88 protein-coding genes and 1 tRNA gene (1 of these 89 running past the window's edge) are annotated in these 115,343 nt (G+C 62.4%); 47 read left to right on the top strand and 42 right to left on the bottom strand.

Translation table 11 applies throughout. From position 1 onward, the window contains the following. The 5 genes in view from GSQ73_RS00465 to GSQ73_RS00445 are tightly spaced (at most 13 nt apart) and all read right to left on the bottom strand, a layout consistent with a single transcriptional unit that may run on beyond the window. On the bottom strand, positions 1-479 hold the 5' end (the start) of the coding sequence (locus tag GSQ73_RS00465) for a glycosyl hydrolase family 65 protein (RefSeq protein WP_158879784.1). It extends 1,780 nt beyond the left edge of the window; only the first 479 of its 2,259 coding nucleotides appear in the window; it begins with the start codon at positions 477-479; the stop codon falls past the left edge of the window. Continuing rightward, a complete protein-coding gene (locus GSQ73_RS00460) occupies positions 476-2,305 on the bottom strand; it encodes a tetratricopeptide repeat protein (RefSeq protein ID WP_158879781.1) in 1,830 nt (609 codons plus the stop codon). The genes GSQ73_RS00465 and GSQ73_RS00460 overlap by 4 nt, the downstream gene beginning before the upstream one ends. A gap of 13 nt (positions 2,306-2,318) precedes the next feature. After that, the gene (locus tag GSQ73_RS00455; protein ID WP_158879778.1) at positions 2,319-4,595 is read right to left on the bottom strand and encodes a glycosyl hydrolase family 65 protein; all 2,277 of its coding nucleotides are present in this window, start codon (positions 4,593-4,595) and stop codon (positions 2,319-2,321) included. 7 nt (positions 4,596-4,602) lie between these two features. Next, positions 4,603-6,066, bottom strand: a complete 1,464-nt coding sequence (locus tag GSQ73_RS00450) for a sulfatase (RefSeq protein ID WP_158879775.1) — start codon at positions 6,064-6,066, stop codon at positions 4,603-4,605. Beyond that, complete coding sequence (locus GSQ73_RS00445; RefSeq protein WP_158881623.1) at positions 6,063-7,304, bottom strand: MFS transporter; 1,242 nt, start codon at positions 7,302-7,304, stop codon at positions 6,063-6,065. Before GSQ73_RS00445 ends, GSQ73_RS00450 begins: the two co-directional genes overlap by 4 nt. Positions 7,305-7,675: 371 nt before the next feature. On the opposite strand from GSQ73_RS00445, the gene GSQ73_RS00440 reads away from it, so the two are divergent. The 3 genes from GSQ73_RS00440 (at position 7,676) to GSQ73_RS00430 (ending at position 14,698) form a co-directional block, all read left to right on the top strand. Further along, positions 7,676-8,635 (top strand): LacI family DNA-binding transcriptional regulator, encoded by a 960-nt coding sequence (locus GSQ73_RS00440; RefSeq protein WP_158879773.1) that lies wholly within the window; start codon positions 7,676-7,678, stop codon positions 8,633-8,635. A gap of 280 nt (positions 8,636-8,915) precedes the next feature. Next, positions 8,916-12,062 carry a beta-phosphoglucomutase gene (pgmB, locus tag GSQ73_RS00435; protein WP_158879771.1) on the top strand — a complete coding sequence of 1,049 codons (3,147 nt, stop codon included), beginning with the start codon at positions 8,916-8,918 and terminating at the stop codon, positions 12,060-12,062. 44 nt (positions 12,063-12,106) lie between these two features. After that, positions 12,107-14,698 (top strand): TonB-dependent receptor, encoded by a 2,592-nt coding sequence (locus tag GSQ73_RS00430; protein WP_158879770.1) that lies wholly within the window; start codon positions 12,107-12,109, stop codon positions 14,696-14,698. Between the two features lie 154 nt (positions 14,699-14,852). Here the strand turns inward: GSQ73_RS00430 and GSQ73_RS00425 are convergent, their stop codons facing one another. Together GSQ73_RS00425 and GSQ73_RS00420 are read right to left on the bottom strand one after the other, a co-directional pair. After that, positions 14,853-15,530, bottom strand: a complete 678-nt coding sequence (locus tag GSQ73_RS00425; RefSeq protein WP_158879768.1) for a TIGR02466 family protein — start codon at positions 15,528-15,530, stop codon at positions 14,853-14,855. Between the two features lie 122 nt (positions 15,531-15,652). Next, positions 15,653-17,290: a HAMP domain-containing sensor histidine kinase gene (locus tag GSQ73_RS00420; RefSeq protein ID WP_158879766.1), complete on the bottom strand. Its 1,638-nt coding sequence runs from the start codon at positions 17,288-17,290 to the stop codon at positions 15,653-15,655. Between GSQ73_RS00420 and sucC the strand changes: the two genes are divergently transcribed. The 3 genes from sucC (at position 17,238) to GSQ73_RS00405 (ending at position 21,387) form a co-directional block, all read left to right on the top strand. Beyond that, positions 17,238-18,746 carry an ADP-forming succinate--CoA ligase subunit beta gene (gene sucC, locus GSQ73_RS00415; RefSeq protein WP_343160807.1) on the top strand — a complete coding sequence of 503 codons (1,509 nt, stop codon included), beginning with the start codon at positions 17,238-17,240 and terminating at the stop codon, positions 18,744-18,746. The two genes, GSQ73_RS00420 and sucC, sit on opposite strands and share 53 nt — an antisense overlap. A gap of 11 nt (positions 18,747-18,757) precedes the next feature. Further along, positions 18,758-19,630 (top strand): succinate--CoA ligase subunit alpha, encoded by an 873-nt coding sequence (gene sucD, locus GSQ73_RS00410; RefSeq protein ID WP_158879761.1) that lies wholly within the window; start codon positions 18,758-18,760, stop codon positions 19,628-19,630. A gap of 74 nt (positions 19,631-19,704) precedes the next feature. Further along, positions 19,705-21,387: an NAD+ synthase gene (locus tag GSQ73_RS00405; protein WP_158879759.1), complete on the top strand. Its 1,683-nt coding sequence runs from the start codon at positions 19,705-19,707 to the stop codon at positions 21,385-21,387. 140 nt (positions 21,388-21,527) lie between these two features. Here GSQ73_RS00405 and GSQ73_RS00400 read toward each other — a convergent pair whose 3' ends face one another. Continuing rightward, positions 21,528-22,382 (bottom strand): outer membrane protein assembly factor BamD, encoded by an 855-nt coding sequence (locus GSQ73_RS00400; RefSeq protein WP_158879756.1) that lies wholly within the window; start codon positions 22,380-22,382, stop codon positions 21,528-21,530. A gap of 70 nt (positions 22,383-22,452) precedes the next feature. On the opposite strand from GSQ73_RS00400, the gene rluD reads away from it, so the two are divergent. Together rluD and pgeF are read left to right on the top strand one after the other, a co-directional pair. After that, positions 22,453-23,427, top strand: a complete 975-nt coding sequence (gene rluD, locus GSQ73_RS00395) for a 23S rRNA pseudouridine(1911/1915/1917) synthase RluD (RefSeq protein ID WP_158879753.1) — start codon at positions 22,453-22,455, stop codon at positions 23,425-23,427. A gap of 83 nt (positions 23,428-23,510) precedes the next feature. Beyond that, positions 23,511-24,254 (top strand): peptidoglycan editing factor PgeF, encoded by a 744-nt coding sequence (gene pgeF / locus GSQ73_RS00390; RefSeq protein ID WP_158879750.1) that lies wholly within the window; start codon positions 23,511-23,513, stop codon positions 24,252-24,254. Positions 24,255-24,281: 27 nt separating this feature from the next. Here the strand turns inward: pgeF and otsA are convergent, their stop codons facing one another. The 3 genes from otsA to otsB are packed head-to-tail and all read right to left on the bottom strand — an operon-like array spanning position 24,282 to position 28,262. Continuing rightward, on the bottom strand, positions 24,282-25,664 hold the full coding sequence (otsA, locus tag GSQ73_RS00385; RefSeq protein ID WP_158879747.1) for an alpha,alpha-trehalose-phosphate synthase (UDP-forming): 1,383 nt from the start codon (positions 25,662-25,664) through the stop codon (positions 24,282-24,284). Further along, positions 25,664-27,463: a glycoside hydrolase family 15 protein gene (locus GSQ73_RS00380; protein WP_158879744.1), complete on the bottom strand. Its 1,800-nt coding sequence runs from the start codon at positions 27,461-27,463 to the stop codon at positions 25,664-25,666. Before GSQ73_RS00380 ends, otsA begins: the two co-directional genes overlap by 1 nt. After that, positions 27,429-28,262: a trehalose-phosphatase gene (gene otsB, locus GSQ73_RS00375; protein WP_158879741.1), complete on the bottom strand. Its 834-nt coding sequence runs from the start codon at positions 28,260-28,262 to the stop codon at positions 27,429-27,431. Before otsB ends, GSQ73_RS00380 begins: the two co-directional genes overlap by 35 nt. A gap of 145 nt (positions 28,263-28,407) precedes the next feature. On the opposite strand from otsB, the gene clpB reads away from it, so the two are divergent. Further along, positions 28,408-31,005, top strand: coding sequence for an ATP-dependent chaperone ClpB (gene clpB / locus GSQ73_RS00370; protein WP_158879739.1), 2,598 nt, complete (start codon positions 28,408-28,410; stop codon positions 31,003-31,005). Between the two features lie 76 nt (positions 31,006-31,081). Here the strand turns inward: clpB and GSQ73_RS00365 are convergent, their stop codons facing one another. After that, a complete protein-coding gene (locus GSQ73_RS00365) occupies positions 31,082-33,397 on the bottom strand; it encodes a TonB-dependent receptor (protein WP_343160823.1) in 2,316 nt (771 codons plus the stop codon). A gap of 639 nt (positions 33,398-34,036) precedes the next feature. Next, positions 34,037-36,517 (bottom strand): TonB-dependent receptor, encoded by a 2,481-nt coding sequence (locus GSQ73_RS00360; RefSeq protein WP_158879736.1) that lies wholly within the window; start codon positions 36,515-36,517, stop codon positions 34,037-34,039. A 267-nt stretch (positions 36,518-36,784) separates the two neighbouring features. On the opposite strand from GSQ73_RS00360, the gene GSQ73_RS00355 reads away from it, so the two are divergent. From GSQ73_RS00355 to GSQ73_RS00260, 20 genes are all read left to right on the top strand, one after another. Next, on the top strand, positions 36,785-37,138 hold the full coding sequence (locus GSQ73_RS00355) for a zinc ribbon domain-containing protein (RefSeq protein ID WP_158879732.1): 354 nt from the start codon (positions 36,785-36,787) through the stop codon (positions 37,136-37,138). 250 nt (positions 37,139-37,388) lie between these two features. Then, positions 37,389-39,161, top strand: a complete 1,773-nt coding sequence (gene aspS / locus GSQ73_RS00350) for an aspartate--tRNA ligase (protein ID WP_158879728.1) — start codon at positions 37,389-37,391, stop codon at positions 39,159-39,161. A 33-nt stretch (positions 39,162-39,194) separates the two neighbouring features. Continuing rightward, positions 39,195-39,839: an alpha/beta hydrolase gene (locus tag GSQ73_RS00345; RefSeq protein WP_158879725.1), complete on the top strand. Its 645-nt coding sequence runs from the start codon at positions 39,195-39,197 to the stop codon at positions 39,837-39,839. 96 nt (positions 39,840-39,935) lie between these two features. Continuing rightward, positions 39,936-40,670: a YebC/PmpR family DNA-binding transcriptional regulator gene (locus tag GSQ73_RS00340; RefSeq protein ID WP_158879722.1), complete on the top strand. Its 735-nt coding sequence runs from the start codon at positions 39,936-39,938 to the stop codon at positions 40,668-40,670. Between the two features lie 30 nt (positions 40,671-40,700). Beyond that, positions 40,701-41,222 (top strand): crossover junction endodeoxyribonuclease RuvC, encoded by a 522-nt coding sequence (ruvC, locus tag GSQ73_RS00335; RefSeq protein ID WP_158879719.1) that lies wholly within the window; start codon positions 40,701-40,703, stop codon positions 41,220-41,222. Further along, on the top strand, positions 41,219-41,815 hold the full coding sequence (ruvA, locus tag GSQ73_RS00330; RefSeq protein ID WP_158879716.1) for a Holliday junction branch migration protein RuvA: 597 nt from the start codon (positions 41,219-41,221) through the stop codon (positions 41,813-41,815). The genes ruvC and ruvA overlap by 4 nt, the downstream gene beginning before the upstream one ends. A 12-nt stretch (positions 41,816-41,827) precedes the next feature. Then, the gene (locus GSQ73_RS00325; RefSeq protein WP_158879714.1) at positions 41,828-43,756 is read left to right on the top strand and encodes a potassium transporter Kup; all 1,929 of its coding nucleotides are present in this window, start codon (positions 41,828-41,830) and stop codon (positions 43,754-43,756) included. Between the two features lie 55 nt (positions 43,757-43,811). Continuing rightward, on the top strand, positions 43,812-45,701 hold the full coding sequence (locus tag GSQ73_RS00320; RefSeq protein WP_254063226.1) for a potassium transporter Kup: 1,890 nt from the start codon (positions 43,812-43,814) through the stop codon (positions 45,699-45,701). Positions 45,702-45,790: 89 nt separating this feature from the next. Beyond that, the gene (ruvB, locus tag GSQ73_RS00315) at positions 45,791-46,828 is read left to right on the top strand and encodes a Holliday junction branch migration DNA helicase RuvB (protein WP_158879712.1); all 1,038 of its coding nucleotides are present in this window, start codon (positions 45,791-45,793) and stop codon (positions 46,826-46,828) included. 10 nt (positions 46,829-46,838) lie between these two features. Beyond that, positions 46,839-47,264, top strand: coding sequence for a tol-pal system-associated acyl-CoA thioesterase (gene ybgC, locus GSQ73_RS00310; protein ID WP_158879710.1), 426 nt, complete (start codon positions 46,839-46,841; stop codon positions 47,262-47,264). A 52-nt stretch (positions 47,265-47,316) separates the two neighbouring features. Further along, on the top strand, positions 47,317-48,003 hold the full coding sequence (gene tolQ / locus GSQ73_RS00305; RefSeq protein ID WP_158879708.1) for a protein TolQ: 687 nt from the start codon (positions 47,317-47,319) through the stop codon (positions 48,001-48,003). Between the two features lie 12 nt (positions 48,004-48,015). Next, positions 48,016-48,474, top strand: a complete 459-nt coding sequence (tolR, locus tag GSQ73_RS00300) for a protein TolR (RefSeq protein ID WP_158879706.1) — start codon at positions 48,016-48,018, stop codon at positions 48,472-48,474. Continuing rightward, the gene (locus GSQ73_RS00295; RefSeq protein WP_158879704.1) at positions 48,461-49,402 is read left to right on the top strand and encodes a cell envelope integrity protein TolA; all 942 of its coding nucleotides are present in this window, start codon (positions 48,461-48,463) and stop codon (positions 49,400-49,402) included. Before tolR ends, GSQ73_RS00295 begins: the two co-directional genes overlap by 14 nt. Before the next feature lie 8 nt (positions 49,403-49,410). Next, the gene (gene tolB, locus GSQ73_RS00290) at positions 49,411-50,736 is read left to right on the top strand and encodes a Tol-Pal system beta propeller repeat protein TolB (protein WP_158879702.1); all 1,326 of its coding nucleotides are present in this window, start codon (positions 49,411-49,413) and stop codon (positions 50,734-50,736) included. A gap of 246 nt (positions 50,737-50,982) precedes the next feature. Beyond that, positions 50,983-51,492, top strand: a complete 510-nt coding sequence (pal, locus tag GSQ73_RS00285; RefSeq protein WP_158879700.1) for a peptidoglycan-associated lipoprotein Pal — start codon at positions 50,983-50,985, stop codon at positions 51,490-51,492. A 42-nt stretch (positions 51,493-51,534) separates the two neighbouring features. Continuing rightward, entirely contained in the window at positions 51,535-52,353 is an 819-nt protein-coding gene (gene ybgF / locus GSQ73_RS00280; protein WP_158881616.1) for a tol-pal system protein YbgF, read from the top strand. Between the two features lie 31 nt (positions 52,354-52,384). Beyond that, positions 52,385-53,056 carry a 7-carboxy-7-deazaguanine synthase QueE gene (queE, locus tag GSQ73_RS00275; protein WP_254063225.1) on the top strand — a complete coding sequence of 224 codons (672 nt, stop codon included), beginning with the start codon at positions 52,385-52,387 and terminating at the stop codon, positions 53,054-53,056. A gap of 83 nt (positions 53,057-53,139) precedes the next feature. Beyond that, complete coding sequence (gene queC, locus GSQ73_RS00270) at positions 53,140-53,829, top strand: 7-cyano-7-deazaguanine synthase QueC (RefSeq protein WP_158879696.1); 690 nt, start codon at positions 53,140-53,142, stop codon at positions 53,827-53,829. A 57-nt stretch (positions 53,830-53,886) separates the two neighbouring features. Beyond that, a tRNA-Lys gene (locus tag GSQ73_RS00265) sits at positions 53,887-53,962 on the top strand. Between the two features lie 111 nt (positions 53,963-54,073). Then, complete coding sequence (locus GSQ73_RS00260) at positions 54,074-54,886, top strand: hypothetical protein (protein WP_158879694.1); 813 nt, start codon at positions 54,074-54,076, stop codon at positions 54,884-54,886. Between the two features lie 24 nt (positions 54,887-54,910). On the opposite strand, the gene GSQ73_RS00255 is transcribed toward GSQ73_RS00260, so the two are convergent. From GSQ73_RS00255 to GSQ73_RS00240, 4 genes are all read right to left on the bottom strand, one after another. After that, positions 54,911-59,266, bottom strand: coding sequence for an MBG domain-containing protein (locus GSQ73_RS00255; protein ID WP_158879692.1), 4,356 nt, complete (start codon positions 59,264-59,266; stop codon positions 54,911-54,913). Positions 59,267-59,286: 20 nt separating this feature from the next. After that, complete coding sequence (locus GSQ73_RS00250; protein WP_158879690.1) at positions 59,287-60,984, bottom strand: ShlB/FhaC/HecB family hemolysin secretion/activation protein; 1,698 nt, start codon at positions 60,982-60,984, stop codon at positions 59,287-59,289. Next, entirely contained in the window at positions 60,981-63,116 is a 2,136-nt protein-coding gene (locus tag GSQ73_RS00245; RefSeq protein WP_216844707.1) for a CHAT domain-containing protein, read from the bottom strand. Before GSQ73_RS00245 ends, GSQ73_RS00250 begins: the two co-directional genes overlap by 4 nt. 158 nt (positions 63,117-63,274) lie before the next feature. Continuing rightward, the gene (locus GSQ73_RS00240) at positions 63,275-64,720 is read right to left on the bottom strand and encodes a HAMP domain-containing sensor histidine kinase (RefSeq protein ID WP_158879688.1); all 1,446 of its coding nucleotides are present in this window, start codon (positions 64,718-64,720) and stop codon (positions 63,275-63,277) included. A gap of 321 nt (positions 64,721-65,041) precedes the next feature. On the opposite strand from GSQ73_RS00240, the gene GSQ73_RS00235 reads away from it, so the two are divergent. After that, positions 65,042-65,623 (top strand): OmpA family protein, encoded by a 582-nt coding sequence (locus GSQ73_RS00235; RefSeq protein ID WP_158879686.1) that lies wholly within the window; start codon positions 65,042-65,044, stop codon positions 65,621-65,623. A gap of 10 nt (positions 65,624-65,633) precedes the next feature. After that, complete coding sequence (locus tag GSQ73_RS00230) at positions 65,634-66,023, top strand: DUF4280 domain-containing protein (protein ID WP_158879684.1); 390 nt, start codon at positions 65,634-65,636, stop codon at positions 66,021-66,023. 54 nt (positions 66,024-66,077) lie between these two features. Here GSQ73_RS00230 and GSQ73_RS00225 read toward each other — a convergent pair whose 3' ends face one another. From GSQ73_RS00225 to tssI, 3 genes are read right to left on the bottom strand one after another with little or no spacing between them, the layout of a single operon-like run. Continuing rightward, positions 66,078-68,273 carry a hypothetical protein gene (locus tag GSQ73_RS00225; protein ID WP_158879682.1) on the bottom strand — a complete coding sequence of 732 codons (2,196 nt, stop codon included), beginning with the start codon at positions 68,271-68,273 and terminating at the stop codon, positions 66,078-66,080. An 11-nt stretch (positions 68,274-68,284) separates the two neighbouring features. Next, positions 68,285-68,911, bottom strand: a complete 627-nt coding sequence (locus tag GSQ73_RS00220; protein ID WP_158879680.1) for a peptidoglycan-binding domain-containing protein — start codon at positions 68,909-68,911, stop codon at positions 68,285-68,287. Further along, the gene (tssI, locus tag GSQ73_RS00215) at positions 68,911-71,208 is read right to left on the bottom strand and encodes a type VI secretion system tip protein TssI/VgrG (protein WP_158879678.1); all 2,298 of its coding nucleotides are present in this window, start codon (positions 71,206-71,208) and stop codon (positions 68,911-68,913) included. The genes GSQ73_RS00220 and tssI overlap by 1 nt, the downstream gene beginning before the upstream one ends. Positions 71,209-71,433: 225 nt before the next feature. Between tssI and GSQ73_RS00210 the strand changes: the two genes are divergently transcribed. After that, positions 71,434-71,976 carry a WG repeat-containing protein gene (locus GSQ73_RS00210; protein WP_158879676.1) on the top strand — a complete coding sequence of 181 codons (543 nt, stop codon included), beginning with the start codon at positions 71,434-71,436 and terminating at the stop codon, positions 71,974-71,976. A gap of 262 nt (positions 71,977-72,238) precedes the next feature. Here the strand turns inward: GSQ73_RS00210 and GSQ73_RS00205 are convergent, their stop codons facing one another. From GSQ73_RS00205 to GSQ73_RS00195, 3 genes are all read right to left on the bottom strand, one after another. Further along, positions 72,239-72,667 carry a DUF1304 family protein gene (locus tag GSQ73_RS00205; protein ID WP_158879674.1) on the bottom strand — a complete coding sequence of 143 codons (429 nt, stop codon included), beginning with the start codon at positions 72,665-72,667 and terminating at the stop codon, positions 72,239-72,241. 507 nt (positions 72,668-73,174) lie between these two features. Further along, on the bottom strand, positions 73,175-73,564 hold the full coding sequence (locus GSQ73_RS17960) for a hypothetical protein (RefSeq protein ID WP_254063224.1): 390 nt from the start codon (positions 73,562-73,564) through the stop codon (positions 73,175-73,177). A 235-nt stretch (positions 73,565-73,799) separates the two neighbouring features. Continuing rightward, positions 73,800-74,171 carry a hypothetical protein gene (locus GSQ73_RS00195; RefSeq protein ID WP_158879670.1) on the bottom strand — a complete coding sequence of 124 codons (372 nt, stop codon included), beginning with the start codon at positions 74,169-74,171 and terminating at the stop codon, positions 73,800-73,802. 590 nt (positions 74,172-74,761) lie between these two features. On the opposite strand from GSQ73_RS00195, the gene GSQ73_RS00190 reads away from it, so the two are divergent. Then, the gene (locus GSQ73_RS00190; protein WP_158879668.1) at positions 74,762-75,502 is read left to right on the top strand and encodes a DUF4440 domain-containing protein; all 741 of its coding nucleotides are present in this window, start codon (positions 74,762-74,764) and stop codon (positions 75,500-75,502) included. Positions 75,503-76,060: 558 nt separating this feature from the next. Here the strand turns inward: GSQ73_RS00190 and GSQ73_RS00185 are convergent. From GSQ73_RS00185 to tssF, 9 genes are all read right to left on the bottom strand, one after another. Then, positions 76,061-76,612: a hypothetical protein gene (locus GSQ73_RS00185; RefSeq protein ID WP_158879666.1), complete on the bottom strand. Its 552-nt coding sequence runs from the start codon at positions 76,610-76,612 to the stop codon at positions 76,061-76,063. Between the two features lie 153 nt (positions 76,613-76,765). After that, a complete protein-coding gene (locus GSQ73_RS00180) occupies positions 76,766-78,247 on the bottom strand; it encodes a PLP-dependent aminotransferase family protein (RefSeq protein WP_158879664.1) in 1,482 nt (493 codons plus the stop codon). 269 nt (positions 78,248-78,516) lie between these two features. Then, positions 78,517-79,131 (bottom strand): hypothetical protein, encoded by a 615-nt coding sequence (locus GSQ73_RS00175; RefSeq protein ID WP_158879662.1) that lies wholly within the window; start codon positions 79,129-79,131, stop codon positions 78,517-78,519. A gap of 221 nt (positions 79,132-79,352) precedes the next feature. Next, entirely contained in the window at positions 79,353-79,715 is a 363-nt protein-coding gene (locus GSQ73_RS00170; RefSeq protein WP_158879660.1) for a cytochrome-c oxidase, read from the bottom strand. Then, positions 79,700-80,026: a hypothetical protein gene (locus tag GSQ73_RS00165; protein ID WP_158879658.1), complete on the bottom strand. Its 327-nt coding sequence runs from the start codon at positions 80,024-80,026 to the stop codon at positions 79,700-79,702. The genes GSQ73_RS00170 and GSQ73_RS00165 overlap by 16 nt, the downstream gene beginning before the upstream one ends. 148 nt (positions 80,027-80,174) lie before the next feature. Then, positions 80,175-80,975 carry a hypothetical protein gene (locus GSQ73_RS00160; protein WP_158879656.1) on the bottom strand — a complete coding sequence of 267 codons (801 nt, stop codon included), beginning with the start codon at positions 80,973-80,975 and terminating at the stop codon, positions 80,175-80,177. A 166-nt stretch (positions 80,976-81,141) separates the two neighbouring features. Then, entirely contained in the window at positions 81,142-83,790 is a 2,649-nt protein-coding gene (tssH, locus tag GSQ73_RS00155) for a type VI secretion system ATPase TssH (protein ID WP_216844706.1), read from the bottom strand. A 144-nt stretch (positions 83,791-83,934) separates the two neighbouring features. Continuing rightward, positions 83,935-85,065: a type VI secretion system baseplate subunit TssG gene (tssG, locus tag GSQ73_RS00150; protein ID WP_158879654.1), complete on the bottom strand. Its 1,131-nt coding sequence runs from the start codon at positions 85,063-85,065 to the stop codon at positions 83,935-83,937. 19 nt (positions 85,066-85,084) lie between these two features. Next, complete coding sequence (tssF, locus tag GSQ73_RS00145; RefSeq protein ID WP_158879652.1) at positions 85,085-86,920, bottom strand: type VI secretion system baseplate subunit TssF; 1,836 nt, start codon at positions 86,918-86,920, stop codon at positions 85,085-85,087. Between the two features lie 181 nt (positions 86,921-87,101). On the opposite strand from tssF, the gene GSQ73_RS00140 reads away from it, so the two are divergent. Next, positions 87,102-88,418 carry a glycoside hydrolase family 125 protein gene (locus GSQ73_RS00140; RefSeq protein ID WP_158879650.1) on the top strand — a complete coding sequence of 439 codons (1,317 nt, stop codon included), beginning with the start codon at positions 87,102-87,104 and terminating at the stop codon, positions 88,416-88,418. On the opposite strand, the gene GSQ73_RS00135 is transcribed toward GSQ73_RS00140, so the two are convergent. From GSQ73_RS00135 to GSQ73_RS00110, 6 genes are all read right to left on the bottom strand, one after another. Then, positions 88,419-89,006: a DUF922 domain-containing protein gene (locus tag GSQ73_RS00135; RefSeq protein WP_158879648.1), complete on the bottom strand. Its 588-nt coding sequence runs from the start codon at positions 89,004-89,006 to the stop codon at positions 88,419-88,421. It lies immediately after the preceding gene. Further along, the gene (locus tag GSQ73_RS00130) at positions 88,991-89,803 is read right to left on the bottom strand and encodes a hypothetical protein (protein WP_158879646.1); all 813 of its coding nucleotides are present in this window, start codon (positions 89,801-89,803) and stop codon (positions 88,991-88,993) included. The genes GSQ73_RS00135 and GSQ73_RS00130 overlap by 16 nt, the downstream gene beginning before the upstream one ends. Then, the gene (locus GSQ73_RS00125) at positions 89,800-90,801 is read right to left on the bottom strand and encodes a L,D-transpeptidase family protein (protein ID WP_216844705.1); all 1,002 of its coding nucleotides are present in this window, start codon (positions 90,799-90,801) and stop codon (positions 89,800-89,802) included. The genes GSQ73_RS00130 and GSQ73_RS00125 overlap by 4 nt, the downstream gene beginning before the upstream one ends. 71 nt (positions 90,802-90,872) lie before the next feature. Then, positions 90,873-92,771, bottom strand: coding sequence for an MltA domain-containing protein (locus GSQ73_RS17880; RefSeq protein ID WP_216844704.1), 1,899 nt, complete (start codon positions 92,769-92,771; stop codon positions 90,873-90,875). 131 nt (positions 92,772-92,902) lie between these two features. Continuing rightward, positions 92,903-93,973, bottom strand: a complete 1,071-nt coding sequence (phnD, locus tag GSQ73_RS00115; protein WP_256371876.1) for a phosphate/phosphite/phosphonate ABC transporter substrate-binding protein — start codon at positions 93,971-93,973, stop codon at positions 92,903-92,905. A 121-nt stretch (positions 93,974-94,094) separates the two neighbouring features. Beyond that, entirely contained in the window at positions 94,095-94,754 is a 660-nt protein-coding gene (locus GSQ73_RS00110) for a response regulator transcription factor (RefSeq protein ID WP_158879640.1), read from the bottom strand. Positions 94,755-94,939: 185 nt separating this feature from the next. On the opposite strand from GSQ73_RS00110, the gene GSQ73_RS00105 reads away from it, so the two are divergent. From GSQ73_RS00105 to GSQ73_RS00055, 11 genes are all read left to right on the top strand, one after another. Further along, a complete protein-coding gene (locus GSQ73_RS00105) occupies positions 94,940-96,166 on the top strand; it encodes a TraB/GumN family protein (RefSeq protein ID WP_158879638.1) in 1,227 nt (408 codons plus the stop codon). A 9-nt stretch (positions 96,167-96,175) separates the two neighbouring features. After that, on the top strand, positions 96,176-97,606 hold the full coding sequence (gene tssK, locus GSQ73_RS00100; RefSeq protein ID WP_158879636.1) for a type VI secretion system baseplate subunit TssK: 1,431 nt from the start codon (positions 96,176-96,178) through the stop codon (positions 97,604-97,606). Between the two features lie 3 nt (positions 97,607-97,609). Next, complete coding sequence (locus GSQ73_RS00095) at positions 97,610-98,953, top strand: DotU family type IV/VI secretion system protein (RefSeq protein WP_158879634.1); 1,344 nt, start codon at positions 97,610-97,612, stop codon at positions 98,951-98,953. Positions 98,954-98,963: 10 nt separating this feature from the next. Further along, complete coding sequence (locus GSQ73_RS00090) at positions 98,964-102,473, top strand: type VI secretion protein IcmF/TssM N-terminal domain-containing protein (RefSeq protein ID WP_158879632.1); 3,510 nt, start codon at positions 98,964-98,966, stop codon at positions 102,471-102,473. A 42-nt stretch (positions 102,474-102,515) separates the two neighbouring features. Further along, positions 102,516-103,589 carry a type VI secretion system protein TssA gene (gene tssA / locus GSQ73_RS00085; protein WP_158879630.1) on the top strand — a complete coding sequence of 358 codons (1,074 nt, stop codon included), beginning with the start codon at positions 102,516-102,518 and terminating at the stop codon, positions 103,587-103,589. A 498-nt stretch (positions 103,590-104,087) separates the two neighbouring features. Then, entirely contained in the window at positions 104,088-104,603 is a 516-nt protein-coding gene (tssB, locus tag GSQ73_RS00080; protein WP_158879628.1) for a type VI secretion system contractile sheath small subunit, read from the top strand. 63 nt (positions 104,604-104,666) lie between these two features. Further along, complete coding sequence (gene tssC, locus GSQ73_RS00075; protein WP_158879626.1) at positions 104,667-106,151, top strand: type VI secretion system contractile sheath large subunit; 1,485 nt, start codon at positions 104,667-104,669, stop codon at positions 106,149-106,151. Between the two features lie 21 nt (positions 106,152-106,172). Next, complete coding sequence (locus GSQ73_RS00070; RefSeq protein WP_158879624.1) at positions 106,173-106,661, top strand: type VI secretion system tube protein Hcp; 489 nt, start codon at positions 106,173-106,175, stop codon at positions 106,659-106,661. Positions 106,662-106,749: 88 nt separating this feature from the next. After that, positions 106,750-107,313: a type VI secretion system tube protein Hcp gene (locus GSQ73_RS00065; protein WP_158879622.1), complete on the top strand. Its 564-nt coding sequence runs from the start codon at positions 106,750-106,752 to the stop codon at positions 107,311-107,313. 18 nt (positions 107,314-107,331) lie between these two features. Further along, positions 107,332-107,772, top strand: coding sequence for a type VI secretion system baseplate subunit TssE (gene tssE / locus GSQ73_RS00060; RefSeq protein ID WP_158879620.1), 441 nt, complete (start codon positions 107,332-107,334; stop codon positions 107,770-107,772). A 48-nt stretch (positions 107,773-107,820) separates the two neighbouring features. After that, positions 107,821-108,315, top strand: coding sequence for a DUF4347 domain-containing protein (locus tag GSQ73_RS00055; RefSeq protein ID WP_158879617.1), 495 nt, complete (start codon positions 107,821-107,823; stop codon positions 108,313-108,315). Positions 108,316-108,324: 9 nt separating this feature from the next. On the opposite strand, the gene GSQ73_RS00050 is transcribed toward GSQ73_RS00055, so the two are convergent. The 4 genes from GSQ73_RS00050 to GSQ73_RS00035 all read right to left on the bottom strand — a co-directional run bounded on the left by GSQ73_RS00050 (position 108,325) and on the right by GSQ73_RS00035 (position 113,407). After that, a complete protein-coding gene (locus tag GSQ73_RS00050) occupies positions 108,325-110,232 on the bottom strand; it encodes a hybrid sensor histidine kinase/response regulator (RefSeq protein ID WP_254063223.1) in 1,908 nt (635 codons plus the stop codon). 112 nt (positions 110,233-110,344) lie between these two features. Next, complete coding sequence (locus tag GSQ73_RS00045; protein WP_158879616.1) at positions 110,345-111,061, bottom strand: VTT domain-containing protein; 717 nt, start codon at positions 111,059-111,061, stop codon at positions 110,345-110,347. Further along, positions 111,058-111,615: a nucleoside deaminase gene (locus GSQ73_RS00040; RefSeq protein WP_158879615.1), complete on the bottom strand. Its 558-nt coding sequence runs from the start codon at positions 111,613-111,615 to the stop codon at positions 111,058-111,060. The genes GSQ73_RS00045 and GSQ73_RS00040 overlap by 4 nt, the downstream gene beginning before the upstream one ends. Positions 111,616-111,628: 13 nt before the next feature. Then, a complete protein-coding gene (locus GSQ73_RS00035) occupies positions 111,629-113,407 on the bottom strand; it encodes a glutamine--tRNA ligase/YqeY domain fusion protein (protein ID WP_158879614.1) in 1,779 nt (592 codons plus the stop codon). Between the two features lie 118 nt (positions 113,408-113,525). Here GSQ73_RS00035 and GSQ73_RS00030 point away from each other — a divergent pair, with 118 nt between their 5' ends. Both GSQ73_RS00030 and GSQ73_RS00025 read left to right on the top strand, forming a co-directional pair. Beyond that, on the top strand, positions 113,526-113,804 hold the full coding sequence (locus GSQ73_RS00030) for a DUF2007 domain-containing protein (protein WP_158879613.1): 279 nt from the start codon (positions 113,526-113,528) through the stop codon (positions 113,802-113,804). A gap of 32 nt (positions 113,805-113,836) precedes the next feature. Then, positions 113,837-114,355, top strand: a complete 519-nt coding sequence (locus tag GSQ73_RS00025; protein ID WP_158879612.1) for an adenine phosphoribosyltransferase — start codon at positions 113,837-113,839, stop codon at positions 114,353-114,355. Positions 114,356-115,343 lie beyond the last annotated feature (988 nt).

Below are 115,343 nucleotides of genomic sequence, written 5' to 3'. Positions count from 1 at the left end.
GACACGCGCGTCGCGGCGAGATGCGGCGATGCCTGGCTGACCAGCGTGGTCACTTCCACGCGCGTCGCCTTGCCGTGATCGAGGTAGCGATAGTGCGTGGTCAATGTCGCGTCGTGCAGGTCGAGCGTCTGCGAATACTCCTGGAATACGGCGGGCGACAGATCGACCTGGTTCATCCAGAAATGCCCGGCGGAGGAATTGCCGGTGCTGTAGTCGACCTCGGTCCAACCCGGGATCGCGGCGGGACGTGAGGCATCGTCTTTCGCGTAATCCATGAAGGCGACCATGTACGCGAGGTTGCCTTCGGTGCCGCGCGGCGCGGTCATCGTCGAGAAGTAGCCGTTGGCGAGCTGGCCGGGAAAATAGTTGGCGAAATCCTTCGCGGTGGCGGTCAGGCTGAAACTTGGATCCGGAGTTTCGGCGAAGGCCGACGTGGTGAGCAAGGCCATCAACGTCAACAGCAAGGCGCGTGATTTCATGTGTGTTCCGTGGAAGAGTCGGGCAGCACGTCGAAGGCGACCGTCAGCCGCGTCTGCTCGCTGTTGAACGGCACGGTGCCGTGCCAGAAATAAGATGGGAACAGCACCAGCATCCCCGGCTGCGGACGCACGACATGCTCGGCGTGCAGTGGTGGCGTGGTCACGATGCCCGGTTCGGCGAAAGCGAGGCAGCCTTCGTTGTTCGACGCGTGATTCATATTGTCGGGCAGGTCGACGTAGAACGCCGACGATATCCATCCGCGCGGATGCACGTGGTTGTTGTGATAACCCGACGAACGCAGGCGCACCGACCAGCTGCCGTTGAAGCGATAGTTGCCGCGATTGCGACGCCGCAACGGATCGTTGCCGTGACCGATGCGCGCGAGGTATTCGCGAATCGGCTCGTCGAATGCTTTGAACAAGGCCTGGATCACCGGGTCTGCGCTGCGCGTGAGGTCCTCGGTCGTTTCGGTACCGTGACGCAGCGACTGGAACAGCAACGGATGGCCGGTCGGGTTGTGCAGCCGTTCGAGACTTTGTTTCAGGTCGGCAAGAAAACCCGGCAGATTCGACCACGACGAAGGCACAGGCAAGGTTTGCGGCACGGCCAGCGCCGCGTAATCGCAGTAAGCGAGGTAACGCTCATCGCCGAGCATTCGCCATGCCGTAGTCTGCAGCGCGACGAGGTATTGATCGTCGGGCGTGTTTGCAAGCAATGCCTCGCAATGTCGCAGTGCGTTCTGCGCATCGCCGACACCGAGCTGCGCGGCGACCAGCAGGTTTCGTGCAGCCTGGTGATTCGGCGATGCATGCAGCGCGCGCTCGGCAAGTGTCAGCGCCGCAGCGGGATCGACATCCAGCGCGGCAAGTCCTGCACGCACGAGAAGCGCCGGCGACGCCTGCGTGCGTGCAACTTGTTCAGCCAGGCAGGCGTATGCGCCGCGTGCATCGCCCGCACCCTGAAGAATCGCGGCCTTGGCCGCGCGCAGTGCGTCGTCGCCAGGAAATGATTGCAGGGCACGATCGAGCACTTCGGTGGTTTCCCGGGTGTCACCGGTGCGCATCCAGATCAGTCGCGCGAGATGGCTATGCGCATCGGCCAGCCGCGGATCGATTTGCAAACAGTCACGAAGGTCTTGCTCGGCGCGATCGAAGTTGCCGAGTGCAACCAGGCTGCGTGCGCGAGTGAAATAGACGGCTGCCGTGCGATAGCCGCATGCCAGCACATATCCCATGGTTCCCTCGGCCTCCGCATGTTCATTGGCTGCGGCGAGTGCGAGAGCCAGCGCATACGCGGCTTCATGACTGCCAGACATGGTATCGGCCATCTCTCGATAGACGTCGAGGGCTTCCTGCGCGCGGCCCAGCGCCGCGAGCGCGGCCACGTGTTGCGCGACGAGTTCGGCGTCGACTTGTCCTGCGTTGCACAGCGGCGCGACGAGTGCGAGCGCATCGGTCGGCCGCTGCGTGTCGTTGTAGTGGCGCGCGAGCGCGAGCGCAGCTTGAGGCATGCGTTGCGCGGCACGACGCAGCAACGGTTCGGCATCGTCGCCGCGGCCGCGACCAAGCAGCAGCTCGCCCAGCGTCGAGAGTGTGGGTGCCCAGTTCGGATCGATCGCGAACGCTTTTCGCAACAATACTTCTGCCGCGTCCACATCACCGAGCGCCTGCTTGGTGCCGGCAAGCAGGCGCAACGCTTCGACGTAGTCGGGATGTTCCATCACCAGGATTTCAAGCCGATGGTGCGCGGCTGCGTAGTCACCCGACTGCAGCAACGCGCCAACCTGCCGCATGGCATCGAGAAGCGCAGGCGGCAAGCTGGACATCGCGTTCATTTCGTCAAAGTGCCTTGCGGCTCAGCGTCGCCTTGCCGGTTGCATCGCGGTCGATCGAGATGTCGTACTGCTTGCCGCGGAAATGCACGCGCTTGAGCGTGAGCGATTTCCAGCCCGGCGGCAGCACCGGCGCATACGTCTGCGCGAGGCCGTCGTCCTGCACGCGCAAACCGGTGAGTCCGTAAACGATGCTCTGCACGAAACCCGCCGAGGTCGCCAGGATGTAGCCGGCGTTGTTGTACGCAGTTTCACTGCGCACGTTGTACGGCGCCTTGAGAAAGCCGACCAGGTTGCGCTGCATCCACTCGCCAGCGGTCTTGCCATCGCCCACTTCCGCCGCGGCGGTGGCGAGCATCACCATCATCATCTCGTTCGGGTCGTTGCCGTGCACTTTCAGTTCGTCGAGCTGAAAGGCGAAATCGTTTTTCCGGATTTCAGCCGTCATCGGCAGGTCGAGGTTCGGATACATCAGCCACGCGAGCGACGAGCCCATCCAGGTGATCTTGTCGTGCGGCACGCTGGCGTCGAAGTCGAGATGGCGCTGCGCTTTCTCGTCGAACGGGACATACATCTTCTTCGAGATATCGGCCCATTTCGGATCGGGTCGTTCGCCGACTTTGATCGCTGCTGCGGTCGCGATGTCCAGCGCCTTGCGTGCGGCCGCGTTGGTGAACGAGTCGTTCGGCACGTCGTCGTAGGCTTCGTCGGGCGAAGTGACGTGCAGGATTTCGTAGCGATCGTGTGCCTTGTCATAGGTGACCCGGCTGACCCAGAACTGCGCGATCTCGCGGATCACCGGCCAGCCACTCTGCTTCAGCCATGCATCGTCGCCGCTGGCGAGGTAGTACTGCCATTGCGCGATGGCGATGTCGGCGTTGACGTGGATCTCGCGGAAGACCCCATAGGCGAAATGCGGCGTGTGATCGACACCCGTTTCCGGATCGGCTTCCCACGGAAACATGGTGCCCTTCGCGCCGTACTGGATCGCGCGATCGCGCGCCGGCTGCATGGTGCGATCGCGGAACATCACGATCGGCTTGGCGCGCTCCGGGTGCAGCAGCAGCAAGGCCGGGAACACCCATGAATCGGAATCCCAGAACGCATGCCCGGCATAGTTCGGCGTGAGCGCGCACGCGCCCATCGGCCATGCCGTGCCGGTGGTCGAGTTGGACAGCAGATAGTAGAGGTCCGAATGCACGGCCTGCTGCACGTTCGGATCGCCATCGATCACGATGTCCGATTTCCACAACTCATGCCACGCGTCCTTGTGCGCCGCGAGCAGTTTGTCGAAGCCGGTGCTGCGCGCGGCCGTCGCCAGCTTCGCGGTGGCAAGGGCATCGCCGCCCCAGTTTTCGCGGGACATCGCGACGTATTTGGTGAAGGTGTAGGTCTGTCCGCGTTGCACCGGAATCTTCAGGTTGATCGCGAGCTGATACGTGCTCTTGTCGACGACAACATCGCCGGGCTGCACATTTTTTGGCAGTTCGATCGCTGCGGCCTCGGCCATGCGCAAGCCTTGTTCGGCCTTGCCGTCGAGCCACAAAGTCAGCTCTTTCGCGTTGCCATCGTTGTTGGAAACGTGCGTATCGCCGTGATACCAGACCGGCGCGCGATCGGCGGTGCGATAGTTGACCGGTTCGGTGACCGACATGTTGTTGGCGGCGACCGCGGCGAGCATCTCGTCGCCGGTCATCTTGCCGATCGGGAAGCGCGGCTGATGTGGCGCCCAGATGTTCAACGGAAACGACAACTGCACGGTGCCGTCGAATTCCGGCGTGATCGCGATGCGTGTCGCCGCGATGTGCGTGTCGGCCTGGCTGACGAAGGTGGTGATCGCGATGCGCGTGGATTTCTTGCTGTCGTCGGTATAGCGGTAGCTCGTGGTGAGCGTGCCGTCGTGCATGTTCAGCGCTTGGTGATAGTCGCCGAAGGCCTTGTCGCTGAGCAGGGTGCGATTGAGCCAGAACTCGCCGACGGTCGATTTGCCGGTGCTGTAGTCGATGCCGCTCCAACCCGGGATCGCGGCCGGCCGCGCAATATCGTCCTTGGCGTAATCCATGAACGCGACCATGTAAGCAAGGTTGCCTTCGGTACCGCGTTCCGAGGTCATCGTCGAGAAATAGCCGTTGGCCAGATAGCTCGGGAAGTAGTTGCCGAAGTTCTTCGACGTGGCGCGGAGCACGAAGCTCGGATCGGTGTCTGTGGCATGGATGCTGACGGCCGCAGTCAGCGTCAAGGTCAAGGCGATGCTGCGGAACAAATGGCGGAGCAGTGGATTCATCGTGTTCTCAATGTGCGGGGCCGAACGGATCAGTGACGCCGGCCATCCAGGGGTCGTGCGTAGCGGTGCGCCACGCAGCCAGTTGCTGCCGAAGGCCTGCGAGTGCTGCCGCATGCGCGACATCCCCAGCCAGATTGTTCACTTCGTCGGGATCGTTGGCGAGGTCGTATAGCTCTTCTTCCGGGCGATGGTGAAACGCATCAAGGGAGCGCTTGCCAAGCCGCGCGCCCGAGGTTGAGTTGATGGCTTTCCAGCTGGGCGACAGCGCCACGTCGCTGGCGATCGGCACGCTGAGCGCAGGCTCAAGATTGTGGAAGTAGCTGTATTGCCGCGTACGTAGCGAGCGGATCGGATAGTACTGATTGATCTCGTGGAACGAGTGCGTGGCAAAGATGCGATCCCAGCCTGCCGGATCGGGCGTTTCCAGAATGGGCAGCAACGAGCGCCCGGGCAGCGGCAGATAGTGATAGTCGGCGGGCGGATGTGCTCCGGCCCAGTCGAGGATGGTGGGCGTGATATCGATCCAGCTGACCATCGCGCGGCAGCGGACGTCGCCCTTGCGACCCGGCGCACGCACGATCAACGGCAGGTGGATGCCTTCGTAGTAGAGGTTGTCCTTGGCGCCGGGGAACGGCCGGCCGTTGTCGCTCAGATAGATGACCAGCGTGTCCTCAGCGTGGCCCGATGCTTCCAGCTCGCGAAGCAAGATACCGACACCGCTGTCCAGCCGGCTTACCGCTTCGTAGTACTGCGCCAGGTCGGCGCGCACCTCGGGCAGATCGGGCAGGTGCGACGGGATGGCAACGTCGGATGGTGCATAACGTTCACGCCTGACTTCGGGCCAGTCGCGCGTGTTGCCGAATTGCGATGCATCCCCGGCGCGGTGCGGATCGCTGTAGCCGACAGTGAGAAAGAACGGCTTGCTGCCCTGCGCGCGCATCCACTCGCCGGCGGCGTGACCCATGGCGGCGACGTTGCGGTTTCCGGCCTGCTCGGGCAGCAACCAGGCGTCGTATGCCAGCAAGGCTTCCGGCTTCACGTGCAGCTTGCCGACGATCGCGGTGGCGTAGCCGGCCTGTTTGAGCATCCACGGCAGCGTTTTGACGTTGTCGAGCAGCGAGAAGTTGTGCACGTCGTGACTGAGGCCGTACATGCCATTGGTGTGCGAATACAGCCCGGTGTACAGCGTGGCGCGACTGGAGCTGCAAGACGAAACCGCAGCGTAGGCATCGGTGAACAGGCTGCCTTCGCGTGACAGCTGGTCGAGTGCAGGCGTCTTCACTTTTCCGTTGCAGCAGCTCAGGTCATAGCCCTGGTCGTCGGCAACGATCAACAGCACATTCCGTGCGGACGTCGTGGAACGGATGGGTTTCTTTTCGGTGGCGGACGCGGCGGAAGGCAGTTCCGCAGCCAGTGCGGCGCCGGCGGTCGCGACGCTGGCAGCGAGGAATTGCCGTCGCGTGAGGCTCATGTGCACTGCATCTGTGCGAGCACTGCAACGCGGTCTGTCTCCCGCTTGAAGAAGAACAGCGTGATCAGCACCAGCGTCATCGGCACCAGCGAAAAATAGAACGCGTTGATGCCGTCGAAACTGGCAAAGACACGCGCAGTGATATACGAACCCAGCGTGCCGCCGAGCGCGGAGAACACCACGATCAAGCCGGTCATCGCGGCGTGCATCGGCTTGGGCAGCGAACTCAGCGCCACCGAATTGATCACCGGATAGATCGGAGCCATCAGCAATCCGAGTAGCGGAATCAGGTAAGCCGCGATCGGCGCGTTGAACCAGCCGACATCGCTGCGTTCCACCACATGACGCGCCAGCGGCAACACCAGGATCACCAGCGTCGCCATGCCGACCACGCAGATATTCAGCAGTACATACCAGCGCACGCGCTTGAGCACGAAGCCGGCGCCGATGCGGCCAATCGCCGTCATGCCGGCAAGAATTCCCGCGAACTGGATGCTCATGGCGTTGGGCAGCTTGAGGATTTCGTTGTTGAACGTGGGCAGCCACGTGCCGAAGCTCTGTTCGATCAGCACGTAGAGAAAGGCCGAAGCGAGGAACACATACACCAGCGGGCGAACGAACAGCCGCAGCATCTCCATGATCGAATCGCTGAAGGAGTTGTTGTGACCGTGCGAGTGCGCGGCGCTTTCGTCCAGCTTGCTCGTCGCCAGCAGTGCGATGACCACGGCGCACATGCCGGCCAGCAGCCAGTACACGTTGAACCACACCGGGTTGCCCGGGTGCGCGCGGTCGACGTACGCACTGAAGATCCAGTTGCCGGCGAGCACGCCGACCATGAACAGCCCTTCGATGGTATTGGTGAGACGCGAATGCGCTGTCTTGTCCGCGGTGAGCAGGCCGATCGACGAATACACGCCGACTTTTGCCATCGCGAAGGAGATGCCCACACAGGCAAACAGGATGCGTGTGGTGAGAAAACTGGGGTAGAGCGGCATCAGCACGCAGGCGCTGCCGACGATGGCCAACGCAAGCATCATTGAGCGCCGATAGCCCATCAGCGGGATGAAAGAGGCTACCAGGAAGGAGGTACAGGCGATCGACAGGTCCTTGTAGCGCTCCAGCGAACTGGCCTCAGGCTTGTCGATGCCGAAGGAGAAGATCGACTGCAGGATCACGGTGCCGACGCTGTTGAGCAGGATGGCAAAGACCATGTAGATCAGCGCAAGCGCGACAATCATGCGGATTCTGTTCACGCTCACCTTCTTGCAGCCCAGCGGGCTGGCGGGACAACAGAGGTCGGGACGCCGGCTCAGTTGCCCCTGGTGCGAGCCGCGCGAACGGGAGTGTGCCACAGATGGTATCGATATCAAACGATGCTTGCGATACCATCCGGAAAGCATCTGTCGGCGTGAATCGCTGACGCAGATGCACCGGCAAGTGGCGTGCTTTGCCTAAATGCATGCCGGGTATTCAGCGTTGCTTGCGCGTCTTTTTTGCGCGGTTGCAATCCACCGGGGAGCAAACCTGAAGTGCCTCGTATTGAGCGGAGGATGGGGAATTGAGCCGACCGGGAAAGAAACGTGGCGCTTTGCAGTCATCGGGCCTGACCATGGCGGATCTGGCCGAGCTGGCGGGATTGTCGAAAATCACCGTTTCGCGGGCGCTGAGCGATAGCCCGCTCGTCAATCCGGAAACACGCGAACGCATCAACCAGCTGGCCCGCGAGCATGGCTACAAACTCAATATCAGCGCGCGCAACCTGCGGCTTCGGCGCAGCCACACCGTGGCGGTGATCGTGGAGATGAAGCCGTCCACGGATCGCACGATGTTCGATCCCTACCCTCTCGGGCTGCTCGGCGGCATCTCGCAGGAACTGACCGCCGCCGGATACAGCGTGCTGCTGACCACCCGACAAGGCGCGGCAGCCGCGGCAGTGCAGGCAGCCGATGGACTGATCCTGCTGGGTCAGGGCGTGCGGCAGGACGCCGTGCACCGGTTCGACAAGCTGGGCGTGCCGATGGTTGTGTGGGGCGCCGAGCTGGAAGGCGATTCCCATTGCATCGTCGGCAGCGACAACCGCCTCGGCGGGGCGATGGTGGCCGATCATTTTTACAGGCTGGGCCGCCGCCATCCGGTGTTTATCGGCAATCCAAGCCACCCGGAAATCTATGACCGCCTGAACGGCTTCGTCGATGCGCTGGGCGTGCATGGGATCAAGCCGTTGTTGATGCGGCGGGACGAATTCACGGTCGATTCCGGCGTCGATGCGGTGCATTCGCTGTTTGCGCGCAAGGTGGATTTCGACGCGATCTTCGCCTGCAGCGACCTGCTTGCGATGGGCGCCATCCGCGGTATTCGCGAGATGGGCCGCTCCGTTCCAGATGACATATCGGTCGTCGGCTACGACGACATGCCGCTGGGCGCCAGCTTTCTGCCGCCGCTCAGTTCGGTACGTCAGGACTGGCAAGAGGGCGGCGTTCTGCTGGCGCGCAAGGTGCTGGCGTTGATCCGCGGCGAGTCCGCACAGTCCGAAACGCTCCCCGTGACCCTGGTGGTTCGTTCCACCTGAAACTTGCGTTGACCCGGCGAGCAGGCTGAGCGCTCGGAGTGAGCAAATCACCTGTCACGGCATGATATCGGTATCTTGATATCGATATCATTTGGCTGTTACATTCCGCCGAACCGGCCAGGCCGGACCAAGGGATGCGCGCCACACGATGAACGCGCAGTACGAAGATTCAGATGGGGAAGTCGGTGTCGCAGCGGGAAACCAGTGTGTGGGGTGACATGTCACTGTGGGTGGCGAATGCATGGCGTTCGCAGCCCTGCGGACGGTCGGGTCTCTTTTCATGAGCGCGAATCACCTGGACGCGTGGAATGCTTCTACCCAAACGGCTGAGTCTGCTGACGCAGGCGTGGCAGGCGGGAAATCCGGCAACGCTCAGGCGATCAACGCCTGGTGTCTGAAGCAGTCGGGCTGGCAGTCCGAGACGGCGGCGCGCGACGAGACCTTGTTCGCTCTGGCCAATGGTTCACTGGGTGTTCGCGGCGGTTTTGAAGAGTCACCCAGTCCGACCCAGGGCAGTTTTCTTGCGGGTGTGTGGGAACGGGCGCCGATCCATTACCACGAGCGCCACTTCGGATTCGCGCGCACCACCGATACACGCGTGCCGGTCGCCGAAGCGACGGCCATCAATATTCGCCTCGGCGATGTGCGCGTCGATCCCATGCGCGGGGACGTGCTCGATTTTCAGCGCACGCTGCATTTTCGCGAAGGCCGGTTGTCACGTTCCCTCCGCTGGCGCACCGAACAAGGCCAGACGCTGGAGCTTCAGGCGGAACGGCTGCTGCCTCTGGCGTATTCCGGACTGTTGTGTATCCGGCTTCGCGTGACCTCGATCGATTACAGCGGCCCCATCGCGCTCGAATCCTGCCTGATCGGAAGTCATGCAGCAGCCAAGCAGGGTGACGATCCGCGTATCGGCACGGACAGTTATCTGTCGATGCGCACCACGCATGCCGCGGCTTCGGATGTGCAGGCCGATCTGGTGCAGCGCACCGGCGAAAGTGCTATCGGCGTCGCCTGCCTTCAGCGGCATCAGGTTCGCGGGCTTGAATTTTCTGGTGCTGTTGCCGGCATCCTCGACGAGGATGCACGCCAAAGTTACTCAGGTCATCTCGATCCAGGCGAAAGCGTGCAGATCGAGAAATTTGTCTCGTACGCGTGGACACGTCCGCAGGAAGAAGTAGATGACCTGGCCTTGATCGAGCAAGCGGAAGGTCCGCTTGCCATCGTCATGGGCGCCGGTTTCGATGCGCTCGCGCGCGACCAGGCGAACACTTGCGCGTCGTTCTGGGATCACGCCGATCTGGCCATCGATGGTGATGCGGCCAGCGAGCAGGCGTTGAAGTTCAACCTGTTCCATCTCTTTCAGTCAGCCGGACGCGACGGCCAGAGCGGCATCGCTGCGAAAGGGCTGACCGGCGAAGGTTACGAAGGCCACGTGTTCTGGGATTCGGAAACCTTTGTGTTACCGGTGCTCGCCTTCATCTCGCCGGCGCTGGCGAAAGCCGGCTTGTTGTGGCGCATACGCATGCTCGATGGTGCGCGCAACCACGCGCGCGAAATGAATCACATGCGCGGCGCGCTGTATCCATGGCGCACGCTCAATGGCGACGAATGCTCGGCGCATTATCCCAGCGGCTCGGCGCAGTACCACATCAATGCGGCGATCGCGTTCGCGATCAAGCTGTATGTCGACGTCAGCGACGATCGCGGCTTTCTCGCCGGTGGCGGCGCGGAACTGCTTTTCGAAACCGCGCGGATCTGGCTGCAAGTGGGCCATTTCAACGCACGGCGGAATGGCCAGTTCTGCATCAATGACGTTACCGGTCCGGACGAATACACCGCGCTGGTGGACAACAACTACTACACGAATCGCATGGCGCAGGTGCACCTGCGCTACGCCATCCAGGTCGCTGGCGAATTGGCGATTGAGGCGCCGGTCGCCTGGAACGAACTGCGACAGAAACTCGATCTGTCCGACGAAGAAATTCACACATGGTCGGCGGCTGCCGATGCGATGTACCTGCCGCAGGACGAACGCCTCGGCATCGTCGCGCAGGACGATACGTTCCTCGACAAGCCGCTGTGGGATTTCGCCGCGACACCGCCGGAGAAATATCCGCTGCTGCTGCACTATCATCCGCTGACGCTTTATCGCCATCAGGTATGCAAACAGGCCGACGCGCTGCTTGCCTTGGTGCTGGCCGGCGACAACGTCGACAGCGCCACCAAACGCCGCAGCTTCGATTACTACGAAGCCATCACGGTGCACGATTCGACACTTTCCGCTTCGACCTTCGGCGTGCTCGCGGCTGAGGTCGGGTTGGCGGAAGAGGCCGATCGATATTTCCAGGATGGCCTTCGCGTCGATCTCGACGACCTGCACGCCAACACAAGCCACGGCGCGCACATGGCTGCGATGGCAGGGAGCTGGCTGGGGCTGGTCTGGGGTTTCGGCGGCCTGCGCGTGAAAAACGGCATGCTTGCCTTCGATCCCATGCTGCCGTCGCGGTGGCAGGGATATCGCTTTGGCGTGGTGTGGAAAGGTCGTCGCATCAGCGTCACCGTTGATGGACGGTCGGCTCTTTACAGCCTGATCGAAGGCGAAGCGCTCACGGTGACGCATGCCGGTCAGACGGTTGAGCTGATGAGCGGGAAGCCGCAGTCCATCGGTTTGAATCGTCCCTCGCAAAAAGCGACCGCGAATCAGGCGGAGGCAGCTTTCCCTCGGCGTATCCAGGCATTGATCTTCGACCTCGACGGCGTCCTGGCTGATACCGCTCACCTGCATCACGCGGCCTGGAAAAAACTCGCCAGCGAACTCGGACTTCCCTGGGACGACAACATCGGCGAGAAACTCAAGGGCGTGGATCGTACTGCGTCGCTGGAGATCGTGCTCGGTCTCGAGGCGTCGCAATATTCGGCAGCGCAGAAGCGCGAGATGGCCGATCGCAAGAACGATTATTACCGCGAAGCGATCAAGTCATTTTCGAAACAGGATCTGCTTCCCGGTTCACTGGCGACGCTGGAGGCGGCGCGCGAAGCCGGCCTCAAGATTGCGCTCGCTTCGGCAAGCCGCAGCGCCGGTGATCTCGTCGAGCGCATGGGCATCAGTCAATTCTTCGATCACATCGTCGATTCCTCGACGGTGGTGCATCCAAAACCAGATCCTGAAATTTTCCAGCGCGCCGCCGCCGCGCTGGGTGTCAACGCTGCCGCCTGTCTCGGCATCGAAGACGCACGTGCGGGGGTCGCGGCGATCAAGTCGGCGGGCATGGTTGCCCTGGGTATCGGTGACGACAAGGTGCTGACGGAAGCCGATGCGGTACTGCCTGATCTGTCGTCGTTTCGACTGGAAGATTTTGTCATCCAGACCGATCGCGACCTCGCCCGGCCGGCCGAGAAATCCATAGAAAAGATCACGGTGTGAATTCAAAAAACCAGTGTTCCAACACTATTTGAGGAGGGAGTTTCATGAAGCATCCAGAATTAATCAGGCTCGCGCTGGTCACGGCGATCGTCTCCGCACTGCCCCAGCTTGCATGGGCCACTGATCCGACTCCGGCCAACGCGCCGCAGACGGACACGCAGACCACCGGCACTGCTCCGGCAAAGAGGACCTCGGCGAATGCAAGTCTTGCCGACACCAAGTCGCTCCAGTCCGTCGTGGTGACCGCCAATGCGGGCGGCGTCAAGAAGCTGGATGCGAGCTACAACGTCGTGGTTGCCGACCGCGAACAGATCAAGATGTCCAACGTGAAGAGCACGGCCGACCTGCTGAAGATATCGCCCGGAATCTGGCCGGAATCGAGCGGCGGCCAGACCGGTGCCAACATCGAAATCGCCGGCTTCCCGGGTGGTGGTGACGCGCCGTACTTCACCAACATGGTCAACGGCACGCCGCTGTATGGCCTGTCGTCGTTGTCGTTCATGGACAGCAGCTCGCTGTTCCGCCTCGATGACACGATCGAGCGCGCGGAAGTCGTGCAGGGTGGCCCGGGCGCCATTTTCGGCCCCGGCCAGATGGGCGCGACTGCCAACTTCATTCTGCGCCAGGGCACGGAAGATCCGTCCGGTGACATCGGCGTGACGTACGGCAACGAAGGCCTGTATCGCGTCGACGGCTTCTACGGGTTCCCGATCGCCGAAAACTGGTATGGCAGCATCGGTGGTTTCTACCGCAAATCCGATGGCGTGCGCGATCCGCAGTACCCGTCCGACAACGGCGGCCAGCTCACGGCCACGCTGACCCACGACATGGACAACGGCAGCCTGATGTTCTGGGCACGTGCACTGGACGACAAGAACCAGTTCATCACGCCGGTGGCGATGATCCAGGACAGCGGCGGTTCCTTCTCCAATTTCCCAGGGTTCAACGCACTGACCGGCACCTACTACAGCAAGGCGATCCAGCATGTGGATGTGCCTGATCCGTACGGCCGCATGCAGAGCGCCAACCTGGCCAACGGCCGCGGCGGCAAGCTGAATTATTTCGGCGGCAGCTACAACGCCGACTTCGATGGCTGGAAGGTGGACGACCACTTTGTCGTCGGTGGCGGCCAGCTCAATACCAATGCGCTGTTTTCCGGTCCCAATCCTAAGCCGCTGAGCTACTACGAGCATGGTTGCAACGTCGCGCAGCCGACGGGTTATTGCGGCCCGGGCAATGTGCCGGTCGACACCGACACACTGGGTCTGCCAGCCGGTACCGTCGTGAATGCCAACTACGTCGGCGGTGGTGCGGTATCGCCGGACCAGAGTGTGATCCATCAGGGCTGGTGGTACATCCAGAAGGAGATCCACACGGTCAACAACGATTTCCGTCTGAGCAAGGAATTGTTCGATGGCAACACGCTGACTGTCGGTCTCTACCTGGCGCGCTCGACCGACCATGACAACTGGTCGCTTGGCAACCAGATGCTGATGACCAATACCAACAACGCCAAGCCGATCACGATCAGCTATGTCGATCCGACAAGCGGGCAGACCAAGTACGTTTCCAACTCGCAGGGTTTCGTCGACTTCAACGGCAACTTCGACATTGACGAAAACGGCGTGTCCACCAACAAGGCGTTTTACCTGTCTGATTCGTGGAAGCTCGACAAGTTGACGGTCGACGTGTCTGGTCGTGTGGAGAACGAGCACGCCAGGCAGGAAACCTGCAATTTCAACGTCGTGAACCTCGACGGCGATCCGAACACCCTGTACGACAACAATGTCAGCATCTGCAACGGCACCTTTACGCACCTGAACTACAACAAGACCCATCCGTCGTTCAGTGCCGGCGCCAACTACGAGCTCGCCGACAACATGAGCGTCTACGTACGCGGCAACACCGGTGCGCATTTCGATGACTTCGACAACGGTATCCGCGGTACGGGCGGCGACTTCGCGCCGATGACCAAGATCCGCAACCTGGAGGGTGGCTTCAAGTACCAGTCGCCAATCTTCTATGTGGATGTCAGCGGCTACCTGCGCAAGTTCACCGGCCTGCAGTATCAGGAAACCAACGGCGCGGGCGTCGCGTTCGGGCCGATTTCCAGCTACGGCTCATCGACCAAGGGTATCAACCTCAACACCACCCTGACCCCGGTCGAGAACCTGAAACTGGCGTTGGTCGCGGATTATATGGACGGCCACTACACCGGCTACAACGGTTGCGCCCCGTACGTCGACATCAACGGCAACACGCAGTGCGTCAGCCTGGACGGTGCGCCGCTGCAGCGTCAGCCGAAGATCCGCTTCATGTTCACGCCGAGCTACCGCGTCGTGACCACTTGGGGCGACGTCACGGGCTGGGTCACGTTCTCGCATTCCGGTCAGCGTTACGAAGATCAGACCGGCCTTCAGCCGCTGGGTTCGTACCACACGCTGGATGCAGGCGTCATCGCCAACTACGGCAAGAACTGGCAGTTCACGCTGGCCGGAACGAACCTGACCAACGAGATCGGCCTGACCGAGGGCAACTCGCGCATCTTCGGCGTCAATGCCGGCGTCAACAACGTGATCATGGCCCGCTCGATCGAAGGTCGTGAAGTGAACCTGCAGGCCAAGTACCAGTTCTAAAGAAACATGCGGCACTGATGACAGAGCTGGCCCGGGTCGAATTCCCCTCCTCGACCCGGGCCTTTTTTATGCGCGAAAGATTGGTTGCCGCTGCGTTTTGCCGATCACGAATCGAAGTGCAAACGATCGTTGTCGCTTGCTCGCGAGCGATCGATCAGGGCTTCACCACGTTGAATGAAATCGAGATGCGCGGTTCGTCGTTTCCATGTGGTTCGACGTAGTGCTCCATCCATGAGGGAAACAGCACCAGCAGGCCGGCGTCGGGCGTCAGATGGATGTCCGTATAGCCGTTGGGCACGCTGCCCTTGATGGCGCCGTGCACGACGCCGGCGCGCGGATCGCGAAATACCAGATGGCCCGAATGCTTCGGCACTTTCAGATAGAAGCAGCCGCAGAGCAGGCAACCTTCGTGCACGTGCAGAAAGTTGAAGCCGCCGCGGTCGTGCATGTTGATCCACGACTGCAACTGGAAGTCCGTTCCGCGCACACCCATTTCGCCCAGCGCGACGCCGCAGGCTGCGCGGAGGATTTCATTCAATGGTGCGAACGCCGGCTGTTCCAGCACGGCCATGTCCGCACTGTTCCAGCCTTGGCGATTGGTCCGTCCTGCAGGCTCGGGACTTGCTGCGCGCATGGCCAGCACGGTGCTTTCCCAACGCTCGAAATGAATACTGAGCATCGTGAGCGGGCTCTGCCAGATACGCGTCGGGAATAGGTCGAAGGAACGCAACGTCGGTGGCACGACCACGGTCGATGTGCCGAATGCGGGCTTAGCCGTGGTGGCATTGGCGGACTTGAATCCGTTGAAGTTGAACGTGAAATTTCCAGCCATCCTCGTCAGTCCTTTCTCTGTTCCAGCGAGCGGATTGCCATTGCAGCAGGCGATGATGCGCACGGCCTTGCGCGATCAACAAGGTCGTGCGCGACGCATCCCGAAGTCGAGTGGCGGCGGCTTCAGAATGATTCTTCGCTCACCGTCCGCGCCATGTGCGCCGGTGTGAGTGTGAGGCGGAAACAACTGCCGCCGCCGGCCACGCGCACGTATTCCAGTGCGGCCTGATTCGCATCGCTCATCTGTCGCGCAAGGTACAGGCCCAGGCCCGTGCCGTATTCATGCGTCGTGTAGAACGGTTCGAAAATCTGCGCGGCAACTTTCGGCGCGATGCCCGGACCGCGGTCGATCACTTCGAGAATAGGCACGCCGTGTTCGCCTTGCCGAGTCACCACCATCACGCGCGCCGGTTCGCCGGGCAGGCGACCGTAACGCAGCGCGTTCTGCACCAGATTCCACACCACTTGCTGCAACTGTTGCGGATCGGCGACGGCCGTCACCGGGGCGCCGGTGCTGGCAATCACGCGCAGCGAATCCGCACCGAGGTCGTTGCCTTGGCTGTATTCCTCGACGAAACCTTCAGCCCAGTGGCCGAGGTCGAGTGTCTCCGGCCGCGAGCGTTCGCGCCGCGACAATTGCAGGATGTTCTCGATGATTTCGTTGAGGCGGATGCAGTGGTTGTTGATGATCTCGACCATGCGCTGGTCGGTGGTATCCATGCTCTTGGACTCGGCCAGCAGCTGTGCCGAGTAGCGGATCGCCGCGAGCGGATTGCGGATTTCGTGCGCGATGGAAGCAGAGAGTCGACCGAGCGACGTCAGCGTCAGTTCTTCTGCGCGACGCGACAGAAGCGAAGTGTCGTCGAGGAAAATCAGCACGTGCGAATCGTCGTTGGGCGCCAGTCGCGTGAAGCGCGGCACCACCTCGGGCACGCCATCGGCAAGCTGCGTAGCTGTTTCGTCGAGCTTGCCCGAGGTCATCCAGTGGTAGAGCCGCCGCGAGAGTTCCGGTGCAAGCTGGCCGAGGTCGCGCTGGTCGGCGCCGGGGTTGCCCATCAGCATCCAGGCCGATTCGTTGATCTGATGGATGCGGTTGGCATCGTCCACGAGCAGCACGCCGGTTTTCATGCGCCGGATGATCAACTCGTTGACCTGCGCCAGGTTGGCAAGGTCGGTGCTGCGTTGTTCGGCCAGCGCTTCGGTGGCGCGCAACTGTCGGCCCAGCACATGGCACAGCGTGGTGCTGGCGAAATAGGCGAGGCCGAACAGCGCCGCTTCGAGCAGATCGCGGTCGCCCGGCTGGCTGCTCGTGGTACCGAAAAAGGTGTTGCCGAGAATACCCAGCGTGGCCAGCGCGGCGAAGAAACTGGACAGCCGCAGCGGCAGGATCAACGCGCCCGCACTGAGATTTACCGCCAGCATCATGGCGATGCCGATGCGCGCTTCGTGCATCGCAGAAATGGCAAGTACGGCGGCGACGATATCCACCACCAGTGCCGCCGACACCGCAATGGTGACGAAGCCCATGCTGCGGCGATTGAACAGCAGCGCGATCAGCGCGAAGACGAGATACAGCGTGGCGACGCCGCGGGCGAAGTCGGCCGTGTGCAGCAACGGCCAGCCCAGGCCGGCCGGAGTAAAGGCGAGGCCGGCATAGACTAGCGCCTGCACCAGCCTGAAGACATTGAGGAACGACAACTCGTGACGAATGGTGGCATTGACCGCCGCGCGGGTGGCGGAAAGAGCTGACGTGCTGGACAAGTGCGAGGCACTCCGGGGCGGGTTCGACGAGCTTGCGGCGAGTATAGAGTGGCTGATCGCCGATGTGCCGACAGGCGAAAGCCCGCAGTGGCGCGCCGGATCGATGAAAAAACACGTCGCCCTTTCCATTGCCGGCCGGTTCCGCGAAAATGGGCGGCCGCATGGCGCGGCTCTGTCCGTTTGTGGGCATGCGCACCGCATGCCGGCAGGGCTTCCCCCGCCATCCGACCTCCCTGACCCACGCTGTGCATGCGTGCGGCCGCCATGTTTTTCCGTTCGCTCGAGGTATCGAATGAATTTCCACGAATACCAGGCCAAAGAACTGTTCGCGCAGTACGGCATCGCCGTACCGCCGGGCAAGATCGCCAGTTCTCCCGATGCTGCCGTCGACGCCGCCAAAGCGCTGGGCGGTACGCAGTGGATGGTCAAGGCCCAGATCCACGCCGGCGGCCGCGGCAAGTCCGGCGGCGTCAAGTTCTGCCGCAGTTTCGACGACGTGCGCGCTGCCGCGAAGGGCATGCTCGGCACGCAGATGGAAACCTACCAGTCCGCCGGTCGCGCGCTGCCGGTGAATCTGGTGCTGGTCACCGACGCCACCGATATCGCTCGCGAGCTGTACCTGTCGATCCTGGTCGACCGCGACAGCAAGTCCGTCTCCTTCATTGCCTCCAAGCACGGCGGCGTGGACATCGAGCAGGTGGCCAAGGACACGCCCGAAGACATCCACACCATCGTGATCGATTTCGTCGAAGGGCTGCAGCCGTACCAGTGCCGCCAGCTTGGCTTTGCGATGGATCTCAACGCGAAGCAAGTCAACCAGCTGACGAAAATCATGCTGGGCCTGTACAAGCTGTTCAACGAACAGGACCTCGCGCTGGTGGAACTCAATCCGCTGGCCGTGCTCGAGGACGGTAACCTCGCCGCGCTCGATGGCAAGGTCAACTCCGACGACAACGCCGAATTCCGCCATCCGAACCTGGCGTCGATGCGCGACCTCTCGCAGGAAGACGCCGCCGAAGCCGCCGCGGTGCAGAACAACCTCAACTACGTGACGATGGACGGCACCATCGGCTGCATGGTCAACGGCGCAGGCCTGGCGATGGCCACGATGGACGTGATCAAGCTGGCGGGTGGCGAGCCGGCCAACTTCCTCGACGTCGGCGGCGGCGCCACCAAGGAGCGCGTGACCGAGGCGTTCAAGCTGATTCTTTCGTCGGACAAGGTGCGCTGCATCCTGGTCAACATCTTCGGCGGCATCGTGCGCTGCGACCTGATCGCCGAAGGCATCATCGCGGCGGTGAAGGAAGTCGGCCTGAAGATTCCGGTCGTGGTGCGCCTGCAGGGCACCAACGTGGATCAGGGCCGCGAGCTGCTGGCCAACTCCGGTCTGGCGATCACGCCGGCCGACGATCTCAACGACGCGGCGCAGAAAGCCGTGGCTGCGGCCAAGGGCTGAGGAGCAAACGAATGAGCGTTCTCGTCAACAAGAACACCAAGGTGATCGTGCAGGGCTTCACCGGTCAGCAGGGCACCTTCCACGCCGAACAGGCGATCGATTACGGCACCAAGGTCGTCGGCGGTGTCACGCCGGGCAAGGGCGGCAGCGAGCACATCGGCCTGCCGGTCTTCAACAGCGTGTCCGAAGCGGTCTTCGAAACCGGCGCCGATGCGTCGGTGATCTTCGTGCCGCCGCCGTTCGCGGCCGACTCGATCCTCGAAGCGATCGATGCCGGCATCCGCGTGATCGTGGCGATCACCGAAGGCATTCCGGTGCTCGACATGCTGCGCGTCAAGAACGTGCTGCAGCAGCATCCGGAAATCGTGCTGATCGGGCCGAATTGCCCGGGCATCATCACGCCCGGCGAATGCAAGATCGGCATCATGCCCGGCCACATCCACATGCCCGGCAAGGTCGGTATCGTGTCGCGTTCCGGCACGTTGACGTATGAAGCCGTATTCCAGACCACCAACGAAGGCCTTGGCCAGTCCACCTGCATCGGCATCGGCGGCGATCCGATCAACGGCCTGAGCTTCATCGATTGCCTGAAGATGTTCCAGGACGATCCGCAGACCGAAGGCATCATCATGGTCGGCGAGATCGGCGGCAGCGCCGAGGAAGACGCCGCGGAATTCATCTCCGAATACGTCACCAAGCCGGTCGTGTCGTTCATCGCCGGTGCGTCCGCCCCTCCGGGCAAGCGCATGGGCCATGCCGGCGCGATCATTTCCGGCGGCAAGGGCACGGCCGCGGCGAAGTTTGCCGCGCTGGAGAAAGCCGGCGTCACCACGGTGAAGTCGCCGGCCGACCTCGGCAAGACGCTCGCGAAGCTGATGAGGTAAGTCGCCATCGCGGTAACGTAAAATGCGAAGGCCGCGATTCGTCGCGGCCTTCGTCTTTTCTGGAGTTCCGCTTCATGGCAAACCTGCGGTTGGCGCTGGCCCAGTTCGATTTTTCGGTGGGCGCGGTCGCGGCGAACGCCGCCAAGGTTCGCGAGCTGACGTCCGATGCGCGCAACGGTGGCGCCGCGCTGGTGGTGTTTCCCGAGCTGACGCTCAGCGGCTATCCGCCGGAAGATCTGCTGCTGCGTCCAAGTTTCCTCGCCGCCTGCGACGGCGAACTGCAAGCGCTGGCCGCCGCCACCCACGGCATCGCGGCGCTAGTTGGCCATCCGCACAGCGAAGGCGAGGTCTACAACGCCGCAAGCCTGCTGCGCGATGGCGTAGTGGAATGGACCGCGCACAAGCAGGCCTTGCCAAATTACGGTGTGTTCGACGACAAGCGTTATTTCCGTCCCGGCCATCAAAGTTTTACCGCGCTGATCGATGGTGTGCAGGTAGGCATGCTGATCTGCGAAGACGTATGGCAACCCGAGCCGGCGGCACAGGCCGCGGCTGCTGGTGCCGAGTTGTTGGTGGTGATCAACGCCTCGCCGTGGGATGACGCCAAGCAGGCCGATCGCGAAGCCGTGTTGATCGCGCGCGCGCAGGAAACCGGTTGCGCCATCGCTTATCTCAATCTGGTTGGTGGGCAGGACGAAGTGGTCTATGACGGTGCGTCGCTGCTGGTGAACGGCGACGGTTCCATCGCTGCGCGCGCACCGGTCTTTGTCGATGCGCTGCTATGGGCAACCTTCGATCCGCAGACCCGTCGCCTGCATGCCGAAGACTGGCCGGTGCTCGAAGATCAAAGCATCGAGGCGACGCTTTACGCGGCGCTCGTTTGCGGCATCCGCGATTACATCGACAAGAACGGTTTCGCCGGCGTGCTGCTCGGTCTTTCCGGCGGGATCGATTCGGCATTGACGCTCGCGCTGGCCGTCGATGCGCTTGGTGCTGCACGCGTTACCGCGGTCATGATGCCGACGCGATACACCTCGCAGCTCTCACTCGATGGCGCGCGCGCACAGGCTGAAAATCTCGGCGTGGATTATCACGTCATCGATATCGAGACGACGTACCAATCGTTCATCGACGCGCTTACGCCAGCCTTCGCCGGCAAATCCGCGGACACGACAGAGGAAAACCTGCAGTCGCGCACGCGTGGCGTGATGCTGATGGCGTTGAGCAACAAGCACGGTCGGCTGCTGTTGGCGACGGGCAACAAGAGCGAGATGGCGGTCGGATACGCCACGCTCTACGGCGACATGTGCGGTGCCTACGCGCCGTTGAAGGATGTCTACAAGACCGAGGTTTACAGGTTGGCGCGTTGGCGCAATCAAGCCGGGCATCGGAAGATGGGACTCGGGCTTCAAAGCACGAACACTCACGGCGCGCTGGCGACTCCCGATTCCCGACTCCCGATTCCCATGGAAGTCATCGATCGTCCGCCCTCGGCCGAACTGCGCGACAACCAGACCGATCAGGATTCGCTGCCGCCGTACGACGAGCTCGACGCGATCCTTGAACACTTCATCGAGGGCGAGCAATCGCAGGCGGAGATTGCCGCAGAGGGTTTCGATGCGGACACGGTACGTCGCGTGGTGCGACTGGTATTGCTGAACGAATTCAAGCGCCGGCAATCCGCGCCGGGCCCGCGCGTGACGACGCGCGCATTCGGTCGCGACCGGCGTTATCCGATTACCTCGGGCTGGCGCTGATCTGATTTGATCTGCGCCGGTTTGATCACAGATCAGACCGGCAAACAGGCACGCAGCTCAAATCGAAGGCAGCAAAAAGCCGAAGGTCACGCGTCGGCTTTTTGGTCACATGTTCGGTTCGAACGACCGACGCAGTGGGATTACTGGTGCCCCGAAAACGGCACCATCTTGCGCAATGTGGAAGGCGAGTGCGGCCACTTTGCGTCGGTCAAGTAGGGGTGATTCGGGTAGTTGAGCGCGAGCACCTGACGCGACTGTTCGGCCAGTGCCTTGCGATCCAGCGCGATATAGCTGCGCGTGAGAATGGCCAGCGCATCGCCGGTCTGCGGCGCTTCCTGGTAGTGCTCGACCACGTACTGCGCGCGATCGGCCGAGGCGATAAACGCCTTGTTGCGCAGGTAGAACTCCGCCACGTTGATCTCGTACTGTGCCAGCACGTTGCGCAGGTAGATCATGCGCTGGCGGGCATCGGCCGTGTACGCGCTGTCGGGGAAGCGGCGCGACAGCTCGGAAAAATCGTCGAAAGACTGCAGGTTATAGGCCTGATCGCGACGCGCCTGCGCGGCGTCCATATGAACGTAACGCTCGATCACGCCCGAGGTGCGGTCGAAATTGATCAGGCCGCGCAAGTAATAGGCATAATCCACATGCTTGTGGGTCGGAAACGTCTTGATGAAGCGGTTGATGGTCGAAAGCGCGTCGTCCGGCTGGTTGTCCTTGTACTGCGCGTAGGCAAGATCAAGCTGGGCCTGCTCGTTGTAGTCGCCCGAAGGGAAGCGCGCGATCAGGCGCTGATAGGCTTTGGTGGCAGCGGAATAATCGGAATTCTCCAGCGACGCGTGCGCGTTGTCGTAGAGCGCATTGAGCGGCATCGTGTCGATCGAATCACGCTTGTGGTGAAACATCGAACACGCGCTCAACGTCGCAAGAAGAGCGACGGTGGCCAGCACCTTCAGCACGGGCAAATGGAAGATGGACAACTTGTTTGAACGCATGGGAAGTGATTCGGATGTTTGATCGAAAAGGCATGATAGCCGAAACCGGCTGCGGCCCGCGGGGTGCGGCATGACCACCATCCGGGCCGAAGCGGTCGTACCGCTGACGGCGGCAGGACGCAGGTTCGACCAGTCTGTGGCCGAGATGTTCCCCGATTATTCGCGTTCCCGGCTCAGCGGCTGGATCAAGTCTGGCGCGGTGACACTGGATGGCGCGCCGGCAACCCCACGCCAGCTGCTGCGCGGCGGCGAACAGGTACGCATCGAGGTCGAGCTGGAAAACGAAGTGACCAGCGTGCCCGAAGCGATTTCGCTGACCATCGTGCACGAGGATGAACACGTGCTGGTGCTGAACAAACCGGCCGGTCTGGTGGTGCATCCGGGCGCCGGCAATCCCGCTGGAACGCTGCTCAATGCGCTGCTGCATCACGACCCGCGGCTGGCCGAATTGCCGCGCGCAGGCATCGTGCATCGGCTGGACAAGGACACTTCCGGCCTGATGGTCGTGGCCAAGACGTTGCCGGCAGTCACCGCACTGGTGGAGATGCTTTCGCAGCACGAAGTGGAACGTCAGTACGAAGCCGTCGTGCTGGGCACGATGGTCGCTGGTGGCACGGTGGATGCGCCGATCGGCCGCAGCATGGGCGATCGCCTGCGCCAGTCGGTACGCGACGAGGAAGACGGCAAGCGCGCGGTCACGCACTATCGATTGCGCGAACGCTTCCGCGCGCACAGCCTTTTGCAGTGCCAGCTTGAAACCGGACGCACGCATCAGATTCGCGTGCATCTGACGCACATTCACCATCCGCTGGTCGGCGATCCGCTGTACGGCGGCGGCTTCAAATTGCCGAAGGGCGCATCGCCGGAACTGACCGCCGTGTTGCGTGGCTTTCGTCGCCAGGCGCTGCACGCGGAGAAGTTGTCGTTCACGCATCCGGTGACCGGCGAAGCGCTGTCGTTCAACGCCGAGCGCCCGGCCGATCAGCTGGAGTTGATCGAGGCATTGCGCGCCGATCTCCTCGAGCATGGATCGGATCACTACTGAGTTGCTCGTAGCCGAGGCGTCGCGTGGTACGCAAATAAACTTCGTTTAAGCTTGGTGATTCCCTATTCCTGATTTCCGGCAAGATGACCGATAACTGGATATTTCCCGACTGGCCTGCTCCGTCGCGCGTGCATACGGCAGTTTCCACACGTCATGGACCGGGCGTATCCGCGGCGCCGTTCGAGCGTTTCAATCTCGGCCTCAGCAGCGGCGATGATGCGGATACAGTGCAGGCGAATCGCAGCGCGTTGCAACAGACCTTGCGCCTGCCCGCCACGCCTCGCTGGCTTCGTCAGGTGCACGGCACCGGCGTCGCCGAACTGGGGCCGTTGCCGAGCAGCGACGCACCGCAGGCGGATGCGGCGGTATCGCATCTGCCGGGTACCGTGCTCGCGATTCTCACCGCGGATTGCCTACCGGTATTGTTCTGCTCCGCCGACGGCAGCGAGATCGGTGCGGCACATGCGGGCTGGCGCGGACTCGCTGCCGGCGTGCTCGAAGCGACACTGACTCAGCTGCGTTCGCCACGCGACCAGTTGATCGCGTGGCTGGGACCGTGCATCGGCGCGGCCTCGTACGAAGTGGGCGAGGAAGTACGCGCCGCGTTCGTCACTGACGATGCATCTGCGGCGCAGTGCTTCGAAGCGAGTCGGCCGGGCCACTGGCTATGCGATCTTGCCTCGCTCGCGCGTCGCCGGCTCGAAGCGGTCGGCGTGCAGCAAATCCATGGCGGCGGATTCGACACGCATGCGGACGAGCGGTTCTATTCCTACCGGCGCGAAGGCGCGCGCAGCGGCCGGTTCGCGAGCCTTATCTGGTTCGATTGAATCGGACTCCGCCAAATATGTAAGCGCCTAGCGTGTGAGCGCGTGCAGGTACGTGTTGCGCCACGCCGTGATGTCGTTCTTCTCGATCACATCCATCATTGCGTGCCAACGCTCGCGCCGCTCGGACAGACGCATGGTCAGCGCTTGCTGCAGCGCGTCGGCGACTTCTTCGGTGTCGGCGGGATTCACCAGCAACGCGTCGGTGAGTTCCATCGCCGCGCCGGCGAAACGCGACAGCACGAGCACGCCCGGATTGTCCGGGTTCTGGCACGCCACGTATTCCTTGGCGACGAGATTCATGCCGTCGCGCAGCGGCGTCACGAGGCCCACGCGCGCGGTGCGGTAGTAGCCGCTCAGCAGGCGATGCGGAAACGATTTGTTGATGTAGCGAATCGGCGCCCAGTCCGGCGTGGCATATTTGCCGTTGATGTGTCCGGCGCTGCGTTCCAGATCACGGCGAATCTGTCGGTATTCCTGCACGGTGCCGCGCGATGGCGGCGCGATCTGCAGGAACGTGATCTTGCGATGCAGCTCGGGCGCGCGTTCGAGCAGCCGCGCAAATGCCTCGAAACGCTGGGGCAGGCCCTTGGAATAATCCAGACGATCGACGCCGATGATCAGTGATCGACCTTGCAAACTCCTGCGCAGTTGATCGATCTCCTCGTTTGATTCGGCCGCACGCGCAGCTTCGGCAATCGCCGGCGTGTCGATGCTGATCGGAAAAGCCGCGGCGCGAAAAAGCCTTCCGCCCGGCATTCGCATGCGTCCGCCGAGGCGCATTACCGCGCCGGCTTCGTGCAGGAAATAATCCTCCAGTGCGCGCAGATCGCGCGCGGTATGCACGCCGATCAGGTCGTAGCTCGAAAGTGTTTCAAGCAGCTCGCGATGATTGGGCAGCGCGATCAGCAAGCCTGCAGCCGGCAGCGGTGTATGCAGAAAGAAACCGATGCGATTTTTCACCCCGCACTTGCGCAACATCGTGCCCAGCGGAATCAGGTGATAGTCGTGCACCCAGATCGTGTCGTCGCGACCGATCAGCTTGCTCAGCTCCTCGGCGAAGAGCTCGTTGACTTTCAGATAGCCGTCCAGATGGCTGCGCTGGTAGTCAACGAGGTCGGGTCGGTAATGCAGCATCGGCCAAAGCGCACCGTTGGCAAAGCCGGTGTAGAAGTCGTCGTGATCCTCGCGCGACAGGTCGATGGTGGCGTAATCCACGTTGCCGTCGGCGATGTGATGGACCTCCGCGCCGGTTTGCGCAGCCACCTTGCCGCTCCAGCCGAACCAGAGTCCGCCATGTTCCTGCAGCGCCGCCTGCAGGGCGGACGCCAGCCCGCCTGTGGCGGTCTGGCGCGGCAAAGCCACGCGGTTGGAAACCACCACCAGTCTTCCGGCGCGCTTTGCAGAGGTCATCACAGCGCGTCCTCCCAGCGTCGTGACAGCCGCATCGCGGCCTGGATGAGGCCCACCAGCGAATAGGTCTGCGGGTAGTTGCCCCAGTGCTCGCCGCTGGCTGGTTCGATGTCCTCCGACAGCAGGCCCAACGCGTTTCGCTGTTTCAGCATGTGCTCGAACATCGCCCGTGCGCGCTCCTTGCGGCCAGTCGCGGCCAGCGCCTCGATGTACCAGAACGTGCAGATGTTGAAGCTCGTTTCCGGCGCGCCGAAATCGTCCGGTGCCATGTAGCGGAACAGGTAATCGCCACGACCGAGCGCTACGCCGATGGCATCCACGGTGCGGACGAAACGCGGGTCGCTCGCCTCGACGAAGCCGATGTCGGCGAGCAGCAGCAAACTGGCATCCAGATGTTCACCGTCATACGCGTCGACGAAATGGCCGAGCTTTTCGTTCCACGCGTGTGCTTCGATGCGTTCGTGCAACTCCACGGCTTCGTCGTGCCAGTAGCGCGCGCGATCGTCAAGACCAAGTTCGGTGGCGATGTGCGCAAGGCGATCGCACGCGGCCCAGCACATCGCCGCGGAATAGGTATGCACGGCAGCGCGCCCGCGAAATTCCCACAGGCCGGCATCGGTCTGCTCGGCCATGCGCAGCGCCATGTTGCCCATGCGTTCCAGCCGACGGAAAGTAATCTCGTCGCCGCGATGCTCCAGCCGGCGATCGAAGAAAAGTTGCGCCGACGCCAGCACCACCGAGCCGTAAACATCGTTCTGCCGTTGTCGCCATGCATCGTTGCCAACGCGCACCGGGCTCATGCCCCGGTAACCGGCGAGGCTTTCCACTTGGCGCTCGGCCAGGTCACGCTCGAAGGTGATGCCGAATACAGGCCCGATTTCGGCGTCTTCTTTCGAGGCGACGAGATTGAACACGTAGCGGATGTATTCCTCCATGCTGCGTGTCGCGCCGAGCCGGTTGAGCGCGCGCACGGTGAAGGCCGCATCGCGCAGCCAGCAGTAGCGGTAATCCCAATTGCGCGCGGTGCCGCCGGCTTCGGGAATCGACGTCGTCAACGCGGCGACGATCGCGCCGGTCGCTTCGTACTGGCACAGTTTCAGCGTGATGGCCGCGCGGATCACCGGCTCTTGCCACTCGTAGGGAATCGACAGATAACGCACCCAGTCACGCCAGTATCCCAGTGTGCGTTCCAGCGCGAGGCGGATGAAATCGGCGGGGTTGTCATTGAGTGTTTCGTCTGGACCGAAGATGAAATGCGCCGGTCGATCGAGTCCGAACGGCAGCGCGCGTTCGATCAGCGGCGCGGCGATATCGCTGGTCATCCGCTGCACCACGTCGCTCAGCAAGTAACGAATGTGGTTACTGCCCGAGGTGGTTTGCGCGCTGCGCGCACCGTAATCGCAAAGCGGTCGCAACAACACACGCACGCGTGGCGAACCACTGATCGGCGCCACGCGGCGCGCCAGCATGACGGGATGATATAGACGTCCATTTGAACGATGGCGCGGCGCGAAGTCGGTGATCTCGATGGCGCCGCCGTGCTGGTCGAACAGACGTGTCACCAGTACCGCCGTGTTGTCCAGGTAGAACTGCCCGGCGTGGTCGAGATCTTCCAGTTCGATGGCCCAGTCGCCGCCTTCGCCAACGGGCGAAAGCAGCGAACAGAAACTCGCGTCGGCATCGAAACGCGGCAGGCAGCCCCACACGATGCGCGCGTGACTATCGATCAATGCGGCAACGCTGCCGTTGCCGATCACGCCCAGCTCAAGGCTGGTGCTGTCCTCCGGTGTGCGAGGCATGCAGGTGGGTTCCATGGTGAGTCAGGGTGTCGAGAATCCGGGTCAGCCACACCGCGGTCGCAGCGGGGCCTGGAAGGGTGAAACGGGCCAGCGTGGGTTCGCGCGAGCCGATCCGCACGCTGATGCCGTTGCGCTTGTTGGCGACGGCGAACGCGTATTCGTCGGTGAGGTCATCACCGGCGTACACCGGCACGCGGCCGACGAACGGCTCGCGGCCAAGCAGCTCCTGCATGGCGCGTCCCTTGTCCATGCCGCTTGGTTTGAATTCGAGCACGCGTCGGCCGGGTTGAAGTTCGTAACCGGGCAGTTCGCGCAGCAGGTCGCGCGCGGAATCGTGCACATCAGCGAATTGTCGCGCGTCGCCCAGGCAGTGGAGCGCGATCGACAGTTGCTTGTCTTCCACGTGTACATCGTCGAATTGTGCGGCCAGCCGGAGTGTCGCCTCGCGCATGCGCGCCTGCTGTTCTTCGGGCACATCGATGCGACGAAAACTGCCGTTGGCGTGGCGCAGTTGCAACCCGTGCAATCCGATCGCCGCCCATGGTGGACGGCCAAACAAGCGATCGAGATCTTCCAGTCCACGACCGCTGACCAGCGCCAGCGCGCCATGCAACGCGCGATGCAATCCGTGCAACAGATCGAGCAAGGTGCCATTGACCGAGACCGCGAGCGGGTCGTCGGCGAAATCGAGCAGCGTGCCATCCACGTCGAGCAGCAGCGCCCATGGCGCGTGTTCGGGAAGCGGTGGCGCGGGCAGCGATGTCGGCGCGGGTTGTGTGATGGAATCGGATGTTGACATCGACCCGACCGTACCAAACCGAATGTGAAGAGCTTCTAGCCACGATGGACGCTGCGCCGCCCTGCATCGGCTTGAATCACGGCGCGTTGTCCGCATCTCGCAGGCAGTGGCGGACGAACGCCAGACCGACTTGAGGGGCGACACGATGCGAATGGACAAACTCACCTCGCGTTTCCAGCAGGCGCTGGCCGACGCGCAATCGCTGGCCGTGGGCCGCGACAACAACATCATCGAACCGGCGCATGTGATGGCGGCACTGCTCGATCAGCAGGGCGGCTCGACCGCGCCGTTGCTGACCCAGGCGCAAGTCAACGTGCCCACGTTGCGCCAGCGCGTGAATGGCCTGCTCGAACGTCTGCCGAAAGTGAGTGGGCAGGAGGGCAACATCAACATCGGCAACGACCTCACGCGCCTGCTCAACGTCACCGACAAACTCGCGCAGCAGCGTGGCGACCAGTTCATCGCCAGCGAGCTTTTTGTGTTGGCAGCGCTCGACGACAAAGGCGAACTCGGCGCGGCTTTGAAAGCAGCGGGCGCGAACAAGGCGGATCTCGAAACGGCGATCGAAAAACTGCGCGGCGGCGAAAAGGTGCAGAGCGAAAACGCGGAGGAACAACGCCAGGCGCTGGAGAAATACTGCATCGATCTGACGGAGCGTGCCGAGCGTGGCAAGCTCGATCCGGTGATCGGTCGCGACGAGGAAATCCGTCGCACGATCCAGGTGCTGCAGCGGCGCACCAAGAACAACCCCGTGCTGATCGGTGAACCCGGCGTCGGCAAGACCGCGATCGTGGAAGGCCTCGCTCAGCGCATCATCAAGGGCGAGGTGCCCGAAGGTCTGCGCGATCGTCGCGTGCTCTCGCTCGACATGGGCGCGTTGATCGCCGGCGCGAAATTCCGCGGTGAATTCGAGGAGCGCCTGAAAGCGGTGCTCAGCGATCTGTCCAAGCAGGAAGGACGCGTGATCCTGTTCATCGACGAACTGCACACGATGGTCGGCGCCGGCAAGGCGGACGGTGCGATGGATGCGGTCAACATGCTCAAGCCCGCGCTGGCGCGCGGCGAACTGCATTGCATCGGCGCCACCACGCTGGACGAATATCGCAAGTACATCGAGAAGGACGCTGCGCTCGAACGACGTTTCCAGAAAGTGTTTGTCGGCGAGCCATCAGTGGAAGACACCATCGCGATCCTGCGCGGGCTCAAGGAGCGCTACGCCGTCCATCACGGCGTGGAGATCACCGATCCGGCGATCGTTGCTGCGGCCACGCTTTCCAACCGTTACATCACCGACCGTCAGCTGCCGGACAAGGCGATCGACCTGATGGACGAAGCGGCTTCACGCATCCGCATGGAAATCGACTCCAAGCCGGAGGAACTCGATCGTCTCGAGCGCCGGTTGATCCAGCTGAAGATCCAGCGCGAGATGCTGAAGAAGGAAAAGGACGCCGAGTCGAAACAGCGTCTGGCCGATCTCGAAACCGACATCGAAAAGCTCGAACGCGAGTTCTCCGATCTCAATGAAATATGGAAATCGGAGAAGGCTGCGCTGCAGGGCACGACCAAGGTCAAGGAACAAATCGAGCAGGCGCGGCTGGATCTTGAGTCGGCGCAGCGTGGGCAGGATTACGCGAAGATGAGCGAGATCCAGTATGGCCGGCTGCCTGAACTGGAGAAGCAGCTCGCGGTGGCGCAGGCAGCCGAGCAGCAGGATTTCAAGCTGCTGCAGGACAAGGTCACCGCAGAGGAAATCGCCGAGGTCGTTGCGCGCTGGACCGGTATCCCGGTCGCGAAGATGCTCGAGGGCGAACGCGAAAAGCTGCTGCACATGGAAGACGATCTGCATCGCCGCGTGGTCGGCCAGGACGAAGCCGTGCGCGCGGTGTCCGATGCGATCCGTCGCGCACGCGCAGGGCTGTCCGATCCGGCGCGTCCGAGCGGTTCGTTCCTGTTCCTCGGTCCGACCGGCGTGGGCAAGACCGAGTTGTGCAAGGCGCTCGCCGAATTCATGTTCGACACCACCGATGCGATGGTGCGCATCGACATGAGCGAATTCATGGAGAAGCATTCCGTGAGCCGCCTGGTCGGCGCGCCGCCTGGCTACGTCGGTTACGAGGAAGGCGGTTATCTCACTGAAGCGGTGCGTCGCCGGCCGTACAGCGTGATCCTGCTGGACGAAGTGGAGAAGGCGCATCCGGATGTGTTCAACATCCTGCTGCAGGTGCTGGACGATGGTCGCCTCACCGATGGCCAGGGGCGCACCGTGGACTTCCGCAACACGGTGATCGTGATGACCTCCAACCTCGGTTCGCAGATGATCCAGGATGTGTCGGAGAACAGCGAAGGCGGCGACGCGGAGGAGCAGTACACGCAGATGAAGGCGTCGGTGCTCGGCGTGGTGCAGGCGCACTTCCGCCCCGAGTTCATCAACCGGCTTGACGAGATCGTGGTGTTCCGCCCATTGGATAAAGCACAGATTCGCGCCATCGCGCGTATCCAGCTGGTGAATCTGGAGAAGAGACTGGCCGAGCGTCAGTTGAAGCTCGAGGTCAGCGATGCCGCGCTCGCGCTACTGGGAAATACCGGTTTCGATCCTGTGTATGGCGCGCGTCCGCTGAAACGCGCGATTCAGCAGCAGCTGGAAAATCCGCTGGCGAAGGAAATCCTCGAAGGTCGTTATGTCGCCGGCGCGAAGATCAAGGTCGATGCCGAAGGCGGGCATCTGCGTTTCACGAATGGCTGATGCGTAAGCAGTTGGCGCAAGAAAAAATCCCGGCGAAAGCCGGGATTTTCTTGTTCGCGGATTCAGACACTGATCGTCAGAAAGTGAAAGCGACCTTGCCGTAAACGTAGCGGCCGTTGAAGCCGAAGGGCGACAGCGGCGAATACTGCAGGCCATCGGCACGGTCGTCCACGGCATTGTTGAGTGCCGTCTTGGTCGGATACTGATTGGTGAGGTTGTCGGCGCCCACGGTGAAGGTCCACGCGTCAAGTTTGTAACTGGCCGCGAGATCGAGCAGCCAGCGTGCCGCAAATTGCTGATCGCCCGATCCGTCTTCTTCCGTGCCGAGTCGAACGATCGAGCCGTAGCGGGTCAGGTTGGCGTGCAAGTCGAAGTTCTGTACCAGCCAATCACCGTAGACGACGTACTTGGTGCGTGGCGTGGCCACCGTGAGGATGCCTTGGCTAACGCGGCCGAAGTTCGGGTTGGACACTTCCAGAATATCGGTCTTGTTGTAGTTGCCGCTCAGGCCGAGGTTCAACTTGCCGGCCGCATCGAGGTCGAAGCGCTGGTTCAGGATCAGGTCGGCGCCGCGCGTACGCGTGGTGGCACCGTTGACGAAGAACTGGGCGCCGCTGACTTCGCCATTGGCTGGCGTCGGCGTGACGTCGAGCGTGTCGCTGTAGAGGATCTGATCCCAGATGCGGATCTGGTACAGATCCAGCGTCGCACTGAAATCACTCGTCGGCTGCCACACGCCGCCCAGACCGTAGTTAGTGGATTTTTCCGGCGTCAGTGGTTTGGCGCCGAGGGCGATGGCGGTGGGTGATGAAGTGCGGAAGGTTCCGCTCTGCTGCAATGCGCCGGTGGTCGGATTGGTCGAGGTGACCACGGACTCATAGTTGTCCTGGGCAAGTGACGGTGCGCGGAAGCCGTTCGATGCCGTGGTACGCAGGGCAAACGTGTCGGTCAGCTGGTAGCGCAGCGAAACTTTGCCCGAACGGGTGGAGCCGGCATCGCTGTAATCCTCGTAACGGGCGGCTACACCGGCGGACAACTTGCTGGTGAGGTCGGTTTCCAGATCCACGTAAGCCGCTTCGCTGTGCCGGCTGAAGTTGCCGGCCACCGCAGGCGCTGCGCCCGGATAGACCTGCGAACCACCGGGATACGGTGAGCCGCTCGGCTGCAGCGTGTTCGGATTGAAGAAATACGAGTTCGGATCGCCGGCCTCGACGCTGTATTGATCCTTGCGGTACTCGCCACCGAACGCCAGCGTGACCGGGTTGGGCAGAAAGCTCGGGGTGTACTCCTTGCTCAGATCGATATTGGCGACGCTCTGCTGCGTCTTGAACGCGCCGGCGTTGAAGTAGGTCGGGCTGTAGCCGACGCCGGTTTCCGCGAGCGTGGTGTAGTACTGGTTGATGTTGAGCGTGTTCGCAATGTCGAACACCATGTGGTTGACGCCAAGATCCGCCGAGGCGTCCCAATGCCAGCCGCTGTCGGTGTGGCCTTTGACGCCGAGCACCAGCGAGCCGTCGTCCACGTGGTTGACGATCTGCGGCAGGAAGCCGTTCGGATAGATCGCGGTGGTATTCCGGTAGTTGCCGCCGGCGCGGTAATAGCCGTTCGAGGTGACGTCGCGCCGGCTGAGGTTGGCGTTGCCATAGAGCTCCACATTCGGCGAAAAGTCCCAGCCGAAAGCGAGCAACGCCTGGTAGGTCTTGACCGCCGGATCGCCGTAGCGCTCGTAGGGAATGCCCTGCGCATTCAAGTTGCTTGGAGTGAGGTTGCTGGCCTTGTCGGTGTTCTCGGCCCGATTGGTGTTCATCGTGTTCTGGTAGTTCCACGACAACCGAGCCCAACCTGGCGCGCTGCCTTCCGGACCACCGAGCGGCACGCCGAACGAACCGGATACACCGTTCTCCGCGCCGTCGCCCTTGCTCATGCCGCCGCCATTGACGGTGATTTCGTTGGTGCCGGCGCCGCCGCCATGCTTCAGGATGACGTTGACGACACCGGCAATGGCGTCAGAGCCGTACTGGGCCGCCGCACCATCGCGCAGCACTTCGATATGGTCGATCGCGGAAAGCGGGATCGAGTTGAAATCGACCGGCGCCGAGCCGCGGCCCACGGTGGTGAGGTAATTCACCATACTGGAGGTGTGATAACGCTTGCCGTCCACCAGCACCAGCACGTCGTCGGGCGACAAGCCGCGCAGGCTGGCCGCGCGCACGGCATCGCTGCCGTCGCTGATCGCGGGTCGCGGAAAATCGAGCGACGGCAACAGGGTGGACAGCGCAGTGGCCAAGTCGCTGGCGCCGCTGTTGGCCAGGTCCGCTTTGGTCAGCACGTCGATGGGAGAAATCGATTCCGCCACGGTGCGGTTGGTGGCACGGGTGCCTGTCACCACCATCTGTTGCAACTGCTTGGCGTCTTTGACGTCGGGCGCGCTGTTGGGAGCGTCCTGGCCAAAGGCTGCCGTGCCGAACAAGCTCATGCCGAGCAGCGGCAGGAGAGCGGTGGTGAATCGATTGCGACGAAAGGCTGACATGCGGACTTCCCTGGAATTGGTTGATGTTGTTGCGACTCCCCCGTCGCTACACGCCAGTCGGCCGTGTTGTATGACCTTAAGTTAAAATTGATGCGGTGCGCAACAAAAAACACACATGTTTGCGAAATTTTAGGAATTAAAAAATTTAACTAACAAAAACAAATGTTTGTGAGTGCATTTTTTAACGAATTTGTAGACGTATTTCTGTTGGATCGCAGCAATTTCTCCAAGGAAGGCATCGCGACCTTGGCCCGGGTCGGCCCGTCACGGGAATTTTCGGTCTGGCGATGCTCTTTTTTAGGGACGTATAGACGTCTAGATGATTCATAAGCCTCGCACCGGCGTGAGCGAGTTACGAGATGGGCTCGAGAACTTGGTGAGCAAAGATGAGATCGCACACTGTGAGCGGATCTTTGCTTCACGGGCTACAGATACGCGAACGGCAGATGAAAAAAATCCCGGCGAAAGCCGGGATTTTTCCGTATGCCTTGACCGTCGGCGTTACCAGCGATACGCGACCTTGCCGTAGACGTAAGCCCCGTTGTAGCCAAACGGCGCATACACGGAGTAGGGCAGTGTGCCGTTGTTGCTGCTGGCGGCGATAACACGATCCGGGTATGTGTCGAGCGCGTCGTCAGCGCCAAGCGTGAATGTCCAACGGTTGAGGTTGTAATTCACCGCAAGGTCGAGCAGCCACTTCGGTGCGAACGTCTGATCCACTGCAGGCGTACCGGTGCTGCCATAAATGGTGGTACCTGCGCTGCTGTACGCGGTATAGCGGCCGTAGCGGGTCAGCGAACCGGTAACGCCCCAGTTGCTGACGTTGTACTGCTCGCTGAGGATCAACTTGCTGCGCGGCGTGGAGTCGGCCAGCAGGCCCTTGATGTCGCGGCGGTCGAGTCGATGAAAGGTGCTGCCCAGCGAATTCAGAATGGCCGGATTCGCCTTGACGCTAGTGACTTCGTTCTTGTTGTAGTTGGCGCTGATCGTGGTCTGCAGCGTCCCGGCACTGCCGAGGTCGTTGCGGAAACTGGCAACAAGGTCGACGCCGCGAGTGCGCGTGTCGGCCGCATTGGTGAAGTACGACACACCGCTGTAGTTGAGGTTGGCGATGCCGTTGGCGGCGAGATAAGTCTGCACTGCCGGTGTCGTGGTGCCGATGCTGCTGGACAACACGATGCGGTTACTGATCGCGATCTGGTAGGCATCGATGCTCAGGGTCAATGCATCGGTGGGATTCCACACTGCGCCGATCGTGTAGTTGTGCGACTTCTCCGGTTCCAGCGGCTGGGCGCCGAGCAGCTTGGCGATCGGGCTGCTTACCGGCACCAGCCCGGAGTTGTAAATGCCGGGGGCCAGGCCGAGCGAATTGCCGGCGCCGTAGTACAGCGACGACGTCGACGAGTAGAACTGCTGCGCCAGCGACGGTGCCCGGAAACCGGTCGACGCACTCGCACGCAATGCAAACGTGTCGGTGAAATCGAAACGTCCCGCGAGTGAGCCCGACGTGGTGCTGCCGAAGTCCGAGTAGTTCTCGTGCCGAACCGCGGCGGATACGCCGAGTTTGTCGGTGAGGTTGGTCTCCAGATCCAGATACTCGGCGATGTCATGCCGCGCCAGCGAACCGGCATTGCCGGGTTGCCAGCCCGCAAAACCCTGAGCACCGCCGGACGTGCCCGACGTGCCCACGTACCAGGAAGGCAGCGAACCGGCGGCGATGCTGTAGGACTGGCGCAGATACTCCGCACCGAACGCGATCGTGACGGGGTTGGGCAACCAGCCGGGCGAAACGTCCTTGGCGATGTCGATGTCGAAAGCCTGTTGGCCGGACGTCAGGATGCCGTCATCAAAAGTATTCGGGCTATTGCCGAAGTCACGCAGGTAGGCGAGGTTGATGCTGTTCTGCGTCTCGTAGGAAACCCGGTTGCCACCTGCATTGGCACTCACGTCCCAGCGCCAGCCGTCGACGGTGCCGCGAAAGCCGGCCACGAGCGACCGATCGGTGGAATCGGAATTTTCCAGAGGCAGGTAACCGTTCGGATAGATGCCGGCGATCAGCGGGCTGCTCGGCGACGGGCTGTTGCTGCCATAACGGAAGAACGCGGGCGAGGTGCCGTCGCGATGTCCGTAATGTCCGAATGCGTAGAACTGCACATCGGGCGTGATGTCGTACTGGGTGTTGATCAACAGGTTCTGATCCTTCACCGCCGGATCGCCCTCGCGGAAATTCACGCCAAGCTGAGTGAAGCCTGCACGCCGGTCGGGGCCGGCACGATTGGTGTAATCCTCGTTGCCGTCCTGCACCGTGAAACGCATCCAGCCCTTGTCGTCACCGAGCGGAATGCCGAAGTTGGCCGAGCCCTGCCACTGTCGCCCGTCGCCGGCCGAATACTGGCCGCCGGTGATTTCGACATCGCCTCCCTTCGCGCCCTTCTTCAGGATGATGTTGATGACGCCGGCGATGGCATCGGAGCCGTATTGCGCGGACGCACCGTCGCGCAGCACTTCGATATGGTCGATGGCCGAGACCGGGATCGTGTTGAGATCGACCGCTTGCGAGCCACGGCCCAGTACGCCGTTGGTCAAAAGTAATGCGCCGGGGTGCCAACGTTTGCCGTCCACCAGTACCAGCACCTGATCGGGGGACAAGCCGCGCAATTGCGCCGGGCGCTGCGTGTCGGCCGTATCTGCTGCCGACGGTCGCGGGAAGCTCAGCGAAGGAATGATGTGCGCGAGTGCGGTAGGAAGGTCGTTGGTGCCGCTCTGCTGCAACACCTTGGCCGAAACGACGTCGATCGGCGTCAGCGAGCTGCTTTCGGTGCGGTTGTCGGAACGGGTGCCGGTGACGATGACCGTGCTGAGATCCTTGGTCTTGGCCTGCGCGGGCGGCGTGGTGTCCTGCGCCAGGACGGCGTTGGAGAGCGCGAGCAACACTGCGGCAGAAAGGGTCGCGGGGACGAGGGATTTGAAGCGGTTACTCATGAATACTCTCCGGGGACATGGTTGTTGCGTCGCAACAGCCCCAGATTAGTGCCGCCAACCGGGTTGGTCAATAGCCGTATAGACGTCTATATGTCCAAACCGTTAGCGGACGCCGTGCATCGCCTTGCGACATGCACCGCCCCCTGAGCCGGCAGGCTAACCCGTATGGCTTGCCGATGTCATGCGTCTTGTGGGACGTTGAAATCGCCAGGAACGGGCCGATAATGGTTGGCTGTCCTTCTGCTTCACTGAAACTCCGGAGTCGCCATGCCCATCTACGAATTCGAATGCAGCCACTGCGGGCATCGCTTCGATCGCCTGCAGAAACTGTCCGACGACGACCCCACGATTTGCCCGGTCTGCCAGCAGCCACAGCTGCACCGTCGCGTGAGTGCACCGTCGTTCCGTCTCGCCGGCAGCGGCTGGTACGAGACTGATTTCAAGAAAGAGGGCGACAAGAAGCGCAATCTGGTGGAAGGCTCGAGCGGCAACCCGGATGCCAAGCCCGTCAGCGGCGGTGACGCTCCTGCAACAGCCGCAGCACCATCAGGGGCAGCAGCGCCGGCGCCAGCACCTGCGCCCGCCGCCACGCCAGCCAGCAAGCCGTCCGGCGGCGAGTGAACCTTTCGCTAGAGTAGTCACGATGGCTATGCAGGATGACTGCATGCGCGACTACAGCGGCGGCTCAAGTCGCCGGAGAGTCGGGTCAGTCACGGATGCGGCACGCAATGCTTTGCCAATCGTTGCCGGCAAGAACGCTCGCGCGGCGGTTGCCGTGCGATTCGTCACGCCGCGCCGAGCGCGGTGCAGTGGTAATATTCCGGGTCTTTTCCATCTGTTTTGCCGCCCCGCGGCCCGGAGTTCCAAGCGCATGCGCACGCATTACTGCGGCCTCATCGACGAGTCGCTGATTGGCCAGACCGTTTCCCTTTGCGGATGGGTGAATACGCTTCGCTTGCAGAGCCACGTGGCCTTCGTCGATTTGCGCGATCACGAAGGGCTGGCGCAGATCGTGATCGAGAGGGACAACGCCGCGGCCTTCGCCGTGGCCGGCGAGATCGGCAACGAATATTGTTTGCGCGTTACCGGCACGCTGCGCAAGCGTGTTTCGGTCAACGACAAGCTGAAGACCGGCACGGTCGAATTGGTCGCCGACACGATCGAGATTCTCAACGCCGCGAAGGATCTTCCGTTCGCGCTGCATGAGAACCCCAACGAAGACATGCGGATGACTTACCGCTATCTCGATCTTCGTCGTCCGGAAATGCAGGCGATGATGCGCAAGCGCATCCGGCTGGTGCGGGCGTTGCGTCGTTATCTCGACGATCGCGGTTTCCAGGATGTGGAGACGCCGATTCTTACCAAGGCCACGCCTGAAGGCGCGCGCGATTATCTCGTGCCCAGCCGCGTGCATCCGGGCCAGTTCTATGCATTGCCGCAGTCGCCGCAGTTGTTCAAGCAGATCCTGATGATGGCCGGTTTCGATCGCTACTATCAGATCGCCCGTTGCTTCCGCGACGAAGATCTGCGCGCCGATCGCCAGCCGGAATTCACCCAGCTCGACCTCGAGTTCGCCTTCGTCGAAGAGAAGGACGTGCAGGACTTTGTGGAGGATTTGATCCGCCATGTTTTCCGCGACGTGCAGGGCGTCGAACTCGACGCCGTGTTTCCGCGCATGACCTGGGCCGAGGCGATGCGTCGCTTCGGTTCGGACAAACCCGATCTGCGCATTGCGCTGGAGTTGGTCGACATCGCCGACGCGGTGAAGCACGTCGAATTCAAGGTGTTTGCCGAACCCGCCAACGATGCGAGTGGTCGCGTTGCCGCATTGCGCGTGCCCGGCGGCAGCGCGCTGAGCCGCAAGGATATCGATGGGCTCACCGAATACGTGTCGCGTTACGGCGCGAAAGGTCTGGCCTGGCTGAAGGTCGAAGACCTCGCCAAAGGTCGCGATGGGATCAATTCGCCGGTGGCTAAGTTTCTCGATGACGCAGCGCTTGCTAGCGTGCTCGAGGCCACTGGCGCGCAATCGGGCGACGTGGTGTTTTTTGGCGCGGGAAATTGGAAGACGGTCACCGATTTCATGGGCGCGTTGCGCTTGAAAGTCGGCAAGGATCGCGGTTTCGTCGAGGATCGCTGGGCGCCGTTGTGGGTCACCGATTTCCCGATGTTCGAATACGACGCCGAAGAAAATCGCTACGTCGCGCTGCATCATCCATTCACTGCGCCGAAAGTGGACGACGTCGGTGACTTGCGCGCCAACGCGACCACGGCGGTGAGTCGCGGATACGACATGGTGCTCAACGGCAACGAGATCGGTGGCGGTTCCATCCGTATCCATCGGCCGGAAATGCAGAGCACCGTGTTCGAACTGCTCGGCATCGGCGCGGAAGAGGCGGAGATGAAATTCGGCTTCCTGCTCAAGGCGCTTAAATTCGGCGCGCCACCGCATGGTGGCCTCGCTTTCGGCATTGACCGCATCGCGGCCTTGATGGCGGGCACCGAATCGATCCGTGACGTGATCGCGTTCCCCAAGACCACCAGCGCGCAGGATCTGATGACCGACGCGCCGTCGATGGTCAGCGCAGCGCAGTTGAAGGAACTGCACGTGCAGGTCGCTGCCGAAAAGTCGTCAGCCACTTGATTTCCCTCGCGCGCATCCGCTCCGGCCTGACGCATGTCTGATCATGTAATCCTGCTGCATGGCTTGTGGATGCGCGGCTTCGCGCTGGCGATGCTGCATCGTCGGCTGATGGAAGCGGGTTTCCGCGTGCACCGGTTCGATTACCTGAGCGTCGCCGCCACGCAGCAGCGCATCCTCGATCGCCTGCACGCACGCATGAACGATCTGGCGTTGGATGCCGATGCGGACGCCGTGCATCTGGTCGGTCACAGCCTTGGCGGACTGCTCGCGTTGCGCGCCTGTCTCGACGCGAACGAGCTGCCGCAGGGACGCATCGTCTGTCTCGGTTCGCCGCTGCTCGGCAGCGCCGCGGCGCGCGGTTTCGCCAACTGGGGTCGCAGTGGCGAAGTGCTGCTGGGCCACAACCGCGAATTGCTCGAACAAGGTTTCGAACGATGGGAGGGTGCGCGCGAGGTCGGCATGATCGCCGGACGCATGCCGCTCGGCCTTGGTGCCGTACTCGGTCATTTCGAGGGCGAGCACGACGGCACCGTGTCCGTCGACGAAACGCGGCTGCCGGGGCTTACCGATCATTGCGTCGTGGAAGCCAATCACACCGGCCTGCTTTTTTCGGTCGACGTGGCGCAGCGGGTGGCGCTGTTCCTGCGAAACGGCCAGTTCGCGCCGGGCACGGAGTGATCGCGCGCGGTACCGGCGAATCCGTTCGGCCGGCACACCGGTCGAATTCAGGTAAAATTGTCCGCTTGTCCATCCGATCCAAGTGCAGGCAACGTCATGGGTAGAGGCCCGTCCATCGAAGGTCGCAAGAACGCCGAAGACGCCAAGCGCGCCAAGGTGTTCACTAAGCTGATCCGCGAAATCACCGTGGCCACGCGCGCCGGTGTCGCCGATCCGGCCAGCAATGCGCGCCTGCGCGCCGCCATCGACAAGGCGCTATCCGCCAACATGACGCGCGACACCATCGACCGCGCGGTCAAGCGCGGCTCCGGTGCCGACGGCGGCGCGCACATGGAAGAATTGCGCTACGAGGGTTACGGCCCCAGCGGCATCGCGTTGATCATCGACTGCTTCACCGACAACCCGGTGCGCACGGTGGCCGATGTACGCAACGCGTTGACCAAGCATGGCGGCAATCTCGGCACCAGCGGTTCGGTGGCGTTCCAGTTCACCCGCTGCGGCGAGCTTGTTTTTGCCACGAACGGCGACGAAGCCGCGGAAGAAAAAATACTCGAGGCGGCGCTCGAAGCCGGCGCCGATGATGTCGTCAACGAACATGGTGAAAGCGCCGTTCTGTGCGCGCCGGACCATTTCGAAGCGGTGCAGCAGGCATTGATCGACGCCGGGCTCAGCGCCGTGCATGCGGGCGTGGTGATGCGTCCGAACAATCGCGTCGAAGCGTCCGGCGAAGCACTCGAAACGCTGCACATCCTGCTCGACAAACTCGATGCGCTGGATGACGTGAGCGAGGTCTCGCACAACGCTTTGCTGCCCGCCGAGGCTGCCGAATAAGTCGAAGGCCTGCGCCTTCGCATCGCAACCATGACGCGCATCCTTGGCATCGATCCGGGCAGTCAGCGTACCGGCGTGGGCATCATCGACGTCGACGCGGTCGGCAAACTCACGCATGTCTTTCACGGCGCGTTGGTCGTCGCCGGTGAAGCCACGTTTCCGCTGCGGCTGAAACGCATCTTTGACGAGCTGTGTGACATCATCGCCGCCCATCAGCCGGACGAGTGCGGTATCGAGCGCGTGTTCATGGCGCGCAATCCGGACTCGGCGCTGAAATTGGGGCAGGCGCGCGGCGCCGCGATCTGTGCAGTGGTCAGTCGGGGAATCGTGGTGCACGAATATGCGGCAACCGAAGTGAAACAGTCCGTGGTGGGAAGCGGCCGCAGCGACAAGACCCAGGTGCAGCACATGATCAATGTGTTGCTCGGCCTCAAGGGCCCGATGCAGGCGGATGCCGCCGATGCGCTCGCGATCGCCGTCACGCATGCACATACACGTTCCAGCCTCGAGCGCGTGGGTATTCCGCGCACGGCATGGAGGCGACGCCGGTGATCGGACGTCTGCGCGGCATCCTCATTTCCAAGCAACCGCCGTCACTGATGATCGAAGTCGGCGGCGTCGGTTACGAACTCGATGCGCCGATGTCGACGATCTACGACCTGCCGGCCGTCGGCAAGGAAGTGATCCTGCTCACGCATTACGCGGTGAAGGAAGACAGCGTGGCGCTGTACGGTTTTCTTCACGAAGCGGAGCGCACGCTCTTTCGGAATCTGCAAAAGGTCAGTGGCATCGGCGCGAAGATCGCGCTGGCGGTGCTTTCCGGCGTGTCGGTCGATCATTTCGCGCGACTGGTACAGGCGGGCGATGTCGTCGCGCTGACCAAGATTCCCGGCATCGGCAAGAAGACGGCGGAACGTATCGTGGTGGAGTTGCGTGATCGCATCGATGGCCTGTCCACGTTGTCGGGAACGTCGATGCGCGGCAGCGATGCGCCGCTTGACGCAGCTGGCGAAGCGACCGTCGCCCTGCAGCAACTCGGCTACAAGCCGGTGGAAGTCAGCCGGCTGGTGCAGAAAGTGGCGGCCGACGGCGACAGTGCCGAAGCGATCATCCGCAAGGCGTTGCGCGCGGCGCTCGGCAGCTAGGCAATCCGGATCATGACCCAGCAAGCAAAGACGGACGTCCAGCAGCCTTTCGTGGATGAAAAAGCCGATGCATCGCATCGCAGCGGCAAGTCGGCGCTGATCCTCGGTGCCATCGGTGTGGTGTTCGGCGACATCGGCACCAGCCCGCTTTACACCATGCACGAAACGTTTCTGCCCGAGCACGGCCTGCATCCGCGGCCGGACACCGTGCTCGGCATCCTGTCGCTGATCACCTGGTCGTTGATCATGGTGGTGGCGGTGAAATATGTGAGCCTGGTGATGCGCGCCGACAACAAGGGCGAAGGCGGCATCATGGCGCTGATGACGCTGGCCCAGCGCGCCAGCGGCAACTCGCTGCGCTTGCGTCGGATGATCACGTTGATGGCCCTGCTCGGTGCGGCGCTGTTTTTCGGTGATGGTGTCATCACGCCTTCAATCTCCGTGCTCTCCGCGGTGGAAGGTTTGCAAGTAGCGGCGCCGGGTCTGCGGCATCTGGTGGTGCCGATCACCGTGGTCGTGCTGCTCGGGTTGTTCTGGATACAACGGCGCGGCACGGCGCGCGTGGGCATGGTATTCGGCCCGATCATGGTGCTGTGGTTTCTGTGTCTGGGCGTGATCGGCGTGTCGAACATCATTGCGGCGCCGCGCGTGCTCTATGCCATCAACCCGTGGTACGCGGTGAATTTCTTTGTGACTCACGGAACCGCATCCGCGCTTGCGCTCGGTTCGGTGGTGTTGTGCGTGACCGGTGCCGAGGCGCTGTACACCGACATGGGACATTTCGGCCGCTTTCCGATTCGCGCTGCATGGTTCTGCTTCGTGATGCCGGCGCTGCTGCTCAATTACTACGGGCAGGGTGGCTTGCTGCTTGCGCATCCGGAAGCGATCGCCAATCCGTTCTATCACTCGGTACCCGACTGGGCGCTCTATCCGATGATCGCGCTCGCGACGGCGTCGACGGTGATCGCGTCGCAGGCGGTCATCTCCGGCGCGTTTACCGTCACCCGGCAGGCGATCCAGCTTGGCTTCCTTCCACGCATGGAAGTGGTACACACCTCACGCCATGCGATCGGGCAGATTTTTCTGCCGTGGGTCAATCGCGCGTTGATGGTGACGGTGATCGCGACGGTGGTGGGTTTCGGTTCGTCCAACGCACTGGCGGGCGCGTACGGCATTGCGGTGACCGGCACGATGGCGATCGATACCGTGCTGGTGATGATCGTGGCGCGCCGCATGTGGCAATGGAGTCGCGCGCTGGTGGTCGTGCTGGGCCTGACTCTGCTGTGTATCGACCTGAGCTATTTCGGTGCGAATACGCTGAAGATTCTGCAGGGCGGCTGGTTTCCGCTGGTGCTCGGCGTGCTGATGTTCGTGGTGATGATTACCTGGCGGCGCGGTCGCGAACTGGTGGTGCGACAGATCAAGCAGGGCGGCCTCGCGTTGGCGCCCTTCATCCAGAATATGGTCGAGCATCCGCCGATCCGAGTGCCGGGCACGGCGGTGTTTCTCACGGCTGACCAGAACGCCGTGCCGCATGCCCTGCTGCACAACCTCAAGCACAACAAGGTGCTGCATGAGCGCAACGTGCTGCTGACCGTGGGCATTCTCGAAACGCCGATGGCCGACACCGAAGAGCGCATTCAGATCACGCCGCTCGGCGACGACTTCTTCGGCCTGGAACTGCACTTCGGTTTCGCTGAAGACCCGGATATTCCGCTCGCGCTTTCGGCGTGTTCGCGCGAGGGCGTGAGCTTCGACTTGATGGATACGACGTTCTTTCTGTCGCGCGAAAATATCGTCGCCGACGAGCGCCGCGCCGGCATGGCGCACTGGCGCGACAAGCTGTTTGCATTCATGGCGCGCAATGCGCTGCCAGCTACGGCGTTCTTCCAGATTCCGGGCAATCGGCTGATCGAGCTGGGCGCGCAGGTGGAAATCTGACACAGACCAGGTTCATCCTGCCTCGTCCTTCGCTTCCGATGATTCCATCCCGACCATGACATCTACCGCAATTTCCGGCGAACGGCCGTCCCGCATGACGGCGCTGGCACTCGGCGCGATCGGCGTGGTTTACGGCGACATCGGCACCAGCCCGCTGTACACGCTCAACCAGACGTTGACGCACGACGGCATGATGCCCACGCCGGAAAACATCTACGGCGTGCTGTCGCTGATCTTCTGGGCGCAGATTCTGGTGGTGTCGCTGAAGTACGTCGTGTTCATCATGCGCGCGGACAACAAGGGCGAAGGCGGCATCATGGCGCTGATGGCGCTGGCCCAACGCAGCGTGCGCGAGCAGCCGCGGTTGCGCTGGATCATCGCAATCCTGGGTATTTTCGGCGCATCGCTGTTCTATGGCGATGGCGTGATCACGCCGGCGATGTCGGTGCTGTCGGCGGTCGAAGGCCTGAAGGTGGTCGCGCCGCATCTTTCGCATTGGGTGGTGCCGATTTCGCTGGTCATCCTGCTGTTTCTGTTTCTCATCCAGCGCGGCGGCACCGCACACGTCGGGCGGATGTTCGGGCCGATCATGGTGGTGTGGTTCGTTGCGATCGCGCTGCTCGGGCTGCACATGATCGCGCGCAATCCGCATGTGCTGTACGCGCTCGATCCGCGTCACGGCGTGCGGTTTTTCCAGACACACGGATTCGGTGCGTTCCTCGCGCTGGGCGGCGTGGTGCTGGCGTTGACGGGTGCCGAAGCGCTGTATGCGGACATGGGTCATTTCGGCAAGAAACCCATCCGGCTGGCATGGTTCAGCTTCGTGCTGCCGGCGCTGGTACTCAATTATTTCGGGCAGGGTGCCATGCTGCTCGACCACCCTCAGGCGATCGACAATCCCTTCGTCCGCATGGTGCCCGACCTGCTGCGGATGCCGATGATCGCGCTCGCATGCGTGGCCGCGGTGATCGCGTCGCAGGCGGTGATCTCCGGCGCATTCTCGATGACGCGCGAGGCGATGGCACTGGGGTATTCACCGCGCATGTCGGTGGTGCATACGTCGAGCGAAATGTCGGGGCAGGTGTTCGTGCCTTGGGTGAATTATTTCCTGCTGATCATGGTGATGCTGGCGGTAATCGGATTCCGCTCGTCCGACAATCTGGGCGCGGCGTACGGCATCGCCGTCACCGGCACCATGGCGATCACCTCGCTGCTGGCGCTGGTGGTCGCGCGCTATCAATGGGGCTGGAACCGGTTTCTGGTGATCGCTGTCGGCGCACTGTTTTTGCTGATCGATCTGTCGTTCTTCAGCGCCAACCTGATCAAGATCGAATTCGGCGGATGGTTTCCGCTGGCGCTGGGCGTGGTCGTGTTCACCACCATGACCACGTGGCGTCGCGGCCGCGAACTGCTGATGCGCGAGATCAAGCAGTCAGGGCTTGCCTTGAAACCATTCATCGACGCGATCAGTGAACATCCGCCGCATCGTGTGCCGGGCACGGCGGTGTTTCTCACCGGCAATCAGGATTCGGTGCCGCATGCGTTGCTGCACAACCTCAAACACAACAAGGTGCTGCACGAGCGCAACGTCCTGCTGACGGTCGAGGTGCTGGAAACGCCATTGGCCGAACCGGGCGAGCGCATCCATCTCACGTCGCTGCACGGGGATTTCTTCACGCTCGAACTGCGCTTCGGTTTCGCGGAAGATCCAAATGTTCCATTGGCGCTTTCGATATGCGGTAGCGAAGGCCTGCCGTTCGACATGATGGACACCACGTTTTTCCTCTCGCGCGAAAACATCGTCGCCGACCGTCGCCGGCCGGGCATGGTGATCTGGCGCGATCGGCTTTTCGTGTTCATGACGCGCAACGCGATGCCGGCCACGGCGTTCTTCCAGATCCCCGGCAACCGGTTGATCGAACTCGGCGCGCAGGTGGAAATCTAGAACGGAGCGAAGCGAGCGATGCTCGTCTTCCTGTTCTCGCCAGATTCCGTTCCCTGTTCCCCGTTCCCCGTTCCCCGCATAATCCACGCATGACCGAACACCGCATCATCACTGCTGCAGCCCAGCTCGACGACGAGGCGCTGGAAGCCACCATCCGGCCGAAGCGGCTGTCCGAGTATCTCGGCCAGCAGGCAGTGCGCGAACAGTTGTCGATCTACATCGAGGCGGCGAAGAAACGCGGTGGTGCGCTCGATCACGTGTTGATCTTCGGCCCGCCGGGCTTGGGCAAGACCACGCTGAGCCACGTGATCGCGAACGAACTGGGCGTCAACGTACGATCCACTTCCGGCCCGGTGCTCGAACGCGCGGGCGATCTGGCCGCGCTGTTGACCAACCTTGAAGCGAACGACGTCTTGTTCGTCGACGAAATTCACCGCTTGTCGCCCGTGGTCGAGGAAGTGCTCTATCCGGCGATGGAAGATTTCCAGATCGATATCATGATCGGCGAAGGGCCTGCCGCGCGATCGATCAAGCTGGACCTTCCGCCGTTCACACTGATCGGCGCGACCACGCGCGCGGGCATGCTCACGGCACCACTGCGCGACCGTTTCGGCATCGTGCTGCGATTGGAGTTCTATACGGCCGAAGAGCTCACCGCCATCGTGCGCCGCGCGGCGAAGATTCTCGGCATCGTCTGCGCGATGGAAGGCGCTCAGGAAATCGCCCGCCGTTCACGCGGCACGCCGCGCATCGCCAATCGTCTGCTGCGTCGCGTGCGCGATTACGCCGAGGTGCGCGCCGACGGCGAGATCACGCTGGTCGTCGCCAACGCCGCGCTGGACATGCTGAAGATCGATCCCGAAGGTTTCGACGAACTGGATCGACGCATGCTCAGCCTGATCATCGAGAATTTCGATGGCGGCCCGGTCGGTGTGGAGTCGTTGGCCGCTGCGCTCAGCGAGGATCGCGGCACGCTGGAAGACGTGGTCGAGCCGTATCTCATCCAGCAGGGTTATCTCATTCGTACCGCGCGCGGCCGCATGGTGAGCGCGAAGGGCTGGCGCCATCTCGGTCTGGTGCCGCCGCCGCGTCAGGCACAGGCGGGCGATCTGTTTGTCGAAAGCTGAGGACGATCAAATGCCCGTTGCAGACGTCCATCCCGTTTCGCCCTTTTGCTGGTCCGTACGTGTCTATTGGGAAGACACGGATGCCGGCGGCGTGGTCTATCACGCCAGCTACCTGCGTTTCATGGAACGTGCACGCAGCGAGTGGATGCGATCGCTCGGCGTGGATCAGTCGGCGTTCAAGCAGGCGACCGGGCTAGCTTTCATGGTTCGCGACATGCAGATCGATTTCCTCAAGGCCGCCCTGCTGGATGATGAACTGTCGGTAACAGTGGAAGTCAAAGAACGGCGCGCAGCCAGTATCCTGTTCACCCAGACGATCACGCGCGCGGACGGCAGCAGCCTGATTCGCGCGACGGTGCGTGTGGCCTGCGTGGACATGCATCGCATGCGTGCGGCCCCGATCCCGAACGACCTGATTCCTGCGACTGATCCTTGAAGATTCACGCGCAACCTGACTCACAAGCCCACGGGCGGAGAACACTCAAGCAATGAACGGTGGACTGAACATTTTCTCGCTGATCGCGGACTCGAGCCTGCCAGTTCAACTGGTGCTGGCCGTCCTGCTGGTGTTCTCCTTCATGTCGTGGGTGATCATCGTACGCAAGTATTCGCAGACCAAGGCGGCGATGGAAAACGCCGAGGCGTTCGAGGAACGCTTCTGGTCCGGCGGCGATCTGGCTCAGCTGTTTCGCGAAGTCAGCAATCGCGGTGCCAGCAATGGCGGCATCGAAAACATCTTCGAATCCGGCTTTCGCGAATTCGCCCGCCAGCGCCAGCGCAAGACGCACGACACGCGCAGTGTGGTCGAGGGTTCCGAGCGCGCGATGCAGGTCGCCGGTACGCGCGAAATCGGCCGGCTTGAACGCAACCTGGAGTTTCTCGCCAACGTCGGTTCGATCAGCCCGTACGTCGGTCTGTTCGGCACCGTGTGGGGAATCATGGGCGCGTTCCAGGGCTTGGGCGACATGAAGGACGTGACGATTGCCGTGGTCGCCCCGCATATTTCCGAAGCGCTGATCGCGACCGCGATGGGCCTGTTTGCCGCCATCCCGGCGCAGTGGGCGTACAACCGCTACGCCACCAAGGTCGAGCGTATCGCCTCGCGCTATGACGTGTTCCAGGAAGAGTTTTCCTCGGTGCTGCAGCGTCAGATCCAGACCGACGACGTGGTCTGAGCGGAGTACGTCATGGCCACTCCGCGGCGACAGAAGCGCTACAAGCTCAAATCCGAGATCAACGTCGTGCCGTATATCGACGTGATGCTGGTGCTGCTGATCATCTTCATGGTCACCACGCCGATGATGAATTCCAGTGTCGACGTGCAGCTGCCACAGGCCGATGCCAAATCGCTCGAGCAGAAAAAAGATCCGGTGCTGGTTTCCGTGCTGCAGGACGGGCAGCTGTACCTGACGCTCAGCGGCGAGAAGAAAGAGCTGGTCGACGAGGAGACCCTCAAGAACAAGGTGCGCGTGTTCGTGCAGGTCAATCCGGACGTCAGCGTGCTGGTCGGCGGCGACGAGCGTGGCGCCTACGGCGGCGTGTTCAAGGTGCTGGCGGACCTGCAGCAGGCAGGCGTCTCCAAGGTGGGCCTGATGGGTCAGCCGGGCGAGTCGAACCAGGGCAAGACGTCCAATGGACGAAAGTAAGGGCACGTCGAAGGCGGTCGTTGTCTCCGCCATCCTGCACATCGGCATCGTCGCGTTCCTGTTTCTCGCGATCCTGCCTTGCACAAGCTATGAAAACTTCATCACCGCGCTGGGCCTGCCGGCGTCGATGAATCCGATCACCTGTTCGAAACCCTTGCAGTTGCAGGGGCAGGTGATCCAGGCCGTTTTCATCGGCCCTACCGGCAGCCCGCCGCCCAAGGCGGTGAAGGCCAAGCCGATTCCGAATACCGTGCCGCCTCCGCCCGCTGTGCCGCCGCCGACCCCGCCGCAACCGGAAACGCCGGTGGTGAAAACGCTGCCGCCTCCGCCGAAACAGATCGACGTGAAGGATCAGGAAAAAGTGGTGGAGGACGCGCCGCAAAAGGCTGACGACGCCAAGCAGTTGCAGGATGAGAAGGAACGTCAGCGACAGTCGGAAATCGACGCGCAGGCAGCGAAGAAAGAAGAGCAGAAGAAAAAGCTCGATGCGTTGTTCGCCAAGATGGACGCCGCTTCGGCACAAACCAAGACGCTGGACAACAAGGCGAAGCAGGCCAAGCAACAGATGGAAGACCTGAAGAGCGCAGCGGACGATTCGCAACCCGACCTGCCGGATGCGCATCAGGTACAAAGCGGCACCAACAGCGCGGACAGCGATTTGAGTTCCGAGTACGCCGCGGCCATTCAGAATGCGGTCACGCCCAATTGGTTGCGGCCGGATAACATAGCCTCGGCGTCTTGCGAGGTGAACATCGTGCAATCGCCGGGCGGCGACGTGTTGAGCGCCACGGCTGATTCCAGTTGTCCTTATGACGACGCCGGCCGGCGCTCGGTCGAAAATGCGGTGCTGCGTACCAAGACGTTGCCGTACAAGGGCTTCGAAAAAGTGTTCCAGCGCAACCTCACCTTCACCTTCAGGCCGCAATGATCAAGCCCATGCGCAAACTAACTTCCCGCTTCGCCGTCGTACTGGTTGCCCTGATGGCGTTGTTCGCCGGTCAGGTCAGTGCCCAGTCCCAGCCCCTGAACGTACAGATCGTGGGCGGCACCAAGACGGCCATACCGATCACTATCGTCCCGTTCGCGCAGCAGGGCGGAGCGTCGATGGCCACCGATATCGGCGATGTGATCCGCAGCGACTTCAATCGTTCGGGCAAATTCCGTTCGCTTGCCAAGAGCGACATCGTCGAAGCGCCGGCACAAGGTTCGGACATCAAGTTCGCGACGTGGCGGTTGCTGAAACAGGATTACATCACCGTGGGCCGCATCAAGGATGCCGGCAACGGCATGGTGCAGGTTGAATACGAACTGTGGGACGTCAACAAGCAGCAGAGCCTCTTGTCGCAGGCGATGCCGCCGGCACCGGCGGGTGATCTGCGTAACGTGGCTCATCAGATCGCGGACATCATCTATCAGAAGATTACCGGCGTGCGCGGCGCGTTCTGGACGCGCATCGCCTACATCACCGCGGTGGGCCTGGGCAACAACACGACCTATTCACTGCTCGTTGCGGATTCGGATGGTTTCAACCCGCAGGTCGTGGCGCGCTCCAAGGAGTCGCTGCTGTCGCCGGCTTGGTCGCCGGACGGCAACAAGATCGCCTACGTTTCGTTCGAGAGCGGCAACTCCAACATCTATGTGCAGGACATCACGACCGGTTCGCGCCAGCTGATCGAATCGCATCGCAAGGGCATCAACGGCGCACCGTCGTGGTCTCCGGATGGAAGCAAGCTGGCGGTGGCGTTGTCCTTCGTGGGCAACCTCGAGCTCTATTCGCTGAATATGGCGACTCGCGAAGAAACGCGTTTGACCAACAGCCTGTCGATCGATACCCAGCCGGTCTGGGCTCCGGATGGCCAGACCATCTACTTCACGTCGGATCGCTCCGGTCGCCCGCAGATTTATCAGGTTTCCGCCAGCGGCGGTGCAGCTCAGCGGATCAGTTTCCAGGGGCAGAACAACCAGAATGTCTCGGTGGGCTACGACGGCAAGCAGATCGCCATGGTGCAGGGCAACGGGAACGTGTATCGTATAGCGATCATGGATCAGAGTCTGGGCGGCCAAGTGCGATTCGTTTCGCCGGGCCCTTATGACGAATCCCCGAGTTTCGCACCAAACGCAAGCATGCTGCTGTACGCCGCCACCGAGGGAAGCCGCGGCGTGCTGTACTCCGTGTCGGCCGATGGCAACGTTCGCCAGCGCCTTGTTCTTTCCGATGGCGACGTGCGCGAACCGGCCTGGGGTCCATACCGGCAGCACTGATTTATCCATGTCGTCGCGTGAAAATGCGACGGTATAACCCGCCCAGGGACAGGGCCCGAGCAGCGTCATTGGCGCGTTTCGGTATTCGGACGTGGCGCTTCATCGCGTCACGCCAGTCGGGCCGGCAATGCACATCGTGCGTTGCCGGCCCTTATAATTGGCAAATAACAGCCGGCCCACCGGCGCGCTGCATGTTTACCCTGATCGTCATCGTTTGTCGGAACTCAACCCGTAAGGAACGTCACCATGAATAAGACCGTTCGCATTGCCCTTGTCGCCCTGCTTTGCGTGGGTGCGGCCGCCTGCCAGAAGAAGCAGGTCAAGCCGCAGCCGCCGATGGCTGAAGAGCAGACCACCCAGACCCAGGCTCCGACCTCGGATGGTAAGTATGGTCCGCAAGATCTCGATACCGATGCCTGCCTCCGTCAGCGCGTCGTGTACTTCGATTTCGACAAGACCGAAATCAAGCCGGAGTTCCAGCAGATCATGGCGTGCCACGCCAAGTACCTGCAGGATCGCCCGATGTCCCACATCCGTCTCGAAGGCAACACCGACGAGCGCGGCACGCGCGAGTACAACCTGGGCCTCGGCGAGCGTCGTGGCAATGCAGTTTCCAGCGCGTTGCAGGCAGCCGGTGGTTCGGCCAGCCAGCTCGAAGTGATCAGCTATGGCAAAGAGAAGCCGGTTTGCCGCGAGCACAACGAGGATTGCTGGGGCAAGAATCGTCGCGTCGAGATCGTCTACACGGCGCAGTAAGTGATGAAGCGACTGGCTAACAGCTTTGCAGCCAGGTACAGCATGGCGGGCGCGATCGCGTCCGCCATGCTGTTCGCGTTTCCGGCATTCGCGCAGGACTCGAGGCTGAGCCTCGCCGACCGCGTCGCACGTCTGGAACAGCAGGCACAGAATAAAGACCAATCCGGCATCGGCATGGTCAACCAGATGCAGCAACTGCAGGCGCAGGTGCAGCAATTGCAGGGTCAGATCGAGGAACTGCAGCATCAGATGCAGGAACTCAACGACAAGAACAAGGCTCAGTACACCGACATCGACGCAAGGCTTGGCCGGCTCGAAGGTTCAGGTGCATCAGGACCTGGCGCACCCGTCGCTGCTGCCAATGCGCAGACGACGGCTCGTCATGGCGACGACAATCCTCCGGTCGCACCGGCGCAGAACGCGAGTGCAGCCCCGTCCGCAGATAACGGCGGTGGTCCAAGCGCCGATCCCGCCGCAGCGCAGGCTTCGTATGACGTGGCTTTCAAGGCGTTGCGTGCTGGCGACTATGTGCAGGCGTCGCGTTCGTTTCGCAGCTTCATCCAGCAATATCCGAATCAGCCGCTCACGCCGAACGCGTGGTACTGGCTCGGCGAGTCGTACTACGTGACGATGAACTACCCGGTCGCGCTCGAATCCTTCCAGCATCTGCTCAGCCAGTTCCCGCAGAGCGACAAGGCGCCGGACGCCTTGCTCAAGGTCGGTTACAGCCAGCTTGAACTCAAGCAGGACGCGGCGGCAAAAGCATCTTTGACCAGCGTCACCACTAAATATCCGGGTTCCAAGGCAGCCAGCCTTGCCCAGGAACGCCTGCAACGCATCCAGCTGCAGTCGGCGAACTGAGTGTCTTGCGGTGAGCGTTGACGACGCACGCGTGGCGTCTTCCCTGTCTGCTCCCGCCGTTGCCGAACGGCTGCGCCTTACCGAAATTTTCCATTCGATCCAGGGCGAAGCCGATGCGATCGGTTGGCGCACCGTGTTCGTGCGGCTCACTGGTTGTCCGCTGCGTTGTGTGTGGTGCGATACCGAATACTCGTTCCACGGCGGTAACTGGCACGCCATCGAGGACATTCTCGAAACCGTCGCCGCCTACGGCGCGCATCACGTTTGCGTGACTGGCGGCGAGCCGCTTTCTCAGAAACGCTGTCTCGTGCTGCTGCGAAAGCTGTGCGATGCAGGCTACGAGGTTTCGTTGGAGACTTCAGGCGCGCTCGACGTATCGACCGTCGATCATCGCGTGAAAAAAGTGATGGATCTCAAGGCACCCGACTCCGGCGAAAGCGCGCGCAACCTCTGGTCGAACCTCGACCATCTGCTGCCGCACGACCAGATCAAGATCGTGATCGCCAGTCGCGTCGACTACGAATGGGCGCGCGGGAAAGTGGCCGAGCATGCGTTGGCTGAGCGCTGCATGGTGCTTTTTTCTCCGGTACACGGCGCCGTCGAACCGCGCGAACTGGCGGAGTGGATCATTGACGACAAGTTGCCGGTACGTTTTCAGATGCAGTTGCACAAGCTGTTGTGGAATGACGCCGCAGGCCATTGAGCCGCGCGCTATCGATCATGCGCATCGGCCTCTTCGCTGGTAGCGTTCGCGGCCGGTGACCGGCCACTGATTGGATCAAGAAGATGTCCCAGAATGTTCTACGCAAGGCAGTCGTGCTGGTTTCCGGCGGCATGGATTCGGCGGTCACCATCGCGCTCGCGCGCGAGCAGGGTTATCAAGTACACGCGCTGAGCGTCGCCTATGGCCAGCGGCATAATTCCGAGCTCGCCGCATCCGAACGCGTGGCGCACATGCTCGGTGCCATTGAACACAAGACAGTCAGCGTCGACCTGCGACGTATCGGCGGCTCCGCGCTCACCGCCGACATCGACGTGCCGCTCGATACCGCCGAAGGCAGCACCGATATCCCGGTGACCTACGTGCCCGCGCGCAACACCATCATGCTTTCGATCGCGCTCGGCTGGGCCGAAGTTCTCGGTTCCAGCGACATCTGGTGCGGCGTGAACGCGGTGGACTATTCCGGATATCCCGATTGCCGGCCCGCGTTCATCGACGCATTCGCCACGCTGGCCAACGTCGCCACCAAGGCGGGCGTGGAAGGCGCCGGAATCCGCGTGCACGCGCCGCTCATGCGTATGAGCAAGGCCGACATCGCTCGCGAAGGACAACGCCTGGGCATCGATTTTTCCGCAACCGTCAGCTGCTACAACGCCGACGCCGACGGCCGCGCATGCGGTCACTGCGACGCATGTCGCCTGCGCGCACAGGGATTCCGCGAAGCCGGTTTGCCGGATCCAACGCGCTACGCCTGACCCTGCTGCTTGTGCGGTTTCGGCGCAGCACTTAAAATTGCGGGCTTGCTCACGCAAGGGTCGTTAGCTCAGTTGGTAGAGCACTGGACTTTTAATCCATTGGTCCCGGGTTCGAATCCCGGACGACCCACCATCTTCAAACCCGCATAGCTCACGCTTTGCGGGTTTTTCTTTGGCCGTGTGGCGCCCGATGAACGCAGCGCGGAACGCTTGGCTATGATCGGCAAATATTCTGGAGAGCCGCATGCAGATCGATCTGGCGTCGCACGACTTGAAGAAATTTCGGCTGATGATCGGCACGCCGATGTATGGCGGCCTGGCGCACGGCCTGTTCGTGCGTTCGATGTGCGACCTGACCTTGCTGTGCGAACGCCGTGGCATTTTGCTCGATACGTGTTTCGTGCTCAACGAATCGCTGGTGCCGCGCGCGCGCGTCGAGATTGCCGCGCGCTTCCTGAAATCGGATTGCACCCACCTGATGTTCATCGATGCCGACATCGGCTTCGCGGCACAGGACGTGATCGCGTTGCTGGCGTTGTCCAGTGGCGAGAACACCGACGTGATCGCAGCGGCGTATCCACGCAAGGTCATCGCCTGGGATCAGGTCGCTCGCGCGGTGGCCACGGGCATCACCGATCCGGCCGGCTTGTCGGCGCTCAGTTCACCACTGGTTTTCAATCCGCTGGAAAGCGCGAGCGGGAAAGTACCGCTGGGCGAGCCGCTTGAAGTGAGTGAAGTCGCCACCGGCTTCATGCTGATTCGCCGCGCTACGTTCGAGTTGTTCGATCGTCACTATCCCGAACTGCGTTTTCGCTCGGACGATCCGGTGGTGCCGCTGGGTGAGCGTGATCGCGCGCTGTATTTCGAGGTGCGCATCGATCCGTCGACGCAGCGCTATCTGTCGGAAGACTACGCATTCTGCCAGCGCATTCGCGCAGCGGGCGGACACATCTGGTTATGTCCCTGGATCAACCTGGTACATATCGGCAGCCATGCGTATCGCGCCGATGCGGCTGCGTTGTCGCGAATCGGCGTGCCGCTGGCCGGGTCGCGCTGAACACGCAGCCGACGATCGCGTCGATCAAAAATCGCCGCAACTGTTCTTCTGTTTCGTCGCCACGCAGTTCGCCAGGTTCGGACGCGAACGCACACGCGACCATTCGCGCGCCAGCGTGTCGCCATCCTTGTCGCGGCTGCCGGATGCGAGATCGGTAGCGGGGCAGAGACCGACGATGCCGAAGTTCCTGTCGTACACGTAAGTCACCGGCTCATCGCGCATGAAGTCGAGCGAATAGGTTTCCAACGGCGGCGTGATCGTCAGCGCCACGGCGTTGCCATTGGCCTGCGTGAAAACATAGTTCCTCGCCACCAGGCCACTGCCATCGATCGCATAAGAGCCCATCGGTGCGTTTGTGCCCGCGCTTGTCTGGAACACCAAGGTACCGTTGGTGGACGAAGCCTGCGTGTCTCCGTTGCGAAAACCGCTGACGCTGCCGCTCAGGTCGGCGTTGGGTACACCCACCATGCGTTGATAAGGATCAGCAATGTAGGTGAGCGTCGCGGGTGTGATTGTGAAAGCAGTGGCGTTGTTCGGAGACTGCGCGAAAATGTAGTTTGTCGCGCTCAGTCCGCTGCCATCGATCGCGTAGGTGCCGACGTTCGAAGCCTGCGTGGCATTGCTGTTGAACGCGAGCGTGCCGCTGGTGGAACTTGCCAGTGTATCGGTGAGCCTGAATCCGCTCACGCTGCCGCCAAGCGTGCCGTTGGGATCGCCGTAAACGCGGCTGTAAGGATCGGCGATATAGGTAAGCGTCGCGGGTGTGATGTCGAGCGTACCCGGCAATACATTGACGAGATAGCCCGCGGGTGAAACGAAGTTTCCGTTGATCGCATAGTTACCGACGTTGCTGGCCTGGGTGGCGCCGGTCAAGGCCGATCCGTTGATCACATTCGCGGCCTGGTCGCCAAGGATCAGGCCGCCAACGGTATAACCGAACAACCCGTTGGGAAGTCCATATTCGCGCTGCGCATCCGCGATGTCGATCGTGGCGGTCGGTCGCGCGGTGTAGATGAACTGGTTTTCGTTAGCCGATGGCGTCACCGTGCACGTGGTACCGAAGGCACAGCCATAGAGGTTCGGAAGCGTGCCGTTGCCGGCCAGCCCGCCACGCGTTTCGCCGCTCCAGCCCGAGGCCCAGACATGCCAGTAGTCGCTCGCGTTGATCGTCAATCCAAGCGGGTTGATGAAGAAACCATTGGGCCCCGTCACCAGATTCACGGTGCTGCCGCTCACGTTGCCGTTGAGCAGGATGTTGCCGCCCATGCTTTGCGCCAGCACGGCGCCGCCAGCGGAAATGCCACTGGCCGACAGGGTGTTCGACGCATTGGCTGCGGCGCCGAAACCGATGGCGTTGACCGTGCCGATGCCGACATCGCTGCTGTTGTAGAAAGTGAACGTACCTGCGGCATGGCCACCGATCGTATCCGCCGATACGCGATTGGCGGCGTTGGCCAGCTGCACATTGCCGAGACTGGAAATGGCCAGCAGCGAGCCCGCGATGATCGCGCCGTTCTGGCGCACATCGCCCGATGCGACCAGCGCCAGTGTGTTGGCGCCGACATCCACGCTGCCGCCGTTCAATTGCACGCTTCCGCCGCCGCCCGCATAAAGACTGAGGTTGTCACCGTAGGCAATGTCGCCGGCCTCACCCGAGACAGTGACATTGCCGACCTGGATGTCGCTGCCGAGCACCAGCGTGCCGGCGATGAGTTGCGCCAGGTTGCCGTCGTTGATGTTGATGCCGCCGCCGAACGTGTCGATGGCGCCGATGACAATGTCGTCGTCGGGATTTTCCACAATGCCGCCAGCGGCGTTGACGCTTCCGCCGCGAATGTCGATTGTGTTGCTGGTGCGCACGGCCACGTCGTTGCCGATCTCCAGGGAGCTGCCACGCGAGTCCGGGTCGTTGTGCGATCGCAGGACGATGTTGCCGCTGCCGGCATCGATCACGGTCGAGGTCGTGGTGCCGCGTGCGACACCGCCGATCATGTCGATGCCGGTACCCGACCCCAGTGACGATCCGCTGAGCAGAATGCTGCCGCTGTTGCTGCCCAGTTGTGTGCCGGCGCCGAGGTTGATGCCGTTGTGGGTAAGAATCGTGCCGTTGCCAAGATTGCTGTCAGCCAGGCCATAGCCGCGCAGGTCGATGGTGCCGCTATCGGTCTGCAAACTGATCCCGTTGAAGGGACCGAGTTGGCCATTGAAGTAGACGGTACTGGAGATGCCATTGCCAGTGCCGCTGCCCCCGAACGGCGTGGTGTACGTACTGCCGAATCCGGTAAGCGCGATATGGCCGCTGCTGGTGATCAACTGTAGTGGGCCCACATTGGTGGTAGCCAGCAGGATGCCGTCGCCGCCGTTGTCGCCCACCCCGACCACATCGATATTGCCGGTGCCGGTGCTGATCGCGATGGAACCGTTGTAATCGCTAAAGCCAAGAATCACACCGTCGCTGCCAACGCCTGTATAGCCGCCGCCATGGCCACGCATCAGCACGTTGCCCGCAGCGGCAGTGTCGCTGCCGTTGACGCGTGTATCGATCTGGATCGGGCCATTGAGATAGATGCCGCCGGAGTAGCCCGTTGCGGCGTTGCGCTGTCCGTACATTTCGACATTGCCACCATTGCTGCGCAAGGTGAGGGAACCGAAGGTGATCCCACCGTTGCCGGCGCCGAGCAACTGATCCGCATCGCTGTCGAACAGCATGTTGAGCGGGCCCGTGCCGGGATCGGCCATGATCGATATGTCCTCGTTCCCGTAAATGTCGCTGGCAATCTTCGAATGCGCATCCAGTTCGAGCGTCAACGGCGTCGTGCCGGTGGCACGCTCGATCGCCACGTACTGATCGACATTTATATTGCCGCCGGCGCCAAGGGTGACGCTGGAATTGTTGTTCAGCGCATTGCTGATCACGGCGTCCTGCACGCTCGACGTGGTGAGCGGGGTGAAGCCGGTCGGCAACGTGCCCTGCGTGTTGTCATGCGTCACCTCCAGGCTTCCGGGCGCCTGGAACATCCAGTTGCCTGCCGTTCCGTTCGTGCCGCCTGCATTCACGCGAATGCCGCGAACATCGAGACCGCCGCCGGATGTGACGACCATGCCTCCATTGCCCCCGCTGGTTCCACCACTGGCGTTGAACATGCCGAAGGCGTACAGCCCGTTGGTGCCGTTGATGTTGATCGAACCGCCATTGCCTTGCGTGATGGCGTTTGCGTTCAACGTCGAGAATGCATCGACTTCGGCCACGTTGCGTGCGTCGACGCTGATCGTGCCTCCGCCTGTTCCGCCGGAAGCATTCAGCACCGAAGCCACGGACGGGCAGGGAAGCAACTCGCAGATCGGATATCGGTTGGATATCTCAACGTTGTAGCCGCTCACTGCGATGCTGCCGCCGCTGACGCCCGAGCCACCGCTCACGTCCATCGTGCCGCCCTGCACGAGCACCGTATTGCTGGTGCCATCGTCCGAGTCACTGGACAACATGATGTGTCCCGCGCGCGAACTCAGCGAATGCGCGTGAATCACGCCGTCGTTGACGACTTGCGCGAAAGGATTGCCCAATGCCTGCATCAACACCTGGCCGCCATCGGCAGCGAGCGTGCCGTTGTTCGTGGCATATGTGGTGTTGGAGTTGGTTGCGCCGGTGTTGATCTGCAATTGGGTCAGGCCATCGCCGCCGATATTCACGGTGATCTGGCTGCCGACACCCAGGGCCACGGTGCCCTGTGGCGCGGTGATGCTGGCACCGCTGTCGTTCTGCACGCGGCCGCCCAGTAACGCGACGGTGCCGCCGGCGTTGGCGGTGATCGTGCCGGCGTTTTCGATGTTGCCCTGCTGCAGCACGCCGGTGCCGAAGACATAGGATCCGTTCGCCACGCCGTTGTTGAAGTTGGTGTTGGAGATGTCGAGCGTGGACGCCACCAGGCCGCCGACATTGATCTGCGCTCCGGTGCCCGTCATCACGCCGGCGGGGTCGACCAGAAACACACTGCCTTTGGGCGCGTTGATGGTGCCCAGGATGCTTGCCTGAGCCGGCGTGATGCCGGGAAAACCCACCACGCGATTCAGCGTGACGCCACCGGCGACCTGGTGATCGAACGTCACCGTGTTTTGCGCGCCGACGTTGAACGAGCCCCAGTTGATGATCGCGCCCTTCGTCGTCTGCGTGATCGTGGTGCCCTGGGTCGCCCCCACGATGGTGCCCTGGCCCGGATTGAAAGAGATGCCCGCGGCACCGCTCACGACGTTGCCGACGCGTGGAAGATCCTGCGCCTGTGCGGTCATCAAAGGCGACGCGAAGGCGAGTGCGATGGCCATGGCGAGCGGATGGCGCATGCTGCGCGACGGAAGACGTTGAATGCTTGTATGCGAGGTCATGGAGTGCTCCGGCGTACCGCTCAGAAAAACTTCTGCAACTGGAAAAACACGCGCGGCTTCTTGTCGCCGCCGCTGGTCACTGCGGGATCGGTGGTACGCCACGCAATGGTGAGGTCGAGCGAGAAATTGCCGGGCTTCGCCCAGTTCACCCCGAGGCCGGGTCCGCGCAGGCTGCGTATCGGCTGGTGTCCATTGGGGATGTAGTAAGGCTTGTTGAGCCAGCCGCGCGACGCGTCGTAGAACGCATACGTGGAGACGTCATTGCTCATCGCGTAGCGGTATTCGAGGTTCGCGATGAGTCCGCGATTGGCCAGCACCTCGCCTTGCGGATAGGCCCGCACCGCATCATGCCCGCCAAGCGAAAGCTGTTCGCTCGCATCGAGGTTGCGGCTCGCAAGCTGGCCGCCAATGCCCACGAACAAGGTCTGCTTCGGTGCGAGATATTGCAGGCGCGAAAACTGGAACGTGAGTTTGGCGAACGTGCCGGCCGTGTGCGCGCCGAACGCGCTGCGGTCGTAGGCGAGGTTGCTCGGGTCGAGGATTTTCAGACGGCCGTAGTACGCGGTGCCGTTGCTGCTGAAGTAACCGCCGCCGGCGAAGTCGTCGCGACGCTCCCACGCCCAGCCCGTGCCGACGCCTTCGACGCGCTTGTGCGACACGTAATCCACCGCGCGCAATTTGTCGGTCAGTTCCTTGCGGTCGACCATGAAACGCAGGAAGAAATTCTGGTCACGCTGACGGATCACCGGCATCGTCAGCGAGGCGTCGTAGATGCGCGATGTGCCGATCGCATCCAGCGCCTCGAACGCGCCGCCGAGGCTGTAGTTGACCTGCGATGCGCCGATGCCGGCGCGAATGCCGTCGTAGCCGAGCGGAGCTTCGTAGGATAGACGTCCAAACGTGGTGCCGTCGTGTTCGGATACCAGCGCGCGCGCATCGAGGTTGTCGCCGATACCGAACGGGCTGTTCCAGCGCAATGAGCCGCCGCCGCGCAAGGTGCCGGCTTCGCGCGTGCCGTAGTCATCCAGCCCCAGCGATACGTTCACCGGTGCGGATCTGGAAATCTTCACCGTGAGATCGGTGGTGCCTGCCTCCGCGCCCGAGGTCAATGACGATTGCGCCTTGATGCCGGGCAGGTCGCTCAGCAGCAGCATGGCGCGTTCGTACACCTTGCCGCTCAGCGGCTGGCCTTGCTGCAGCGGCGCCAGCATCGCGCGGATGCGTTCTTCCGATACCGGCGCCGCCGGATCGATCTCCACTTTCATCTGTCCGAGCCGGCCTTCGATCACGCTGATCTCGACCACGCCGTCCTTCACTTCCTGCACGGGCACCACGGCGGTGGCGAACACGTAACCGGCTTTGCGGTAGAGCGCAGTCACCTGCTGTGCGAGCGCGTCGAGATCGGCCAGCGTCACCGGCTTGCCCATGCGAGTCGCCGCCAGCGCCTGCAACTGTGGCTGCGGGAAAATGCTGACACCGTTGAACGTCACGCCGCGCAGCACGAAGCTCGTCTGGTCGGCGGTGACGACCGGTGCATTCGGCAACTGCTGCGGCTGCGGCAATGGCGCGGCCTGCTGGTCGGCGGGAATCGTCGGTGCTCCCTGCGAGTCGAGACCTTGGCTGGTCGACTGCGCGAACACCGGCAGCGCGAACAACCCGAGTGCGACGGCCAGCGACAGACGCTTCGGCGGCAATGTGGTCCAGACGAAGCGACTCATGACTTGGCTCCCACGGTGAGGCGCCAGTCACCGATCACGTTGAACGGCGCCCAGAAGAATGGATGGTCCATGCCCTTGGTATGCAGCACGGCGAGTTGTGCGCGTTGCATCGCCACCTGCACGTCAGTGCCTTTGGCGAGCTCGGCGTACAAGGTGGACATCAGCAATTTGGTGGCGTCGTCGGACACCGGCCACAGCGACACGATCAGGCCCGAAGTGCCGGCGGCGAGAAACGAGCGCGTGAAGCCCAGCACTTCGTCGCCATCGGCCACACGGCCCAGCCCGGATTCACACGCGGACAGCGTCACCAGCGACACCTTGTCGAGGTTGAGGTCAAGCACCTCGTGCGCTTCGAGAAAATTCACCTTGCCGTTTTCCGACGCGAGCAGGATGCGCGAATACAGCGGATCGATGGTGTCGGCCTGCGCATGCGCGGCGACGTGGATCAGCGAGGTCTGACCTGCGATCGCCTCGAAGCGGGACTTGGTCGCGTCGCCATGCAGGAAGAGTTGCGTTCCGGGAAACGCCGACGCCAGCGATTTCACTTCGGCTTCGGAACCCGGCAACGCATATTGCGGCGCCACGTCGGGATTGCCGAACGCCGTGAGCGTGCGCTGCACGACATTGCCGCGCTGTATCAGCTGCATCGCGATGCTGATCGACGGCGTCACGGACACCGCATGTGTCTCGATCAGGTAGTGGCCATCCACGCGCAACGCCTGGAATGGCAGGTAATGCAGCGGTCCGTTCGGCACCACGATGAGTCGCGCGTCGGCTGGCAGGTTCAACGGCTTGATCAGCAGCTCGCCGAGTTGTTCGGCGGCGCCCACCGCGCTGCGGCGACCGTCGATGATCGACTGCCGGAACGCATCGACCAGTCGCACCAGATCCTTGCGCGGAATCGGATAGCTCTGCTCGCGGATGCCGTCCTTGCCGATCACCCATGCAAGCAGGCGATCGGGCAGGGCGTGGAATTCCACCACGCGTTCGTCCGGCTGCAATTGTGTTTGCAGCGCGGCCAGCGGCACGGTGGAAGCCACGCCCGGTTGCAGCTTGCTGCGATCTCGCACTTCGTCGAGCAGCGCACGTGCACGGCTGCGTTCGGAAAGATCAAACGCGTGCACGCTGTCGCCCATCTGCGAGTACAGATCGATGGTCTGCTCGAACACCGTCTGCACATCGGAGAACAAGCCCATCTTGAATTCTTCGCTGTGGAACTGCGCGCGCACCTGGTCGAGCCCATCGAGTGCCTGCGTCCACGTCGCTACGGCTTGCGTCTTGTCGCCCATCGCGAGCTGGCTGCGCGCGATGCCGTCTTCGGCCCAGAAGCGTTGATAGCCTGCGTCGTCGCCGCTCGCTGCCGTTTCCAGTTCGCGATACATCTTCAACGCGTCGGCCGGCTTGTTTTCCGCAAGCAGCAATTTCGCTTCGGTGCGCTTGAGTGGCAACGCAAGCGTTGCGTCGGTCGGCGCTGAATTCAGCGCGTCCACCTGCTTGCGTGCACCGGCAACATCGCCCTGGCCGATCAGTGCATTCGCCAGCGAAATCTGCACCAGCGGACGGTAATGATCGGAGCTGCCGGTCATCGCAAGCTGATACTCGGCCACCGCAGCGGTGTAGTCGCCCGCGCGCGCGGCGGCATCGCCGAGCACCTTGTGTGCGGGGCCAACGATCTGCGTCGGGTCCTTCACCGGATGTTCCAGCGCCACCTTGGCGAATGCCGTGGCCCGCTCGTAGTCGCCGCCGTAACCGTAGACGATGGCGAGGTCGCGATACGCGCGCGCAAGCAGTTCGTCATCCTTGCTTTGCTGCGCGAGATACAGCGCCTGGCTCGCAGCGCGCACGCTCTTGCGAAGCTCGCCCTTCTCGGCCAGCGCAATTGCCTGGCTGCAATATTGATAGCCGTCCATCTTCAGCGGACTGGCGCCGTAGAGCAGCGCGCCGTCGGTGCTGAGCGCGAGCGCGGTATCGGCATCTTCCATGCGTGCTTGCGCATGCGTGGCGGTGGATGTATCGATGACCGCCGCATCGTGGCTGCGCAATGCAGGTAGTTCCTGCGCGACGCTGGCGCTTGCGATGGCGGTGAAAAGCGCTGCCGCGGCAAGCCGGGTCAGCATGGTCTGAGCACGCACGCGGTGTTCTCCCAAACTGCGAGCCGTCGACGCGATGTCGCCGGTTCTTCGAAGCCCTTGCAGTCTAGGTAGCGATATCGTCGCGGCCTATTTGCACTAGGACATAGCCCGTTCGGATGACAGCAGGTGTTTGCGTGCGCGATGCGGCGATCGCGCGATCAACTGACCGGATGCATCGCAGGCAGCGGATGTCGGTGACTGGCTCCGCCGTGATCGGCAGTCGCCACGCGCGGCAGGTCGAACCAGAACGTGCTGCCGCGACCAGGCTGCGAGCGAATGCCGATCTGCGTGCCGAGCAGCTTCGCCAGTCGCGCGGCAATCGCCAGGCCCAGCCCATAGCCATCGCGACGATCGGCTTCGCCATGCAGTTGCACGAATTCCTCGAAGATGCGCTGCTGATGGATCGCCGCGATGCCGGGTCCGCTGTCGCGCACTTCGATGCGTACGCCGTCATGCCCGCGCCGCGCGGCAATCAGCACGCGGCCCTGGGGACCGGCGTGCGCGATCGCGTTGCTCGCCAGCTGCTGCAACAGCAGGGACGAGAGTTCCACGTCGCCATGGATGCGCTGCCAGCTGCGTCGCCACACCACGCTTACGCGCTGGCGTCGCGCATCCTCGATCAGCGTCGAGCGATCACGCAGAAAAAGATCGGCGACGCTGAACGTGCCGGGCTTCGCCGTCACCACGCCGGCATCGAGCCGGGAGATTTCCAGCAGCGCGTCCAGCAATCGCGTCATCGTTGCGATGCTTGCGCGCACCTGCGTCAGCACGGCTTGCTGTTCCTCATCGATACCCGGATGCAGGCTGGCGGTGAGCAATTGAAGCGCCTGCATCGGTTGTCGAAAGTGATGCCCCACCAGCGCCATGAACTGCGACTTGCTGCGCGCCGCCGCCTGGCTCTGGCGCAGCTGGTCCAGTGCATCGACGGCCGATGCGTGCTGGATCGATGCCCACTCGTCGCGATGCGCGGCGAGCAGGCCGGCGATCGCAGCAGCACTCGATTGCAGGCGAGCAAACTCGCGATGCGATTCGCGGTGGGGCGCCATCGCATCGATGTCCTCGTTGCCATCGAGCAAATTCTCGAGTGTCCGTTGCAGCCGCTGCAGCGGTGCCATCACGCGCCATCGCAGCGCGAACGCGGCGAGCAACGCCAGCAGCACGACGCCGAGTTCGCTCAGTGCGCCATACAGAAGAATCTGCCGCCGCGCCCCGAGCTCTTTCTCGGTGTCCACGTGCATCACGATCGCGCGATGCTTGCCTGTGTCCGCGAGTTCTCGTCGATATCGCTCAAACGTCGCGTCCACTGGCGCGCCGCTATGCAATTCGCTGCCGTCGGATTCTTCCAGGTCGATGCGTTGCAATGCGTTGCCGCGGCCATCGCGCAAGGCTTCATCGAGTACGTTCTGCGTGGAGTCGCCATCGTCGTGTTCGAGTTCGCCGGCAAGCTGTTCGAGTTGCGAAGCGATGCGCAGATGCGCGGTTTCCTGTGCGCCGCGCATCATGTAAAGCGTGAGCACGCCGACCAGCACCAGCGCGGCGCAGGCACACGGCAGCACGCTGTCGGCGAGCAGTCGAGGCAGCAGGGCGGATGGTTTGCGCGGCATCGATCAACCTTTACCGACGATCCCGCGTGACAGGCGCGCGCGCGCCTCGGTCGACGCTGGCTTCAGATGGTTGGAGCGCGAGAGCGGCATCATGGGAAAGATTTCAGTCGAGTGATCGGGAACGGCGGTGCGCGACCGTCCATGGCAGCCATGGGCACACTCTAGATAACTCCGCGCGTCGCTTCGATACGCACTTCGACCTAGCAACGTGCGGCATAGAGCGAATTGCATATCGAAAAAAAACCGCACGCTGCACACACTGCCGGCATCGATCATCAGCCCATGCCGCGCCGACGCGCGCGACGATCCGGAGAGAAATCCATGAATGCCATCCGCCCGCTGTCGTGCCTCGCCGCTGCCTTGTTGCTGGTGGGAAGCTGCGCCTTCGCGCAGGACAACCATGCGAATGCTTCCGGCGGCAAGGACCCGTCGGTAAAGTCGATCGTCGACCAGCTCAAGGTGAAAGACGATGACTCGGTCATCAACACCGGCGCCACGCGCTCGTTGCGCCTCGGTGGCGCCGCAGCTGCGGGCAAAGTCGCGGATGCGCCGGCACCACCGCCGGCATCGATCTCGATGCAGATCCAGTTCGCCTTCAATTCCGATCGCATCGAGGGCGCATCGGCGACCACGATGGGCAACCTGTCCACGGCGCTGAAATCCGACGAGCTGAAAGGCCGTGCGTTCCAGGTCGTGGGCCACACCGATGGCGTCGGTTCGGCCGGCTACAACATGCGCCTGTCGCAGATGCGCGCCGCGTCGGTGAAGCGATTCCTGATCGATCACGGTGTCGACGCCGGTCGGCTGAGTGCCAGCGGCAAAGGCTCGACCGAACTGCTCAACAAGTCCGATCCGACCGCTGGCGAAAACCGTCGCGTCGAGATCATCGCCAGCGGCGGTTGAGGCAGCGGCCGTGCCGATTCAGGTCGTCAATGGTGCGAAGCTGATGTGCAGTTTCGGCGTGGCACCGTCCACGTTCGTGGTGTTGCCATTGAACAAGGTGATGTCCGGCAACCAGCCGGCGGCCAACATCCTGGATCACGTGCCGATGACCAACATCATGCCGTTCGGCATGTGTTCGGCGCCGACCAATCCCACCGTGATCGCAGCCACCGCGGCCAAGCTCGGCGTGTTTTCGCCGGCACCCTGCGTGCCGGCGACGTCATCGCCGTGGATACCCGGTGCGCCGAAAGTGATGCTGGGAAATCAGCTCGCGCTCGACAACACCTGCACCTGCCTCTGCCAATGGCTCGGCGTGGTGACGGTCAGCGATCCGGGCCAGACGACCGAAATGATTCCCTGAGACAGCCTCGCATGCGGGCCGTGCATATGGACGGCCAAACACATGGCTTGACGATCACGCCTTTGGCGGTGGCGCAGTTAGGTAGCCGACCGACTTGATATCGTCCGGCGGCGGCTTCTGCGCAGTGCCGCCCTTGTTGCGCGTGGCATCCAGCGGCTTCGCGTCCTGCGTGTCCTTGGGGTTTTCGTCCGGCGGCTGCCAGCCCGAATCGCCCTTGGCATCCTTGCCCGCTACCTTGTCCGGCGTGTTCGAGACATCGTTGCCCAACGTGCCGACTTTTTGCGCTGCTTTCTGATCGGCGGCGACATCGGTGCCACCGCTGAGCGAGCTGATTTCGCCGATGTCGTGGTCGAGCGTCTTGGCCTGTTGCTTGGCATTGTCCGCGCCTTGATTGACGCGGTCCTTGTCGGCTTTGGCCTGGTTGACCACGTCGCCTGCCTTGGAAAGTCCCTTCGCCACCGGGTCCCAGATCACACCGAGCTTGTCGCTGAAGCCGAACAGTTTCAGTACCAGGTTGAACAGCGGAAACACCAGGTCGCGCATCAGCAGCGCGAGCGCCAGCGGCATCCGGCCTAGATACGTCTCCATGGTCAGCGCATCGCTGCCGCTGCTTCCCTTGGCGGCTTTCTGCAGCGCCTCGGTGAGGTCGTGCGTGACGAAATCGGTAATCGCATCGAGGTAGTGCGCCTGCTTCGCCAGCTCCTTGTTGATCATCTCGGCGGCCTTGTTCTCGAGCTGGTCGGCGCCGATCTGCATCGAGCCGAGGCTGCCGTGATTCGCCGCGTTCTTGCCGGGGCCATCCGCATTCAGCCCCACCAGCGACCAGACCTCGTCGACGATCAGCGTGGCCATCGTGCTGTGCACCGCGTCGTGCACACAGTCCTGCACTTTCGTCATGCCGGGGTTGCCTGCTGCATCGAACGGGCTCAGGTCACCATCGGACGCGAGGATGCCGGTGTAGGTTTTCTGCATGATGCTCAGCGCGGCGGCGGCCATGCGCGCAACGACCTTGTCCAGCGGCGCAGGGAATTTGCCGTCGTCGAAACCGATGCCCTTCGCCAGCCCCGCGCACATCACGCTGGTGAGGTCGGTGGGCGAGGGCTTTTTCGGATCGCCGGCGAGTGCGCTGAAAGCCGCATCAAGTGCGCTCTGCTTCGGCCCGCTGGCAGCACCGCCATCGGTCTGCAGCCAGTCGGTGGCGGAGTCCTGCGCCTTCTGTGCTTCGCCGGGCAATGCGGCGATCTTGTCCAGCGTGCTTTCCTTCGGCGCGGGTGCCGGTGCAGGAGCGGGTGCCGCCCCCTTGCTTGCCGGTTTGCCCGAGGACGTGCTGAACCAGATTTCGTAGCAGGGATTCGGAATCGCCTTGGCCGCGGCAAACGAGAAATCGTGACACGCGCGCGTGATCGGTTTCTCGCAGACGCCGCGCACGGCAGCGAATGTCGACAGATACGCGTCCTGCACCTTGAACAGCCAGCCCGGCAATTTGCTGACGATACCGGCCGGACCGCCGACACCCGGGATCGTCGGCAATGCGGGAAGCGAAGGCAGCCCGCCACCGCCGCCGCCGCCGGTTTTCAGCGCGCTCGTGCATACCGTTTCGTAAGCGTTGCGCGCATCGTGCAACTTGCGTCCGGCGTCGTTGATGTCCTTGTAGAGCACTGGCGATTTGTTGATCGACGCGCTCACTGCAGTCAACTTCTGGATCACGGGATCGAATTGTTCCGGCCCCGCAGGCGCGGAGCTGCTGCCGCCGAGCAGCGAGCCGATCGCCGCAACGGCTTGCCCCAGCGCGCCACTCTCTCCGTGTTGAACCATCACCTGCCGCGCACCCTGCGCGAAGCTCGACATCAGCACGACTTCGCGCAGCAACGCATCGCGCATCGCCACACCACGCGATGGCGCATCGCCGGAGAATTTGTCGCTGAGTCCGTCGTGCAGCGTATCGTAGTGGATGAACTGGATCGGCAACGGCTTGTCCACACCGTTGTAATTGGACGGCTTGTCGTTGTCCGATCCGTGCGCCTGCGGTTGCGCGGCGAGCGTCGGCGGATCGGCCGCGCCGTCGTCGATCGGATCGCCATTGATATACGGCGCGTTTGCCTGCAGCCCGGCATCCGGCGCCTTGCCGCTGAGGCCCGCGGCAGCCTGATCGAGCATCGACGCCGGTTTCGAATCGGACCCGGTGACCGACTGCACCGCGCCGGCTGCGGGATCGGTGGCGTCGCTGAGGAAACTCGGGTCGGTATTCATCGTGATATCCGTCAGACGTGCAGCTGATCGATCTTCGCGCGTGTCGCGTCGTCGAGATCGCCAGTCGCTTTGATGTTGTTGTCGTTCTGGAATCGCGCCAGCGCCGCGCGTGTGGCATCGCCCAGTTCGTCGCCGTCGTCGCCACCGCAGTCGTAGCCGAGGTTGCTCAGGCGCTGGCGCACGCCGTTGGTCAGGCTCGACGGATCGAGCATGCCGATCGCCACGTTGTAGACCTCCTTGCCGCTGGAGAGCATCAGTGTCGCGCTCTTCACCTCACCGGGAATCGGCTGCTCGAACTTGCCTTCGGCATCGGTGGTGCCGTGGATCACCTTGTCGCCGAACGTGAGCGTGTACGGTTCGTTCTTGCGCGGGTTGCCCAGGCTGGTCAGCTGCATCTTGATCGACGTCGGTTCGCCCTTGCGCTTGAACTTGTGTTTCGCATCGGTCGGCTTGCTGATGTTCTTGGCGGCCTTGTCGGGCAGAAAAAGTTTGTCGCCTTCCACCAGCTGATTCGGATTCTTGCGCTGGCCGCGCAGGCCGGCGTTGTTGCCGTGTTCCCACAGCGTCTTCCACAGATAACCGTTGTCCTTGGCGATGGACGCCAGGCTCTCGCCGGCGCTCACGAAATAATCGGGCATCACGCTTCCTCCCATGCGTTCTGGTCGAGGTCGGGGAAGCAGATCTGGCAACTGCCCGGATCGATGCCGCTCACCTTGTACTCGCCTTTTTCGTTGGTGCAGCCTTCGGCCAATGTCTTGCCGTCGGGCAGGGTCACGCGCACGCTTTCGCCGGCCACCGGTTGGCCGGCTTCATCGACCAGCGCGACTTCGATGTAGTGCGTCTTGTCCGGATCGGGCGTGTGCGTGGGTGCGTCGGCTTTCGAATCCGCGCCGTCGTTTTTCCATGCCGGCACCTTGCCGGGGTCGGCGTGATCCGCGACCGCCGCGGCCATCACCGCCATCGGCGACACGAGATTACCGGCCGAGCCCGAGCCCGCCGCGCCGCCGCTGTTGATCAGCACCAGCTTGCCGAAAATGGTCACGCCCGATGCATCGATGGTGATGAAACTGCCCGCGGCCTTCAGCGTGATCTGCGTGCCGGCCTCGATCACCGCGGTCGTGCCCGCGTTGAGGTAGATGCTGGTGGACGATTGCTCCGAATGACTCTGGAACGATTCGGCCACCGCGCCGCCGACTTTGAGCGACAGCGAACCATCCACTTTCATCGCCTGCAATCCGTCGACGTGCAGATGATCGTCGCCCTTGATCTCGGTGACGCGCGCCTTGGTCACCGTGGTGTGCTGGTTGCGATGAATCTCCTCGATGCGATCGCGATTGACGATCGCATGCTCGTCGCGCTCCACGTACGTGCGGCTGTCCTTGCCGACGCGATGATCGAACCAGGTCTGGGCGTTGATGAAAACCTGCTCGTCGTCCTTCTTGTCCTCGAAACGCAGTTCGTTGAAACCGTTGCCGCCCTTGGTCGTCTGCGTCTTGACCGTGGTCTTGGTCATCTCCGCCGGCAACGCGTACGGCGTGGGGTTGTCGCCGTTGTAGACGCAGCCGGTGACCAGCGGATGATCCGGATCGCCATCGAGAAAATCGACGATCACCTCCATCCCGATGCGCGGCAGAAAAAACGCGCCCCAACCACGGCCGGCCCAGGCCTGCGACACGCGAATCCAGCACGAGCTCTTGTCGTCGCCCTTGCCCAGGTGATCCCAGAAGAAATGCACTTTCACGCGACCGTATTGATCGGTGTAAATCTCTTCGCCCGCCGGCCCGGTCACCACCGCCGTCTGTGGCCCGTGCATGCGCGGCTTGCGCGTGGCGCGGGCAGGGCGAAACGGCAACGCCAGCGGCATCACGGTGAAGTCGTTGCGGTAATAACTGTCGCCGCTGTCGTCGTCGAAATTGTTTTCGCCGCGATGATTCGACTGCACCGCGCGCCACGCCGGTTCCAGCACATCGTTCGGCGCGTCGTCGAGCTGAAACGCCATGCCGGGTCGAATCTCCGGCAGCGTGCTCGATCCATCCAGCAGTTCGTGCGCGGCTTCCTCGATCTCCATCGCGAGCTTGGCGCGATCGTCGCCCGCGCCGCGATCGAGATAGCCGCCCGGATAACGGAAACTCTGGAACGCCTTCTGCGCGCCTACCTTCAGCACCGTGTCCACGCTCGATTCGAGATTCTGCGTGGGCTTCGTGAAATCGAAATCGCGCATCATCACGCGGCCGGTGCGCATGCGTTGCCGGCGCGCCAGCGCGAACACCACCGGCTCATCCTGCTCGGCCCAGTTGGCGGCAAACCGCAACGTTTTGACGTGGCCCTTGTAGTCCTTCTCCTGATGATCGGAGATCACCAGCACGTCGGCCGGCTCGCCCGCGTCATGCTTGAAGAAATAATGGATGCCCGCGTCTTCCAGCAATCGCGAGATGAAATCGAAATCGCTCTCGCCGTACTGCACGCAATAGTCGAGCGGGTCGTACGTGCCCGACAGATCCGACTCGTGCTTGCCCAGCTGCAACTCGCCCAGGATCGTGTCGACGATGTCCGGGATGCTCTGGTTCTGGAAGATGCGGCAATCCTCCACCAGCTTCAACTGCCAGAACCACGGCACGATCACTGCCTCGTACGCAGTCAGCTCCTGCACCTCACCGGCCGCCGCGCACCAGCGCGTACCGGTGCGCCCGAAGCTCGCCACGATGCCGCTCCAGCATTTGCCGTCGGCATCGTCGTCGCTGTCGTTCGCGTGCAGCGTGAGGCGCTTGCCGACCAGATCCTTCGCGTCGATCGCGTCGTCTTCCGACAACATCTCCAGACGAAACTCGAACGGCCGCGACAACGCCTCCTCGCCATCGAAGCGATGCACAAGCAACACGTCCTCGGCCAGCGGCGTGGTGAGATGAAAGGGTCGCTTCTTGGTCGAATACGACATGGCGGCGCAGGGCAAGGCAATGCGCCTATCCTGCGGACTCGCGACCCCCGCAGCCATTCGCGGGATGGCGTAGGCCGTGTGGCCGAGGGGTTGTGTCGAGACCGCCGTCGTCCGGTTTCAAAATGATTTTCGCCCTCTCCTGCTGCAGGGGATGGTTTGGGGTAGTTCTTGACGCGCTACTGGGGCTTTACGCTCAAGGCTGGGTTTTCTTCTGGAAGGACACGCATGCACCGGATCACCGCATCGCTTTGCCTACTTCTGTTCCTGTTCGCGTCGCCCACGATTGCCATCGCGCAAGGTGCACCGCGAAAAGCCTGCGCGGTCGATGCTGATCTGCCGTCCGTTCCCGCCTGTGCACTCGAGATCCGCCACGGCCAGCAGCGTGTCATCGCGACCTACCTGCCACCACTTCTCGCCAGCACCCGTCACCACCTGATCGCCGCCTTCCTGCCCACCGGCTGGTCCTACATCAACCGCCACGGTCTCGTCGTCGTCACCCACGTCGCCGTCATGGACAACGGCGCCAACGACTTTCACTACGGCTTGGTCCGCGTCACACGCGATGGAAAATGGGGGCTGGCCGATACGCACGGCCGACTCGTGGTGCCACTCAAATACGATGGCATGCTCGACTACCAATCCGACAAAGGATGGGAGGTCTGCACAGGATGCCGCGCGGTGCCCGATGGAGAGCATGGGTGGTTCGAGGGCGGGGCGTGGCAGTCGCTGGATCAGAATGGCAGGCCGCGGCTCAGTCGTTCACGTTGAAGCAATAGTCAGGCCCCAGCGATTGCCGCAATGAATCCTGCTGCCTAACGTTGAAATTCACCGGGTGGCGAAGCCATCCGATGGAACGCCGGGTTGGGCGCTTACAACCGCCGATTGAGAATGCTATCGATGTCGCGTGTCTTCTCCTCTTGAGTGACTTGACCCTTGGATATCCAAAAGCCATGCACACCCTGCTTTAACTGTGACATCTGTTGCGCGCATGCGAAGGCATCACTCGACCAATGCCGATGCGTGCGGGGATTCAGCGAGAGGAGATTGACGCGCTGTACAAAGGATATACGCGCCAGAAGGCTATGCCAGCCGGTACGGCTTGGAAAAACGCCAGAAGATAAGCCTTCGTGCTGCATGCCAAGACAATGCCTGCACCTGCGCCGCAGAAGCAGAGCGCCAATATAAGTAAGTAGCCAGATTGCTGCCTTTCGTTTTTTTTAAGTAGAACTGCGCCAACTAGTCCCAGAATAGACAGGAAGAAATTATAAAAACCTTGATTTACAAACAGAGCTTTGAGCGTCAGTGCCTGAGTCGCGTAGTCGATCGCAACCGGGTTGTCCAGAAATTTCAACAGGATCGAGTAGACGACAGGATTCATCCAAAACAATGCCTCAAGCATGAAAAACATTAAGTGGATGAAAATTACAAACGCTACGAGAGATTTTGTCAGGGGATTCATTAATTGGGTCACTTCGCCATTTTGTTTTCGATTCTACAAGTGTTCACCCGGATAAAGGTGGCCTACAGTCTTTGAAACTCTGAGCGGTACCGTGCGTCCGTAACGCCATGTGTGGCGCGTAACGCTTGAATTAAGCGGCGGCGGAGCCGTCCGCTTGAATGATTGGTTGGGCCTACTTACATGCGATTTGCAATAGGTGCGAGCTGTTGCAGACAGTTGCTTCCGTCGAACTCTTGATTTTTCGCGATGGCCCGTTGGAGGCATCTGGTAGCAGACTGTACCTGTCGTAGACGTTGATCAGTGAGATTCGCCTCGCACCTCACTGCATACGTAGAGGGCCACGATCCACCAGCACCAGTTAGTGCGCCTACGAGGGTGCACTCTGCTCCACGATATTTGAGCCACTCCACTTGCTCTGCTTTGAGTGCTTGATTGACGCTAGGCCTTAGCATCGACGCAGACGCCGCTAGGAGCACTAACTTGTCGTATTTCTTTTCAAGACGCTTTTCAGTTGCTTGTCGTTTCTGCACCAAAAGCAACCCAGTATTCATTGAACTGCCCTCTGGCCAGCATTCTGGTCGATCCGTGCAGTTCGTACTCGCGAGGGTGGTCGATGTTGCAATCAGAAACAGCAAGCAAGCCAGTAGCTTCATCATATGCATTCCACAAAGGCCCAACGCTGGAGTTAAGCGGCGGCAAAGTCGTCGCCTTGAACGAATTGTTAGGCTGTACAGCTACTCCGAGCTGTACTCGTACCTTGAGACCAGCGTGCCACCAGACGAGTACACGAATGCGAAAGCGTGCAAGAAGAAATTGTACCGAACCCATTTCTTGCACTGGCCAATGTTGAGTGGTGGATTTTCTTGATCTCCATTCCACCAGAGATACTTGCCGCATGGAAGCACTTGGTCTGGCACACCCAGTTTGGTGACAATGGCCTTCTCTGTGTCCCCGACCTTGGCGTTCGTGTACGTCGAATCCGCACGGGCCTCAAGGAAAAGGTAACGCCCCCAGACAAATACAACTAGGCAAAGCGTGCTGATGGCTATGAGCTTGGCAAGTTGTTTCATGAAGCCTAACGCTGAAGTTAAGCGGCGGCAAAGCCGTCCGCGTTGAACGAAATGTTAGACGCCTACGGTGAGCTGTGCGCGCCTGCCGGTTGTGAAGCAGCCTCTCGCGCCTTGGCTTTGAGATAAAAGGCTGTCCCAAATAGGGACTGCTGCTCCTTCTCGGAGGTATCCTTTTGCAAAAAGATGACCTCGCCATCGCTGGAAACTTGAGAAGCTCCGTCTGAGGGCTTAGCCAGCATGACAATTTGAAGAGTCTTGGGATCAGAGTCTTCGTGGAACGTCTTTGGAGTGGCTCCCGAGCCGTCAACCATCACGACCTGAGAATGGACGGCTATATCTTGCATCGCGGCCTGAAGTTCTTTCGTAACGGTTACTTCTCCAGCTGAAGCAACGAAGGTATAGATGGCAGCACCTGCGACGATCATTTTGCTCAAGTGACGCACGTTATTCCCCTTTGTCTAACGCTTATTAGACCCCGAATCAGGGCATATGCGCGGATGGTCGGCTCTTCACCATCTCTTCGTCAAGCGAACAAATAATGTGCTCTGCGAACCGTTTGGCGCGGACACAGGAAGCCCCGGTGAAGCGGGGATGGCTTTGCATATCTCCTTGAATGAGGCACTAAGTCTTATGGCCTCGAAAACGGAGAAATAAACCGTATGGGAGTGTCTGGGCGCGTCTTGTTTGCCACATGTGCTGCCAGAGACGTTGTCGATGCTCATTCGCCGGGTCGGCTCCGACCCGATGCCACACGTTGAGGCTGAAACACAGCAGAAAACAGGGCGGCGTGCGCTTTCTGACGGAGACGCGAGGTGGCGTTTGGCAGGCCATGGCGGATGCGCGATGCAGGCATGATCAAACTTCTCTGCATGGGCTTCGTCAGAAGACAAAAGCGTCAGAGACATCTCAATTGGCGTTACCAAACTTTCGCAAAGTGGACGTACCGACAAGGTTGGCAGCTCGCTAATCTTCAGGGGCTTGGTAGGTCGGTCATTCCGACTTCGATCGCTTCGGAGAAGTAGCCATGATCCGCACATCTGTCCTCATCGCTTTGATCCTCGCATCACTGAACGGCTCTCTTTTCGCGCGAGCCGCACCGTCAGCTACATCCACCATCACCGAATCAGAACTCCTGCGCCGCACGCAGCAGCTTTATGACGCGGCGAACGTGGGTGATTCGAAGCCGTGGGATGCCTATTTCGCCAGCGACGCGATGGTGTTTGACGAGAAGGGTCGCTCGATGGACAAGAAGAGTCTGCTGGCGGATACGACGCCGTTGCCCGCGGGGTATGCCGTGCATCTCACGGTGGTGCATCCGCACGTCATCGTCGCGCCTGGCGCGGCGATGGTCGGTTATGAGTGCGAGGAAACGGAAACCGTGTTCGGCCAGTCGTTGCACGCGCGCTATCACACGGTGGATACGTGGCTCTATCGACAGGGCCGCTGGCAGATTGCCGCGAGCCAGACCATGCGTTACTACGAGGATCCCGCGCTGGGAACCACGAATGTTTCGGCGTTCGACGGTATGACGGGCACGTACGAGCTTTCACCCGGCAACCAGCGTTCCGTGCTGCGCGAAGGCAACGACCTTTTCGTGCAGCGAGGTACCGGCGCAAAGACGAAGCTGCTGCCGGAATCGGGCGACCTTTTTTTCCGCAAGGGCGTGGAAGGTCGCATCCTGTTTCACCGGGACGCGCAAGGCAAAGTGGATGCGCTCTACGACCGGCGCAACAACGAAGACATCGTCTGGAAGCGCGTTCGGTAGCGGCTTTGAATCATGAAGAAATAGCAGCTCGTCGGTGTTGGAGCCGTCGCAGCGATGCCGTTCATGGCGTTCTTCTCGACACCCGGGGACGGACGGCGCGTGACGCCGCCCGTGGTTTTCCTCGTTGGCGTGCGGATAGATCGGTCGTGTTTGGCTCTTTAAGAGCCAGCGTTGGCTCTCGGAGTGCCAAGCGTGGCTCTGAAAGACCCAACCGTGACTCTCAAAGACCCGACGCCGGCTCTTTTTCGGCGGCGCGTGGCTCTCCCAGAGTCAACCGCGGCTCTTTTTGCGTGGCGCGTGGCTCTCCGAGAGCCACGCCTAGGTCTTTTTGGGCGGCATCTGGCTCCAAAAGACCCGACCCCGGCTCTTGGTCGGCGGCGCGTGGCTCTCAGAGAGCCACACGTGGGTCTTTTAGTGCGGTGCGTGGCTTTCGGAGAGTCGCGCGTGACGCTCTTTCACTGAAGGCCGGGTCTTTTCGAGTCGGCAAATATCCCGCAGGGCAGGGCTCGAGCCGCCCAGTATCGAGACGACCAAACCACCGACCGCGCGACACCACCATCACTTCATCCGCGTCAGCGTCGCCCTGAACGCGCTGACCCACGTCTTCCCGCCGTCCCGCGAATAAGAAATCTCGAAGTGATGGCCGTTGGCGGTGATGTCCGACCAGACGCCGCGGACGATCACCATGCGGTTTTTGTATGTCGTCGTGCCGAAAAACTCGCCGCGTCCATTCTTGAAGCTGCCGATGGTCGGGGCTTCGAATTCGCCGGAGTCGCCGTCGATGTAGGTCTGGCTCCACTGGCCGGCCTTGGGGTTGTAGACAAAGAGCGTGGCGCCTTCCCAATGTCCGTTGGGGCCGTCGGCTTCGATTTCCTCGAGCCACGCGCGTCCGTTCCATACGGCTCGCGCCGTTTTGGTGCCATCCAGGACGACCGTGTGTGTGCCACCGTCGAAGGGGTCGAGCACCTGCGTGGCGTGCGTGTGCCAGACCCCGCGCGCGAAATCGAAATCATGCGCGCCGCTCGGAGGCGACCCGGCCTTTGCGCTTACGGACGAGCACGCGAACACACCGACCACCAGGACGCCACGTAACAGCACTTTCCACATCATCGCGCTCTCCGCATGTCATAAACGATGACGGGACTTTAGGGAAAGCCCGCAATGCCAGCGGGGCCAGTCGCGTGAATTCACGGTGGGCCACTTTGGTCGTGCGCCTTGGTGACTGACGTTCATTCGCGCGGCCTGATGCCCTTCGCGCACAAACTAGAAAGCGCGGCGCAAAGCCTTCAGGCCTTGCGCAATGCCTTCAAGATCGACGGCGCCGTAACCGAATACCAGGCCTTGCGACGTGGGCTCGCCGAAGAAATAGCGCTCGAACGAATGCAGGTGCACGTTCGATTCCAGCACCTTCGCGGTGACGCGCTCGAGCGGTCGCGGTCGTGTGGAGAACGCCGCCACGTGCATGCCGTAATGCGATTGCACGGGTGACAGTTCTTCCGCGAAATCCGAGCGGAGCACGTCCACGATGAGGTCCCGGCGTTTCCGGTAGACATCGCGCAGCTTGCGCACGTGCCGCGCCAGATGGCCGTCGGAGATGTATCGGGCCACCGCCATCTGCGTCAGCGTCGGGCAATGCCAGTCGAGGCAGTTTTTCGCTGCAATCAGCGTCGGCATGGCCCACGCGGGTGCGATCACGAAACCGAGCCGCAACGCGGGCAGCATGCATTTGGAAAACGTGCCGACGTAGAACACGTCGTCCGCGGTGGCGGTGGAACGCAGCGCCTGCAAGGGTGTGCCGTCGTAGCGAAACTCGCCGTCGTAATCGTCCTCGACGAGGACGGCGCCATGCTTGCGCGCAAAATCGAGCAGCGCTTTTCGCCGCTGCGACGACATCGAAACGCCAAGCGGAAACTGATGTGACGGGCAGACGCATATGATCTGCACCGATGCGGGCAAGGCATCGACCACGAGCCCTTCTTCATCAACCGGTATGGCCACCACCTTCGCACCAGCTGCGAGAAAGGCCGCGCGCATCGGCGGATAACCGGGGTCCTCGATCGCGACGGTGGTGACGCCGGGCGTCACCAGCACGCGCGCGAGAATGTCGAATGCCTGCTGCGCGCCGGCGGTCACCAGTACGTCGTCGGGTTCGCACACGACCGCGCGCGAGACACCGATATGCGTTGCGACAGCGGCGCGCAACGGAAAATGTCCCTGATTGCCCTGCGCACTCTTGAACGCCGGCGGCTTCAATTCCATCCGCCGCAATTGCCCCGCACTCACGCGGCGAAAGATGTCGAACGGAAACAATCGCGGATCGACCAGCGCGGGGCGAAAGTCGAGAGATGCCACGTTTGCCGGCGTCTCTGCACGCGGCGCGTCGTGCCAGAAGTTGAGCGTGCGAAGCAGCTCCGGTCGCGACCACATCGCATTCAATCGCGGATCCGGCGTGTGCCGCATTGACGAACGTTCGCGTGGCGCGCGGCGCTGCTTCACCGCCACATACGTTCCCGACCCTTGTCGCGGCTCCACCCATCCCTCGATCGTCAACTTCGCGTACGCACGAGCCACCGTGTTTCGCGATACGCCGAAAAAGATCGCCGACTGACGCTCACCCGGAAGTTTCGATCCACGAACCAGACGGCCATCCAGAATCGCGGCGCGCAATTGCGCGTGGACGAATTCCGCCGATCGGCGGCTGCCTTTCGGTGGTGGATCAAAGGCGATTTCGAAAAGGCTGCTCATGGCTTCCACATCATTCGTCACCGCGTTTTCTTCGAAGCGACTCGGCAGAACGAGATCGCAGGGAAACTAGCACGTCGTGTCGCAAAGACCGTAGAACCGGCAGAACCGCCACGCGTCACGACCGCCGATCGTCGTTCCCGTGCGGTCGAGGAGATCCCAAGCGTCGCTTCGTTGAAAGCCGCGATGCCGGTAGCATCCGATGCGCGCGAGTGTTTACGTGATCGAAACAGTCGGCAAGATGCATTGGAAGAACGGCGCCGCGATGTCTTTCACGGTCTGCACTCGCAGTCCGGACTTTCGAACGTTTTTAAACGTCTGCAGCTGGCAGGAATCAACCATTTCTCTTCGAACGTTCCGCCTCGCGGTGTGATTTCGATGACTGCGCGCCGTGCACCCACGAGCCATGAGTCACCTAACGGACGGACGGAGTTTGCCCAGAGCAGCTTCCAGTTTTCGTTGCGGTAGATCGGCTCTTTTGTGAGTTCGATCAGGTCGACCTGGGTCAACCCATGCGTGGTGAGCAGCATCCATGTGGCGTCGTCGATTCGAGCTCCGGCATCGGGAGCCTCGTCGAGATTCATGACCGTTGATACCTGCCATGTGCCACTGCCTGTCCGGCGGAGCTTGATGATTTCCCCGGAATCAATACCCATGTGAAACAAACCCGTCGCGACAAAGATATCGTTGCCACGCGTTGTAAAAGCGACAGGGTTCTTGTCGGGAACCACCACGCGACGGACTCCGTCTTGGCCTATCCATTCAATTCGCCCGCCGAATTCCCCGCCGTTGATACCCACCAACTGGCCATCGGGCAGCGCAAGCCTGATCTCACTCCCGTTTTCATGGGGCGCGATATTGGCGCTTTGCGCAGAGTCACCCGACACCGTCCACTCCTCCCTTGCATAGTTGGCGCAGTGCCACTCGGTTTCGTTCTGGGGCGGCGAGATGACGGACCAACCGGCGGGAGGTTGTCCAACGTTCCGGATGACTAGCGGCGGGCTCGTGGCGAGAACCATCGCGGCAAGAAAAAATGTGTGTAACGGCATGCGCGTGCTCACCCTGAAGCGTCGACGCCCGGTTGAGCGACGGGCATCAACTTGCCGAGTCAGATCCTGACACGCCGCCACACATTCAAGCTGAAACACGCCAGGCCCGCGGCGAACGCAAACGCGCCCACAGGCAACAGTGCGGGCACATCGTGACCGGTGAGCATGGCCGCGAGGCCGAGCATGAAGGTGGGCAGGCCGAGGTTGTGCAACCAGAAATGTGCGTGGGCGAGGCGGGTGTTGCTGGCGGCGGGATAGACGCGGTAGATGACGCCGGCCATCGCCAGCGAGAGCCAGCCGGCGACCAGCACGTGGGCGTGCACCGGCATCAGGGCGAAGTTCTGGTTCATCCCCATGTACAGGCCGAGCGTGGCGCCCACAAGCAGGTAGATCGCCGCGATCCAGATCAATCGTTGTGACATGGCATTCCCCCTTTCAATGATGTGCTGTCAGAAACCGCGGCGCGCGTGCGCTCCAGCGCATACGCAAATTTTCCATTTTCCCCGACGCTCGCGTTGATCGCCTTCACCGGTTCGCTGTGGCCCATGCGTTCGAGCACTTCGCCGGCGACTTCCGGGAGCAGGCTGCCGGAGAGACTGTTGTCAATGTGGTGTGCGCCGGAATCGACTTCGGCCCAGCGTGCGGCAATGGTGTCAATGAGTTTGTCGTCGTAGTTGAAGCCGCCGTGATGGGCCGCGATAGAAAAATGGTCAGAGACATATTTGACTGGCACCGCAAGTTGATGATGTCTCTGACGCTTTTGCTGGATCCTTTTTCGATGCTCGCGAATGTATGGATGTCCGTTTCTGATTCAATGGAGCAAGCGTCCTTCAGCAGGAAAGTAGCCGGGTATTTTTTGATCGAATCGTCCCATGCCCTGGCTATATTCTGTGCTGGTAGAACGGCAACGCCAACTGTCTCTTCGCAGCAAACACGCCTTTTTGATAATCCTGTATTTCCAGCTTGGCGCGCCTGGCGATTTCACGCAGCTTGTTTTCCACAACGTGATCTGGGCCGGACCACCATAAATCATAGTCCCCTTGTTGAACCGCCATTATGAATCCGACCCAATAGGATGGGCTTGGGACATTCAGCGTGTGCCGCACTAACAGCCGCACCCAATCGTAGCTTCTACTCTTGGCCGAAGGTGCATCCGTCGCAACCGCCGCTACACCGCCCACGTTAAGATATCTGCCAAGAATAAAATCGCCGATTTTGTTCTTGAATATGTCTTTGGCGTACCAGGCTTCGGTTCCCACGAGCTCGGCTGAGCGATAAGCGGCAGCTGCACCAAACGTGGCGACAGTCGCCCCGCTGGCCACGGACAGAATATCCAGCATGGTGAGGGTGTGCTCAAGTTCTTCCTTGCTTTTCATCAATCCTGCGATCATTTTTTCGCTGTCATTGTTGATATTCTTGATAAGCATTTCAAAAGCGGTTACCAAATTGCGTAGAGAATCTTCCCGCCAGGGAAGGTAGACGACATCTCCTGGGGCAAGGGAGAACTCCCGACTGAGATTGAGGTAATTCGATCCATATTTGCTCGAGAAAAGCGCTTGGTTGGGTGGATACGCAACGAGTGGTCCAGCATTGGGAAAACCACGGCGAGTTGCCATGGCTGCCACGGTGTCCCCAGCGTTGGCGTGGTATTTCGTGTGGAAAGGCTGGTCGGCGTAATACATAAAAATGTCCGGGATGGCAAAAGATCAGACGGGTATCTTCGAGAAACTCCAGGTCGATCGAACTACTCTTCTTTTCCCGTGTGGCAGATAGCAGGGGATCGGGTGGGCGGCTCGCGAAAACCCAGTGTCGGGTCTTGTTCAACCCATTGGCCGGCCATAAGCCAACTCACGACAAGCCATACGCAAACCGTCCATCTTCCCCGACGCTCGCGTTGATCGCCTGCACCGGTTCGCTGCGGCTCATGCGTTCGAGCACTTCGCCGGCGACTTCCGGGAGCAGGCTGCCGGAGAGAATGTTGTCGATGTTGCGTGCGCCGGAGTCGACTTCCGTGCAGCGTGCGGCGATGGTGTCGACGAGTTTGTCGTCGTAGTTGAAACGCGCGCCGTGATTGGCGGCGATGCGCTTGACGATCTTGTTGAGTTTCAGCCGCACGATCTTCTTCATGTTCTCGTCGCGCAACGGATAGAACGGGATCACCGTGGTGCGCCCGATGAACGCGGGTTTGAAATGCTCCTGCAGCTCGGGCCGCAGGATGTCGTTGAGTGCGTCGACCGTCGGCAGCTCGCCCTTGCCGGCGCAGGCATCCATGATCAGCTCGGTGCCGGCGTTGGACGTGAGGATGATGATCGCGTTCTTGAAGTCGATCTCGCGGCCTTCGCCATCTTCCATCACGCCCTTGTCGAACACCTGGAAAAACAGCTCCAGCACGTCCGGATGCGCCTTCTCGATTTCGTCCAGCAACACCACGGAGTAGGGACGCCGACGCACCGCTTCGGTGAGCACGCCGCCTTCGCCGTAGCCGACATAGCCGGGCGGCGAGCCCTTGAGGCTGGAGACGGTGTGCGCTTCCTGGTACTCGCTCATGTTGATGGTGATCATGTTGCGTTCGCCGCCGTAGAGGATGTCGGCCAGCGCGATCGCGGTTTCGGTCTTGCCCACGCCGGACGTGCCGACCAGCAGGAACACGCCCTTGGGTTTGTTCGGGTCTTCCAGGTTTGCGCGCGAGGTGCGCACGCGTTGCGCGATGGCGTCGAGCGCATGGCTCTGGCCGATGACGCGTTCCTCCAGTTGCTCGCGCAGCTTGAGGATGTTCTGTATTTCGTCGGCCACCATCTTGCCCAGCGGGATGCCGGTCCACGCGGCGATGATCTGCGCGGTGGTGTTGGCATCGACCAAGGCGTTGATCATCGGTGCGTGGCCCTGCAGCGATTTGAGATTCGCGCGCAGCGTGTTGAGCTCGTCGACCAGGCCGGCGCGTTCGGGCGCATCGGCGGCCAGTGCTTCGACTTCGTCGAGCTTGGCGTGAATCTGGCCGACGAGTTCGAGCTCCTGTTTCCAGCGCGTTTCCAGTGCTTCCAGCGAGATTTTCAACTCGGCGGTTTCGCTGTCGATGTCTTCGAGACGTTTGGCGTGATCGCTGCCGCCGGAAGATTCCTTCGCCAGCTGTTCGCGCTCGGTAGCGAGAATTTCAAGTCGCTTGCGGCTGTCTTCCACCGGCGCGGGAATCGAGTTGAGGCCGATGCCGATGCGCGCGCACGCGGTGTCGAGCACGCTCACCGCCTTGTCGGGCAATTGGCGGCCGACGATGTAACGCGCGGAAAGTTTCACTGCCTCGGTCACCGCTTCGTCGAGCACGCGCACGTTGTGGTGTTTCGCCATCGCCTTGGCCACGCCGCGCAACATGCTCACGGCGCGCGCTTCGTCGGGCTCGTCCACCTTCACCACCTGGAAGCGGCGGGTGAGGGCGGCGTCCTTCTCGAAATATTTCTTGTACTCGCCCCATGTCGTCGCGGCGATGGTGCGCAGTTCGCCACGCGCGAGCGCGGGCTTGAGCAGGTTGGCCGCATCGTTCTGGCCGGCCGCACCGCCGGCACCGATCAGCGTGTGCGCTTCGTCGATGAACATGATGATCGGCTTGGCGCTCGCCTTCACTTCATCGATCACGCCTTTCAGTCGTGCCTCGAATTCGCCTTTGACGCTGGCGCCTGCCTGCAACATGCCGAGGTCGAGCGAGAGCAGTTCCACGTTCTTCAGGATCGGCGGCACGTCGCCAGCGGCGATACGGGCGGCGAGGCCTTCGACCACCGCGGTCTTGCCGACGCCGGGTTCGCCGGTGAGGATCGGGCTGTTCTGCCGACGACGCGTGAGGATGTCCACCATCTGGCGGATTTCCTCGTCGCGGCCCAATACGGTATCGAGCTTGCCTTCGCGCGCACGCGCGGTGAGGTTGCTGCAGAACTTGTCGAGGTTCGGCGTGGCGCTGGGTTTGCTGCCGCTGTCGGCGCCGCTGGCCGATGAGGTCGTCGGCGTCCCTTCGCCATCGGTGAAACTGCGTGCCTCGCGCGCTTCGGCCGATGCTTCGACCAGCGCGTGGAAATTCTTCTGCAGCGTTTCGACGTTGATGTCAGCCAGCGATTTCGCCGGCACCAGTCGACGCAGTTCCGGCACCGCGACCAGCGCGACCAGGAGGTGCCCGCTGCGGATACGCGTTTCGCCGAACTCGATCGACGCATACGTCCACGCTTGTTCGAGCAGTTGCGGTATATGCCCGGACAGCGACGGCGTGCGCGTGTTGCCGGTCTTGAAGCCAGTGAGGATCTGGCCAAGTTCCTTTTCGAATCGCTCCGGCGCGATGTCGAACTGACGCAGGATGCGCCGGATGTCGCTGTTGTCGACCTCGAGCAATTTCAATAACAGATGCTCGATCTCCACGTCATAGTGCGTGCGCGAAAGGCACAACCCGGCGGCGCCTTCCATCGCGCTGCGGCAGGTGGTGTTAAGTCGCGCGACCAGCGCGCGCAAGTTGATGGCCATGATTGCTCTCCTTCAGATTTTTTCTTCTCCCCACATTGGAGAGAAGATGCCTGCAAGGCAGACGAGGGGCGCTGCGAACGCGAACGCGTTGCGCAGCCCGAACCCTCATCCGCACCCTTCTCCCAGCGGGAGATGGGCTCTTAGTCACGTCAAACCGGTAAACACGAAACGACATTCATCCGCCGGCATGTCGCTGCGCCGGCCGGCGAGCCAGCTGTTCCAACCCAGTCGCGCCGGCTTCGCGCCACCGAGGCGCGCGCGCGGTACGGCTTCGGCCTGCAGCACCAACTGGATGTCCAGATCGAGTGCCAGGCCGGTGAGGAAACGCAGCAATTCCACCACCGCGCCCAGCAATTCGCGCGATGGAAGCAGCGCTTCGAAACTGCGCAGCCGCATCGGCCCGATGCGCACGCGTACCGTGGTTTGTCGATCCCAGAACTGCGAGCCGAGCACGCAGCCGTCACCGAAGCGCTGGTTGCGTCGGCCCAGCTGCGTGCGGTCGCGCGAAGGAATGTTCTGCCACGTGCCGTGGCAACCGATCACTTCCACCGGCGCATCGACCACATCACCAACCACTTGCGCCAGCGTGCCGACGCCGTGCGGATGTTGTGCAACGAGGCCGCTGTAATAGCCAAGCGCAGCCGCAGGCAACGCCGTTTTCGTGGCGCCACGTTTGCGCGGTTCGACCAATGCATGCAGCGCGGGCGTGCCGAGTCCGATCAGGTCGTAGACGTGGCGCAACACGCCGCTGCTTTCACCGGCGATTTCCTGGCCAAGTTCGCTGCGATGCTTGGCCCACGCGCGCCAGAACAGGCTCAGCATGCGGTGGTTGAAGATATCCATGAAATCGCGCGCGGCAGGATCGCGCGATTTCTGCTGGGTCATCAGCCACTCGGTGTAATGCCGCGGCAGCACGCCGGAAGGACCGGTGAGGCCGAGAAAGTTGACGCTCATCGTGTAGCGCGGTTGCTCGTCGTCGTCCTGCGTGTCGCGCCCCAGCGCGTCGAGCTCGCACGGCGGAAAATTCAGCGATGCGGGCACGGTGAAGCGCAGCGTGTCGTGCGGCGCGGCGGCACCGGCACGCGGCGGCATGCCATGCGCGCGATAGAGCAGGCGCACCGCCTGGAAAAATCCGTACCGCTCCGGCTCCGCCAGCAAACCCTCCAGCGGTGCGCGCGGCAGCAGGCCGGGCACGGTCAACTCACCGGCGAGCAGCGGCAGCGACGATCGCGGTGGCGATGGTTCGATGTCCGTACTGACCTGGATCTCGTCCATGTTCATGGTGTCGGGCGCATCAGATCAGCGACTGCGCGCCGGCGCGCGGTGCGAACGACGCCAGCGGTTCTTCGCGCTGCGCGCTGCGCGCGGTGAGTCGCGTATACGAGTTGGCGGTGCAGTACAGGCCGAAGAAGAGATCGAGCACGCGCGCCAGCAGGTACGCGCCCGAGCCCACGTATTGCTCTTCGTCGAAGGTGATGTCGATGTCGGTGCCGCGCACGAACGATTGCCGCGGTGCCTTGCCGACGCGACTCAGCGATGGTTGGCTGCGCACCTCGACGATGCCCGCGATCTGCTTGCGCAGCGTGGCGGAGTCGGCGAAGTTGTACAGGCTGAGTATTTCCAGCAACGCATCGCGCCCACCTTCGACGATCGACAGATGATTGAGCGACAGGTGCGAAATCAGCCGCCAGTGATTGGCCTTGCGCATCGGCGCACGCCAGGTCGGCGTGGGCTTTTTGAGCAAACGTGCGCGTGCGATCACGCCGCCTTCCTCGACTTGCAACATGCTTTCCTCACCACCGAACGGCAGCAGCGAGGGCAGGTCGCGATTGGTGCAGGTGAGCGCGATGGACAATGTTTCCACCGCGGGCACGCGGGGATCCATCTGGCGGTCGACGAGTGCGATGGAGACTTCGGTGCCATCGTCGTTGGGCTTGGCCGATGGCAGGCGCTGCGCATACCAGTAGCAGCCACTGTCGTCGCCGCCGAGCCCATGCCGGGTGGAGAAGAACGGCAGAAATTCGGTGCCGACACTGGATTCGCCGCTGCGCGTGAGCCGTTGCACGCGATCGACCGAATAGACTTCCAGACCCAGCGGCCGGCGCACGTCAGGGATCACCGGATACTGGCTCAACTCCTGCGTGACGCGAATCGGCTCGGCCTGTTGCTGGAACAGGTTGACGATCGGCGTGCAGTTCAGCCGGAACGTGTCGCGATTCACCGCTTGCTCGAGTCGTGCGATCCGCTCCGGCCGACCGAACGATCGCAGCGCGATGCGCAGTTCCACCGTGCCGCCGAAGCGTTTCAGGTCGAGACCATCGATGTCGATGAACAGGAATTTTTCCGGCAACGTGAAATATTCCTGCAGCAGCCGGTAACCGAGAAAACTACGGGGGTCGTAATCGAGCAGGCCTTCGTCGATGCCGAAGCCGACGGCCTGGATGCAATCGGTCGGCAGGCGTTGCGGCGGTACCACCGGTGAACCCTCGGGCGACACCACGCTCACCGACTCGACGCTGTTGAGCAGCAATTCGTGCAGCGCGTGCGCGAGCGGGCTTTCCCCATCGATATAAAAGCGCAGCCGGCGCGGATCGAGTGCGGCGAGGGTCGCCTTGCCGACCACCTCCAGCCGAATGCGCACGCTGGCCGCGACATCGGCACCGCGCACGGCAAAGGCGGAACGTTCCACCGATTCGAACGAGGCATCGGCGATTTTCAGCGGCCACACGTCCACCGGATACGCCGTGCGATAGCGCACCGGCATGCCCTGGATCGCACGCGTCAGCAGTTGCGTGCCACGCGGTATCGCCTGCATCGCAGTGAGTTCGGCGCCGGGCGCAGGCGTGAGCTGCGCAATCGACATCGACGGCACCGGCCGCAGGTAGTGCGGATACAGCACCGACAGCAGCGCTTCGGTGATCTGCGGAAAATCGTCGTCGAGTTTCTTGTGGATGCGCGAGGCGATGAACGCGAACGATTCGATCAGGCGCTCGACATGCGGGTCTTCGCAGACATCGCCGCCGAGCGAGAGGCGCGCGGCGATCTTCGGATAGCGCGCGGCAAACTCCATCGACAGCGAGCGCAGGCTGGTGAGCTCGTTCTCGTAATACGGCAGCAGTTCGTCGAGCATCGCCAGGCCTTGGACGCGGCGTCATCCGCCGTCCCTTGAAGTCTCGACCACTGTGGCGATGCGCTCTATTCCACGAAGGGCCTAGTACGGATGGCGATGGCATCGTGGATGGCCGCACATGTCGTGTTGTAACCTCGCGGATGCGCCCGACCGCGCAATGTTCCATTGAAAGGCTGAATACATGCATCGCTGTTTCCTGTCGTGCGTCACTGCCATTCTGCTTGGCCTTACTGGCGCCGTCGCAGGCAGGCAGCCGCCCAAAGCGCTTGTCACGCAGCCGGACGTGATCGTCGCCGCGTCGAAGAATTTCCATGCTGCGAATCCGGCGTTGCAGGCGATGGTGCGGTCGGCGTTGCTGAATACCGGCACGCAGATCGTGGCGGCGGATGACGGTACGGCGTACGTGAAAACGGGTGACATTCCGGCGGAATGGTTGCGCGATTCCACCGTGCAGGTGGAGGCGACGTATCTCGACTACGCGAAAGATCCACAGGTGCGCGCGCTGTTCAAGGCGGTGATCCAGCGGCAGGCGAAATACCTGCTCGCTGATCCGTATGCGAACGCATTCCGCCAGAATTACACGGTGTGGGAGCGCAAGTTCGAGCTCGATTCGCTGTGCTATCCGGTGTTGCTGGCGTGGAAGTATTACAAGGTCACCGGCGATGCGTCGGTGTTCACGCCCGAGGTTCGCGCGGCGTTCCGGCGCGTGCTGGACACGATGGAAACCGAGCAGGACCACGCAGGTCGCAGCCGTTACACGTTCACGTCGAAGACGGAGCATTCCGGCATGCATCCGGTCGGCCGCACCGGCATGATCTGGACCGGTTTCCGTCCGTCGGACGATCTGTGTACCTACAATTTTCTGATCCCCGCCGAGATGATGGCGGTGCAGGCGCTGAGCGCGATGAAGGAGATCGCGGCGGTGTGGCACGACGCGCCGATGGCGACGCGTGCTGAAGCATTGAGGCAGGCCGTGCATGCCGGCATCCAGAAGTACGGCATCGTCGCCGGGCCGGATGGCAAACGCATCTACGCCTACGAAGTGGACGGGCTGGGGCACGCGAAACGGATGGACGATGCGAACATCCCGAACCTGCTGGCGGCACCGTATTTCGGTTATGTGCGTACTGACGATCCCGTGTACCGCGATACGCGAAGCTTCGTGTTGTCGCGCGCGAATCCGTATTTCTATTCGGGCAAGTTCGCGGCCGGGCTGGGCAGCCCGCATACACCGCCGGGCATGGTGTGGCCGCTGGGCCTGCTCGCAGACGGCTTTACCACCGACGATCCAAGGCGCCAGCAGAACGTTCTGACGATGTTGCTGGCCAGTGACCCGGGCGACCATCGCCTGCACGAGTCATTCGATCCGGATGATCCGAAGAAGCTCACGCGCGAAGACTTTGGATGGCCAAACGCCTTCTTCACCGAATACATGGCCAAGCTGCAGGGCGCGCCGGATCATCCGCGTCCCGCGACAACCGGACTGCGGTTCAAGTAGTCAGACCGCAATGCCCTGCGCCTGCAGCGCGAGGTCGAAGCGCATGCCGGTCGGTGGTCGCGACAGCGAGAACGCGCGGTTCCAGCCGGATTGCGCGCCGGTGTTGAGGCCGTGGTTGGTCTGCCGATCGTAGAGCCCATCGGCGTCGCCATTGCTCTCCATCACGCCGATGCGTCGCTGTGCTTCGCTGATCTTTCCGTTGGCGTACGTCTGCACGGCCTGCGTGGTGGTCATCACGTTCGGCAGGTTGGTGAGGTCGATGAAAAGATCGGAGACGACCAGCGCCACGATGTCGTAGTGGCCTTGCTCGTGAGTCAGCAAATCGGCGGTCTGCGCACTCGTTACTGACCACATCCGGTGGCGGTCGAGCGTGACCTGCGCGCGCAGGTGATCGATCACGAAGCCGAGGTCGTTGCTCGCATTCGGCATGCGGATGCCGATGGCCGCGAATGCCGGAACGATGTTGAAGCTGCCGAGGTTGAAACTCGCCGAAGTGAAGGCGACGCGGTTGCCGGGGTTGGCCGGCGCGCGCGCCTGGAAATCGGACCATTGCAGGCGCAGGTCCGCGCCGCTCAGGGTATTGGGCATGAGTCGTCCCTCCGTTGTGATGGCGTCGCCGCGGCGCACATTTCGTCGCGATGCGTCCGTGCGGCTTGCGAGCCGTGGATGGCGGCGATGTGCAGCGCGCGATCCGCTTCGCGTGGCTTGCCCTCGGCGAGCAGGGCGAAGCCATGGACTTCATTACCGTCACGCAGCAGTTCTTCGCCCGGTGCCCACTCGTCGGTGTCCATCGTCGATGCATCCAGTGCTTTTTTCGCCTCGGCTGCCGCATCGGATGCGTGACCTGCGATCAAGAGGATGCGTGCGATGGCGATGCGATCCGCACCCGTCGATGGGTGGTCCGGCAGCAATCGTTGCGCCTGATCGATGGCGCCACTTTTCGCCAGCGCGAGCGCGAGAGCTCGTTGCGCGGGTCGATAGTTCGGATCGAGATCGTAAGCGTGTCGGGCCGAGGCCATGGAGGCATCGAGCCGCGCCAGCACGGTGGCGATCGGCGCCGAACGTGGCGCGTGACTCGCTCCATCGCGTGCGATCTGTTTGGGATCACCGAGTGCGCGGAGTTCCGCGGGTTGCTGTGCTGCATCGAGCACTTCGGCAGCGCGCGCGGCGGTGTACCAGAGCGGCGCGGAATCACTGCAATCATGCAGCGCGTTCGCGGCTGATTGCCCGAGTGCCTGGATCGCACCGGTCTGGTCCGCCACGTACGGCAAGGTCTGCGCAACGGCGCGCACGTGGCGTTCGATGGCGGCGCAATCCGTGGCCGCCGCACGCGAGGAAACGGCCAGCAGGCACGTCAGCACCACGACGTTGAATCCTGTCTTCATGGCGGCCCTGTTTCCGTGTACGGACGCACCTCGAACGGCACGCCTTCTTTCAGGAAACCGGCCTTCTCCAGTCGTTCGCGCTCCGAAGGAATGAGGTGGATGCAGCCGTGCGAATTGGTGAGCGCGAGTGCCGGATTGTTTTCGGTCGCGGGCGTGGTGTGCACCCAGTACGCCGTGCCTTGACCGCCCTTGCGCAGGTTCCAGCCCCACACGCCGAAGTCGTTCTTCATCCACGTGCTGGCGAGCAGCGCGCCCGTGGCGGGGTCGACGAACATCTCGCGCACGCTGGCGAGGATGACCGACATCGGCGAGCTGACGTTGCCGCGTTGCAGGAACGAAATAGTCGCGCGCGTCACTTCGCCGTCATTGCCGCTGGCCTGTCGCCAGCGACCTGCGGCATCCTGATATTCGACCTCGTTCGCGGTGTTGAGCCGCAGCGGCGCGCCCCACGGAATCACCGACGAGGGCCAGCTGGTGGTGGTGACGTGCTGGCGCGGACCGAGCACGTAATGGCCTGCCGGCGTGGGCTCGAACGAATGGCCGCCCTGATGCGCCACGCTGCCGGTTCTGTTCGGGCCACCGGCGGCTTTCATCTGTTCGCCGTGACCGCCGATGACATAGATGGTGCCTTCGGTAACGTGGCCGCTCAGTCGTTCGCCGGGAAAAAACACCAGTCGCGCGCCGGCGGTTCCGCTGACGTTGACGTCCATCGTTGCCCACGCCGCGGTTGTGCCGGGGAGAAAGGCATTGATCTTCGTGCTGCCGTCGGTCAGCGAGGTGATCAGAAAATGTCGCCAGCCCGCCCAGCCTTTCGGCCGCGGTTCTTCGTGCACGACGCACACGGTCGGATCGGCGGCTTTCACTTCGAGGTCCACATTGGAGGGGCCGCCACCCCAGAGCCCGATGTGCGCTTCCTTGCCCAGACCGATGGTCTGCGTGAATGTTGCTGCGTCCCATCCATTGGGGCTCAAGTTTGCGAATTTTCCGAAGTTGGCCATTCGGTGGTTCCGTTGCGAGTTGATGTCGTGTCGAGTAGAGAGTCTTTGCAGCGCGATGCGAGCGCGATGGATCAGTTCTCCACGCAGCTCTCGTCGTCGGGGATCACGCAGTCGGGCGCGGCAGCGCTGCTGCCGAGTCCACGCGTGCGCACTTTCGGATTCAGCGCGCCGAGCGTGAGTCCCTTCGGCAGCAGCAACCACATGCGGCCGTTGGCGTTCATCGATGCGGCCATGCTGCCGGCGTCATCGCCAAAGCCCCAGAAGAAATCGCCGCGCACGCTGCCGCGGATCGCGCCGCCGGTGTCCTGCGCAAACATCAATCGATCGATGCTGCCGCTGCCGCCGGGTGCGGCGGTGGTGACGAACACCGGCGCGCCGAGCGGCGTCGTGCGCGGATCGACTGCGAGTGAACGACCGGCAGTGAGCGGCACGCCGAGCGCGCCGAGCGGGCCTTGCGGACCATCGGGAATCACACGGAAAAACACATAGCTCGGGTCGCCGATGCCGCTGAGCGCGCCGCCGGCACCGTTGCCCGAGACAAGACCTTTCGCCGCGCCCTTGCGCTGCGGATCGGCAGCGAGTCGCGCGGCATCACTGCCGCTGATCTGGCTGCCGCCGACATGCGTGTTGTCGCGAGGCGGACGGCTCGCGCCTGTGGTACTCGGCGGCGACGCCTTGCCGAGCAGCTGCGCGATCATCGCCTGCACCTGCGGATCGTCAGCCTTTGTCGTGGTGGTGGTCGTTGTCGTGGGGGCGGCTGCTGGTATCCGAGGTGCGGCATCGTCGTGTGGAGAGTTGTTCGTGCTGTTCGTCGATGCGCCGCCGCCATGTCTGAGCTGCGCGATGATCGCCTGCACCTGTGCGTTGCCTGCGCTGGCCTCTGCGCTGTTGCCGGTTGTCTCCACATCGTGATGCGCCGGCGCGGATGAGGGCGCGATGGTCGATGCGTTGCTGTTCGACGAACCACCGTGACTGAGCTGCGCGATGATCGCGGAGACATCCTCGCTCGGCGCGTTGGCCGCTTCGCCCGCCGCGCTGGAAGCACCCAGGCGCAGGCCGCGCGTCTTGATCGCACTGCTCGCCACCGCCGTATCGCTCGATGAGGCGTTGGGCAGAAACGGCTGGCCGTTCTGCTCCGCATACGCGACGCGCACCATGCGTCCGTCTTCGAGATGGATCTTGCCCGAGCCCTGCACCTGCATCGAATACAGCGCGTAGGCGTCCTGCACCCAGGCGAGCACGGTCGCATCGATGCCCTGTGATTCGATCTGCTGGCGCTTGTAGTACGGCACGATGCGGTCGCCATCTACGCGCACGCGATAGCGCTTGTCCGCCATGCCGGGCAGGTCGTCGTCCAGCGCCAGTGCGTAGTCGCGCGCGTCGCTCGTGCCCGGTGCCGCGGCGAGCAGGCGATTGCCTTCGATGCGAAACGATTGCCGGCTCGCGCCGCTCAGCGAACGCGCGTCGAGCTGGTACAGGTCGCGCGGCGCAGCGTAGACGGGAAAGCGGAATCGCGCATCTTTCGTGCTGCGCCCTTCGAGCTGCGGTTCGTAATAGCCGGTGATGCGACCGTCCGCCGACGCATCGGGATTCATCACCTGATACACCTGGAAATGCGCTTCGAAAAAATGCCGTGCCGCATCGTCGCTGTGCGTGTCGGCCGAAGCGAGGTCGGCGCAAGACGCGCTCCATGCATCCTTGCGCGAAAGCACCTTGCAGCTGCGGCTGAACACGTCGAGGCTTTCGCTCAACGCGTCGCTGTTCCAGCCGGGCAGGGCGTTGAACGGCACGGGCTGGAAGCGCGCGTACTTGGTCACGAACGGCTGGCCGAGTGCGTCGCTTCCGGTCGACGCCACGGCGGGCGTCTGTGCTGAAAGCGCGCCGACGCAGGTCAGCGACAACCCCAGCACGAACGCTACCGACGCGGATGACGCGAACGAAAAACGTGGCAGCACGAAGCGCGATGACATGGTGGTCTCCCATGCGGAAGGGTGACCGCCATGATTGGCCCGCGCGTCGCTCGCCGCCATACCACCGACGCGCTATGGCGGTGGAGGGGGAACGCCTTCGTGAATCTGTCGGACGAGCGCCGCGACGTGGCTCAGGGGCCGGGCGTGTCCAGCGTGCGGTTCGCCTTCAGTTCGCGCACGAGGCGATCGTGATCGCCCTCGATTTTCTGCAGGCGCGCCTGCATCGCGTCCTTGCTCACCCATTGGGCACTGAGCGCGCGTCGCTTGTCGAGCGTGTAGTCGATCTCGGCGAAAGGGATCAGCGTGTCGTTGCCGGCCGGCGCGAAACCGCTGATGTCGTGGATCAGTTTCAGCTTGGCCAGTTCGGTCGTCGCGTTGCGTCCGCTCTTGGCGTAGCGGGTGACGAAATCGGTGATCGCGGCGCGCAGGTCGGGCGAGAGATCGCCGCGCGCAATGATCACCGCGTGCGGAATCAGCGTCGATTTCCACAGGATGCGCAGTCGCGCGTACTGGTCGGGAAAGTGTTCGGCGAAGCGCTCCAGGTCAGCGGTGTTGTTGGTCGCGACATCCACTTCGTTGTTGGCCACGGACAGCGCATTGTTCTGGTGGTTGTCGACCACCACGCTGGCGAAGAACGTGTCCGAATCCAGACTGCGGCTGGCAAATAACTGGGTTTCCGGCACCAGGTAACCCGACATCGACAACGCTTCGCCGCGCGCATAGCGCCAGTGGCCGGGGCGGCCGTAGAGATCGTCGAGCGTGTGGATGGGTGAATTCTTCGGCACCAGCAACACCGAGTAATAACCGTGCGAACCGTCGCCACGCGTGAGTTGCGCGATCACCTGCATGCGGTTGTGGCTCACCGCGCCCAGCGCGAGACGCCCGGAAACGAAAGCGATGTCCACGCGCTCTTCGGCGATCGCTTCGGCGAGGCCTTCGTACGTGCTGACGGAGATGCTGCGGATCGGCCGATGCAACGCGCGGCTCATGTCGTCGAGCATCGGCCGCCAGGCGTCGAGCGATTCGGATGGCCCGCCGATCGGCAGGATGCCGAACGTCAGCGGGCCCTGCTGTTTATCCGTCGCGACGGGCTGCTGCGCGGCGAGCGGCAGCGCGAGCATGGCGGCGAAACACAGACAGGCGACACGCCATCGGCGGCGCGCTGCGCCAGTGCTGCGTTGGATTCGATGCGAGATGCCCAAGATGCCTGCCCCTGCAATGCGCGGTCCGTCGCGACGCCATGGTTGGCCTTGCAGTCTAGCGCCCGTGATCGAGCGATGTGTGACAGAAATGCGATTCGCGGCCGGTTTCCCGCCGCTTTGCTCAAAGCCCGCTGATGCGGCGCGATGCCACCACGGCTTCGACGCGGTTGCGCACGTTGAGGGCGCGGAAAATGGCGGCGAGATGGATTTTGACCGTGCCCTCGCTGATGCCCAGGTCTCGCGCGATCACCTTGTTCGGCTTGCCCTGCGACAGCAGCCGCAGCACGTCGATCTGCCGCTCGGTGAGCAGCTTGCGCAGGCGTTCTTCCAGCGAGGCGGTGGTTTCGGCGTGGCTGGCTGCGCTGACGTCGGGCGCGGCGCTGCCTTCGAGCAACATCATCGGTGGCACGTAGACACCGCCGGACAACACCAGCCGCACTGCGGACAGCATCACTTCGGGTGAGTATGCCTTCGGGATGAAACCCTGCACGCCGAGGCTGAGCAGCTCGCGCATCAGCCGTGAATCCTCGGCGCCGGAAAGTACCAGCACCGGCACGCCAGGCAGGCTCGCCATGGTTTCGATCAGATGCGCGTGGCCGTCGCTGCCGGGCATGGTGAGGTCGATCAGCGCGATGGCCGGCGCCGGCTCGTCACGAATGACCTGGCGCAGTTCGTCCACGTCCATGGCGACGCTGAACTCGACGTCGGAATCGAGTTCGGCAAGTTTGAGCTTGACGCCTTCGACGATCAGCCGATGGTCGTCCGCAATCAATATCCGCATAGCTTTCCCCATGGCTTGAACCACGGCATCCCGCCGCAGCCTTTTCAACTCTCCGGCAACATAGCCGCAGTGTGCGCCGGCAGCAACACATGGCAGGCCGCCCGAACGGCCTAGGCTCTCCGTGATATGGCCGTCGCGGCGGGGCGTCGTGAGAATCGCTGATGATCACGACAGGGAACTTGACCATGGCGCTCACGGCACGCATGGCGCTCACAGCACGACGTTGGCGAGGCCTGCACGGCTTGCTCGCGCTGTGCTGCGCGTCGCTGGCCATGTCGGCGTTCGCGCGGTCGCCGCGCTCGCTGCCGACGCAGGTTCATGCGAGTGTCGCAAAGCCTGCATCGGTGGCGGCGCCGGTTTCTCCGTCGAGCACGAATGCATCGACGCGTGTCGACGACGGCTTCGACTGGCGCGCGGCACGCGGCGTGCTGTTCCGCATCCATTCGCCACAGGCAGGCGCGGCGGACAGCCTGCTGTTCGGCACGATCCACATCGGCACGCCGGTCGAACTCGGACTCGATCCGCAGCGCGTCACCGACGCAGTGCAGGCGCGGCACACGCTCGTCAACGAGGTCGATGGCGATACGCCGTGGCAGTCGAGCTACGACCGTTATCGATTTCTCGCGCCGGGGCAAAGTCTCGCGCAACTCATTGGCGGTACCGAATTCATCGAGCTCGGCACGCTGCTGCCCGAGCACAACGGCGTGCAGCTCAACCGCTTCAAGCCGTGGGTTGCGATGACCCTGCTGGAAGAAGGCCAGGATGCACCCGCTGCCAGCGCGGGCACTGCGGGCGAGCACAGTATCGACAGTGTGGTGGAAGACGTCGCGCGTCGGCACGGCCTGAAACTCGTGCACCTGGAAACGCTGGAAGACCAGCTCGCCGCACTCGATTGCGCGCCGCCGGCGGAATATGCCGTGGTGTTGCAGCAACGCCTTGCCGATCCGCACGAACTGCGCGCCGAGACCGAACGATCGCTCGCGTTCTATCGGGCCGGCGATCTTCCCGGCTGGCTCGCCGACATCGACGCCATGCACGGGCTCGACGCACACGCGCAAGGCGCCGAACGCCACGCACGCGGGTGCCTGATCGAACAACGCAACGCACGCTGGATCGAGGAGCTCGAACCGCTGCTGCGCAACGGTGGCTGCTTCGTCGCCGTCGGCGCGATCCACCTCACTGGCAAGGACGGATTGCTCGCGGGACTTGCGAGGCGGGGCTTTGGCGTGAGCGAGCAAAGGTGGAGCGGGGAGTTGGGAACGGGGACAGGGGAACGTGCGCGTGATCGCGCGCTGTCGTTCCTCGGCATCCAACTTCCTTCCACGAGAAAACTGTCCGCTGCCTTGCTCACCACGTTTCCCATGCCCGGTTCTCCATTCCCTCCCCGCTCCCCGTTCCCCGCTCTCAACTAGGACAAAACCATGCAACCCGCACGACAGGTCCATTGGGCACAGGGTGGTTTCCTCACTCCGCAACATCTGCAGGCGCAGGACGCATGGCAGCAGGCGTATGCGCTGCGTCTGCATCGACAGTTTTCGCCGTATCACTGGGGCTACGAATCGTTGGTGCTGCGCGAGGACGCACTCGCCACCGGCATGGCCACGCTTGAGCGCTTCGTGCTGCTGACGCGGCAGGGCGAACTGATCAGTGGCGGCGTCGCGGCGACGGCCGAGGGCGGCGGCAACGCGCGCGTGCCCGAACGCAGCCTGCTGGAACTGGTGGTGCCGAACAACGATCCGATCTCGCTGCACCTCGTGCTGAAACGCGAGCGCACGCTCGATGGACTGGGTCGCAGTGACGAGCGCGGCAGTCGCCTGCCGGCGCGGCATCGGCTCGACGGCGAATCGCGTGCCGATCCGTTCGATCCGCAAGCGCCCGCGGCGGACGTGGATTTTCTCGGCTACCAGGCGCAGGTCGTCACCAGCGTTGATGAGGGCGCGGACGCCTTGCTCGCCGCATGCGAGTCGTACAAGTTCGCCGAGATCGTGCCGAACGGTCCGGGCCGTTTCAAACTTTCCGCCGACTACATTCCGCCACTCGTCGCGCTGCAGGGCTCCGCCAACCTGCTGCGCTGGACGCGCGCGTTGCGCGACCTGCTGGTGTCGCGCGGTGCGGATTTCTCCAGCGTGAAACGCCAGCGCGGCATTCGCGCCGCATCCACCAGCGCACAGGAAGTCATGCGCGTGGTGATGATGCAGACCTTCGCGCGCTACATCGCGGATTTGCAGGAAGCGGTGCGCGGCGGCGTGATTCCGCCGTATCCACTCTTCATGCAGCTGCGCGAGCTGGTCGCGGAATTCTCGGTGTTCTCCGAGGACATCGGATTCGCCGGCGGGCTGCGCGACAACCCCGCCGACACCGAGCTTCCGCCGTACGACCACGACAACCTTCGGCTGTGTTTTCGCATTGCATTCCAACGCGCCGAGACGTTGATCAAGGCACTCACCGTCGGTGCGGAAGTCGGCATCACGCTCACCTACGACGGCAAGCTGTTCAAGGCCGAGTTGCCGCCGAATCTGTTCGAGTCGGACAAGACGCGCTTCTATCTCGCGTTCGAATCGGAGCTGCGCGGGCAGGATCTGTTTGGACGTCTATCCCGCACCGGAAAGATCTGTTCGATCGAGGAAATGCCGCGGCTGCTGCAGGCGGCGTTATTCGGCTTGAAGATCGATCTGTTGCCGGTGCCGCCGGAAGAATTGCCGCAGAAGACGCCGAACACCACGTACTTCCTGGTCGATACGCGACATCCGTTCTGGCAGGGCATCCGCAACGCACGCAACATGGCGGTGTTCTGCGATCTGCCGCCGGATCAGACGGTGATCAAGCTGTATCCCGTGGGCGCGGAGGAATAATCGATGGCGCGTCTCCTCGAATATTTCGTCCCGCTGTTTTCCTTCGGCCTCGCGATCGACGAACAGGTCGCCAGCGGCAGTTCGCAAGGCGGCGTGGACGAGGTGTATGCGCGCGCACGCTTGCTGATCGAGCAGGCGCGCAGTACCGCACTCACGGCGGGCAAGCCACCGGCTGCGGTCGAGTCCGCGGCGTTCGCGGTGGTGGCATGGTTCGATGAAATCATCACGCGCAATCCGCTGTGGTGGAGTCAGGCCAGCCCGCTGCAGGTGTCGTTGTTCAACACCAACAATGCCGGCAACGAGTTCTTCGAGCACCTCTCCAACCTCAAGGGCGGCGACGAGGAAGTGCGAGAGGTGTACTACCACGCGCTGCTGCTCGGCTTCGTCGGCCAGTACTACTACGAGACTGGCGATCACGGCGAGCTGGGCAAGATCAAGGAGCTCAACAGCCGCCAGTTGCCGGTGGCGCCCGCGCCATTGCACACGTTGCGCGAAGAGCAGATCACGCCGCAGCCGTACCTGATGAAAGACCCGACCGGCCCGCGTTATCCCAAGCAATGGGACGCGCTGCTGATGAAGATCGGCGCGGTCATCGCGCTGGCGATACCGCTGGCGTACCTGGTGTGGTTTTTCATGTCGCCTGCGCGCGTGACCGGGCCGACCGTGCAGCAGATGGTCGATCAGGAAACCGCGAGCTACAACTGCGCCGCCCTTACCGGCACGGTCGACAAGGACGGCGTGACCGCAGTGAGCGGTTACGTTTCCAAATCGGTCGATCTGGAACGCCTGCGCAGCGACATCGCAGGCATCAAGGGCGTGAAGACGCCGAGCTATCAGGTGAAGGTATTGATCTGGCCACACTGCGAAGTCGTGAAAATGCTCACGCCGTACCGCCAGCGCAATCTCGATCGCCACGATGGCCTCGCCGTCACGCCGACCACCGGTCACAGCGATCGCTTCATCAAGGACGAGAAGGTGATGGTGAAACTCACCCAGGCCAGCCACGAAGGCTATCTGTATGTCGACTACTACACCGTCGAGGGCGAAGTGGTGCACATCCTTCCGAACTCGCGCGATGCGCATAGCGGACAGGTCATTCCCGCCAGCCAGCAATTCGATGTGGGCAAGCTGTCCGACGGCACCGGCTGGATCACCGTCGAGCCGCCGTTCGGGCAGGAGTTGATCACCATCGTCGCTTCGCCCACGCCGCTGTACACCGGTTTCCGCCCGGATTCGGAACCCGCCAAGGATTACCTGCCCTTGCTCAAGGCATCGATCGACGCCAACCACGCCGACGACAAGTTCGTCGCCGATTTCATGACCATGCAGACCGAACCGGCGCAATGAGGACCATCGCATGAGCCTCCTTCAGAAAAACTGGTTTCGTCCCGGACTGTTCGTGATCGGCGGCATCGTGCTGCTCGCGCTCATCGCGTTCGTGGTGCCGGCGATCGTGCCCGGCATTCCGCCGCGCTTCTGGCAATTGCTGGGTCTGTGTCTCGCCGCGCTCGCGGTGCTGTGGTGGTTCACGCGTGGCGCACGCACCTATTCGCGTGCGGGCCGCGCGCGCCAGCGCATCGGCGATCTGGGTCCGGGTAATCCGGACGACGAGCGCGAACCGCTGGCGAAGATGAGTGCCGCGATCCAGGAAGCCAAGCGCACGATCCAGCGATCGCCCGACATGGCGAGCGGCCGCCAGCCCTTGTATCGCGTGCCGTGGATGCTGTTTCTCGGCGACGCCGATGCCAACGTGCACGGCCTGCTGCAGGCTGCGAGCACCACATCGCCATTTCCCGCGCCCGCCGGTGGCGAGTCCGAAGCAATGTGGCGCTGGTGGTTCTTCAAATCGATGATCGCGATCGAGACCAGCCCGCGCATCGTTTGCGATGCCTCGGCGCGCACCGAACGCGGACTCTGGTATCAGGCGCTGATGCAGCTCGCCAGCGAGCGTGATCAGCTGCCTCTCAACGGCATCGTCGCCTGCATCGGCGTACGCAGCCTGCTCGGCAACGCGGACGCGCTGAAGGAAACCAGCATGCGCCTGCGTCGCCTCGTCGACGAAAGCATGGAGCATTTGCAGATCCAGTTACCGGTGTACGTGATGGTGACCGGGCTCGATTTGCTGCCGGGCTACGCGGCGTTTCGTGGTGCCGTGCCGGCCGAAGCGTTCGCGCAGGCGATGGGTTGGCGGCTGCCGGAAAACGAAGCGGTGAGCGCCGGCACCAGCGCGAAGTTCGACAACCTCTTCGCACCGATGGCCGAACGTCTGCACGCGCTTCGACTCACCGCACTTGCCGCACGGCACGACGTGCGAGGCCGTCGCGGCGTGTTCGAGTTCGTGCAGTCGATCAGCCGTCTGCAAAACGGCCTGCGTCAGTTCGTGAGCCTGTTGCTGGAAGACAACCCGTTCCAGCGAACGCCACGTTGGCGCGGACTTTATTTCGCCGGCGCGCCAGCGAATGATACGCCCGCGGGTGCGTTCGTCGCCGATCTCTTCACGCGATTCTTGCCGGCCGATCAACCGCTCGCGACGCCGAGCCTCAAGGGCAGCGCCGGGCGCATGGGCGTCGCTGCGCTCGGTGTCGCGGCCTTGCTGGGCATGTCCGGCTATCTCACTTTCGGGTTGAGCCAGGCACGCACGGACGACGCGCAATTGCTCGCGCAAACGCGCGCGGCCTGTCAGGGTCGCGAAAACGCCGGCGCCAGTGGCCGCATTGCGTGGGTAGCCGGTTGCGGTCGCACTATCGAACAACTCGAAGCCAGCGCCGACAAGACGCAACTCGGCTTCGGCCTGCGCCGTTCGGATCGCGACATCGAACAGCTCAAGCAGGAGGTGGTTGCGGATTTCTCCAGCCTGATCCTCGCCCCGTACGACCAGATGCTCGATGACGACATCGGCAAGGGGCGCGTGGGTGTCGAGCACGTGCTGGCGGTCACGCAGCGTCTGCGCATCCTGCAGCATTGCCGCGGTCACGGCAGCGATTGCTTCGACAGCGAGTTGCCGCACAACGTGGTGTTCGATCCGCGCTCGCGGCTGTTCGCGCCGTTCTACACGGCCGATGCCGATACGCGGCGCGACAGCGACAACGCGAACGCGCTGCTCAGCACGTATCTGGGTTATCTGCGCTGGCAGAAAAGCGACGTGCTCGACGATGAGCAGCATCGCCTGCAGAGCGAACTGCAGCGGCTGCTCGCCGTGTACACACCGCGCCCGCAGGATCTGGAAGTGTGGGCCGACGCGCGCATGACCGGCCCGCGCCTGCAGGACGACTGGCTACCGGCCGATCGGCTGGTCGGCGTGGCGGCGGGCAGCCTGCCGACGATTTCAGCCGCCTATACGGCCAACACATGGAGCGGTGTGGTCAAGCCGATGACCACCACCATCGGCGACACTCTGGCGGAAAAAAAAAGCCTGGTCGATGGGTTTCGTAGTGCCTATTTCACCAGCTACTTTCACGCCTGGGCGCAATTCCAGAGCCGTTTCTTCGATGGCGTGAACCTGTGGAACGGGCATGCCGACGAACTCGCCGCGCGCGCGGCCGGCGACGACAATCCCTACCGCTTTTTTTTTGAGAGCGTGCAGCAGAATCTGTTGAGCCTGCCGCTGCAATTGCCGCTGTCGGTGCGCTGGCAGCGCGCGTGGTCGCAGACCAAGGCGGCAGGCTGGGGTGGATGGAAACCGTTTGGCGCGTTTCTCGGGCACACGGTCGGTGGCTGGTTCAGTTCCTCGGGCGTGACGCCGCCAACCTGGCTGCTGGCGATGCTGGACACGCGACACAGCGTGCTCGACAAGCAGCGCGCACTGTTCGCCAATGGTTATCTGCGACTGCAGGCCGAGGGTGGCGACCAGAATCTCTACCAGATCGTCGCCGACATTTACCGTGCGAAGGGTGCGCCGCAACAGCCGCCCGCCAGCGAGTACGCGACGCTGCTGCAATCGGTCGACCGGCCCGACGACAGCTATGCGGCCAAGTTCAAGGGCGACGATCTGGGCGCGTGGTCGGTGGTGCAGGGCCCATCACACTTGCTGCTCTATCTCACCGTGCAGCGCGCGGCCAAATACGTGCAGCAACGCTGGAACGAGGGCGTGGCCGCGCCACTGAAGCAGTTGCCGCCGGAGCAGCAGATGGCCGCGTTGTACGGTCCGCAGGGAAAACTCAACGCGTTCGTCAACGACTGGCTTGCGCCATTCGTGAGCGAGAAGGAACGCGCGCCGATCAGGATCGGCGGTGTCACGCTACCGCTGACGACGGGCTTCCAGGCGATGATGGCTGCGCAGAGCCAGGCGCAGCCCGCGCTCAATACCGACCAGCCTTTCATGGTCGGTAGTTTCAGTTTCACCGGGCCGAGCCAGGTCGGCAGCCTGGTCGAAGGTGCGCTCGGCACCGTGCTGCAGGTGGACTGCAAGGACCACAGTTTCAGCGCCAGCAGCAAGGCCCAATCGCTGGCCGAATCCAAGGTGGCGGTGTTCTGGTCGCCAGCCAATTGCCCGCAAGCAAGCCTGCGCATCAGTGTCGAACAACCGGCGCCGACCGAGGTCGCGCTGGTTCCCGCCGGATCGGCGAGCGCCGCCACCGCCGCGGCGCCGGCCGCAGCGGAGCCGCTGGTGTTGACCAAGTTGTATTCGGGGCAGGACGGTTTCGAGCAACTGCTGAAGGATTTCGCGAGTGGTTCGCACAGTTTCGCGCTGGCCGATTTCCGCGACTCGTACACGGCGCTGCAATGGGCCGACATAAGCGCGCGGTTGAGCGCGGTGGGTTTCAACCAGGCGCAGATATTCCTGACCATCGATCTGACCGACGCGATGAAGCAATACCTCGGCGCGCGCAACACGCCAGTGGCGATGCCCGCCACGATCATCGAATAGCCGTCCATCTGGATTCATCAAAGTTGTCGAAGGAGAACGAGCATGAGCATCGAACTGGCCGAACTGCTGGCGCCGATTTCACCCGACCGCCCGTGCGGTGAAGACATCAGCTTCAACGACGTCTACGACCGCGTTCGCGAAGCGCGCCGATCGGACGATCCCAACCTGCGGCAGGGCGAATGGCAGACCGATCTGAAAACTGCCGACTGGCGGCTGGTGATCCGCCTCGCGACCGACGTGCTGAGCACGCAGAGCAAGGATCTGCAGATGGCGGTGTGGCTCGGCGAAGCGCTGATTTCCACCGAGGGTGTCGGCGGTGCGAGGCAGTCGGTTGAACTGCTGCACGGCATGCTCGACACCTTGTGGGACGGCCTGTTTCCCGAACTCGACGGCGATGACGCAGAAGAACGCGCGGCGAAACTCGCCTGGTACAACATCTACGCGAGCGATGCATTGCGCCGCGTGCCGCTGTCCGGTGGCGTGGTGCCGATGACGCTGCTGCAATGGCAGGACTCGCGCGAAGTCGACAACCTCGCGCGGCAGAATCAGGAGTCGTATCAGGCCGCACTCGAGGAAGGTCGCCTCACCGGCGAAGCCTTCGACAAGGCCATGCAGGACAATTCGGCCGAAGCGGTGCTCGGCCTGCTTGAGGAATCCGATCGCGCACTCGCGACGTTCGAAGCGTTCAAGACCATGGCCGATACACGGCTCGGCCGCGCGTCCCCGTCGCTCGCCGCCGTCGAAGATGCACTCAAGCGCATCCGCCAGGTCGTCGCAAAAACCGCGCAGGCCAAGGGCATCGGTGGCGCCGCAGCCACAGCCGCGAGCGACGAATCGATGTCCTCCGCGTCATCGGGCAGCGGCTCATCGGCGTCCGCCGGCGGCACGCTCGACCTCTCCAGCAACAGCGCCGCGAGCAAGGACGCCGCATTGCGCGCCATCAGCGACATCGCCGCCTTCTTCCGCCGTACCGAACCACACAACCCGGTCGCCTTCATGCTGGAAAAAGCCGTGGTGTGGGCGAACACGCCGCTCGATGCGTGGCTCAACGAAGTGGTGAGGGATAGTTCGGTGCTGGCTTCGATTCGGGACCGGGTGGGGATTTCGGGGGAGTGATGGTTGGTCTCTGCGCTTCGCCGTCGACTTCGTCGTTCGGGCCTTTGCGTTAGATATCCACCTTCCTCATTTCGGCGAAGCCCGGGCTACCTCGCCCTCCGTCATTCCGGCGAAGGCCGGAACCGATCTCCATCGTTACGGGTAGTCAAGGGCGTTCGTGCGTTCTCGCGCTCCGTAGGAGCGCAAAAGCTCTTGCTCCAAACCAGGCACCAAAACAAAGAGTGATACCGGCTTTTGCGGGAATGACGGAGGGTTAGGAAGCCGGTCGAGTATTCACTCCCGCCTTCATGCGCGAACGTTGGAAGAGCGGCACGCAAGCGACGAACGCAAGCCCGCGTCGCAACGCCAGCGCGCCCCGCGCGACATCCACCCCCAAAGTCATAGACCAACAACTGGCCGTCCGGCTAATTCTTTCGCGTGCGTCGCGTTCCTAGACTTCGGTGTCATCGCCGTCGTGCATTCGCGCGGCGCGCTTCGCCCAACTGCCGGGGAATTGCCATGGCCAAGAAAGAAAGCACGCAACACAAACTCGATCGTGTCCGCGCACCGCGTGTGCAGCTCACCTACGACGTGGAAGTCGGTGATGCGATCGAAAAGAAGGAGCTGCCGTTCGTCGCCGGCGTGCTCGGTGATTTCACCGGTCAGCCAGCCGAACCGCTGGCGAAGATGAAGGACCGCAAGTTTGTCAACGTCGACAAGGACAACTTCGACGACGTGCTCAAGGGCATGAAGCCGCGCGTGCAGATCCAGGTGGAAGATCGGCTCAAGGGCGATGGCTCGAAGGTGGGCGTGGAGCTCAACTTCCGCAGCCTCGAGGATTTCAGCCCGGAGAACGTGGCGCATCAGGTCGAGCCGCTGCGCAAGCTGCTCGAGGCACGTCAGAAGCTCGCCGACCTGCGCAACAAGATGGCGGGCAACGACAAGTTCGAGGAGTTGCTCAACGAGGTACTGCAGAACACCGACCAGATCACGCGCCTGACCAAGGAAGTGGGATCGTCCGGCGGCTCCGAATAAGCCTCGATTGTTCGCAACGCATCCAGGCATTCACCCACGCATACGCAACGCTAGGGACAAGACATGGCCAGCACACAGCAAGAAACTGCACAGGGCGCCGTCGCCGGTGAAGCCGAGGGCAGCCTGCTCGACAGCATCCTCAGCCAGAGCCGCATCGCCAAGACCGACACCGAGCGCGACCGCGCACGCGACCTGATTTCCGAACTGGTGAATCAGGTTACCGCCGGCCAGATCAGCATTTCCAGCGATGCGATCGCTTCGCTCGATGCACGCATCGCGGATATCGACAAGCTGCTTTCCGATCAACTCTCGGCGGTGATGCACGCGCCGGAATTCCAGAAGCTGGAAGGCTCGTGGCGCGGGTTGAAATACCTCGTCGAGAACAGCGAGACCAGCACCACGCTGAAGATCAAGGTGTTCAACTGCACCAAAAAAGAGCTGGTCAAGGATTTCAAGAACGCGTCGGACTTCGATCAGTCCACGCTGTTCAAGAAAATCTACGAGGAAGAGTACGGCACCTTCGGCGGCGCACCGTTCGCCACGATGGTCGGCGACTTCGAATTCACCCGCCAGCCGGAAGACATGTACCTGCTGGAGGAAATGTCGCACGTCGCCGCGGCCGCGCACGCGCCGCTGCTGTCGGCTGCGTCGCCGGAGATGTTCGGCTTCGACAGCTTCACCGATCTGTCCGGTCCGCGCGACCTGGCGAAGGTGTTCGACACGGTGGAGTACGCGAAGTGGAAATCGTTCCGCGCATCGGAGGATTCGCGCTACGTCGGACTGGCGATGCCGCATGTGCTGGGTCGCCTGCCGTACGGGCCGGAAACCACGCCGGTGGAAAGTTTCAATTTCGTCGAGGATGTTTCCGGCAAGGATCACAGTCGCTATCTGTGGACCAACGCCGCGTACGCGCTCGGTTCCAAGCTCACCGACGCGTTCGCAAAATTCGGCTGGACTGCGGCGATCCGCGGCGTCGAGGGCGGCGGCCTGGTGGAAGGTTTGCCGACGCACACGTTCGCGACCGACGATGGCGAAGTTGCACTGAAATGCCCGACCGAAATCGCGATTACCGATCGTCGCGAAAAGGAATTGGCTGACCTCGGCATGATTCCGCTGGTGCATTGCAAGGGCACGGACTACGCAGCGTTCTTCTCCACGCAGTCCGCGCAGAAGGCGAAGGAATACAACACCGATGCAGCCAACGCGAATGCGCGGCTCGCCTCGCAACTGCAATACATTTTCGCGGTGAGCCGCATTGCGCATTACCTGAAATCGATGATGCGCGACAAGGTCGGCAGCTTCGCCTCGCGTTCGAGCGTGGAGCGTTTCCTCAACACCTGGATCACCCAGTACGTGTTGCTGGACGACAACGCCTCGCAGGAAATGAAATCGAAATACCCGTTGCGCGAAGCGACGATCGAAGTTGTGGATATTCCCGGCAAGCCGGGGGCATTCAAGGCGGTGGCGTTCCTGCGGCCGCATTACCAGCTGGACGAACTGAGCGTCTCGCTGCGTCTGGTGGCCGAGCTTCCGAAGTCGGCGCGTTGAGAATCTTTCGAGGATTGATCCATGTCACAGAGCGACTTTTTTCTTAAAATCGACGGCATCGATGGCGAGTCCACCGATGACAAACACAAGGGCGAACTGGAAATCCAGTCGTGGTCGTGGGGCGCCACCAACCAGGGCACGTTCGGTGCGGGCGGCGGCGGCGGCGCGGGCAAGGCCGACTTCAGCGACATCACCATCACCAAGTACGCCGACAAGTCCACGCCCAAGCTGCTCAAGGCCGTGGCGACCGGCCAGCACATCAAGAGCATGGTGCTGGTTTGCCGAAAGGCTGGCGGCGACAAGCAGGAATATCTGAAGCTCACGCTGACCGACGTGCTGATTTCCAGCTATCACTCCAGCGCATCCGGCGGCAGCAGCCCGATTCCGAACGAGTCCATCGGCCTCAACTACGCGGTGATCAACTACGAGTACAAGCCGCAGAAAGCGGATGGCTCGCTGGAAGGCTCGATCGCTGTCAGCTACGACCGCCACGCCAACAAGGCGACCTGAGCACGGCGTGTTTTGCATGGATGCTCCGGCGACGTCGGGGCATCCATCCTGCGTTCCGTCGATGGAACGTTCTGGCGGAGCGTAGTCGATGAGCAAAGATTTCTTTCTCAAGCTGGATGGCATCCAGGGCGAGACCAAGGACGAGGAACACCAGGGCGAGATCGATGTCTCGGGATGGTCGTTCGGCGTCAACGACGACGATGAAGATCAAGCGCGCGATGCACGCGCGATCTCCGGCGGTCGCGACAATCTCCCGGTGTTCGCCAGCGCATCGCGTCGCGCCGAGGCGGTGGGTGGCGCCGGTTTCAACGGCAGCGTTCGTGTCGGTGACCTGCATGTCACCAAGTACATCGACGGCGCTTCCGCGCCGTTGCTGAAGGCATCGACCACGCAACAGAAAATCGCCAAGGCGATATTGACTTGCCGCAAGGCGTCCGGCGCCGAAGCACTGGAGTATTTGCAGATCCAGTTGCAGGACGTGATGGTATCGAGTTGGAACGTCGGCACCGAAGACGGCGAAGTATTGCCGGTCGAACACCTGGTGCTGAGTTACAGCCGCATCGAATTCGTCTACCAGCCGCAGGGCCGCAAAGGCACTGCCGAGGGCAAGAAACACGCCGGCTGGGATCGCAAGCTCAACGCGTCGATGTAACTGCGCAGGATTCCGCCGATGCGCTCCGTGCTCGATCGTCTTACCGACAAGCCCTTGCCCGAGGATCAGGGACGCGGCATGTCGCTGCTGGAATTTCGCGACCAGATATCGCGCGATCTGGAAGCGTTGCTCAACACGCGATCAGAAGCCGCGCGCATCCTGCCCGAAGCGTTCGTCGAGTGTCGCCGCTCCTCGCTCACTTTCGGCATTCCGGATTTTTCCTCGTACAGCCTGCTCAGTCCGCGCGACCGCGATCGCATCCGCAAGGTGCTGGAACAATCCATCGGTCTGCACGAGCCGCGGCTGACGCGAGTGAAGGTGCAGCTGGAAAGCCAGCGTGCTTATGAACGCGCGTTGCGCTTTCGCGTCGAGGCACTGATCAACCTCGGCTCCGAACGCGAAAAGGTGCAGTTCGACGCCGTGCTGCAACTGAACACGCAGTCTTATCAGGTGAGTTGAACGTTCGCTTGCGAGTCGTCGCTGCGAACCGACCGGAGAAAACTTCGCATGTCCCTGCTGCATATCTACGATGCCAGCGATTTTCGCATACGCCTGATGGCGCGCTCACGTGGCACCACGACGTTGAAGGTAACCAGCTTCACCGACCTGCTGACGTCGTTGAACGCGCAGGTCGCCGCCGGCGCGCGTTTCGAACGCATCCTTTTCGAAACGCATGGCTCGCCCGGACGCATCTATTTCGATGACGACGGCGTCAGCGCTTCGACGTTGCGCAGCATGATCCCGCTTGGCTACAACCGGCTGACCACGCCCAGCGCGCGCGTTTACTTCAACGGCTGCAACGTCGCTGCGGAATCCGCAGGTTGGTCGTTTCTCGATGCGGCTGTGGAGCTGTTTCTGACGCCGGGCGGTGGCGAGGTGTTCGGCCAGACGTCGCTGGGCATCGGCAATCCGTTCAACGGCCACGTGGTGCATCTGTGGGGGGAGACGCGCAGGCTGTTCGTCGACAGCACCGGCCGCATCGTGGAACGGTTCGAGCAATAACGACGCGCGTTACGCGATCGCGCGCGAAGCCGTCCAGATGGTCATCATCGCCTCGCGCAATTGCTCGGGCGACACTGGCTTGTAGAGCACCGGAATCTTCGCTGCCATGATTTCGCGCAGGCGATCGCTGCGGGTTTCGCCGGTGATCAGTAGCCGCGCGAACGGGCGCTCGATCTTGCCCTTGAAGTGATGGTCGAGCGCGGCGAGTACGTCCAGTCCGCTCTCGCCATCGCGCAGGCGCAGATCCGAAATCACGATGTCCGGCGGCATCGGCCATTCGTGCACGGCTTCCAGTGCCTGTGAGCGATCCTCCGCGGTGACGACATCGCAACCCCAGCTCTTGAGCAGGTAGCGAATACCGGAAAGAATCGCAGGTTCGTCGTCGATCACCAGCACGCGCATGCCTGATACATCGAGTACCGGCGCTTCTTCCTGCTGGTCGAAGCCGAGCAGCGTCGGTTCGGTGAGTGGCAGCAGGAAGCTGAAAAGCGTGCCGCGATGCGGTCGCGATTTCAGTACCACGTGCAGATCGAGCAGGTCGGCGAGGCGCTGCACGGTGGCGAGTCCAAGGCCAAGTCCGCGTCGCTGGCCGTCGTCGCGCTGGTGTTCCGCGTGTTGCTCGACGCGATAGAACTCGTCGAACACGCGCGTCTGGTTTTCGTTGTCGATGCCGACGCCGGTATCCCATACATCGATGCGCACGGTGTCGCCGGGGCCGGGACGCGCGCCGACCAGCACGCCGCCGGTGTGGGTGTAGCGAAGCGCGTTGCTGACCAGGTTGTTGAGGATGCGCGCAAGCATGCTGCGGTCGCAGCGGACCCACTGGCGCGTGGGCCGCACGATCAACCGCAGGTCGTGCTGCTCGGCGATCATGCGGAAGTTGCGGCTGACTTCGTCGAACACGTGATCGAGCGGGAACTCGGTGATCTCCACCTGCATCGCGCCGGTTTCCAGTCGCGACAGATCGAGCAGTTCGCTGAAGAGATGATCAAGCGCCTGCACGCATTCCTGAATGTGTGCGATGCGGTCGAGCCGCACGGGATCATGTTCTTCCACCGCCAGCGCCGAAGAAAACAGCGTCAGCGCATACAGCGGCTGACGCAGGTCGTGCGATGCGGCGGCGAGGAATCGCGCCTTGGCGACGCTGGCTGCTTCGAGCGCCGAATTCTTGCGCGCCAGTTCGATGGTGGCCTGTTCGATCTTGCGTTCCATGCCGCGCTGCATGTCGAACAACGCAGACGCGGCGTGGTTGAAACCCTGCTGCAGTTCGCCGATTTCGGTCTGGTCGGAAATCTCCACTTCCACGCGTCGGTCGCCGCGGCCGAGTTGATTCACCGCGCGCGCGAGACGCCGCAGCGGTGCACTGATCCAGCGCGCCGCCTGCCAGCTGATCACTACCGCGATGAACAGGCTCAGCAGCAGCGCGATGATCGCGTTGCGCTGGCTCGAATGCTGCGCGGCGATCGCTTCGCTCAGGCTTACCTCGACCAGTACCGAGCCGAGTGGCGATGCGGATGGGTCGCTGTGATCCGCCACATCGCGCACCATGGTGAGGCTGTCTTCCGGGCTTGCATCGCCGTGGCCGCGGAAGTCCGCCAGGATCTCGCCGTCGGACGCGCGAATCTGCACATGCGCGACATGCGGCAGTTCACCGGTGGATTGCGCGATGCGCACCAGTTCACGCCGCTGCAGGTTGCGCAATGGCTCGGTGGAAATGGACGCGGTCTGGGTGGCGATGGCATCGGCGGTGGAGCGTCCCATCGCCTGCAACGTCATCAACTGATGCCGGGTGAGCATGGTCACCAGCAACACGGCGGTGATCAGCGTCGGAGTCAGCGCGACAAAGCCCAGCCGCTGCATCAGCGTCGCGCGCCGCCACAGCCGAACTGGAAAGCTTCTGGCCTGTGTCTGCGTCACCGTGCCCCCTCCGACAACTTGCCGTGCGCTGAGCCTAGCGCGAAACCGACATTGCGGCAGCTGGCTTCACGGGCAATCGGCGCCGCCGTCAGCCATACGACGGATGGCCGGCTCAACGCTCCGTGTCGGGTCGTTGCCGATGCTTGCGCGTGACGCGTTCCAGCAGCAACGGCAGCAGCGCGAGCAGGGCGAGCGCGCCGAGCGGCAGCAGCACCTGTCGATGCATGAAGAGATCGAAGCCGAAGGTGTCGGTCTGGCTCATCACGTCGCCGAGGCCCGCGCCGATCGATGTTTCGAAGATCAGCGTGATGGTGCCGCCCAGCCAGGTGGCGCCGAGAAACAGCCACAGCGGACAGCGCAGCCAGGCCAGCGCGACCGACACCGCACCGAACGGAACCACCGGCACAAAGCGCAGGAACAACGTGTAGCTCACCGGATGGCGCTCGAATCCGTGATGCAGTTTCGCCACTACTTTCGGCGGCTGCCGGCTGCCAGCGCCGAACGCGTAGCGGCTGGCGAGATAGAGAACCAGCGAGCCCAGCGTCAATGCGATGGAAGAACACAAGGTGGCCTCGACCACGCCGAAAGCGAAACCGCCGGCAAGAATGATGACAAAGGAGCCGGGAATGCCGGTGGCCACGGCCAGCGTGAGCAGTCCGACGAAGGCGAGTCGACTGAGCCATGGATGCGCGCTGATCTGCGCGTGGAGTTCACCCTGATGCGTCACCAGCTGCTGCGGCGTGAGCGTATCCAGCGAGCCGGACAGAAACAGCACCACGCCTGCCAGCAACAGCAGAACCAGCGGAAGCGCGGCGCGCCAGCGGCTCAATATGCCGCGCCGCTGGAACCGTACGCGGTCAGCACGCTGCGCGCTTGATCGCGCAGGATGTCGCGGCGCACGGCGATGCCGCGGCGTTCGAGTTCGCCCATCCAGTCGGCAGGCAACGGGCCTTCGTCGAACTCGGTGAGTTCTTCCACATCTTCCGAACGCGCGCCGATCAGCAATTCATCGATACCCGCCCAGATGGTGGCGCCGTAGCACTGGCAGCACGGTTGCGCACTGGTGGCCAGCGTGTAGCGGCCGCCTTGCTCGTTGAGCCGGAACGTCGACAGGCGCTGTTGCGCGGTCATGTACGCCATCATTTCCGCGTGCGCGACAGAACAGGTTTGCGGCACCACCTGATTCACGCCGACGGAAATCAGCCGGCCTTCCGCATTGAAAACCGCCGCGCCGAATGGGCCGCCGTGACCGCTTTCGATGTTGTGCCGTGACAATGCAATCGCGAGTCCCACGCGCTCGTCATCGCTGACATACGCGTGGCTCTCGTCGGCGACGTCGCCGATCCAGGGCGGCAGGGTGAGGTGAATCTGCAGAGGCAGCATGCGCGGTCTCCGCTTACTGTCCGGGTGGCCGGGCCCACACGTCGCGCAAAGTCACCGTGCGGTTGAACACGGGCAGCGCCGAGGTGTGATCGACGCGATCGGCAACGAAATAGCCGAGCCGCTCGAACTGGAAACGCTGCTCGCGATCGACATGCGCGGCGGCCGGTTCCAGCCAGCCGCGCACCACGCGCTTGGCCTGCGGATTCACGTGCTCGAGCCAGGTCTTGCCGTCTTCCTCGTTCTCCGGCGCGGCTACGTTGAACAGGCGGTCGTACACGCGCACTTCGGTGCTCACCGCGTGCTTCGCGCTGACCCAGTGGATGGTACCTTTCACTTTGCGATCGGCGCCGGGCAGGCCATGGCGTGTTTCAGGATCGAGCGTGCAACGCAGTTCGATCACGATGCCGTTTGCGTCCTTGATCAGCTCCTCGCACTTGATGATGCCGACGCCGCGCAGGCGCACTTCGCCCTCGGGCTTGAGGCGATGAAAACCCTTCGGCGGAATCTCGGCGAAATCGTCCTGCTCGATCCACAGCTCACGCGAAAATGGCACGGCACGCACGCCGAAGCTTTCGTCCTTCGGATGATTGGAAAACGTCAGCGTTTCCTCGTGGCCATCGGGCAGGTTGGTAATGACCAGCTTCAGCGGATCGAGTACGGCCATGCGGCGCGCGGCGGTGACGTCGAGATCTTCGCGGATGCAGCCTTCCAGCACCGAGTAGTCGATGATGCTGTTCTGCTTGCTCACGCCGAGGCGATCGATCAACAGGCGCAAACCGGCCGGCGTGAAACCCCGACGGCGCAGGCCGCGCAGCGTGTTCATGCGCGGATCGTCCCAGCCGTCCACCACGTTTTCGCTCACCAGCTGCGCAAGCTTGCGCTTGCTGGTGATCGAGTAGGTGAGGTTGAGTCGCGAGAATTCGATCTGTCGCGGCTTCGATGGAATCGTCGGGATGTTCGCGTTGAGCAGCGAGCGCCACAGCTCGGGATGGTTCGGTAGATCGACGCGATCGACGAACCAGTCGTACAGCGGACGGTGATCCTCGAACTCCAGCGTGCACAGCGAATGCGTGATGCCTTCGAGCGCATCCGACAGGCAATGCGCGTAGTCGTACATCGGATAGATCGGCCACTGGTCGCCGGTGTTCTGGTGCGTGACCTTGCGAATGCGATAAATGGCCGGGTCGCGCAGGTTCGGGTTGCCCGCGCTCATGTCGATCTTCGCGCGCAACGTCTTGCTGCCATCGGCGAATTCGCCAGAGCGCATGCGACGAAACAGGTCGAGGTTTTCTTCCACGCTGCGATCGCGATAGGGCGAATTGCGACCGGCAGTCACCGTGCCGCGATACTCGCGCATCTCTTCGGCGGTGAGGTCATCGACATACGCCACACCGTCCTCGATCAGCTTGAGCGCGGAGAGATAGAACACCTCGAAATAATCCGACGCATGACGCAGCCCGTGCCATTCGAAGCCGAGCCAGCGCACGTCGTCCTTGATGCCTTCGACGAACTCCGGGTCTTCCTTGCCGGGGTTGGTGTCATCCAGGCGCAGGTTGCACCAGCCGCTGAATTCCGCCGCGATGCCGAAGTTCAGGCAGATCGCCTTGGCGTGGCCGATGTGCAGATAGCCGTTCGGCTCCGGCGGAAACCGCGTGTGGATCGCCGCATGTTTGCCCGAGGCCAGGTCGTCGCGCACGATCTGCCGGATGAAGTCCTGGGTCTGGGTCACGGCCGGTGGCGGCGTGGCATCAGCGGACGTGGCAGGTGCGGCGGCGGGACTTTCGATCGACATCGTGCGCAACTCTCGGGCGATAGCGGAAACGGCCAAGTTTACCCTGTCGCCCGTGACAGGCGCAGGAAGCGCCATTCCGGCGCTTGCCGCGCACTGGCATGCGGGTTAGCGTGCGGACATGCACACCATTTACCGCGCCGATAACCTGTTCGATGCCCACCTCGTCAAGGATGCGCTGGAAGCCGAAGGCATCCCGGCGTTCATCGCCGGCGAATACCTCACCGGCGCCGTCGGCCAGCTGCCCGCCATGGATTACATCGCCGTGATGGTGCCCGAGTCGAGCTTGGCTATCGCGAGCGGCATCGTGCATCTGGTCGAAGCGCGACTCACCGAAGCGCGGGCCGCCATCGACGACATCGGCGAACTGCCGGATGGGCCGATGGTTGTGCCTTGCTGATTAGCGGCAAGCGAGATCATCAAGGACACCCGATGCAAGAACTGGCTGCACTGATCCGCGCCGTGCCGGATTTCCCCCGACCCGGCGTGATGTTCCGCGATGTCACGCCGCTGCTGGCCGATGCTGCCAGCTTCGCGCGCTGCGTCGACGCACTCGCCGAGCCGTGGATGCACAGCAACGTGCAGGCCGTATGCGGTATCGAAGCCCGCGGCTTCATCTTCGGCGCCGCACTCGCGCAGAAACTCCACGCCGGTTTCGTGCCCCTGCGCAAGCCCGGCAAGCTGCCGCCGCCTGTTGTGACTGCGGACTATCAGCTCGAATACGGCACCGATCGATTGGAAGCGCAGTGCGATGCGTTGAAGCCGGGCGAACGCGTGTTGCTTGTCGATGATGTGCTGGCCACGGGTGGCACGCTGGCGGCAGCGCGTGCGTTGGTCGATCAGCTTGGTGGCGAGGTGGTCGGTGCCAGCGTCGTCATTGAACTAATGGCGCTGCGTGGACGGGATCGTTGGTCAGGCAGGTCGCAACTGCACAGCCTGTTGCGTTATTGATTTCTCACCTTGAGGCCTAACCGGAGTTAAGCGGTGGCGAAGCCGTCCGCCTCGAACGAGTAGTTAGGGGAGCAATTAACCCGGCCCTTGGTAAGAAACATAGGCTATTGCTGCCGCAGACAACAAGGCGAATGATGCGAGCACAATACCGACGCCAAAAACACCGCGCTGCCAAGGCTGCAAAGCGTCCCACTGAGATGCAAACTGTGCAAACGGAATGCCAGTGATTGCCTGAAGCAGGCCGGCGAGTGCGTACCCAGCGGGTATGGCGAACTCCCACGGCATGTGGTGCCAGCCCAGAGAGTTTAGCCAGTACCCGATGCCAAAAAAAATAACGAATAAGGCCGACGCCCACACAAGTTGCAAAAGTCCTTTTGTCCGGATATTGCTAAGCACAGCCTTTGCCCCCCTAACGCTGGAGTTAAGCGGCAGCGTAGCCATTCGCCTTGAACGAATTGTTAGGCGCTCACTCGCCAAACGGACGATTCTTGCAGCCAATATAAACAATGTTCGCAATATTCGGCTGACAATGGAGACATGTTGCGACGATATAGGCTGAGTCTTGGCCAACGCAGAGGACGTCTGCCGCAGTGAGGGCAAAATAGCTGCGGCGCTTTAATACTGAGGGTTACGCCAATTATGAGTAGCCCAACGGAGAAAGCAACGAACGCTGCGATGAAGTATGACGCGCCAAAAACCGCGACTAAGACAATTGGGGCTACTGTACTTAATAAAGCTAGCGGCCAAAGCCACAAAGTACCGCGCCTATTGGCTGTGCAGCGCTGTGACCAGGCGCGCATAACTTCAAGGTCGATAGTGAATTTCTGATCCATGATTTGGCCTGACGCTGGAGTTAAGCGGCGGCGGAGCCGTCCGCCTCGAACGAGATGTTAGGCCTGCACGTAGAAACCCCACACGCCTGTCGATAGCTCACCCGCCGCAAACCGCACGCGCTTACTACCGTCTTGGATTTCGTACTGCCACATCC

This window comes from Rhodanobacter sp. L36 (genome assembly GCF_009765755.1).
Taxonomy (GTDB): Bacteria; Pseudomonadota; Gammaproteobacteria; order Xanthomonadales; family Rhodanobacteraceae; genus Rhodanobacter.
Note: the sequence above shows the minus strand (reverse complement) of the source record. Positions and strands in the feature narration are given on the sequence as shown.

Coding starts and splice junctions, on each gene's coding strand:
- GSQ73_RS00460 (WP_158879781.1), bottom strand. CDS start 2,305: ATGTCCAGCTTGCCGCCTGCGCTTCTCGATGCCATGCGGCAGGTTGGC.
- GSQ73_RS00455 (WP_158879778.1), bottom strand. CDS start 4,595: ATGAATCCACTGCTCCGCCATTTGTTCCGCAGCATCGCCTTGACCTTG.
- GSQ73_RS00450 (WP_158879775.1), bottom strand. CDS start 6,066: ATGAGCCTCACGCGACGGCAATTCCTCGCTGCCAGCGTCGCGACCGCC.
- GSQ73_RS00445 (WP_158881623.1), bottom strand. CDS start 7,304: ATGATTGTCGCGCTTGCGCTGATCTACATGGTCTTTGCCATCCTGCTC.
- GSQ73_RS00440 (WP_158879773.1), top strand. CDS start 7,676: ATGGCGGATCTGGCCGAGCTGGCGGGATTGTCGAAAATCACCGTTTCG.
- pgmB (WP_158879771.1), top strand. CDS start 8,916: ATGAGCGCGAATCACCTGGACGCGTGGAATGCTTCTACCCAAACGGCT.
- GSQ73_RS00430 (WP_158879770.1), top strand. CDS start 12,107: ATGAAGCATCCAGAATTAATCAGGCTCGCGCTGGTCACGGCGATCGTC.
- GSQ73_RS00425 (WP_158879768.1), bottom strand. CDS start 15,530: ATGGCTGGAAATTTCACGTTCAACTTCAACGGATTCAAGTCCGCCAAT.
- sucC (WP_343160807.1), top strand. CDS start 17,238: ATGGTGGCATTGACCGCCGCGCGGGTGGCGGAAAGAGCTGACGTGCTG.
- sucD (WP_158879761.1), top strand. CDS start 18,758: ATGAGCGTTCTCGTCAACAAGAACACCAAGGTGATCGTGCAGGGCTTC.
- GSQ73_RS00405 (WP_158879759.1), top strand. CDS start 19,705: ATGGCAAACCTGCGGTTGGCGCTGGCCCAGTTCGATTTTTCGGTGGGC.
- GSQ73_RS00400 (WP_158879756.1), bottom strand. CDS start 22,382: ATGCGTTCAAACAAGTTGTCCATCTTCCATTTGCCCGTGCTGAAGGTG.
- rluD (WP_158879753.1), top strand. CDS start 22,453: ATGACCACCATCCGGGCCGAAGCGGTCGTACCGCTGACGGCGGCAGGA.
- pgeF (WP_158879750.1), top strand. CDS start 23,511: ATGACCGATAACTGGATATTTCCCGACTGGCCTGCTCCGTCGCGCGTG.
- otsA (WP_158879747.1), bottom strand. CDS start 25,664: ATGACCTCTGCAAAGCGCGCCGGAAGACTGGTGGTGGTTTCCAACCGC.
- GSQ73_RS00380 (WP_158879744.1), bottom strand. CDS start 27,463: ATGCCTCGCACACCGGAGGACAGCACCAGCCTTGAGCTGGGCGTGATC.
- otsB (WP_158879741.1), bottom strand. CDS start 28,262: ATGTCAACATCCGATTCCATCACACAACCCGCGCCGACATCGCTGCCC.
- clpB (WP_158879739.1), top strand. CDS start 28,408: ATGCGAATGGACAAACTCACCTCGCGTTTCCAGCAGGCGCTGGCCGAC.
- GSQ73_RS00365 (WP_343160823.1), bottom strand. CDS start 33,397: ATGGTGGTGACAGGCACCCGTGCCACCAACCGCACCGTGGCGGAATCG.
- GSQ73_RS00360 (WP_158879736.1), bottom strand. CDS start 36,517: ATGAGTAACCGCTTCAAATCCCTCGTCCCCGCGACCCTTTCTGCCGCA.
- GSQ73_RS00355 (WP_158879732.1), top strand. CDS start 36,785: ATGCCCATCTACGAATTCGAATGCAGCCACTGCGGGCATCGCTTCGAT.
- aspS (WP_158879728.1), top strand. CDS start 37,389: ATGCGCACGCATTACTGCGGCCTCATCGACGAGTCGCTGATTGGCCAG.
- GSQ73_RS00345 (WP_158879725.1), top strand. CDS start 39,195: ATGTCTGATCATGTAATCCTGCTGCATGGCTTGTGGATGCGCGGCTTC.
- GSQ73_RS00340 (WP_158879722.1), top strand. CDS start 39,936: ATGGGTAGAGGCCCGTCCATCGAAGGTCGCAAGAACGCCGAAGACGCC.
- ruvC (WP_158879719.1), top strand. CDS start 40,701: ATGACGCGCATCCTTGGCATCGATCCGGGCAGTCAGCGTACCGGCGTG.
- GSQ73_RS00325 (WP_158879714.1), top strand. CDS start 41,828: ATGACCCAGCAAGCAAAGACGGACGTCCAGCAGCCTTTCGTGGATGAA.
- GSQ73_RS00320 (WP_254063226.1), top strand. CDS start 43,812: ATGACATCTACCGCAATTTCCGGCGAACGGCCGTCCCGCATGACGGCG.
- ruvB (WP_158879712.1), top strand. CDS start 45,791: ATGACCGAACACCGCATCATCACTGCTGCAGCCCAGCTCGACGACGAG.
- ybgC (WP_158879710.1), top strand. CDS start 46,839: ATGCCCGTTGCAGACGTCCATCCCGTTTCGCCCTTTTGCTGGTCCGTA.
- tolQ (WP_158879708.1), top strand. CDS start 47,317: ATGAACGGTGGACTGAACATTTTCTCGCTGATCGCGGACTCGAGCCTG.
- tolR (WP_158879706.1), top strand. CDS start 48,016: ATGGCCACTCCGCGGCGACAGAAGCGCTACAAGCTCAAATCCGAGATC.
- GSQ73_RS00295 (WP_158879704.1), top strand. CDS start 48,461: ATGGACGAAAGTAAGGGCACGTCGAAGGCGGTCGTTGTCTCCGCCATC.
- tolB (WP_158879702.1), top strand. CDS start 49,411: ATGCGCAAACTAACTTCCCGCTTCGCCGTCGTACTGGTTGCCCTGATG.
- pal (WP_158879700.1), top strand. CDS start 50,983: ATGAATAAGACCGTTCGCATTGCCCTTGTCGCCCTGCTTTGCGTGGGT.
- ybgF (WP_158881616.1), top strand. CDS start 51,535: ATGGCGGGCGCGATCGCGTCCGCCATGCTGTTCGCGTTTCCGGCATTC.
- queC (WP_158879696.1), top strand. CDS start 53,140: ATGTCCCAGAATGTTCTACGCAAGGCAGTCGTGCTGGTTTCCGGCGGC.
- GSQ73_RS00260 (WP_158879694.1), top strand. CDS start 54,074: ATGCAGATCGATCTGGCGTCGCACGACTTGAAGAAATTTCGGCTGATG.
- GSQ73_RS00255 (WP_158879692.1), bottom strand. CDS start 59,266: ATGACCTCGCATACAAGCATTCAACGTCTTCCGTCGCGCAGCATGCGC.
- GSQ73_RS00250 (WP_158879690.1), bottom strand. CDS start 60,984: ATGAGTCGCTTCGTCTGGACCACATTGCCGCCGAAGCGTCTGTCGCTG.
- GSQ73_RS00240 (WP_158879688.1), bottom strand. CDS start 64,720: ATGCCGCGCAAACCATCCGCCCTGCTGCCTCGACTGCTCGCCGACAGC.
- GSQ73_RS00235 (WP_158879686.1), top strand. CDS start 65,042: ATGAATGCCATCCGCCCGCTGTCGTGCCTCGCCGCTGCCTTGTTGCTG.
- GSQ73_RS00225 (WP_158879682.1), bottom strand. CDS start 68,273: ATGAATACCGACCCGAGTTTCCTCAGCGACGCCACCGATCCCGCAGCC.
- GSQ73_RS00220 (WP_158879680.1), bottom strand. CDS start 68,911: ATGCCCGATTATTTCGTGAGCGCCGGCGAGAGCCTGGCGTCCATCGCC.
- tssI (WP_158879678.1), bottom strand. CDS start 71,208: ATGTCGTATTCGACCAAGAAGCGACCCTTTCATCTCACCACGCCGCTG.
- GSQ73_RS00210 (WP_158879676.1), top strand. CDS start 71,434: ATGCACCGGATCACCGCATCGCTTTGCCTACTTCTGTTCCTGTTCGCG.
- GSQ73_RS00205 (WP_158879674.1), bottom strand. CDS start 72,667: ATGAATCCCCTGACAAAATCTCTCGTAGCGTTTGTAATTTTCATCCAC.
- GSQ73_RS17960 (WP_254063224.1), bottom strand. CDS start 73,564: ATGCGGCAAGTATCTCTGGTGGAATGGAGATCAAGAAAATCCACCACT.
- GSQ73_RS00190 (WP_158879668.1), top strand. CDS start 74,762: ATGATCCGCACATCTGTCCTCATCGCTTTGATCCTCGCATCACTGAAC.
- GSQ73_RS00185 (WP_158879666.1), bottom strand. CDS start 76,612: ATGATGTGGAAAGTGCTGTTACGTGGCGTCCTGGTGGTCGGTGTGTTC.
- GSQ73_RS00180 (WP_158879664.1), bottom strand. CDS start 78,247: ATGAGCAGCCTTTTCGAAATCGCCTTTGATCCACCACCGAAAGGCAGC.
- GSQ73_RS00170 (WP_158879660.1), bottom strand. CDS start 79,715: ATGTCACAACGATTGATCTGGATCGCGGCGATCTACCTGCTTGTGGGC.
- GSQ73_RS00160 (WP_158879656.1), bottom strand. CDS start 80,975: ATGTATTACGCCGACCAGCCTTTCCACACGAAATACCACGCCAACGCT.
- tssH (WP_216844706.1), bottom strand. CDS start 83,790: ATGGCCATCAACTTGCGCGCGCTGGTCGCGCGACTTAACACCACCTGC.
- tssG (WP_158879654.1), bottom strand. CDS start 85,065: ATGGACGAGATCCAGGTCAGTACGGACATCGAACCATCGCCACCGCGA.
- tssF (WP_158879652.1), bottom strand. CDS start 86,920: ATGCTCGACGAACTGCTGCCGTATTACGAGAACGAGCTCACCAGCCTG.
- GSQ73_RS00140 (WP_158879650.1), top strand. CDS start 87,102: ATGCATCGCTGTTTCCTGTCGTGCGTCACTGCCATTCTGCTTGGCCTT.
- GSQ73_RS00135 (WP_158879648.1), bottom strand. CDS start 89,006: ATGCCCAATACCCTGAGCGGCGCGGACCTGCGCCTGCAATGGTCCGAT.
- GSQ73_RS00130 (WP_158879646.1), bottom strand. CDS start 89,803: ATGAAGACAGGATTCAACGTCGTGGTGCTGACGTGCCTGCTGGCCGTT.
- GSQ73_RS00125 (WP_216844705.1), bottom strand. CDS start 90,801: ATGGCCAACTTCGGAAAATTCGCAAACTTGAGCCCCAATGGATGGGAC.
- GSQ73_RS17880 (WP_216844704.1), bottom strand. CDS start 92,771: ATGTCATCGCGCTTCGTGCTGCCACGTTTTTCGTTCGCGTCATCCGCG.
- GSQ73_RS00110 (WP_158879640.1), bottom strand. CDS start 94,754: ATGCGGATATTGATTGCGGACGACCATCGGCTGATCGTCGAAGGCGTC.
- GSQ73_RS00105 (WP_158879638.1), top strand. CDS start 94,940: ATGGCGCTCACGGCACGCATGGCGCTCACAGCACGACGTTGGCGAGGC.
- tssK (WP_158879636.1), top strand. CDS start 96,176: ATGCAACCCGCACGACAGGTCCATTGGGCACAGGGTGGTTTCCTCACT.
- GSQ73_RS00095 (WP_158879634.1), top strand. CDS start 97,610: ATGGCGCGTCTCCTCGAATATTTCGTCCCGCTGTTTTCCTTCGGCCTC.
- GSQ73_RS00090 (WP_158879632.1), top strand. CDS start 98,964: ATGAGCCTCCTTCAGAAAAACTGGTTTCGTCCCGGACTGTTCGTGATC.
- tssA (WP_158879630.1), top strand. CDS start 102,516: ATGAGCATCGAACTGGCCGAACTGCTGGCGCCGATTTCACCCGACCGC.
- tssB (WP_158879628.1), top strand. CDS start 104,088: ATGGCCAAGAAAGAAAGCACGCAACACAAACTCGATCGTGTCCGCGCA.
- tssC (WP_158879626.1), top strand. CDS start 104,667: ATGGCCAGCACACAGCAAGAAACTGCACAGGGCGCCGTCGCCGGTGAA.
- GSQ73_RS00070 (WP_158879624.1), top strand. CDS start 106,173: ATGTCACAGAGCGACTTTTTTCTTAAAATCGACGGCATCGATGGCGAG.
- GSQ73_RS00065 (WP_158879622.1), top strand. CDS start 106,750: ATGAGCAAAGATTTCTTTCTCAAGCTGGATGGCATCCAGGGCGAGACC.
- tssE (WP_158879620.1), top strand. CDS start 107,332: ATGCGCTCCGTGCTCGATCGTCTTACCGACAAGCCCTTGCCCGAGGAT.
- GSQ73_RS00055 (WP_158879617.1), top strand. CDS start 107,821: ATGTCCCTGCTGCATATCTACGATGCCAGCGATTTTCGCATACGCCTG.
- GSQ73_RS00040 (WP_158879615.1), bottom strand. CDS start 111,615: ATGCTGCCTCTGCAGATTCACCTCACCCTGCCGCCCTGGATCGGCGAC.
- GSQ73_RS00035 (WP_158879614.1), bottom strand. CDS start 113,407: ATGTCGATCGAAAGTCCCGCCGCCGCACCTGCCACGTCCGCTGATGCC.
- GSQ73_RS00030 (WP_158879613.1), top strand. CDS start 113,526: ATGCACACCATTTACCGCGCCGATAACCTGTTCGATGCCCACCTCGTC.
- GSQ73_RS00025 (WP_158879612.1), top strand. CDS start 113,837: ATGCAAGAACTGGCTGCACTGATCCGCGCCGTGCCGGATTTCCCCCGA.